General features: G+C 74.0%; 72 protein-coding genes and 2 pseudogenes (1 of these 74 only partly in view). 29 read left to right on the top strand and 45 right to left on the bottom strand.

Annotated features, from left to right (window positions below):
- The 5 genes from AB0K17_RS14280 to AB0K17_RS14260 form a co-directional block, all read left to right on the top strand.
- Positions 1 to 741 carry the 3' portion of a methyltransferase gene (locus AB0K17_RS14280; RefSeq protein WP_365983123.1) on the top strand. Its footprint begins 330 nt before the window's first position, so only the last 741 of its 1,071 coding nucleotides appear in the window; its start codon lies beyond the left edge, outside the window; the stop codon is at positions 739 to 741.
- Between the two features lie 212 nt (positions 742 to 953).
- Complete coding sequence (locus AB0K17_RS14275; protein WP_365964312.1) at positions 954 to 1,520, top strand: Uma2 family endonuclease; 567 nt, start codon at positions 954 to 956, stop codon at positions 1,518 to 1,520.
- 134 nt (positions 1,521 to 1,654) lie between these two features.
- The gene (locus tag AB0K17_RS14270; protein WP_365983122.1) at positions 1,655 to 3,184 is read left to right on the top strand and encodes a UDP-N-acetylglucosamine 1-carboxyvinyltransferase; all 1,530 of its coding nucleotides are present in this window, start codon (positions 1,655 to 1,657) and stop codon (positions 3,182 to 3,184) included.
- Between the two features lie 208 nt (positions 3,185 to 3,392).
- Positions 3,393 to 4,691 (top strand): LuxR C-terminal-related transcriptional regulator, encoded by a 1,299-nt coding sequence (locus AB0K17_RS14265; RefSeq protein ID WP_365983121.1) that lies wholly within the window; start codon positions 3,393 to 3,395, stop codon positions 4,689 to 4,691.
- A 120-nt stretch (positions 4,692 to 4,811) separates the two neighbouring features.
- Positions 4,812 to 5,000, top strand: a complete 189-nt coding sequence (locus AB0K17_RS14260; RefSeq protein WP_365983120.1) for a hypothetical protein — start codon at positions 4,812 to 4,814, stop codon at positions 4,998 to 5,000.
- Between the two features lie 90 nt (positions 5,001 to 5,090).
- Here the strand turns inward: AB0K17_RS14260 and AB0K17_RS14255 are convergent, their stop codons facing one another.
- On the bottom strand, positions 5,091 to 5,672 hold the full coding sequence (locus AB0K17_RS14255; RefSeq protein ID WP_365983119.1) for a flavodoxin family protein: 582 nt from the start codon (positions 5,670 to 5,672) through the stop codon (positions 5,091 to 5,093).
- Positions 5,673 to 6,174: 502 nt separating this feature from the next.
- Between AB0K17_RS14255 and AB0K17_RS14250 the strand changes: the two genes are divergently transcribed.
- A complete protein-coding gene (locus AB0K17_RS14250) occupies positions 6,175 to 6,771 on the top strand; it encodes a BTAD domain-containing putative transcriptional regulator (protein WP_365983118.1) in 597 nt (198 codons plus the stop codon).
- A 19-nt stretch (positions 6,772 to 6,790) separates the two neighbouring features.
- On the opposite strand, the gene AB0K17_RS14245 is transcribed toward AB0K17_RS14250, so the two are convergent.
- Both AB0K17_RS14245 and AB0K17_RS14240 read right to left on the bottom strand, forming a co-directional pair.
- Positions 6,791 to 7,570: a cyclase family protein gene (locus AB0K17_RS14245; RefSeq protein ID WP_365964318.1), complete on the bottom strand. Its 780-nt coding sequence runs from the start codon at positions 7,568 to 7,570 to the stop codon at positions 6,791 to 6,793.
- A 266-nt stretch (positions 7,571 to 7,836) separates the two neighbouring features.
- Positions 7,837 to 8,019: a hypothetical protein gene (locus tag AB0K17_RS14240; RefSeq protein WP_365983117.1), complete on the bottom strand. Its 183-nt coding sequence runs from the start codon at positions 8,017 to 8,019 to the stop codon at positions 7,837 to 7,839.
- Between the two features lie 525 nt (positions 8,020 to 8,544).
- On the opposite strand from AB0K17_RS14240, the pseudogene AB0K17_RS14235 reads away from it, so the two are divergent.
- From AB0K17_RS14235 to AB0K17_RS14225, 3 genes and pseudogenes are all read left to right on the top strand, one after another.
- Positions 8,545 to 9,327 (top strand): annotated as a pseudogene (locus AB0K17_RS14235) (SDR family NAD(P)-dependent oxidoreductase); the annotation flags it as partial.
- 40 nt (positions 9,328 to 9,367) lie between these two features.
- Positions 9,368 to 10,135: an SDR family oxidoreductase gene (locus AB0K17_RS14230; RefSeq protein WP_365983116.1), complete on the top strand. Its 768-nt coding sequence runs from the start codon at positions 9,368 to 9,370 to the stop codon at positions 10,133 to 10,135.
- 147 nt (positions 10,136 to 10,282) lie between these two features.
- Entirely contained in the window at positions 10,283 to 11,506 is a 1,224-nt protein-coding gene (locus tag AB0K17_RS14225) for an FAD-dependent oxidoreductase (protein WP_365983115.1), read from the top strand.
- 21 nt (positions 11,507 to 11,527) lie between these two features.
- Here the strand turns inward: AB0K17_RS14225 and AB0K17_RS14220 are convergent, their stop codons facing one another.
- The 3 genes from AB0K17_RS14220 to AB0K17_RS14210 form a co-directional block, all read right to left on the bottom strand.
- Complete coding sequence (locus AB0K17_RS14220; RefSeq protein ID WP_365983114.1) at positions 11,528 to 12,187, bottom strand: TetR/AcrR family transcriptional regulator; 660 nt, start codon at positions 12,185 to 12,187, stop codon at positions 11,528 to 11,530.
- A gap of 67 nt (positions 12,188 to 12,254) precedes the next feature.
- Positions 12,255 to 12,662, bottom strand: a complete 408-nt coding sequence (locus tag AB0K17_RS14215) for a RidA family protein (RefSeq protein WP_365983113.1) — start codon at positions 12,660 to 12,662, stop codon at positions 12,255 to 12,257.
- Positions 12,659 to 13,783, bottom strand: coding sequence for an acyl-CoA dehydrogenase family protein (locus tag AB0K17_RS14210; protein ID WP_365983112.1), 1,125 nt, complete (start codon positions 13,781 to 13,783; stop codon positions 12,659 to 12,661). The genes AB0K17_RS14215 and AB0K17_RS14210 overlap by 4 nt, the downstream gene beginning before the upstream one ends.
- Before the next feature lie 145 nt (positions 13,784 to 13,928).
- On the opposite strand from AB0K17_RS14210, the gene AB0K17_RS14205 reads away from it, so the two are divergent.
- Together AB0K17_RS14205 and AB0K17_RS14200 are read left to right on the top strand one after the other, a co-directional pair.
- Positions 13,929 to 15,587: an AMP-binding protein gene (locus tag AB0K17_RS14205; RefSeq protein WP_365983111.1), complete on the top strand. Its 1,659-nt coding sequence runs from the start codon at positions 13,929 to 13,931 to the stop codon at positions 15,585 to 15,587.
- Positions 15,584 to 16,432: a PaaX family transcriptional regulator C-terminal domain-containing protein gene (locus AB0K17_RS14200; RefSeq protein WP_365983110.1), complete on the top strand. Its 849-nt coding sequence runs from the start codon at positions 15,584 to 15,586 to the stop codon at positions 16,430 to 16,432. Before AB0K17_RS14205 ends, AB0K17_RS14200 begins: the two co-directional genes overlap by 4 nt.
- A 66-nt stretch (positions 16,433 to 16,498) precedes the next feature.
- Here AB0K17_RS14200 and AB0K17_RS14195 read toward each other — a convergent pair whose 3' ends face one another.
- From AB0K17_RS14195 to mmuM, 7 genes are all read right to left on the bottom strand, one after another.
- Entirely contained in the window at positions 16,499 to 18,766 is a 2,268-nt protein-coding gene (locus AB0K17_RS14195) for a bifunctional salicylyl-CoA 5-hydroxylase/oxidoreductase (protein WP_365983109.1), read from the bottom strand.
- Complete coding sequence (locus AB0K17_RS14190; RefSeq protein ID WP_365983108.1) at positions 18,763 to 19,590, bottom strand: enoyl-CoA hydratase family protein; 828 nt, start codon at positions 19,588 to 19,590, stop codon at positions 18,763 to 18,765. Before AB0K17_RS14190 ends, AB0K17_RS14195 begins: the two co-directional genes overlap by 4 nt.
- Before the next feature lie 91 nt (positions 19,591 to 19,681).
- Entirely contained in the window at positions 19,682 to 20,683 is a 1,002-nt protein-coding gene (gene argF / locus AB0K17_RS14185; protein ID WP_365964329.1) for an ornithine carbamoyltransferase, read from the bottom strand.
- 123 nt (positions 20,684 to 20,806) lie between these two features.
- On the bottom strand, positions 20,807 to 22,039 hold the full coding sequence (locus AB0K17_RS14180) for an arginine deiminase (protein WP_365983107.1): 1,233 nt from the start codon (positions 22,037 to 22,039) through the stop codon (positions 20,807 to 20,809).
- Positions 22,040 to 22,133: 94 nt separating this feature from the next.
- The gene (locus tag AB0K17_RS14175; protein WP_365983106.1) at positions 22,134 to 24,734 is read right to left on the bottom strand and encodes a polynucleotide kinase-phosphatase; all 2,601 of its coding nucleotides are present in this window, start codon (positions 24,732 to 24,734) and stop codon (positions 22,134 to 22,136) included.
- Complete coding sequence (locus tag AB0K17_RS14170; protein ID WP_365983105.1) at positions 24,731 to 26,209, bottom strand: 3' terminal RNA ribose 2'-O-methyltransferase Hen1; 1,479 nt, start codon at positions 26,207 to 26,209, stop codon at positions 24,731 to 24,733. Before AB0K17_RS14170 ends, AB0K17_RS14175 begins: the two co-directional genes overlap by 4 nt.
- Before the next feature lie 119 nt (positions 26,210 to 26,328).
- Positions 26,329 to 27,243: a homocysteine S-methyltransferase gene (mmuM, locus tag AB0K17_RS14165; protein ID WP_365983104.1), complete on the bottom strand. Its 915-nt coding sequence runs from the start codon at positions 27,241 to 27,243 to the stop codon at positions 26,329 to 26,331.
- A 235-nt stretch (positions 27,244 to 27,478) separates the two neighbouring features.
- Here mmuM and AB0K17_RS14160 point away from each other — a divergent pair, with 235 nt between their 5' ends.
- On the top strand, positions 27,479 to 27,718 hold the full coding sequence (locus AB0K17_RS14160; protein ID WP_365983103.1) for a hypothetical protein: 240 nt from the start codon (positions 27,479 to 27,481) through the stop codon (positions 27,716 to 27,718).
- A gap of 237 nt (positions 27,719 to 27,955) precedes the next feature.
- Here the strand turns inward: AB0K17_RS14160 and AB0K17_RS14155 are convergent, their stop codons facing one another.
- The 4 genes from AB0K17_RS14155 to AB0K17_RS14140 form a co-directional block, all read right to left on the bottom strand.
- Positions 27,956 to 28,423: a DUF6099 family protein gene (locus tag AB0K17_RS14155; RefSeq protein WP_365964345.1), complete on the bottom strand. Its 468-nt coding sequence runs from the start codon at positions 28,421 to 28,423 to the stop codon at positions 27,956 to 27,958.
- 119 nt (positions 28,424 to 28,542) lie between these two features.
- Positions 28,543 to 28,920 (bottom strand): nucleotide pyrophosphohydrolase, encoded by a 378-nt coding sequence (locus AB0K17_RS14150; protein ID WP_365964346.1) that lies wholly within the window; start codon positions 28,918 to 28,920, stop codon positions 28,543 to 28,545.
- Positions 28,917 to 30,065, bottom strand: coding sequence for an ATP-binding protein (locus AB0K17_RS14145; protein WP_365964347.1), 1,149 nt, complete (start codon positions 30,063 to 30,065; stop codon positions 28,917 to 28,919). The genes AB0K17_RS14150 and AB0K17_RS14145 overlap by 4 nt, the downstream gene beginning before the upstream one ends.
- Before the next feature lie 25 nt (positions 30,066 to 30,090).
- Positions 30,091 to 30,498 (bottom strand): cell division protein SepF, encoded by a 408-nt coding sequence (locus AB0K17_RS14140; protein ID WP_365964348.1) that lies wholly within the window; start codon positions 30,496 to 30,498, stop codon positions 30,091 to 30,093.
- Positions 30,499 to 30,662: 164 nt separating this feature from the next.
- On the opposite strand from AB0K17_RS14140, the gene AB0K17_RS14135 reads away from it, so the two are divergent.
- A complete protein-coding gene (locus AB0K17_RS14135; RefSeq protein WP_365964349.1) occupies positions 30,663 to 31,259 on the top strand; it encodes a TetR/AcrR family transcriptional regulator in 597 nt (198 codons plus the stop codon).
- A 63-nt stretch (positions 31,260 to 31,322) separates the two neighbouring features.
- Positions 31,323 to 32,165 (top strand): putative RNA methyltransferase, encoded by an 843-nt coding sequence (locus AB0K17_RS14130; RefSeq protein ID WP_365964350.1) that lies wholly within the window; start codon positions 31,323 to 31,325, stop codon positions 32,163 to 32,165.
- A gap of 21 nt (positions 32,166 to 32,186) precedes the next feature.
- Here AB0K17_RS14130 and AB0K17_RS14125 read toward each other — a convergent pair whose 3' ends face one another.
- Positions 32,187 to 33,119: a LysR family transcriptional regulator gene (locus AB0K17_RS14125; RefSeq protein WP_365964351.1), complete on the bottom strand. Its 933-nt coding sequence runs from the start codon at positions 33,117 to 33,119 to the stop codon at positions 32,187 to 32,189.
- Between the two features lie 366 nt (positions 33,120 to 33,485).
- On the opposite strand from AB0K17_RS14125, the gene AB0K17_RS14120 reads away from it, so the two are divergent.
- The 10 genes from AB0K17_RS14120 (at position 33,486) to AB0K17_RS14075 (ending at position 43,286) form a co-directional block, all read left to right on the top strand.
- A complete protein-coding gene (locus AB0K17_RS14120; protein WP_365964352.1) occupies positions 33,486 to 34,256 on the top strand; it encodes a hypothetical protein in 771 nt (256 codons plus the stop codon).
- Complete coding sequence (locus AB0K17_RS14115) at positions 34,253 to 35,245, top strand: DMT family transporter (protein ID WP_365964353.1); 993 nt, start codon at positions 34,253 to 34,255, stop codon at positions 35,243 to 35,245. Before AB0K17_RS14120 ends, AB0K17_RS14115 begins: the two co-directional genes overlap by 4 nt.
- Positions 35,242 to 36,234: a pyridoxal-phosphate dependent enzyme gene (locus AB0K17_RS14110; RefSeq protein ID WP_365964354.1), complete on the top strand. Its 993-nt coding sequence runs from the start codon at positions 35,242 to 35,244 to the stop codon at positions 36,232 to 36,234. The genes AB0K17_RS14115 and AB0K17_RS14110 overlap by 4 nt, the downstream gene beginning before the upstream one ends.
- Entirely contained in the window at positions 36,231 to 36,971 is a 741-nt protein-coding gene (locus AB0K17_RS14105; RefSeq protein ID WP_365983102.1) for an alanyl-tRNA editing protein, read from the top strand. Before AB0K17_RS14110 ends, AB0K17_RS14105 begins: the two co-directional genes overlap by 4 nt.
- Positions 36,958 to 38,124: an aminotransferase class I/II-fold pyridoxal phosphate-dependent enzyme gene (locus tag AB0K17_RS14100; RefSeq protein ID WP_365983101.1), complete on the top strand. Its 1,167-nt coding sequence runs from the start codon at positions 36,958 to 36,960 to the stop codon at positions 38,122 to 38,124. The genes AB0K17_RS14105 and AB0K17_RS14100 overlap by 14 nt, the downstream gene beginning before the upstream one ends.
- A gap of 150 nt (positions 38,125 to 38,274) precedes the next feature.
- Entirely contained in the window at positions 38,275 to 38,856 is a 582-nt protein-coding gene (locus AB0K17_RS14095) for a bacilysin biosynthesis protein BacA (protein ID WP_365964357.1), read from the top strand.
- A gap of 8 nt (positions 38,857 to 38,864) precedes the next feature.
- Positions 38,865 to 40,148, top strand: a complete 1,284-nt coding sequence (locus AB0K17_RS14090) for a DUF6421 family protein (RefSeq protein WP_365964358.1) — start codon at positions 38,865 to 38,867, stop codon at positions 40,146 to 40,148.
- Positions 40,145 to 41,137, top strand: coding sequence for a DMT family transporter (locus AB0K17_RS14085; protein WP_365964359.1), 993 nt, complete (start codon positions 40,145 to 40,147; stop codon positions 41,135 to 41,137). Before AB0K17_RS14090 ends, AB0K17_RS14085 begins: the two co-directional genes overlap by 4 nt.
- Positions 41,134 to 42,411: an ATP-grasp domain-containing protein gene (locus AB0K17_RS14080; protein WP_365964360.1), complete on the top strand. Its 1,278-nt coding sequence runs from the start codon at positions 41,134 to 41,136 to the stop codon at positions 42,409 to 42,411. Before AB0K17_RS14085 ends, AB0K17_RS14080 begins: the two co-directional genes overlap by 4 nt.
- The gene (locus AB0K17_RS14075; RefSeq protein ID WP_365964361.1) at positions 42,408 to 43,286 is read left to right on the top strand and encodes a branched-chain amino acid aminotransferase; all 879 of its coding nucleotides are present in this window, start codon (positions 42,408 to 42,410) and stop codon (positions 43,284 to 43,286) included. Before AB0K17_RS14080 ends, AB0K17_RS14075 begins: the two co-directional genes overlap by 4 nt.
- A 121-nt stretch (positions 43,287 to 43,407) precedes the next feature.
- Here AB0K17_RS14075 and AB0K17_RS14070 read toward each other — a convergent pair whose 3' ends face one another.
- From AB0K17_RS14070 to AB0K17_RS13985, 18 genes and pseudogenes are all read right to left on the bottom strand, one after another.
- Positions 43,408 to 44,187, bottom strand: a complete 780-nt coding sequence (locus AB0K17_RS14070; protein ID WP_365964362.1) for an alpha/beta fold hydrolase — start codon at positions 44,185 to 44,187, stop codon at positions 43,408 to 43,410.
- Between the two features lie 50 nt (positions 44,188 to 44,237).
- Positions 44,238 to 45,176: pseudogene (locus AB0K17_RS14065) on the bottom strand (hydroxyacid dehydrogenase); the annotation flags it as partial.
- A gap of 38 nt (positions 45,177 to 45,214) precedes the next feature.
- Entirely contained in the window at positions 45,215 to 46,213 is a 999-nt protein-coding gene (gene sbnA / locus AB0K17_RS14060) for a 2,3-diaminopropionate biosynthesis protein SbnA (protein WP_365964363.1), read from the bottom strand.
- Positions 46,214 to 46,256: 43 nt separating this feature from the next.
- Positions 46,257 to 47,300: a 2,3-diaminopropionate biosynthesis protein SbnB gene (sbnB, locus tag AB0K17_RS14055; RefSeq protein WP_365964364.1), complete on the bottom strand. Its 1,044-nt coding sequence runs from the start codon at positions 47,298 to 47,300 to the stop codon at positions 46,257 to 46,259.
- Between the two features lie 34 nt (positions 47,301 to 47,334).
- Entirely contained in the window at positions 47,335 to 50,811 is a 3,477-nt protein-coding gene (locus AB0K17_RS14050; protein WP_365964365.1) for an amino acid adenylation domain-containing protein, read from the bottom strand.
- Positions 50,808 to 51,506, bottom strand: coding sequence for a DsbA family protein (locus AB0K17_RS14045; RefSeq protein WP_365964366.1), 699 nt, complete (start codon positions 51,504 to 51,506; stop codon positions 50,808 to 50,810). The genes AB0K17_RS14050 and AB0K17_RS14045 overlap by 4 nt, the downstream gene beginning before the upstream one ends.
- Entirely contained in the window at positions 51,503 to 52,246 is a 744-nt protein-coding gene (gene fabG, locus AB0K17_RS14040; protein ID WP_365964367.1) for a 3-oxoacyl-ACP reductase FabG, read from the bottom strand. Before fabG ends, AB0K17_RS14045 begins: the two co-directional genes overlap by 4 nt.
- A complete protein-coding gene (locus AB0K17_RS14035; protein ID WP_365964368.1) occupies positions 52,243 to 52,746 on the bottom strand; it encodes a 3-hydroxyacyl-ACP dehydratase FabZ family protein in 504 nt (167 codons plus the stop codon). The genes fabG and AB0K17_RS14035 overlap by 4 nt, the downstream gene beginning before the upstream one ends.
- Positions 52,743 to 53,150, bottom strand: a complete 408-nt coding sequence (locus tag AB0K17_RS14030; RefSeq protein ID WP_365964369.1) for a hypothetical protein — start codon at positions 53,148 to 53,150, stop codon at positions 52,743 to 52,745. The genes AB0K17_RS14035 and AB0K17_RS14030 overlap by 4 nt, the downstream gene beginning before the upstream one ends.
- Positions 53,147 to 54,250 (bottom strand): beta-ketoacyl synthase N-terminal-like domain-containing protein, encoded by a 1,104-nt coding sequence (locus AB0K17_RS14025; RefSeq protein ID WP_365964370.1) that lies wholly within the window; start codon positions 54,248 to 54,250, stop codon positions 53,147 to 53,149. The genes AB0K17_RS14030 and AB0K17_RS14025 overlap by 4 nt, the downstream gene beginning before the upstream one ends.
- Positions 54,247 to 55,254 (bottom strand): thioesterase family protein, encoded by a 1,008-nt coding sequence (locus tag AB0K17_RS14020; protein WP_365964371.1) that lies wholly within the window; start codon positions 55,252 to 55,254, stop codon positions 54,247 to 54,249. Before AB0K17_RS14020 ends, AB0K17_RS14025 begins: the two co-directional genes overlap by 4 nt.
- Positions 55,255 to 55,286: 32 nt before the next feature.
- Entirely contained in the window at positions 55,287 to 56,060 is a 774-nt protein-coding gene (locus tag AB0K17_RS14015; RefSeq protein ID WP_365964372.1) for an alpha/beta hydrolase, read from the bottom strand.
- Positions 56,057 to 56,992 (bottom strand): beta-ketoacyl synthase N-terminal-like domain-containing protein, encoded by a 936-nt coding sequence (locus tag AB0K17_RS14010; RefSeq protein WP_365964373.1) that lies wholly within the window; start codon positions 56,990 to 56,992, stop codon positions 56,057 to 56,059. The genes AB0K17_RS14015 and AB0K17_RS14010 overlap by 4 nt, the downstream gene beginning before the upstream one ends.
- Complete coding sequence (locus AB0K17_RS14005) at positions 56,989 to 58,119, bottom strand: beta-ketoacyl synthase N-terminal-like domain-containing protein (protein WP_365964374.1); 1,131 nt, start codon at positions 58,117 to 58,119, stop codon at positions 56,989 to 56,991. The genes AB0K17_RS14010 and AB0K17_RS14005 overlap by 4 nt, the downstream gene beginning before the upstream one ends.
- On the bottom strand, positions 58,116 to 59,381 hold the full coding sequence (locus AB0K17_RS14000) for a beta-ketoacyl-[acyl-carrier-protein] synthase family protein (RefSeq protein WP_365983100.1): 1,266 nt from the start codon (positions 59,379 to 59,381) through the stop codon (positions 58,116 to 58,118). Before AB0K17_RS14000 ends, AB0K17_RS14005 begins: the two co-directional genes overlap by 4 nt.
- Before the next feature lie 53 nt (positions 59,382 to 59,434).
- A complete protein-coding gene (locus tag AB0K17_RS13995) occupies positions 59,435 to 59,686 on the bottom strand; it encodes an acyl carrier protein (RefSeq protein WP_344433767.1) in 252 nt (83 codons plus the stop codon).
- 49 nt (positions 59,687 to 59,735) lie between these two features.
- A complete protein-coding gene (locus AB0K17_RS13990) occupies positions 59,736 to 59,954 on the bottom strand; it encodes an MbtH family protein (RefSeq protein WP_344433768.1) in 219 nt (72 codons plus the stop codon).
- Positions 59,955 to 60,300: 346 nt separating this feature from the next.
- Positions 60,301 to 60,837, bottom strand: coding sequence for a hypothetical protein (locus tag AB0K17_RS13985; protein ID WP_365964376.1), 537 nt, complete (start codon positions 60,835 to 60,837; stop codon positions 60,301 to 60,303).
- Between the two features lie 132 nt (positions 60,838 to 60,969).
- On the opposite strand from AB0K17_RS13985, the gene AB0K17_RS13980 reads away from it, so the two are divergent.
- The 4 genes from AB0K17_RS13980 (at position 60,970) to AB0K17_RS13965 (ending at position 68,127) form a co-directional block, all read left to right on the top strand.
- Complete coding sequence (locus AB0K17_RS13980) at positions 60,970 to 62,226, top strand: histidine kinase (RefSeq protein WP_365964377.1); 1,257 nt, start codon at positions 60,970 to 60,972, stop codon at positions 62,224 to 62,226.
- A gap of 155 nt (positions 62,227 to 62,381) precedes the next feature.
- On the top strand, positions 62,382 to 66,293 hold the full coding sequence (locus AB0K17_RS13975; RefSeq protein WP_365983099.1) for a PA14 domain-containing protein: 3,912 nt from the start codon (positions 62,382 to 62,384) through the stop codon (positions 66,291 to 66,293).
- Between the two features lie 35 nt (positions 66,294 to 66,328).
- A complete protein-coding gene (locus AB0K17_RS13970; RefSeq protein ID WP_365983098.1) occupies positions 66,329 to 67,285 on the top strand; it encodes an ATP-binding cassette domain-containing protein in 957 nt (318 codons plus the stop codon).
- Positions 67,282 to 68,127 carry an ABC transporter permease gene (locus AB0K17_RS13965; RefSeq protein WP_365983097.1) on the top strand — a complete coding sequence of 282 codons (846 nt, stop codon included), beginning with the start codon at positions 67,282 to 67,284 and terminating at the stop codon, positions 68,125 to 68,127. Before AB0K17_RS13970 ends, AB0K17_RS13965 begins: the two co-directional genes overlap by 4 nt.
- 67 nt (positions 68,128 to 68,194) lie before the next feature.
- Here the strand turns inward: AB0K17_RS13965 and AB0K17_RS13960 are convergent, their stop codons facing one another.
- The 8 genes from AB0K17_RS13960 to AB0K17_RS13925 form a co-directional block, all read right to left on the bottom strand.
- On the bottom strand, positions 68,195 to 69,307 hold the full coding sequence (locus AB0K17_RS13960; protein WP_365964381.1) for an NYN domain-containing protein: 1,113 nt from the start codon (positions 69,305 to 69,307) through the stop codon (positions 68,195 to 68,197).
- Positions 69,308 to 69,594: 287 nt separating this feature from the next.
- The gene (locus tag AB0K17_RS13955) at positions 69,595 to 70,665 is read right to left on the bottom strand and encodes a hypothetical protein (RefSeq protein ID WP_365983096.1); all 1,071 of its coding nucleotides are present in this window, start codon (positions 70,663 to 70,665) and stop codon (positions 69,595 to 69,597) included.
- 170 nt (positions 70,666 to 70,835) lie between these two features.
- Complete coding sequence (locus AB0K17_RS13950) at positions 70,836 to 85,622, bottom strand: amino acid adenylation domain-containing protein (protein WP_365983095.1); 14,787 nt, start codon at positions 85,620 to 85,622, stop codon at positions 70,836 to 70,838.
- 17 nt (positions 85,623 to 85,639) lie between these two features.
- Positions 85,640 to 101,092 carry an amino acid adenylation domain-containing protein gene (locus tag AB0K17_RS13945; protein WP_365983094.1) on the bottom strand — a complete coding sequence of 5,151 codons (15,453 nt, stop codon included), beginning with the start codon at positions 101,090 to 101,092 and terminating at the stop codon, positions 85,640 to 85,642.
- Positions 101,092 to 107,358 carry an amino acid adenylation domain-containing protein gene (locus AB0K17_RS13940; protein WP_365964385.1) on the bottom strand — a complete coding sequence of 2,089 codons (6,267 nt, stop codon included), beginning with the start codon at positions 107,356 to 107,358 and terminating at the stop codon, positions 101,092 to 101,094. The genes AB0K17_RS13945 and AB0K17_RS13940 overlap by 1 nt, the downstream gene beginning before the upstream one ends.
- 214 nt (positions 107,359 to 107,572) lie before the next feature.
- Positions 107,573 to 108,817, bottom strand: a complete 1,245-nt coding sequence (locus AB0K17_RS13935; RefSeq protein WP_365964386.1) for a cytochrome P450 — start codon at positions 108,815 to 108,817, stop codon at positions 107,573 to 107,575.
- Position 108,818: 1 nt separating this feature from the next.
- Positions 108,819 to 109,814, bottom strand: a complete 996-nt coding sequence (locus AB0K17_RS13930) for a TauD/TfdA family dioxygenase (RefSeq protein WP_365964387.1) — start codon at positions 109,812 to 109,814, stop codon at positions 108,819 to 108,821.
- Positions 109,811 to 114,043, bottom strand: coding sequence for a PA14 domain-containing protein (locus AB0K17_RS13925; protein WP_365983093.1), 4,233 nt, complete (start codon positions 114,041 to 114,043; stop codon positions 109,811 to 109,813). The genes AB0K17_RS13930 and AB0K17_RS13925 overlap by 4 nt, the downstream gene beginning before the upstream one ends.
- Positions 114,044 to 114,194: 151 nt before the next feature.
- On the opposite strand from AB0K17_RS13925, the gene AB0K17_RS13920 reads away from it, so the two are divergent.
- Positions 114,195 to 114,845 carry a response regulator transcription factor gene (locus tag AB0K17_RS13920; RefSeq protein WP_365964496.1) on the top strand — a complete coding sequence of 217 codons (651 nt, stop codon included), beginning with the start codon at positions 114,195 to 114,197 and terminating at the stop codon, positions 114,843 to 114,845.
- Between the two features lie 24 nt (positions 114,846 to 114,869).
- On the opposite strand, the gene AB0K17_RS13915 is transcribed toward AB0K17_RS13920, so the two are convergent.
- Positions 114,870 to 115,124 (bottom strand): LysR family transcriptional regulator, encoded by a 255-nt coding sequence (locus AB0K17_RS13915; protein WP_344433786.1) that lies wholly within the window; start codon positions 115,122 to 115,124, stop codon positions 114,870 to 114,872.
- Positions 115,125 to 115,343: the final 219 nt, after the last annotated feature.

The following is a 115,343-nucleotide window of genomic DNA, read 5'->3' as shown; positions in this document are numbered from 1 at the left end:
GCGCGCTTCCACACCGCGCCGCAGACGCTGCAGCCGTGGACCCGGCTGGAATCCAGCCTGCGCAGCGGCCGCACGGCCTTCGAGGAACACTTCGGCGTACCGCTGTACCAGTACCTCGCCGGCGAACCGGAACTGTCGGCCGTCTTCAACGCGGCCATGAGCCAGGAGACCCACCGCACGGCGCAGACGCTGCCCGGGGCGTACGACTTCGGCCGGTTCCGCACGGTCATGGACGTCGGCGGCGGCGACGGAACGCTCCTGGCCGCCATCCTCGGCCACCACCCGGCCCTGGAGGGGGTGCTCTTCGAAACCGTCGAGGGCGCGGCCCAGGCGGCGGACACCTTCAAGACCGCCGGGCTCGACGGCCGCGCCACGGTCGCCACCGGCGACTTCCTGGCGAGCCTGCCGCAGGGCGCCGACCTGTTCCTCATCAAGAGCGTCCTGCACAACTGGGACGACGAACACGCCACCACCATCCTGCGCAACTGCCGCGCCGCAATGCCGGCGCACGGCCGGGTACTGATCGTGGAGGTGGTCCTGCCCGAGAAGGCGGCCCCGGACGACGCCGCCGAACTCGACCCGTACCTGAAGGACCTGCAGATGCAGGTCCTCGTGGGCGGCCGCGAACGCACCCGGACCGACTTCGACCAGCTGTGCACGGCAGCGGGCCTGACGGTCACGGACGTCGTCCCGCTGCCCCCGCACATCGGCTTCTCCCTGATGGAGGCGGCGCCGAACTGATCGGGCCGCACCCTGTCCATGCGGCCGGCGGGCTCGGCCCGCCGGCCGCCACGGCGCGGACACGGGCACGGGCCGCCGGGCAGTATGTGGGCTAAGCGAGTGCGGTTCACCTGTTCGAGTGGCGGATCGGCTCAAGCCCGCCGATTCCGGGACTGATTGCTGTAGACCCGTGGAGTCGTCATGCTGCAGTCACGACGCCCGCAGGAGGAGCCATGAGCACGCAACCGATCGACTCCGGACCGCACACGTACTCAGCCGACGACCCCGAATCCGCGCTCAAGTACGCGATCCAGCACATCCAGGGAGACCGTGTGCAGATCGTCGAGGGGGTCATCCAGCCCATGTCGCCGACCTGGGGGCACGAGAAGGCGATCACCAAGATCCGCAGGCAGGTGGATCCCACGGCCGACAAGCTGGGGTGCGTCATCGGCGCCGGCAATGTCGACCTCCCGGGCACCCCCAACTGGTTCGTGCCGGACCTGGCAGTCATCCCCGAAGAGCTCGAGGAGGCCGAAGCCGTCACCCCCGACCAGACGCTGCTGGTCGTCGAGGTCACCTCCGACTCCAACGGCGACACCGACCGGGTCGTCAAGCGTCGCCGCTACGCCGAGTACGGCGCACCGCTGTACCTGCTCGTGGATCGCCAGGAGCGCTCCTGCACCCTGTTCAGCCGACCGGGCCAGCTCGGCTACACCGCGGTACGCGGCCCCCTCCCGTTCGGTGCCCCCATCCCCCTCCCCGAGCCCTTCGGACTCGAACTGGACACCACCGAGTTCTGAGCCTCTGTCGCCGCCTCTTCGCAATCGTTGCCGTCTTCCGCGCATTCCTTCCCCTGCCTCCGGATAGCCGAAGAAGACGTGGAAGACCCATGGCGTGCACGGCGAAAATCTCATATCTGAGATACGGTCTGCTTATGACAGATGCCTACCTCGGCCGCATCGGCAAGCTCATCCGCGATGCCCGCCAGCACCGTGGCTGGACTCAGTCGCAGCTTGCGGACGCTCTCGGGACCAGTCAGAGCGCGGTGAACCGCATTGAGCGGGGAAATCAGAACATCAGTCTTGATATGATCGCCCGCATCGGGGAGGCGCTCGACAGCGAGATCGTCTCGCTCGGGTACGCCGGGCCGATGCATCTGCGGGTGGTCGGCGGGCGCCGGCTGTCCGGGGCCATCGACGTCAAGACCAGCAAGAACGCCTGCGTGGCACTGCTGTGCGCGACGCTGCTGAACGCCGGCCGCACGACGCTGCGGCGCGTGGCGCGGATCGAGGAGGTCTACCGGATCCTCGAAGTGCTCGGCAGCATCGGTGTGCGCCACCGCTGGATCAACGACGGCAACGACCTGGAGATCGTGCCGCCGGCCGAGCTGGACCTGGCAGCCATGGATCTGGAGGCGGCGCGCCGCACCCGCAGTGTGATCATGTTCCTGGGGCCGCTGCTGCACCGGATGGACCTGTTCAAGATCCCCTACGCGGGCGGCTGCGACCTGGGCACCCGTACGGTCCAGCCCCACCTGACGGCGCTGCGCCACTTCGGGCTGGAGATCACGGCCACGGACGGCATGTACCACGCGCGGGTGGATCGTTCCGTCGCCCCCCAGCGCGCCATCGTGCTGACCGAGCGCGGCGACACCGTGACCGAGAACGCCCTGCTGGCCGCCGCCCGGCACGACGGCGTGACCGTCATCCGCAACGCCAGCTCCAACTACATGGTCCAGGACCTGTGCTTCTTCCTGGAGGAGCTGGGCGTACGGGTGGAGGGCGTGGGCACCACGACGCTCACCGTGCACGGCGTGGCCACCATCGACCGCGACGTGGACTACGCGCCGTCCGAGGACCCGGTGGAGGCCATGAGCCTGCTGGCCGCGGCCGTGGTGACCGAGTCGGAGCTGACGATCCGCCGGGTACCGATCGAGTTCATGGAGATCGAGCTGGCCGTGCTCGAGGAGATGGGCCTGGACCACGAGCGCAGCGCCGAGTACCGGGCGGACAACGGCCGCACGCGACTGCTGGACCTCACGGTGCGGCCCTCGAAGCTGCGGGCGCCGATCGACAAGATCCACCCGATGCCGTTCCCGGGCCTGAACATCGACAACGTCCCGTTCTTCGCGGCCATCGCCGCCTCCGCCCAGGGCCAGACCCTCATTCACGACTGGGTCTACGACAACCGCGCCATCTACCTCACCGACCTCAACCGCCTCGGTGCGGACGTCAAGCTCCTCGACCCGCACCGGGTCCTGGTGGAGGGCCCCACCCGCTGGCGTTCCGCCGAGATGATGTGCCCGCCCGCCCTGCGGCCGGCCGTGGTCGTCCTGCTGGCGATGATGGCCGCCGAGGGCACCTCCGTGCTGCGCAACGTCTATGTCATCAACCGCGGTTACGAGGACCTGGCCGAGCGCCTGAACTCCGTGGGCGCCCAGATCGAGACCTTCCGCGACATCTGATGAGCGCATGCCGCCGCACCACGTCCGCCCTGCGACGGAGCGGGTCGGGAAGGGGTGCGGCGGCGGTGACGGGCACGACGGCCGCGTCGACCGCGTCGACCGGCCGCCCTCCACGCGAAATCGCCCCCCGGGGTGGCTGTCCTTTCGGCTAGTGCCGACTGACCGAAAGGCTCGTAGGGGGAGCCAGGCCCTTCACTACGATGCACATATGGTGTATGCGGACTGGGGGGTCCCGCAGCGCATGCTGGCTGTGGCCAAGGAGTTGATGCGGGCGCCCCTGAAAGAGATCCTGTCCACGCTGTCGGAAGGCCTGTCCGACCGCATTCCGCACAAGGCCCTGGTCATGCTCACCGGCGACTGTCCGAAGTCGGCGACGTGGAACCACGGCGACAGCCCACTGATCCAGGACATCACGGCCACGGAGCTGGCCGCGCTCGCCACCCACGTCGACGTCGGCAGACCCTGGCTCGGCGAGGCCCCGTTGGCCGGCGCGCCGCGCCCGGTGCTGGCCGTCGCCTCCGCGCCGCCCGGCTCCGCCGGCGCGCTGCTGGCCCTGCTGCCCGCCGACGGCGTGACCCCCGAGCCCGCGGCGGTCGCCCTGGCACAGCAGTTGTGGGACCTGGCCACCATCCGGGTGATCGAGCTGATGCCCGAGGCCGTGCCCGTCAACATGGCCGGCCCCTGGATCGCCAACAGCGAGCGGGCCCGGGTGGTCGCCAATCTGACCGAAGCCCACACCACCACCCTCACCACGCTGCTGGGCGTGCTGCGTTCCCGCGGCCTCGACGACGCCGCCGCGCGCCGGACCGCCACCGATCTCGCCGTCTCCGCGCTGGTGGAGCTGCGCGCGAGCGGGGCGGACGAGCAACTGCCGCCGGAGGAGACCGTCGAGGACGCCTTCGGGCGGCTGCGCGACATGCTCGGCCTGCTCTCCCGCTACAGCAACGTGACGCTGGAGTTCTCCCCGCCCGACGCCCGCCGGCGGCTGATCCCGGCCGACATCGCGCGGGCCGCGCTGACCACCGCGCGCGGCATGGTGCTGACCATGCTCGAGCAGGGCGGCGTCAGCCGCATCCGGGTCGGCTGGCACGTTGAGGACACCGAGCTGCGCACCACCATCCGGGACGACGGCCCGCGCACGCTGGCGGCGGAGGCACTGGCCGTGCACCGGCTCACCGACCGCGTCGCCGTGCTCAACGGCGCCCTGCACGTCGACGCGGTGCCCAAGTGGGGCACGATCGTCACCGTCCGGCTGCCGCTGACGGCGCCCGAGCGGCCGAGCAGCGACCCGCTGACCACCCTCAACCCCCGTGAGCTGGACGTCCTGGAGCAGTTGGTGCACGGTCACCGCAACCGGGCCATTGCCTCCCGGCTCCAGATCAGCGAGCACACCGTCAAGTTCCATGTCGCCAAGATCCTCAAGAAGCTGGGGGTCAACTCCCGTGGCGAGGCCGCCGCCCTCGCCCGTTCCTCCGGTTTCCCCACCGCACTGTCCCTGGTCAACTGAGGTCCCTGGTCAACTGGGGCCCACTGAAAGCGGGTCGGACGGTCCGACGGCCGCAACGGGGGCAGGTGGCGGCGACCGTCGGTCCGCGCCCCGCGCTGCTCTTCCCGCACTGGGGCGGCTTTGTCACCGGCGACCTGGCGGGACGAGGGCATCGTCTTCGCCCACCGGCTGATCCAGGCCGGCGTGAAGACCGAGGTGGTCCACTACCCGGGCACCTTCCACGCCGCGATCGGCTTCGCGCACGCCGCCGTGTCGCAGCGCATAGTGACCGACCGGATCGGCGCGCTGCGGCGGGGGCTGGGGACGTAGGGCGGACGAACGCCTGACGGGCCGACAACGTCGGCCCGTCAGGCATGTGTGGTGAAGGACCGGGGCCCCGGGACGGGGCGCCCCGGAAGACTAGGCGGCCGCCTGCCGCGCGCGCCGCAGCAGGTGGGCGTGCTCGGCGACGCGCTGCCCGAGGTGCGAGCCGGTGAGCAGGTCGGACTTCTGCATCTCGTCCGGGCCCTGGCCGCCCGGCGACTGGGCCATGGCGCCGAGCCGGCCGCCGAGCCGGTTCAGGTCGCTGTCCTGCTGCCCGGGCAGCAGGTCGAGGTTGATCCAGTGCATGCCGTGCTGGGCGGCCAGCACGGTGAAGTACTGAAGCGTGTGCAGCTTGTCGCCGCTCTTGCCGCTGGAGACGGTGAAGCCGGCGGCGACCTTGTTCCGCCAGGCCTGCTGGTACCAACGACCGGCGGTGTCATGGGCGAAGGTGTGGAAGGCCGGGCTCGCGGTGCCCATGTAGGTCGGCGAGCCGAATATGATCGCGTCGGCCGCGTCCAGCCGCGCCCAGTCGTCGTTGCCGAGCTCGTCGACCGAGATCAGCACGGCGTCCGTGCCGGAGACCCCCGCCGCGCCCTCCTTGACCGCCTCGGCCAGCTTGGTCGTGTGTCCGTGGCCGCTGTGGTAGGCGATGACGACGGACACCGCAGTGTCGGGCATGTGCATTCCCCTCGTGTGTTCCTCGGCGTTTCCGAGCGGACGCCAGCCTCACAGCTCTTGCCGTACAGGCGCACTACCCTTTCGGGCGGTTCCGCCCGGCCGAAGGGGCAGCAGGCTGCGACACGCCGTTCCCGCCGCGCGGCGGGACGGTCAACTCGCCGGAGTAAGGGTTCGGTTACGGCCACTGTCCTGCCCGGCCGGCCGCGGGGCGGCCATGGCGGCGCTCCGACCTGGAGGGAAGACCGAACCGTGACGGGCCTTTTGCAGGACCTCTGCCGTGGCCGGCGACCAGCAATTCGGGCAGGAAGAATGCATGACACCCACCCATTGGATCAGTGTGATGCAGTGCACAATTTGCTTGGCGGGCATGCGGGGTAGCGCTCGGATACCTTGCGAGAACCGCCAAAAGTACATCCGTGCCCCAAGGGACGAATGGGACCGGCAGACGCGAAATTTGGGGGAACACCGCGTCGAGAACATGGATCGTTCACGGGGGAAAACAGTGAAGTTCAATCTGCTCGGCCAGTTCGAGATCGTGGCCGCCGACGGCTCGTCGCTCATTTTGAGCCGATCCAAGGTCAGCCAGATCATCGCGCTGCTGTTGATCCAGAACGGCGAGACGGTCGGCGTCGACACACTGGTCGAGGAATTATGGGCCGAAAACGTCCCGCGCAGTGCGCTGACCACGCTCCAGACGTACATCTACCACGCACGCAAAATCTTCGCCGGCATGTCCGACGGGGAGGACGTGCTCATCACGAGGCCCGCCAGTTACGCGATCCGGGTGCCCGAGGACGCGATCGACGTGACCGTCTTCGAGCGCCTCGTCCAGCAGGCCAGGAAGCTCCTGGACGAGGGGCGTCCGGAGGCCGCCGTGGACCGTCTCGACGAGGCGCTCACGCTCTGGCGGGGCCCGGCCCTCGTCGGCATGATGACCGGCGCCGTCCTGGACGCCCATCTCACCTACATCAACGAACTCCGGTTCTTCGCCACCGACCTGCACATCAAGGCCAGTCAGCGCCTCGGCCGGCATGAAGAGATCATTCCACACCACCGCCGACCACGGCGACGTCCGTCGCGGCGCCTAGCGGTGTCGTGACGGGCTCGCGGGCTTTCGGTCAGGGAAGGAGCGCGACCACGCGCGTCCATCCTGCGCCGGCACCCGCGACGGACACCGGGAAGCAGGAGACGGTGAAGCCCGTCGCCGCGGGCAGCTCGCCGAGCCGTGCCAGCTTCTCCAGCTGCAGGTACTCGCGGGTGCGACCGTAGATGTGCGCCGGCCAGAGGTGTCCGCGGTCGCCGGTGCGGCGGTAGTCCTCGATCATCGACCGCATCGGGCGGTCCAGGCCCCAGGCGTCGATGCCGATGACCTTCACCCCGTTCTCCACCAGGAATCGGGTGCCCTCGCCGCTGAGTCCGGCGTAGTCGGTCAGGTACCGCGCCGAGCCCCACAGGGCGTCGGCGCCGGTCCACAGCAGCACGATGTCGCCGGGGCTCAGCTCGTGCCGGGCCTCGGCCAGGGCGTCGCGCAGGTGGTCGACCGTGACGGCCTCGCCGGCCGGCACGTGCCGTACGTCCACCCGGACGCCGGGGCCGAAGCACCACTCGAGCGGGACCTGGTCGATGCTCCTGGCCGGGGCACCCCCGCTCACGGGCCCGTAGTGCAGCGGGGCGTCCATGTGCGTGCCGGTGTGCGTGGTGAGCGTGACCGTCTCGTTGGATATCGCCATGCCGTCCGGGAAATCCTCGGGGGCGAGGCCGAGGACGGCGGCGGCCGCCTCGTGGTCGAGCAGGTCCACCGTGACGGGGGTGGCCTCGCTGTCGGTGTCGCGCGTGGCGACGCTCAGATCGACGAAGCGGCTCACTGCGCCGGCGGGCGGGTGCTCGGTGCGGGACATGGCGTTTCCTTCCCGGGGGACGTGGTGGGTCATCAGCATCGGGTATGCCAATGGAATGTCGCTTGAAAATGCCTTGGCGCGCTCCTTGCGGGACACTGCCCGAGGAAAACGGAATCGTATTTTTCATCAGCGGGTTCATGATGAGGAACCGCTTGGAAAGCGTCTGACGCTGCGCAAGAATGCACGGCATTCGCACGACACGGGGGCCGGGTGCGGCATTTGCCGAAACCATGCCCGGAAGGGGAGTCGAACCACATGCAAGCCGATCAGCAATTCCGGTCGGAGGCCACGACGGTGTTCGGGCCTGCGACCGTCGGGCGGAAAGACCGCCGCCCGACGTCGGCGTCGGCGGCCATGCGCAGGGCGGCGGCCACGGCCTGCTCTCGCGGCAGTTCGGCAATGTCTGCGAACTGATCGAGGCCGTCGAGATGGTGGTCGTCGACCGGCACCGCAGGGCGCGGGTCGTCGTCGCCTCGCGCGAGGACCCGGGCGGCCTGCGGGATCTGTGGTGGAGCGTCTCGGGCGCCGGCGGCGGCAACTTCGGCGTCGTCACCAAGTTCTGGTTCCGCTCGATCGACGCCCAGGGCGAGGACCCCTCGGCCCAGCTGCCCCGGCCGCCCCGTGAGGTGCTGATCAACACCGCCTTCGCGTCGTGGGACCGGATGGACGAGCAGACGTTCACGCGGCTGGTGCGCAACCAGTGCCAGTGGTACGTGGAGAACAGCGAGCCCGGTTCGCCGGCCGAGGCGCTGTGCGGCCTGCTGTTCGTCCAGCACGTCTCGAGCGGCGGCATCGGCATGCTGACCCAGGTGGACGCGGACGTGCCGCATGCGCAGAAGGTGCTCGACGACTACCTGACCGCGATCACCACCCACACCGGCGTGACGGTCCTGCCGACCCGACGCCTGCCGTGGCTGGCCTCGACCGAGACGATCGCGCTGCTCGTGACCGACCCGTTGGAGAGAAAGCGCCACATGCCGAGCCCCACCACCCCCGTCACACTCGTCACTGGTGCCACCAGTGGCATGGGCCTGACCATCACCGAGCGCCTGGCCGAGCTGGGCCATCACGTCTACATCTGCGCGCGCCGCGAGGACGTGCTGGCCGACACCATCAAGAACCTGCGCGGCAAGGGCCTGGAGGTGGACGGCACCCCGTGCGACGTGGCGAAGCCGGAGCAGATCCAGGCCTTCGTGCAGTCCGCCGTCGCGCGCTACGGCACCGTCGACATCCTGGTCAACAACGCCGGGCGCAGTGGCGGCGGCGCCACCGCGGAGATCCCGGACGAGCTGTGGTTCGACGTCATCAACACCAACCTCAACAGCGTCTTCCTGATGACGAAGGCCGTCCTCACCACCGGCGGGATGCGGGACAAGGACTGGGGCCGCATCGTCAACATCGCCTCCACCGGCGGCAAGCAGGGAGTGGTGCACGCCGCCCCCTACTCCGCGTCCAAGCACGGCGTGGTCGGCTTCAGCAAGGCCCTGGGCCTGGAGCTGGCGACGACGGGCATCACCGTCAACGCCGTCTGCCCGGGCTTCGTGGAGACCCCGATGGCCGAGGCGGTGCGCGAGCACTACGCCACGATCTGGAACGTGTCGACGAGCGAGACGTTCGACCGGATCACGACGCGTGTCCCGATCCGCCGCTACGTGGAGACGGACGAGGTGGCGGCGATGGTGGAGTACCTGATCGGCGACCGCGCGGGCGCGGTGACCGCGCAGGCGCTCAACGTCTGCGGCGGCCTGGGCAACTACCAGATCTTTTCGAGTACCGGATCTTTTCGAGAGGAAACACATGTCCAAGGGACAGCACCAGGGCGAGGTGGCCCTGGTGACGGGAGCCAACAAGGGCCTCGGCAAGCAGATCGCCCGCCGGCTGGCGGCCGAGGGGATGACGGTCTACCTGGGCGCCCGTGACACGCAGCGCGGCCGGGAGGTGGAGAAGGAGCTGAAGGCGGCCGGGCACGACGTCCGCTTCGTCCACCTGGACGTGACCGACCAGGCGCAGGTCGACGCGGCGGCGAAGCGGATCGAGGCGGAGTCGGGCCGCCTGGACGTGTTGGTCAACAACGCGGGCATCGTCGTGGAATGGGGCGTGCCGGTGGCCGACATCACGGCGGAGCGCATGCGGAAGGCCTTCGACGTCAACGTGTTCGGCACGGTGGCGGTGACGCAGGCCTGCATCCCCCTCCTCCGCCGCTCCGCGGCCCCCCGCGTCGTCAACATGTCGAGCCCCCTGGGCTCCCTCACCTTCCTCAGCGACCCCGAACACCCCATCTCCACCCGCGGCCTCCTGCCCTACAGCGCCTCCAAGGCCGCCCTCAACGCCATCACGCTCGTCTACGCCCAGGCCCTCCGCGAGGAAGGCATCCGCGTCAACGCCGCCAACCCCGGCCTGGTGGCCACCGACCTCAACGCCGACTCCCCCTTCAGCCGCGGCACCCGCTCCCCGGAAGAGGGCGCCGACACCCCTGTGTGGCTCGCCCTGACGGGCCCTGACGGGCCGACGGGAACGTTCAGCGGCGGCATGGACGGGACGGTGGACGAGATCGTGCCCTGGTGAGGGAGCGCGGCCTGCGAACGGCCCCCGTGCCGGGTGATTCACCCGGGCACGGGGGCCGTTGGCGTGTGCGGGGGCGCCGTGCGTAGACTCCTGACCGATCGGTCAGACCATTGACCGACTGGTCAGGAGCAACGGGAGGGACGGGACATGGAACGCACGACGTGCGCCGTCGTGGGCGGTGGGCCGGCCGGGGTGATGCTGGGGTTGTTGCTGGCACGGGCCGGGGTGGAGGTGACCGTGCTGGAGAAGCACAAGGACTTCCTGCGCGACTTCCGGGGGGACACCGTCCACCCGTCCACCCTGCGGCTGCTGGACGAGCTCGGCCTGGGCGAGCGGTTCGACCGGCTGCCCGCCACCCGGCTGGGCGAGGTGCGGATGCACATCGGCGGCACCGCCCTGACGCTCAGCGACTTCCGGCGCATCCCCGGCCCGCGCAACTACATCGCGATGGTTCCGCAGTGGGACTTCCTCGACCTGCTCGCCGACGCCGCCGCCGAGGAGCCCTCGTTCACCCTGCGCATGAGCACTGCGGTGACCGGGCTGCTCACCGAGGGCGGACAGGCCACCGGTGTGCGCTACACCGACGAGCACGGGGAGCCCGGAAAGCTCGCGGCCACGCTCGTCGTCGCCTGTGACGGGCGGGACTCGCTGGTGCGCGAGGCCGCGGGGCTGCGGCCCGAGTACGTGGAGGTGCCCATGGACCTCTGGCAGGTGGGCGTGCCCGCACAGCCGGGCAGCGCCCGGGACGGGCGGATCTTCATGCGGTCCGAAGGCCGGCAGTTCGCGGCCACGATGGACCGCGGGGAGTACTACCAGACCTCCTACCTCATCCCCAAGGGCTCGGACGCGCAGTTGCGCGCCCAGGGCGTCCAGTGGTTCCGCGACCGGCTCGGCGAACTCTTCGGCTGGGGGCCCGAGGTGACGGAGGCGGTCACCTCGTGGGACGACGTCAAGCTGCTGGAGGTGACGATGGGGCGGCTGCGACAGTGGTACCGGCCGGGGCTGCTGTGCATCGGGGACGCGGCGCACATCATGTCCCCCACCGGCGGCGTCGGCGTCAACCTCGCCGTGCAGGACGCGGTCGCGGCCGCACGGATCCTTGCGGGGCCGCTGCGCAGCGGCAGGGTGGACGTACGCGAGCTGGCCCGGGTGCAAAGGCGCCGGCTGATGCCCGCGGCGGCGGTGCAGAAGGCGCAGGTGAGCGAGCACGAGGCGGTGCTGCGCCCGGCCCTGACGACCGGCCTGGACCCGCACCGGCTGCCGGTGCCGCTGCGGATGATGCGGCGCGTGCCGGGGCTGCCCTCGCTGCTGGGGTACGTCGGCGGGGTGGGGCTGCGGCCCGAGCGCGCCCCGGACTTCGCCCGGCGCTGACGCCGGTGGCTGCGGCCGGGGTCAGTCCCGGGCGCCGACCGCGCCGAGGGTGAGGGCCACGAGCTCGTCGGCGGCGGCGTCGAGGTCGTAGTCGGGGTGGACGAGCCAGTGCGAGACGACGTTGTCGATGGCGCCGCCGATGGCCAGGGCCGTGGTGCGGGTGTCGGACACCCGCAGCCGGCCGGCCTGCCGGCCGGCTTCCAGCAGTCCGGCCAGGTGCTGCCAGCGGCCGTGGGTGTCGTGGGAGCCGGGCGTCTTCAGTTCGGTGCCGCCCTTGTCGTCGAGCAGCATCTCGGTGATGACGCGCACGTGGCGGCGGTTGGCCTGCTGGTAGCCGATCATCGCGCGGACGTAGGCGACGAGCGCCGCCCGCGGGTCGCTCTCGCGCTCGACGCGCTCGGTGACGTGGGCGCGGAAGCGTTCCAGCACGTGCTGGAACGTCGCCTGGGTGAGGTTGTCCTTCGAGGAGAAGTGGTAGAGGACGGCGGCCTTGGAGATGCCGGCCTCCTTGGCGATCGCCGCCAGGGAGGTGGCGGGGTAGCCGCGCGTGGAGATCAGGTCGATGGTGCACTCGATGATCTGGCGGCGCCGGGCCTGTTCGGTGAAGGTCGGCGTGCCGGTCCTTGTGCCGGTGCCCGTGGGGGTGCCGCTGTCCGCGTCGGCGCCGCGCCGGGGAGCCATCGAAGCGCCACCTCTCCCTGTCCTGTCCGGTCCGTCGGCCGGCTCCTCACCGTACACCGGCGCGGCGTCACGGCAGGACCGCGAGGCCGTCCAGCTCCACCAGCGCCTCGGCGTCCCACAGCCGCACCACGCCCACGACGGCCATGGCCGGATAGTCGCGGCCGGCCAGGCGCCGCCAGACGGCGCCCAGTTCACGGGAGCACGCCCGGTAGGCGGCGACGTCGGTGGCGTAGACGGTGACCCGGGCCAGGTGGTGCGGTGCGCCGCCGGCGGCGCGCAGGGCGGCCAGCAGGTTGGCCAGGGCCGCCTCGAACTGCGCCACCAGGTCGCCGGGCACGACCCGGCCGCCGGCGTCCAGGGCGGTCTGGCCGGCCAGGAGGACCAGGCGGGAGCCGGTGGCCACGACCGCGTGGCTGAAACCGCGCGGCGGGCCCAGCCCGGCAGGGTTGATGCGCTCGATGCCGCCGCCGCTCACCGGAAGAGCTCCTTCGCGATGATCGTGCGCTGCACCTCGGTGGCCCCCTCGTACACCCGCGGTGCCCGCACCTCGCGGTAGAGGTGCTCCAGGAGGTGGCCCCGGCGCAGGGCGCGGGCGCCGTGGATCTGCACGGCCGCGTCGACGACGTACTGGGCGGTCTCGGTGGCGAAGAGCTTGGCCATGGCGGAGCGGCGTACGACGCCGGGCTCGCCCGCGTCGTACGCGGCGGCGGCCGCGAGGACGAGCAGGGCGGCCGCCTCGGTACGGGTGGCCATCTCGGCGAGGGTGTGGGAGACGGCCTGCAGGTCCTTCAGCGGTCCGCCGAAGGCCCGGCGCTGCGCGGCGTGGGCGAGGGCCGCATCCAGCGCGGCGCGGGCCATGCCGACGGCGAAGGCGCCGACGCTGGGCCGGAAGAGGTCCAAGGTGGCCATGGCGATGCGGAAGCCGCCGCCCACGTCGCCGACGACGTCCTGCGGGCCGACGCGGACGCCGTCGAAGGTGAGCGTGCCCAGGGGGTGCGGGGCGAGCATGTCGAGGTGCTCGCCGCCCAGTCCGGGCCGGTCGCCGGGGACGAGGAAGGCGGTGACGCCACCGGCGCCGGCCCCGGGGCCGGTGCGGGCGAAGACGGTGTGGACGTCGGCCTCGGGGGCGTTGGAGATCCAGCACTTCTCGCCCGTCAGGCGCCAGCCGTCGCCGTCGGGTTCGGCGCGCAGGGCGAGGGCGGCGGCGTCCGAGCCCGCGCCGGGCTCGCTGAGCGCGAAGGCCGCGACGGCGCGGCCGGCGACGACCTCGGGCAGCCAGCGGGCGCGCTGGGCGTCGGTGCCGGCGCGCAGGACGGGGTGGAGGCCCAGGGCCTGCAGGGCCAGGGCGGTGTCGGCCTCGGTGCACTCGCGCGCCAGGGACGCGCGCAGCAGGCACAGGTCCATGGCGCGTACGGGGCCGCGGGCGGGCAACGCCCGTGCGATCAGGCCGTGTTCGGCGAGGGCCGCGAGCAGGGGCCGGTTGACGCGGCCGGGTGCACCGGCGCGGACGAGGGGGCGCAGGTGGTCGGCGGCGACCCGGCGCACCTCGGCACACCACTTGCGCTGTGCGTCGTCGAGTGTGAACGGTGTGCCCATCCGACCCACCCTTCTCCCGCGCGGTTTATCGCGCTCCGTTGACTGCCGTCACCGACTCGTTACGCTGACAGTGGATCCGTGGCGCTGGCAAGACCCCCGTTCACCTCCCATTCCTCTTCCTCCGGCGCGAGGGGGCACATCCGCGATGGAGCTCAAGCCGTCGGCCCACATCGACACCTTTGCGCGCGAGCACCTTCCCCCGGCCGACCAGTGGCCGCTGCTGCGCAGCGCCGGCACCGACGAGGGGGCCGGGGCCGCCCCGCCCGTCCATCCCGACCGCCTCAACTGCGCGGCCGAGCTGCTCGACGGCACGATCGGCCGCCTCGGCGCCCGCCGTGCCGCCACCGTCAGCGGCGCCGGCACGGTGTGGTCGTACGGGTTGCTGCGCGCGCACGCCAACCGCATCGCCCACGTGCTCACCGACGACCTCGGCGTCGTGCCCGGCAACCGGGTGCTGCTGCGCGGCCCCACCACGCCCTGGCTGGCCGCCTGCTGGCTGGCGGTGCTCAAGGCCGGCGCGGTGGCGGTCACCGTCCTGGCCGCCCAGCGGCCGCACGAACTGGCCACCATCTGCCGGCTCGCCCGCATACGGCACGCGCTGTGCGACGCCCGCTCCGCCGACGACCTGCTGGCCGCCGGCATACCCCGGTTGAGGACGACGCTGTACGGCTCCGACGCCGACGACGACCTGCTGCGGCTGGCCGCGCGCAAGCCCGCCGCCCACACCGCCGTCGCCACCTCCGCCGACGACGTGGCCCTCATCGCCTTCACCTCCGGCACCACCGGCCGGCCCAAGGGCTGCGTGCACTTCCACCGCGACGTCCTGGCGATCGCCGACACCTTCTCGGCCCACGTCCTGCGCCCGCACCCCGACGACGTCTTCGCCGGCAGCCCGCCGCTGGGCTTCACCTACGGACTCGGCGGCCTGGTCGTCTTCCCCCTGCGCGCCGGCGCCCGCACCCTGCTGACCGACTGGGGCGGACCCCGGCAACTGCTGGCCGACATCCGGCGCCACCGCGTCTCCGTCCTGTTCACCGCCCCCACGGCCTACCGCGCCATGCTCGGCGCGCTCGACGGCCACGACGTCTCCTCGCTGCGCAGATGCGTCTCGGCCGGCGAGCACCTGCCCGCCGCCCTCTGGCACGACTGGCGGCGCGCGACCGGGCTGCGTCTGATCAACGGCATCGGCGCCACCGAGATGCTGCACATCTTCATCTCCGCCGCCGACGACCGCATCCGCCCCGGCGCCACCGGCCTGCCCGTCCCCGGCTACGAGGCCCGCGTCGTCGGCCCCGACGGCACCGACGTGCCCGACGGCCGGCCCGGACTGCTGGCCGTGCGCGGCCCCACCGGCTGCCGCTACCTGGCCGACGAACGCCAGCGCGCGTACGTGCGCGACGGCTGGAACCTCACCGGCGACACCTACATTCGCGACGCCGACGGCTACTTCCACTACGTGGCCCGCGCCGACGACATGATCGTCTCCGCCGGGTACAACATCGCCGGACCCGAGGTCGAGGAGGCCCTGCTGCGCCACCCGGACGTCCTGGAGGCCGCCGTCGTGGGACGGCCCGACGCCGAGCGCGGACAGGTCGTCGTCGCGCACGTCGTACTGCGCGACGGGGTGCCGCGCGGACCGGAGACCGTCACCGCGCTGCGCGAGTTCACCAAAAAGGAGATCGTTCCCTACAAGTGCCCTCGCGAGATCGTGTTCCTCGACGCGCTGCCGCGCACCCCCACCGGCAAGTTGCAGCGTTTCCGGCTGCGTTCGGGGCCCGCCGGGCCCTTTACAGTTTCCCCGTGACTGACCAGCACACCCCTCGGTCCCTCATCGTCACCTTCTACGGCGCGTACGGACGCGGCACCGGCGGCGCCCCCGCCGGGCCCGTGCCCATCGCCGCCCTCATCCGGCTGCTCGCCGCCGTCGGCGTCGACGCGCCGTCCGTCCGCTCGGCCGTCTCCCGGCTCAAGCGGCGCGGACTGCTCGTCGCCGACCGCACGGCCGGCGGCGCCGCCGGCTACGGCCTGTCCGACGCCGGACGGCAACTGCTGGAGGACGGCGACCGGCGCATCTACGGGCACCCCACGGCCCGTACCGGACAGGGGTGGCTGCTGGCCGTCTTCTCCGTCCCCGAGGAGGAACGCCACAGACGGCACCTCCTGCGCTCCCGCCTGGCCCGGCTCGGCTTCGGCACCGCCGCCCCCGGTGTGTGGATCGCCCCCGCCCACGTCCACGACGAGACCCGCCACACGCTGCAGCGGCTGGGGCTGGACGCGTACGTGGACCTCTTCCGCGGCAACCACCTGGGGTTCGAGCCGACCGCGGAGGCGGTGGCCCGATGGTGGGACCTCGAAGCGCTCGCCGCGCAGCACCGGGCGTTCCTGGACGCCCACGAACCCGTGCTGCGGCGGTGGGGGCGGCGCAAGGCCGTGCCGCGCCCGGAGGAGGCCTACCGCGACTACCTGCTGGCGCTGGACTCGTGGCGGCGGCTGCCGTACGCGGATCCGGGGCTGCCGGTGGGGTTGCTGCCCGCGGAGTGGCCCGGGGGGCGGGCGGCGCGGTGCTTTGCGGGGTTGCATGCGCGGCTGCGCGATGCGGGGGCGCGCTACGTCACGCCGGTGTTGGCGGGTGCGCCTGCGGGGGGCTGATCCCCGGCCCCACCTCCCCCGGCTACCGCTGGGAGGTGCCCCCGGACGGGCTGGAGGGGCACCCGCTCACGCACGGCGGCCCGTGGGGGGTTTGCGGCTGCCGGCTCGGTAGGGGGTGGGCCAGGGGGCGCCCGGGCCCGTGTAGGACTGGTCCGCTGCTGCGTGCAGGGTCCAGTGGGGGTCGTACAGGTGGGGGCGGCCCAGGGCGCACAGGTCGGCCCGGCCCGCCAGGATCAGGGAGTTGACGTCGTCCCACGAGGAGATGGCGCCGACCGCGATCACCGCGACGCCCGCCTCCTTGCGGATGCGGTCCGCGAACGGCGTCTGGTACGAGCGGCCGAAGTCCGGGCGTTCGTCGGGGACGACCTGTCCCGTCGAGACGTCGATGGCGTCCGCCCCGTGGGCGGCGAAGGCGCGGGCGACGGCGACCGCGTCGTCGGCGGTGGTGCCGCCCTCGGCCCAGTCCGTGGCGGAGATGCGCACGGTCATGGGCCGGTCGGCGGGCCAGGCGGCGCGGACGGCGTCGAAGACCTCCAGGGGGTAGCGCAGCCGACCCGCCAGGTCGCCGCCGTAGGCGTCGTCGCGGTGGTTGGTGAGGGGGGAGAGGAAGCCGGAGAGCAGGTAGCCGTGGGCGCAGTGCAGTTCGAGGAGGTCGAAGCCGGCGCGGGCGGCGGCCTCGGCGGAGCGGACGAACTGCTGCCGTATCTCCGCGAGGCCGTCGGGGGTCACGGGGTGCGGGGTCTGGTTGACGCCGGGCCGGTAGGGCAGGGGCGAGGCGGCGACGAGGGGCCAGTTGCCGTGGGGCAGGGGCTGGTCGATGCCCTCCCACATCAGGCGGGTGGAGCCCTTGCGGCCGGAGTGGCCGAGCTGGATGCCCAGCGCGGTGCCGGGGGCCTGGTCGTGGACGAATCCGGTGATGCGGGCCCAGGCGCGCTCGTGCTCGGGCGCGTACATCCCGGTGCAGCCGGGGGTGATGCGGCCGGTGGGGCTGACGCAGACCATCTCGGTCATCACCAGGCCCGCTCCCCCGAGCGCCCGGGCGCCGAGGTGGACGAGGTGGAAGTCGCCGGGGGTGCCGTCGACGGCGGAGTACATGTCCATCGGGGAGACGACGACGCGGTTGCGCAGGCGCAGGCCGCGCAGCCGGAAGGGGGTGAACATCGGGGGCGTGCCGGGCGGGATGCCGGCCTCCTCCTCGACGGCGGCGACGAAGGCGGTATCCCGCAGGCGGAGGTTGTCGTGGGTGACACGGCGGCTGCGGGTGAGGAGGTCGAAGGCGAACCGGTGCGGGGGGCCGCCGGTGTGGACGGCGAGGTCCTCGAACCACTCCATGCTGGCGCGGGCGGCGCGCTGGGTGGAGGCGACGACCGGGCGCCGTTCGGCCTCGTAGGCGGCCAGCGCCGTGGGCACGTCGGGGGCGTCGTGGAGGTGGGCGGCGAGGGCGACGGCGTCCTCGACGGCGAGCTTGGTGCCGGAGCCGATGGAGAAGTGGGCGGTGTGGGCCGCGTCGCCGAGCAGGACGATGTTGCCGTGCGACCAGTGGGCGTTCACGACGGTGCGGAAGGCGGTCCAGGCGGAGTGGTTGGTGCGCAGGGGGCTGCCGTGGAGGGTGGCGGCGAAGCGGTCGGCGCACTGGTCGAGGGCGCTCTTCTCGTCGCAGCGGTCGAGTGCGGCGCGCCGCCAGACCTCCTCGCGCATCTCGACGATGACGGTGCCGGCGGTGCGGGAGTAGGGGTAGGCGTGCAGTTGCATGACCCCGTGGGGGGTCTCGGCGATCTCGAAGCGGAAGGCGTCGAGCGCGAGGTCGGCGGCGAGCCAGATGTAACGGCAGCGGTGTGTGGTGACGGTGGGGCGGAAATGCGCCCGGTGGGCGTCGCGGGTGCGGCTGTTGACGCCGTCGGCGGCGATGACGAGGTCATGGGTGCGGGCGAGTGCGGCGGCCGGCGGGGCCGGGGTACGAAAGCGCAGCGTCACGCCGAGGGCGCGGCAGCGCTCGTGCAACAGGTGCAGCAGCCGGTGGCGGCCGAGGGCGGCGAAGCCGTGGCCGCCGCAGGTGAGGGTGCGGCCGCGGTGGACGACGTCGATGGCGTCCCAGCGCACCATCTCCCGGGCGAGGGCCGCGTGCACGTCCGGGTCGGCGCTGCCGATGCCGCCAAGGGTCTCGTCGGAGAGGACGACGCCGAAGCCGAAGGTGTCGTCGGGAGCGTTGCGCTCCCAGACGGTGACCTCGCGGTCGGGGGCGAGGCGCTTGAGGAGGACGGCGGCGTACAGGCCGCCGGGGCCGCCGCCGACGACCGCCACGCGCCGGGCGGTGACCGCGGGCACGGTGGTCACCGCCCCTGCCACTCGGGCGGGCGCCTGGCACGGAAGGCCGCGTGGAACTCGGCGTAGTCGGCGCTGGTCATCAGCAGCGCCTGGGTGGCGGCGTCCAGTTCGAGGGAGGCGGCCAGGGGCATGTCGAGCTCGGCGGTCAGCAGGGCCTTGGTCTGGGCGTGGGCGAGGGCGGGCCCCGAGGCCAGGCGGCGGGCGAGGCTGCGGGCGGCGGCGTCGGCGCCGCCCTCCTCGACCAGCTCGCCGACCAGGCCGATGCGCTCGGCCTCGGCGGCGGCGACGGGCTCGCCGAGCATGAGCAGGCGGGTGGCATGGCCGAGACCGACGACGCGGGGCAGCAGGTAGGCGGCGCCCATGTCGCCGCCGGACAGGCCGACCTTGGTGAAGAGGAAGACGAAGCGGGCGGTGGGGTCGGCGATGCGGAAGTCGGCGGCGAGGGCGAGGACGGCGCCGGCCCCGGCGGCCACCCCGTGCACGGCGGCGACCACGGGGAACGGGCACTCCCGCAGCGCCCGCACCACGTGGCCGGTCATGCGGTTGAACTCCAGCAGGCGGCCGGTGTCCATCCCCAGCGTGGCGCCGATGATGGCCTCGACGTCACCGCCGGAGCAGAAGCCGCGCCCCTCGCCGCCGAGCACCAGGGCCCGTACGGAGCCGTCGCGGGCGAGCTCGGGCAAAAGGTCGCGCAGGTCGGCGTAGGCGCCGAAGGTCAGCGCGTTGAGCCTGTCGGGCCGGTCGAGGGTGACGGTGGCGACGCCGGCGTCGAGGGACAGGCGCAGGTGCCGCCATTGCTGGGTGCGGGACGCGGAGCCGGTGAACGGACTCATGTGCACGGCCTCCTTCAGCCGGGCGGGGCTGGTGCCTGCCCGGTGAAGCTATCACCGCTTTGTGACCGTCGTCACGACTCCGCGATAGCCCTCAGTGGCCCAGTGTGGCCACGAGCACCGCCTTGATGGTGTGCATCCGGTTCTCGGCCTGCTCGAAGACCAGCGAGTGGACCGACTCGAAGACCTCGTCGGTCACTTCCAGGGACGTCAGGCCGTGCCGCTCGTGGATCTCGCGGGCGACCGAGGTGCCCAGGTCGTGGAAGGCGGGCAGGCAGTGCAGGAACTTCACGGCCTTGTTGCCGGTGGCCCGCAGTACGTCCATGGTGACCGCGTAGGGGGTGAGCAGGGCGATGCGCGCGTCCCAGACCTCCTTGGGCTCGCCCATCGAGACCCACACGTCGGTGGCGACGAAGTCCGCGCCGCGCACGCCCTCGGCGACGTCGGCGGTCAGCGTGATGCGGGCGCCGCTGGCCTCGGCGAGGCGGCGGGCCTGGGCCACCACCTCGGGGGCGGGCCACAGGTCCTCCGGCGCCACGATCCGTACGTCCATGCCGAGCAGGGCGCCGGTGACGAGGTAGGAGTTGCCCATGTTGTAGCGGGCGTCGCCGAGGTAGGCATAGGCGACGTGCTCCAGCGGCTTGGCGGTGTGCTCGCTCATGGTCAGCACGTCGGCCAGCATCTGGGTGGGGTGCCAGTCGTCGGTGAGCCCGTTGTAGACGGGGACGCCGGCGTAGGCGGCCAGCTCCTCGACGGCGTCCTGGCCGTGGCCCCGGTACTGGATGGCGTCGTACAGCCGGCCCAGCACCCGGGCGGTGTCGCGGACCGATTCCTTGTGCCCGACCTGGGAGCCCGCCGGATCGAGGTACGTGGTGCGGGCGCCCTGGTCGGCGGCGGCGACCTCGAAGGCGCAGCGGGTCCGGGTGGAGGTCTTCTCGAAGATCAGTGCAATGTTGCGGCCCACGAGCCGGCGCTCCTCGGTGCCCGCCCGCCGGGCGGCCTTCAGCTCGGCGGCCAGTTCGATCAGGCTGTGGAACTCTTCGGCGGTGAGGTCCGTCTCCTTGAGGAGATGGCGGCCCTTGAGGTCAGTCGCCATGGTGGGGCTCCCGGTTCGTCGGCGCACAAGGCACAGTGGAAAATATATTCAGCATTCCACATTATTATGCAGACCCTCCCCTGGTGACAGACCCCCGGCCCCGCCGGTGCCCGAAGTCGGCGCCTAAAGCCCCGGCACCGGATCCCGCTCCACGGGACAACTCATACAGCGCGGCCCACCGCGGCCACGACCCAGCTCACTGCCCGGAATCGTGATCACCTCGATGCCGTGCTTGCGCAGATGCGTATTGGTGGTCACGTTGCGCTCATAGGCCACCACCACCCCCGGCTCTATCGCCAGCACATTGCAGCCGTCGTCCCACTGCTCCCGCTCGGCCGCGTGCACGTCCTGCCGGGCGGTGAGCACCCGGATGCCGTCCAGACCCAGGGCCGCCGCGATCGCCCGGTGCATGTGCTCCGGCGGATGATCCGTGACCTTGAGCTCACCGGCCGCCGCGCCCGGCTCGATCGTGTACGAACGCAGCGTCCCCAGCCCCGCGTACTGGGTGAAGGTGTCCCCGTCCACCATCGTCATCACGGTGTCCAGGTGCATGAACGCCCGTGCCTTCGGCATGTCCAGGGCCACGATCGTGCGGGCCGAACCCGCCGAGAACAACCGGTGGGCGAGCATCTCCACCGCCTGCGGCGTGGTCCGCTCGCTCATCCCTATCAGCACCGCCCCGTTGCCGATCACCAGCACGTCCCCGCCCTCGATCGTCGACGGGTACGCCGGCTGGCCCTCGCTCCACACGTGGAAACCCCCCGGAGCGAAGAGCGGATGATGCCGGTACACCGCCTCGTAGTGCACCGTCTCGTGCCAACGTGCCGGCCAGCGCATCGCGTTGATGCACACCCCGTCGTACACCCAGGCCGAGGTGTCCCGGGTGAACAAATGATTCGGCAACGGATTGAGCAGGAAATCGTCCAGATCCATCACATGGAAGCGCACCGAGACCGGCTCCGGATGCCGCTCCAGGAACTCCCGCTTCGTCATGCCACCGATCAACCACGACGCCAGCTCCCCCGCCGGCATCCCCTCGAACGCGGCCCGCAGATGATCCGTGGCCAGCGGACCGTACTCCCTCTCGTGGAACACCCGCTGCAGCACCAGGCCCCGGGCCGCCGGCAGGCGCAGACTCTCCTCCAACAGGTCCTGGAAGAGATGCACCTGCACCCCGCGCTCGCGCAGCACGTCGGCGAAGCCGTCGTGCTCGGCGCGGGCGCGGCGCACCCACAGCAGGTCGTCGAAGAGAAGGGCGTCCTTGTTGGACGGGGTCAGGCGCTTCAGCTCCAGGTCGGGGCGGTGCAGGATGACGCGGTGCAGGCGGCCGGCCTCGGAATCGACGTGGAATCCCATCCTTCCATCCTGGCCCGTGGGGGGCCGGTTCACGCGGATGCGGCGCGCCTGCGGCGGGCTGAGCCCCGGACCGGGGTCCGGGGCTCGGCCCCGGCTACAGGCGGGGGTCCACCGGCTCCGATTCCAGGGCCAGGATCGCGAAGACCGCCTCGTGGACGCGCCACAGCGCCTCGCCCGCGGCGAGGCGGTCCAGGGCCTCCAGGCCCAGCGCGTACTCGCGCAGGGCCAGCGAGCGCTTGTGGCCCAGGTGGCGTATCCGCAGGCGGGAGAGGTTCTCCGGGCGGGTGTACTCCGGGCCGTAGATGATCCGCAGGTACTCCCGGCCGCGGCACTTGATGCCCGGCTGGACGAGCTTGCCGTCCGGGGTGTGCACATGGGCGCCCAGCGGCTTGACGACCATGCCTTCGCCGCCCTCCGCGGTCAGCTCCAGCCACCAGCGCGTGCCGGCGGCGACGGACTCCTCGTCGTGCGTGTCGACGACGATGCGGCGCGTCGGACGGAGCAGGGGGTCCTGCGCGACGAGCCGGTCGATCAGGGCGAGCTGTTCGTCGTGCGGGAGGGTGGCCAGGTTGCGGCCCTGGGCCGCCAGGATCTGGAACGGGGCCAGCCGGATGTCGCCGGGGCCGGCGACCGTCCAGCAGTAGCGGCGGTACGCCTCGGTGAAGGCGGCCGCGTCGGCGGCGCGCTCGCGCTGGCGGCCGAGGAGGCCGGTGACGTCGACGCCGCGGGCGGCGGTGGCTTCCAGGGCGGTGATCACCTCGGGCAGGACCGCGCCGGAGGCGGCGCCCACGGCCGCGTACTGGCTGCGCAGCAGTCCTTGGGCCTTGAGGGACCAAGGCATGAGCTCGGCGTCCAGCAGCAGCCAGTCCGTCTGCAGCTCCTGCCACAGGCCGGCGCCCTCGGCGCACCGGTCGAGCCGTTCGAGGAGCCCTGCGGTCACGGCCGGGTCGTCGAAGAACGGCCGGCCCGTGCGGGTGTACACGGCGCCGGGCACGCCGGGGTCGGTGCCGAAGCGCTCGTGGGCGGCGTCGGCGTCGCGGCACAGCAGCACCACGGCGCGCGAGCCCATGTGCTTCTCCTCGCAGACCACCTGCCGCACGCCGTCGGCGCGGTAGGCGGCGAACGCCTCGGCGGGGTGCTCCAGGTAGCCCTCCTCCTTGGAGGTGGCGCAGGGTGCCATGGTGGGCGGCAGGTACATCAGCGCCCGCGGGTCGACCGCGAAACGGCTCATGACCTCCAGGGCAGCGGCGGCGTTCTCCTCCTTCACGGCGATACGGCCCAGGTGCCGGGTCTCCACGACGCGGCGGCCGGCGACGTCGGCGAGGTCCAGCGGGCGGCCGTCGGCGCCGCCGGGGGCCTCGGACACCAGGGGGCGCACCGGCTCGTACCAGACCTGCTCGGCGGGGACGTCCACCAGCTCGCGCTCCGGCCAGCGCAGCGCGGTCAGCCTGCCGCCGAAGACGGCGCCGGTGTCCAGGCAGATGGTGTTGTTGAGCCAGGTGGCCGTGGGGGTGGGGGTGTGGCCGTAGACGACGGCGGCGCGGCCGCGGTAGTCCTCCGCCCACGGGTAGCGCACGGGCAGGCCGAACTCGTCGGTCTCGCCGGTGGTGTCGCCGTACAGGGCGTGGGAGCGGACGCGGCCGGAGGTGCGGCCGTGGTACTTCTCCGGCAGGCCGGCGTGGCAGACGACGAGCGCGCCGCCGTCGAGGACGTAGTGGCTGACCAGGGAGTCGATGAAGGCGCGCACCCGCTCGCGGAAGGCCGGGTCCTGCCCGTCCTCGCGCTCCAGCTGCTCGATGGTCTCGGGCAGGCCGTGCGCGACCTTGACCTGGCGCCCGGCGAGGTAACGGCCCAGCTTGTTCTCGTGGTTGCCCGGGACGCACAGGGCGTGGCCGGCCTCGACCATGCCCATGGCCAGGCGCAGCACGCCGGGGCTGTCGGGGCCGCGGTCGACGAGGTCGCCGACGAAGACGACGGTGCGGCCCTCGGGGTGGACGGCGTCCACGGGGCGGCCGGCCTCGTCGCGGACGACGCCGTAGCCGAGGGCGGTGAGCAGGGCCTCCAGCTCGGAGCGGCAGCCGTGGATGTCGCCGATGATGTCGAAGGGGCCGGTGAGGTGGCGCAGGTCGTTGAAGCGGCGCTCGCGGACGACCTCGGCGGCCTCGACCGCGGCGGTGCCGCGCAGGACGTGCACCTTGCGGAAACCCTCGCGCTCCAGGTGGCGCAGCGAGCGGCGCAGCTCGCGCTGGTGGCGCTGGATGACGCGGCGGGGCAGGCCGGCGCGGTCGGGGCGGGCGGCGTTGCGCTCGGCGCAGACGTCCTCGGGCATGTCGAGGACGATGGCGACGGGCAGCACGTCGTGCTCACGGGCCAGCGCCACGAGCTGCTTGCGGGCGTCGGACTGGACGTTGGTGGCGTCGACGACGGTCAGCCGGCCCGCGGCCAGGCGCTTGCCGACGATGTAGTGCAGGACGTCGAAGGCGTCCTTGCTGGCGCTCTGGTCGTTCTCGTCGTCACTGACCAGACCGCGGCAGAAGTCGGACGAGACGGTCTCGGTGGGCTTGAAGTGGCGGGCGGCGAAGGTGGACTTGCCGGAGCCGGTGGCGCCGACGAGGACCACGAGCGAGAGGTCGGGCACGGCCAGGGGCGTGCGCGGCGCGGCGCCGGCCGGCGGCGCGGTGCTGGTGTCGGTCATGCGGTCTTCGCCTGCTTCGCGGTGTCGGTGGGGTGTTTGCGGAAGACGGCCATCTGGGTCGGCGGTCCGACCTCCGGGTCGTCGGGGCCTATGGGCTCGAAGGCGACGTCGTAACCATGGCGCTCGGCCACCCGGGCCGCCCAGTCGCCGAACTCCTCGCGGTTCCACTCGAAGCGGTGGTCGTGGTGGCGCACGTGCCCGGCCGGCAGCGTCTCCCAGCGGACGTTGTACTCCGCGTTGGGCGTGGTGACCACGACGGTGGCGGGGCGGGCGGCGCCGAAGACGGCGTGCTCCAGGGCCGGCAGCCGCGGCGGGTCGACGTGCTCGATCACCTCGCTGAGCACGGCCGCGTCGTAGCCGGTCAGACGGCGGTCGGTGTAGGCGAGGGAACCCTGCAGCAGGGTGACGCGGGCGGCCTGGCGCTCGGTCATGCGTTCCAGGCGCAGCCGGCGGGAGGCCTCCTGCAGGGCGCGCATCGAGACGTCGAGGCCGACGATCTCGGTGAAGCGCGGGTCCTTCAGCAGCTCGCCGACGAGCTGGCCCTGGCCGCACCCGAGGTCGAGCACCCGGGCCGCGCCGGCGCGGCGCAGCGCGTCGGTGATGGCCGCGCGGCGCCGGACGGCCAGCGGCACGGGCCGCTCGTCGGTGTCGGCGCTCTCGTCCACTGCGTTGTCGAGCTCCTCGGCACCGGTGTCGTCGGCCTCGGCGAGCCGGGCGAGGGCCAGGCGGTCGAGGGCGTCGCGGGTCAGGGAACGGCGGCGGGCGAGGTAGCGGCTGGTGATCAGCGCCTGCTCGGGGTGGTCGGCCAGCCAGCCGTCGCCGAGGCGCAGCAGCTTGTCCACCTCGTCGGGGGCGACCCAGTAGTGCTTGGCGTCGTCGAGCACGGGCAGCAGGACGTAGAGGTGGCGCAGGGCGTCGGACAGTCGCTGCTCGCCCTGGAGGACGAGGGAGACGTAGCGCGAGTCGCCCCACTCGGGGAAGTGCTCGTCCAGGGCCACGGGGGTGGCGGTGACGGCCCAGCCCAGGGGGGCGAACAGCCGCTGGACGAGCTCCGCGCCACCGCGGGCGGGCAGAGCGGGCACCGCCACGCGCAGCGGCAGGGTGCGGCCGGGCAGGTCGGGGCGGGCGGCGCACTGTCCCTTGACGGCGCTGGAGAAGACGCTGCCGAGGGCGACGGCGAGCAGGGAGGAGGCGGCGTAGGGCCGGTCGTTGACGTACTGCGCCAGAGTCGCGTCGGGGGCGCCGCCGCGGCCGTGCCGGGAGGAGGCCCTGCCGCGCCGGACCAGTGCCACGGGATCGACCTCCAGCAGCAGGGCCACCGTGCAGCGCTCGTCGTCCGCCTCGGGGTACAGGACGTGGGCGGTGCCGTGGGAGGTCGAGAACTGCTGCGCCTTGCCGGGGTGCTTGTGCAGCAGGAAGCCGAGGTCGGTCGCGGGCTGGTCGGGTGTACCGGTGGTACTGATCGTCAGGAACACGCGCTCGATTATTCCTTCCCTTTTGACCCGTTCTCCACGGGTTTTTCAGTAAGCAGGGCTTCAGCAAGCCGGGCTTTCAGCAAGGCACGGTTCAGCAGGCAGGGTTCAGCAGGCAGGGTTCAGCAGGCAGGGTTTTTCAGCAGGGCGGCCAGTGCGGCAATGTGGTCCGGGCCCACCCGGCAGCAGCCTCCGATCAGCCGGGCGCCGGCCTTCTGCCACGAGGCAACGACGGCGGGGTCGAACGTGCCGCTCCCCTGCCAGCGCCTGGTGCGGTCGTCCCAGCCTTCCCCGCTGTTGGGGTAGACGACCACCGGTTTTCCGGTGACGCGGGCGGCGAGCTCGACGGCGGGCGCGGCGTCCCGGGGGGCGCAGCAGTTGACGCCGACGGCCACGACCTGGTCGTCCTGCGCTGCGAGCCCGAAGGCCTCCCGCAGCGGTTGCCCGGCCCGGGTGCACTCACCGTGCACGCTGTACGACAGCCACACGGGCAGCCCGAAGCCGCGCACCGCCCGCAGCAGGGCGCGGGCCTCGTCGGTGTCGGGGACGGTCTCCAGGGCCAGGACGTCCGGCCCGGCGCCGGCCAGGGCCTCGATGCGCGGCCGGTGGAAGCGCTCCAGCTCGGCCACGGTCAGCCCGTAGCGCCCGCGGTACTCGCTGCCGTCGGCGAGCATGGCCCCGTAGGGGCCGACGGAGGCCGCCACCCACACCTCGCGCTCGCTGTGCGCCGCGGCCGTACGGGCCAGCTCGACGCTGCGCCGCAGCAGGGCCGCCGACTCCTGCGGCGCGAGCCCCCGCCGGGCGAAACCCTCGGAGGTCGCCTGATAACTGGAGGTGATCAGCACCTGGGCTCCCGCCCGGAGGTAGGCGGTGTGGGCCGCCTCGATCTGCGCGGGGCCGTCGGCCAGCAGCCGGGCGGACCACAGGGAGTCGGACAGGTCGCAGCCCTGGGCCGCCAGTTGGTTGGACAGCCCGCCGTCGAGCACGAGCGGCCCGCGCGCGAGGGCGGTGGCGAGAGGAACCGCGGGCAGGGCCATCGGAGGAGCTTCCTTTCGAACAGGCGTCAATGGGCGGCCCCTCACATGCCCCGGCTCACTCCGGCCGGGTGAACTTGCCCCCGCCCGGTGGGCCCGGTCAGTGTCCGGCGCCGCCGGTGGTCGTTGGCTCGGGCGGAGCCGGACCGCCCGGCCCGCGCACCGGTGTCCGCCGCCGGGGGCGACGATCGCGATGCCGCCCGCCCGCACCGGGAGGGCGAGGGCCGAGGAGGCCATCATGACCCAGGAAGCCGTGCCCGACGAGGCCGTGCCCGCCCAGGCCGCTTCCCCGCGGCAGGCCGCGCCGAAGGGCCTGCTGCAGCAGATGGAGGAGCTGATGGCAGCGCTCAACGCCGATCTGACGCAGCTGGACGCCGACCTGCAGTCGGCGGACCGCTCGCGCCCGGGCGCCTCCGCCTCCGGCGCCGCCGACGACGACACCGGTGCCGGTGCCGGTGCCGGTGCCGGCACCGACTGAGCCTCTGGGGCGTGCCCCGCGTTCGACCTGCGGCTGCCGCCAACCCGGGGGCCCGGGAGCAGCACGGCATTTCGTCTGCGGGCGCGTTGTGGCTTGTCGCGCAGTTCCCCGCGCCCCTGACGGGGCACTGCCGGCGCGTCCACGCGGCGGCAGCCGCCAACCAGTACCGCCCCGTGCCCCTGACGGGGCGCCGTACATGACGAAGATCCGCCGGGCACGCCCTGGGCGCCCCGGGGCTCATGCCGCGCCGCCCCGGGCGCGTAGGGCCAGGCGTCTGAGGAGGCCGCCGATGCGGTCGCCGGTCTCGTCGGCGGCGTCGATGGCCTCTATGCACTGCCAGTAGACGGCGTCCTCCTCGCAGGCGCCGGCGACGCCGACGAGGGCCGTGCCCACGTCGCCGAAGAGCCCGGCGAGCTCCGTCAACGCCGCCCAGGCATCGCGCACTTCGGTGAGCTGCGCGGCCCGTAAGCCGCCGGTGCGCAGCGCGGCCCCGGGCAGCGCTCCCCAGGCCCGGCCGCCGGCCTCGCTCAGGCCCAGGGCCGCCGCCCGGGCCTCCACGGGCCCGTGGAGTGCGATGTGACTGCCGATGGCCTCGGCCAGGGCCTGGGCCTGCCAGGTCTCGGCGACGATGTCCTCCACGTGGTGCAGCGCCACCGTCCGCGCCAGCGCGCCTTTGGTGGCGGCGATGAGCCGCACAGCCTCCATGCCCGTCCCCCATGCTTTTCCGTCCACCCTCTCTCACTACCCAGAGTGATGAACAACGGACCGAAAGACCAGAGGAATTCAGAAAACTGTGGACACAAGTTACGGTGTGGGGAACCTAGTCACTCCGGAGAGTGACGATCACGGTCCTCCGTCGCCCCGCCGTCCCCGGTCCCCGGCACCGGAAATCGCCGCTCGTTGCGGTCGATCTTGGCCGCCAGCGCGGCCAGCACGTCGATCCCCAGTGCCCGGCACAGCTGCAGCAGGTACGCCAGCACGTCCGCGACCTCGTCCTCGACCCGTGCCGCGGTCCGCGCGTCGGCCATCACCTGCGCCGACTGCTCCGGTGTCAGCCACTGGAAGATCTCCAGCAGTTCCGACGCCTCGACGCTGAGCGCCGCGGCGAGGTTCTTGGGCGTGTGGAAGGGCTGCCAGTCGCGGGCCGCCGCGAACGCGGCCAGGCGCTCCTGCAGGGCGTGCAGGTCGGGGGTTGCGGTCATGCCCCCAGGTCTACCACCGACGCCTCCTCGACCTCCCCCGCCGCCTGCGCCGCCTCGCCCCGCACCGTCGCCACGAGCCGGATGTGGCCCCGCTCGCACATCCGGGCCGCGAGGTCCAGCAGTTCCTTCGCCTGCCGGGCGTCCAGGCACCGGTCGAGGCCGTCCGCGAGGACGGTCAGCACCTGCCGGGCCGGCAGCACCTCGGCGACCGGGTCCATGGCCAGCACCCCGGGGCCGGTCAGCAGCACCAGGCACAGGGCGAGGTAGCGCAACTCGCCGTCGCCGAGCCGCTCCAGCGGTGTGGCCGGGCCGCCGTCCCGCTCCAGCACGGCGCGTACGAACCCTCCGGTCAGGTGCTCGGCACTGAGCCCGGCCACCGGGCCGCGGCAGCCGGCGCCCGCCGCCGCGACCAGGGCCGCGTGCCGGGTGACGCACTCGTTGCCGGTGCGTCCGAGCACCGCGGCAACGTTGTCGCAGCCGCCGCGCAACCGCCCGTCGCGGGCGCCGACCGGTGCCCGCATCAGCTCCGGCCGCGGGTCGCAGGCGAAGACGGACCGCAGCGCGAGGACCACCTGCTCGGCCGCCTCCAGCACCATCCGCTGCCCGGCCGTCTTGCCCGCGACGCGCAGCGGCAGCAGCGCCGTGCCCAGCCGGTCGTCCGGCAGCGGTGCCCGGGTCACGGGTACCGAGCCGGCCGTGTGCCAGGCCGCCTCCACCCGGGGCAGGCCCGGGTCGCGCAGCGCGGTGGACAGCAGGGTGCGCCCGGCGCCGGTCAGCCGCTCGCCGACGACGCGCAGTTCGGGCTCGGCCTGCACCGCGACGTCCAGCCGGACCGGGCCGGCCGGGCCCTCGACGGTGCAGCCGATGCGGAAGCCGCGCCGGCCCTGCGCATCGGGCCGGGCCTGCTGCGGCACGCACGCCTGCGGTCCCCCGGGCACCGGCGCCAGCGCCTCGGCCAGGGTGTCGCCGCCGGCCAGCCGGGCCAGCGCCTCGTACGCCTGCAGGGCGCTGGACTTCCCCGTGCCGCTGCCGCCCCGGAAGAGGGTGAGCGGCCCGAGCGGGAAGACGGCGCCCCGGTGGGACTTGAAGGCGGAGAGCCGCAGTTCGGTCACGGCGGGGCGCTGGGGCGGGGTGGGGGCGTCCATGCCGGGGACCGTAGGCGGCCCCCGGTCAGCCAAACCGTTTCAGCCCCCCGCCCTTCCTACGATCGGGGTACCCGGGGGCCACCTCGGTCCCTTCGGGCGTGAGCAGGAAGACGTTGCTGTCGACGCGGTGCATCGCGCTGCCCAGTCCGAAGACGACGCCGCTGGCGAAGTCCAGGATGCGTTTGGCGATCTCCGGTTCGGCACTGGTCAGGTCGAGCAGCACCGGCACCCGCTCGATCAGGTACTCGGCGACCTCGCGCGCGTCCGCGAAGAACTGCACGCGCAGCACGACCATGCGGCGTCGGCTCTCCTGGGGTTCCTCCTCGGGCAGTGCCCTGTGGTCGGGCCAGGACGGCCATGGCTGGTGCCCCCTCAGCGGCACGACCTCGGCCAGCCCCTCCCATTGCTCGTCTGCGGCCTCGGACCGGTTCACCGGATCACCCCTCCGGGGAACGTGCTGGCTGTGTACATCAGGCAATTCTAGTGACAAAAACGCCCGTTAGGCCCAATGACACGCACTGTGCGACAAGGGCCTCGCCGGGGAGCCGCATCAACGGAACGATACGTCTCGGCTTGACTGTGGTTAGACTTCCCGCCATGGCCGACAAGCATGCCCCCGACGCCACGCGCCGCTCCCAGCGCTCGCGTCTGGCGATCTGCGAAGCCGCCCTGTCGCTGGTGGCCGAATCCGGCTACGACAGACTCACCGTCGAGGGCATCGCGGCCCGCGCGGGGGTGGGCAAGCAGACGATCTACCGCTGGTGGCCGTCCAAGGGGGCGGTACTGCTGGACGCGTTCACCGAGACCATGGTGGCCGGCGAGTGGGCGCTGCCCGACACCGGCGACCTCGCGGCCGACCTGAAGACGGTGCTGCGCGCGACGGTCGACGAGTTCGCCGATCCCCGCTTCCACGCGCCCTACCGCGCCCTGTACGTGGCCATGGCCGACGACGCCGAACTCGCCGCCGGCTTCACCGCCAAGGTCCTCGAGCCCGGCGCCCGGGCCTACGCCGAGCGGATCCGCGCCGCCCAGCGCTGCGGCCAGGCCGACCCCGGCTGCGACGCCCAGCTGGCCGCGGAGGCGCTCCTGGCCCCCTTCGCCCAGCGCTGGCTGATGCGCAGCCAGCCGCTGTCCCACGCCTTCACCGACTCCCTCGTCGACCTCGTGCTCGCCGGCCTGCGCCCGCGGGGCTGATGCGCCCGGCGGGCGCGGCGCACGCCGAGGCACCTCCAGCACCGAAGCGAACGAACGGTCCCCATGCTGAACACAGTCGCGCAGTACCTGCGTTGCCCCCACTGCCGCGGTGAGACGTCGCTGCGCGAGCGCAGCCTGGTCTGCCCGGAGGGCCACAGCTTCGACGTGGCCAAGCAGGGCTACGTCAACCTCCTGCCCCACGCGTCCGCGCACAGCGCCGACAGCCAGGAGATGGTCGCGGCCCGCGCCGCGTTCCTGGACGCCGGCCACTACGCCCCGCTCTCCGCGGCGCTGGCCGCGCTGGCCCGCCGCACGGCCCCCGAGCCGCTGCCGGGCTGCGTGGTGGACGTCGGCGGCGGCACCGGGCACCACCAGGCCCGGGTGATGGAGGAGTTCCCCGGCGCCGACGGCGTCCTGCTGGACGTGTCGAAGTTCGCCGCCCGCCGCGCGGCCCGCGCGCACCCGCGCATCGGCGCGGTGGTGGCCGACGCCTGGCGCGAGCTGCCGCTGCGCGACGGCGCGGCCGGGGTGGTGCTCAACACCTTCGCGCCGCGCAACGGGCCGGAGCTGCGGCGCATCCTCGACCCCCGGGGCGTCCTGCTGGTCGTCACCCCCGAGCCCGGGCACCTGCAGGAGCTGACGGGTGCGCTGGGCCTGATGCGGGTCGACGAGCGCAAGGAGGAGCGGCTGGCCGACCGGCTCTCGCCGTACTTCTCGGTGGCGGTCTCCGAGCGGCTCACCTCGCCGATGATGCTCGACCACGCCGCCCTGGCCCTGCTCGTGGGCATGGGTCCCAACGCCCGGCACCTGGCGGGCGAGGAGCTGGCGCGGCGCATCGCCGCGCTGCCGCAGACCTGTGAGGTCACGCTGTCCGTCACGCTGACCGCCTACCGTCCGCTGGCCTGAAACCGCCCCTGCGAGGGGGTCTCAGCAGGCGGCCCGCGCCTTTCCGAAGGACCGGGCCGCCACCTCCAGCTCGCCCAGCATCGCGCCGACCGCCGGGACCGAGCCGTACTCCGGCAGCGTCAGCGCCACGATCTCCCGGTGCACGGCCGGCTCCAGGTCCAGTCTTCGCACCGTCTGCGTCGAGGTATCGAAGGCCATCTCGGGCAGGGTGGCGATGCCCAGCCCCGCCCCGACCAGCGCGATGACCGCCAGGTAGTCGTCGGTGACGAGGTCGATCCGGGGCGAGAAGCCCTCGGCCTCGCACAGTTCCACCAGGTGCCGGCTGCAGCTGGGGCAGCCCGCCACCCAGGACTCGGCCGCGAGGGCGGCCAGCTCCGTCTCCCGCTGCGCGGCGAGCTCGTGCTGCGCGGGGGCGAGGATCACCAGCCGGTCGCTGAGCAGCGGCCGGACGACCAGGCCCTCCCAGGGGTCGTCGCCGTCGCCACCGCCCTGGGGTATGCCGGGGTAGTGGAAGGCGAGGGCGATCTCGCAGTCGCCGCCGCGCAGCATCTCGACCGCGCGCTGTGGTGCGGCCTCGGTGAAGGAAACATCGATATTCGGCCACTTGGCGCGCAATGCCGCGAGCGCCGAGGGCAGCAGTTCCGAGGTGCCGCTGAGGAAGGACGCGAGCCGGACGCGCCCGGTGCGCAGACCCACGATATTCGCCACCTCCTCCTCCGCCGCGGCGAGTCCGGCAAGGATTCCCGTGGCATGCCGGACAAGAATTTCTCCGGCCTCGGTAAGGCGCACGGAACGGCCCGTGCGAGCGAGCAGCGGCGTCTGCACGGAATTCTCCAGCGCCTTTATCTGCTGACTGACCGCGGGTTGGCTGCAGCCCAGCGCACGGGCGGCCGCGGTGAGGGAGCCGGCCTGTGCGACGGCTCGCAGAACACGGAGATGGCGGGCCTCGATCATGCGCCAAACGTACGGAGTTGACGCCCCGTCGACAACCGCTGATACCGGCCGTCCGCGCACCGTGCCCGACAGGCCCCCGCCGAGCGACCCCCGCGAACCGTCACAAATCGCACGATCATGCCCCGCACGGCGCCCCCGACAACGGACATTTCCCTCCCCCCAATTCGCCATTATGCAAGGCGAAAGGAATTCTTGGGGTTGTCACCACTGATCAACGCCGGGTACAACTTCTCCATGTCCGCCCCGATCGCTCGCACGATCCACGGCGCCTTCGGAGAAATACTCCAGGGTTACACCCTCGGGCCGAGTGGATTTGAACACTTTCTCTTCACCGCACCGGTCGAGGAACTCCGTTGCCGGGCCCGGTTGCACCGCACTGGAATCGACCCGGCCACCGCCCTGACCGTCAGCCCCTCCGATCGCGTCAAGGCGCTGCGCGCTTATGAATTGCTCGGCACCGACCTGCGGCAGCCGGGCCGCGGCGGCACCATCGAGATCGACTCCAACATTCCGGTGGCCAAGGGCCATGCGAGCTCGACCGCCGACATCCTGGCCACCGCCCTGCTGTGCGTCGCCGAGGCCTACCCCGACACCCCCGAGCCGGTGGCGCACGCCCTGGCCCTGTCGGTGGCCCGACGGCTGGAGTACGGCGACTACCTGCTGCACCCCGGCGTCGCGGCGTGCGCCCAGCGCTCCCAGACGCTGCTGGCGACGTACGAGACGGACCTGCGGTGGACCATCGTCGGCGTCGACGAGGGAGGCTTCGTCCGCACCGAGGAGTTCCACCGGGAAGTGCCGGAGGACGCCGGCAAGGCCCGCGTCTACGAGCAGCTGTTCGCCGAGCTGGACGCGGCGCTGCGCGCCGACGACGGCGCGGCCGCCGCCCGGATCGCCACGCACAGCGCCGAGTTGCACAACGACCGCCTGCCGAAGAAGTCCCTGGAGGACCTGCAGGGCCTCAAGGAGGAGTTCGGCGCGCTCGGCATCTGCGTGGCCCACAGCGGCACGCTGGCCGGCCTGATCTTCTCCCGGCACGACGGCGAGCACGACGAGCGCGTCGCGCAGTGCCGCCGTGCCCTGGACGACCTCGGCTACACCGGCAGCACGTACACCCTGAAGGAAGCGAAGCGTCCATGAGCCGCGTCACCGCGTCACCGAACCCCGGCCACGCCCCGGAGGACACCGGCGGCGTCCCGCAGACCGCGCAGACCCCCAAGGCGTCCCCCTTCAAGGGCGCCCGCCACCAGCTCATGGTCCTGGCGGCCGTGTGCTGCCTGGCGCTGGGCGGGGTCTTCGTACGGGTCAGCGAGGTCGGACCGGTGGCCACCGGCGCGTACCGCTCGCTGTTCGCCGTGCCCCTGCTGCTGGGCATGTCGATGGGGATGGCGCGGCGCGGCAGGGGGGAGGCGGGCGCGGCCCCGCAGCGGACCCGGATCGGCATGCGCGACCAGCTGATCACGGCGCTGGGCGGGCTGTTCCTCGCGGCCGACCTGTGCCTGTGGAACATCTCCTTCCTCTACACCTCGCTCGCCGAGGCCAACCTGCTGGCCAACCTGGTGCCGTTCATCATCGCGCCGCTGGCCTTCTTCCTCTTCGGCGACCGGCTGCCGTGGAAGCTGGCCTTCCCCGCGCTGCTGGCCCTGGCCGGCCTGTACGTCCTCGTCATCCTCGGCACCGGTCTGGACCCCGAGCACCTGCGCGGCGACCTGCTGGCCCTGGGCACGGCGGTGTTCTACGCGCTGTTCCTCGTCGTGGCCAAGGGCCTGCGCGAGCGCCACGAGGCCACGCGCATCATGGCGGGCCTGAGCCTGGTGTGCGCGCTCGCCTGCTTCGCGGTGGCGGCCGTGCTCGACGAGAAGCTCCTGCCCACCAGCGCCAAGGGCTGGCTGGTGCTCGTCGCCCTGGCGGTGACCTCGCAGGTCTTCGGCCAGACGCTCATGGCGCACGCGGTGAAGTTCCTGCCGCTGCAGCTCGCCGCCCTCTTCGTCCTGCTGCAGCCGGTGGCTGCGGCCGTCTACGGATTCGCCCTGTTCGACCAGCACCTGAGCCTGGTCCAGATGTCGGGAATCGCGATCCTGCTCGTTTCCATCTTCTGGGCCAAGAACCTCCTGGAAGGCCGCAAGTGAATCACCCCCCGTACCGCGACCCGTACGAGGTCGTCGACGAGCTCGGCCGGCTGACCACCCTGGACGCCGGCCCCCTGACCGGGGGCCTGCGGCTGCGTGCCGTGCACGGCAGCCCGGCCACCGAGACCAGCTTCAAGTCCATCCTGGGCCTGGGCCTGCTGCTCCTGGCCCGCGAGCGCGGACTGCTCGCCGAGGGCCAGCCGGTGATCGAGTCCACCTCCGGCTCGCTGGGCCTGGGCCTGGCGGTCGCGGGCCGGATGCTGGGGCACCCGGTCCACCTGGTGTCGGACCCGGGCATACCCGAGGTCACCCGCCTGAAGATAGAACTGGCCGGCGGCATCCTGCACCTGATCGAGCGTCCGCACCCGGTCCTGGGCACCCAGCAGGCCCGTGACGACCTGCTGCAGTCGATGCTGGAGCAGCACCCCGAGTTCTACTGGACGAACCAGAACGACAGCCCGCTCAACCCCGAGGTCTACACCCGCTGGGTGGTGCCGCACCTGATGCGCACGTTGGACTTCTCCCGCATCGTCGCCGGCATCTTCTGCGTGGGCAGCGGCGGTCACTTCTCGGCCCTGTCGGCGATGCTCGACGGCAAGGGCATTCCCTCGTACGTGGCCGACCGGCACGGCTCGATCACCTTCGGCGGCGAGCCCGCACCGAGTATCCTGCGCGGCACGGGCAACCAGAACCGCATCCCCGCCGTGATCGAGGCCGCCCGCTCCCGGGTGGCCGGTGTCTACCGCGTCTCGGACGACGAGGCCTGTGCCGGTGTGCGGCAGCTGTGCACCCGCGGCATCAGCGTCGGCGGCTCGTCCGGCGTGTGCTACGTGGGCGCCCAGCGGCTGGCCGCGGACCTGGTGCGGCTCACCGGGGCCGGCGGCAGCGGGCAGCCCGGCGCGGACGGGGAGATCCTGACCTTCTTCGCCGACCGCGGCGAACTGTACGGCACCACGCTCTTGAACTGCGGAGAGAAGTCAACGCCATGATGGAAGCAGCCCTGTGGAGCTCCTGTCCTCCCACGCATCAGCTGTACCACGACGACCCGTACGCCACCACCGCGACCGCGACCGTGCTGTCGGTCAGCGGCCACTTCGCGGTCTTCGACCGGTCGCTGTTCTACGCCGAGTCCGGCGGCCAGGTGGCCGACCAGGGGACGATCGACGGCGCCCGTGTGGTGGACGTGCAGAAGGCCGGGGGCCGGCCCTTCCAGCTGCCCAACGGTGAAGTCGCCACGGTGGAGTCGGTCTTCTGCCACGAGTTCGCCGAGCCGTGCACCCTCACGGTCGGCGACAGCGTGACGATGGAGATCGACTGGGCGCGGCGCTTCCGCAACATGCAGATGCACACGCTCGCGCACTTCCTCTTCCACGCCACCGGCGAGTACCTGGAGGCCAACGGGCAGACCCGCTCCACGCGCGGCTGCCACATCAGCGACAGCTCGGCCCGCTTCGACTTCGGCTGCTCCATCCCCAGCGAGGCCGTGCCGGTCATCCAGGAGCGGGTGGTGGCGCTGCTGGCCTCCTCCCCCGAGGCGGTCGTCACCGCGCTGCCGGACACGCACGACGTGTTCGTCTGGCGCTCCGGCGACATCGTCATCCCCTGCGGCGGCACGCACGTGAACCACCCCAAGGAGATCCAGGGCACGGTCACCGTGCGCCGCCGCACCAAGGGCCGCAACGGCACCCGCCTCTACATCGAGCTCGACCGTGATGCGACCGGCTGACACGGATGGCACGGGCGAACCGGCCTTCATAGCGGACCTCGACGTCCTGCGCCGGCGCCGCACCTTCAAGTGGCGCGCCGCGGGCGACGATCCGCGGCGCATCTGCCTGGGCGTCGCCGAGATGGACCTGTACACCCCCGCCTTCCTGCGCGAGGTCCTGCAGGAGGCGGTGGTGCTCGGCGAGAGCGGGTACGGGCTGTGCGAGGAGCAGGAGGCGTCCTGCGAGGCGTACCTGGCCCGCCACCACGGCGCCTCGGTGGCGGCCCTGCGCTGCACGACCGACGTGCTCACGGGCCTGCGCACGGTGCTGGAGCAGGAACTGCTGCCGGGCAGCAGGGTGATCGTGGAGACGCCGGTGTACGGCGACCTGTTCACCGTCGTACGGGAGGCGGGGCTGCAGCCGGTGGCGGTGCCGCTGCTGCGCGGTGAGCGCGGCTACGAGCACGACTGGCAGGCGCTGGCGGCCGCGGCGGCGTCCGGGGCGCGGGGCTGGATCCTGTGCCAGCCCCACAACCCGGTGGGGCGGGCGTGGACCGAGCAGGAGCAGGGCCGGGCGGTGTCCCTGGCGCTGGAGCACGACCTGCTGCTCCTGGCGAACGAGGTGCACATCCCGCTCGGCCTGACCGGCAAGCCGCTGCCGTCGGCCTTTGCCGACGCGGGCGTCCACCGGGTGCGCGCGTACGGATTCACCTCCGCCTCCAAGGCGTTCAACATCGCCGGGCTCAAGAGCGCCACGCTGTACGCCTCCGAGCGCGCGGCGGACCGGCTCACCGGGGTGCCGCAGAGCCTGCTGGGCCGGCCCGGCAGCTTCGGTGCGATCGCCACCGTCGCCTGCTACGAGCGCGGTGACGCCTGGCTGACGGCCCTGCGCGGCCGGCTGGCCGAGCACGTGCGGCTGGTGGCCGACGAGTTGGCGTCCCTGCCGCTGACGGTGCATCAGCCGGAGTGCGAGGCGACCTACCTGGTGTGGGCCGAACTGCCCGAGGGGGAGGACGCGCTGCGGCTGGCCGGGGCGCTGGCCGCGGGCGGGGTGCACGTGCTGCCGGGAGCGAGCTTCGGCGGGACGGAATTCGGCCACTGCTTCCGCTTCAACGCCGGCGCCCACCCCGCCGTCCTGGGCGAGGCGTTCGAGAGGATCCGGGCAACCTTGTGAGGCCGGCCGGCGTCTCGTGATGCGGGACGCCGGCCGGGAACCATTGCCCCGGCTCCCACCCACTGTTTTGATCTTGAAGGGGCACCGGCCACCCGTTTCGGGGCGGCCGGTCGCGATTGCACCACTTTGCACCGCGTACGAGGGGGACCCTTGAGCCAGAACCACATCGGACCCGATCACGTCCGTCACCTGCACACACTCGGCCCGCAGGGCACCAACCTGGAGGCCGCCTCCCACGAATGGCTGCGCAGGCGCGGCATCACCGACGGCACGGTCGAGCTCCACTCGTCCATAGAATCCGCGCTCGAGGCCGTCCCCGCGGACGGGCGCCACGCCCTGACCGCCTGCGCGGTCTACCCGGCCCTGCACACGCTCGTCTTCGGCAATCTGCACCGGCTGCGCATGGTCGACAGCTTCGTGATGCCGACGCACAACATGGTGCTCGCCTCCACCGGTGCCCGGCGCCCCGCCTCGGTGGCCTCGCACCCGGCGCCCAAGGGGCTGGTGCCCGAGGGCGCACGCATCCGCGAGGTGCTCAGCAACTCCCAGGCCGCCATCGACTGCGCCGAGGGCCTGGTGGAGGGCTGCATCACCACCATCGTCGCGGCGCAGGCCCACGGCCTGGAGGTCGTCCGGGACTTCGGGCCGGTGCCCATGGTCTTCACCGTCCACCAGGTCCTGGCCGCCGGCGAGCCGGCGCAGCAGGACCGCGTCCTGGAGCCGGCGCTGTGAACGCCCCGGTGAGCACGGCCCCCGCCGCCTGCGTCGCGCCCGTCGCGCCGGACCTCCTGGCCGAGGCCGAGGAGCTGCAGCGCACCCTGATCCCCCTGGTCGACCGCTTCCGCACCCGCCAGGGCGACGACGGCACCGTCGCGCACCCCACGCCCGAGGACCGCGAGCTGCTGCTGGCGGTGCGCGAGCAGGCCTGCGCCTGGTACGCCCGGCACGGCCTGGCCCACCGGGGCGACGCCCTCGCGGCGGACGTCGACGGCTGGCTGGCGGCCGGTCTGGACACCCCGCCGCACTTCGCCCGCTCCCGGGACGCGCTGGAGGCGCCGGCGGACGGCGAGGCGGTGTTCTTCCTCGCCCCGCTGCAGTCGACCAACAGCGCCCCGCCCGTGGGCAAGCGGCTGGAGCTGTTCTTCGCGCTGCGCAAGGAGCCCGAGGCGCTGCCCGCCCTGGCGCTGACCCACCCGCACCCGAAGAACAACTGCCAGTCGCTGGTGCTGATCACCGGCAGCGCGGGCCTCACCGAGGGCAACTGCATCGTCTTCTTCCCCGAGAACGTGGCCGCGCACGACAAGGTGCGCGAGCAGCCCTACGCCATGTTCTTCTACAACAAATTCCGCAGGATCCACGAGACGTACGCACTGCCGGGCGCCGCGGCCGTGCTGACGCCCGAATCCCTGCCGCGCGCCTCCACGGGCCTGGCGGCGGACGTGTGCTTCGAGGCCCGCGCGATCTGGGGCTATCTGCACGACTCGCTGCACTACCAGGGCTCCTGGCCGTTCGACCAGCACATCTCCTTGAAGATGAACTGGTTCGTCGGCCTGCTGGAGGAGATCAAGGTCGATGCCAAGACCGTGCTGACCTGCATCGACGACGACATCCCGTACGCACGGGAACTGATGGCCATGGTGCTGCTGGAGCGCATCTTCCGCTATCCGCAGGCGGACGACGCCACCCGCAACTTCGACTCCGGCACGGGCGTCCTGCTCTACTCCTGGCTGCGCGAGCACGGCGCGCTGACCGGCTCCCCGGCCGACGGCGGGCTGCTGCACCTTCACGAGGCCAAGGCCCTCGATGCACTGCGGGCGTTCGTCGCGACGGTCGAGCGCCTGGAGGACGAGGTCACCACCGACGAGGAGTACAAGGCGGCGGCCAAGGCCCTGGTGCGCACGTACCTGCCCGTGGGCGCGGAGAAGCAGCGCTACGCCTTCACCGAGGACCAGCGCACCCTGCTGCGCGCCAAGGGCGGCCTCGACCGGCTGCCGGCCCTGCGGTTCGGAACGGCCGAGTGGTGAGTGACGGTCCCAAGCAGGGCGGGGCGCTCGTCGTCCCCGCCCTGTCCGCGCTCATGGTGCTCCTGCTGGCCGCCGGCTGGCTGATGTCCGGCCGCCTGGTCAGCGACGCGCCCCCGCTGGCGGTGGCCGCGGGCCGCACCGCGGCCAGCTTCGTCACCCTCGTCGTCGTCGCGGCGCTGCGCCCGCGCGCCTGGGCCGACGTGCGCACCGGCAGCCGACGGGTGGGCGCGGTGGCGGTGCTGGCGTTCCTGGGCTTCTTCGCCTACTACACCGGCACCCTGCTGGGCATCGGCCGCATCGGGGCCTCCCGGGTGGGTCTGATCGTCTCGCTGCTGCCCTGCCTGACCTTCCTCATCGGCATCACCGCCTTCCGCGAGCGCTCCAGCCTGCGCAAGGCCCTGGGCACGGTGGTGGCGGTGGCCGCGGCCCTGGGCTACGCGGCGGCCGACGGTCATGCGTCGAAGACGGTGAACGCGACGGGCAGTTCGCTGCTGACCGGCGCACTCTTCGCCCTGGGCGGCACGTTCGCGTACGCGGTGTACGGCTACGTCTACCGCCACCGCATGGCCGACGTCTCGCCGCTCGCGGCGCTGCCGGCCGTCACGGGCGCGGGCACGCTCATGCTGGGGACGGCGGCCGCCCTCCTCGCCCCCCTGAGCACGGTCTCCTGGGCGGACTGGGGCGGGATCGCCCTGCTGGGGGCGGTGCTGACCGCACCGGTCTTCCTCATCTCCCACCAGCTCATCCTGCTCAAGGGCCCGCTGTTCACCTCGGCCCTGGCCCTGGTCGTGCCCTTCCTGGTGCGCCTGGGCGAGTGGGCCCTGGGCTGGGCCGGCGCTCCCGGCCCGCTGCCCGTCGCCCTGATCTGCCTGTGCTCGGCCGGCGTGTGGCTCACCGTCGGCGGGAAGGCTCCCGCTCCCTCCCCTGCCCGGGCGCCCGCCGGCGCGCACGGGAAGGACGCCGCCCTCCACGAACAAGGAACGTCGTGAACGCCGCGAACACCGTGAACCCCGCCCAGCCCACCGTCGTCCTCGTCTACCAGCGCACCTCGCTGCCGTGGGTGTTCGACAGTGCGCAGCGCGCCGGCATCCGCCTGGTGCTGGTGCCGCGGCCGGACGAGACCGTGGAGCCCGACCGGCTGCCGGCCGCGGTCGCCGACGTGCTCCCGCTGGATGTGGAGGGCGACCCGGCCGGCGCCCTGGCGGCCCTGCAGCAGTACCACCACGAGCACCCGTTCGACGGGATCACCACCCTGTACGACCCGGCCGTGCCCTTCGTCGCCGGGGCGGCCCGGGCGCTGGGGCTGCCCGGCATCCCCCCGTCGACGGCGGCCGGCGTGCAGGACAAGCGCCTGATGCGCGAGCGGCTGGCGGCGGCCGGACTGAACGTGCCCCGCTTCCTCAAGCTCGACGACGGCGCGCCGGCCGACGCCGCCGACCTGGACTTCCCCGTGGTCGTCAAGCCGGCCCACGGCTACTCCAGCCTCGGGGTGACCCGGGCGGAGGACCCCGGGCGGCTCGCGGCCGTGGTGGCCGAGGTGCGCGAGGTCTGCCGCGGGGTGCTGGGCGCGGAGCCGGCGCTGGTCGTCGAGGAGTACCTCGACGGGCCGGAGTACGCGGTGGAGTCGCTCGCCCACCGCGGCGAGGTGACGGTGCTGTCCATCGGCTACAAGGGCGAGCCCAAGGGCCCGTACTTCGAGGAGACCGTCTACCGCGCCCCCGCGGCCCTGCCGCCCGCGGTGCAGGAGGCCGTGGTGCGCGAGGTGACCGCCGCGCACCGGGCCCTCGGCGTCACCGACGGCCCCACCCACACCGAGCTGCGCCTGCGCGGCGGCACCGAGCCGTACCTGCTGGAGATGGGCGCCCGCGTCGGCGGCTCCGGCGTCTCCCACTACATCGCCTCGCACGTCACCGGCGTGGACCTGGCAGCCGACGCGCTGCGCGTCGCCGCCGGCCTGCCGCCCGCCTGCGCGGGCGCACCGGTCACCGCCGTCGGCGCGGCGGCCAACTACATCGTGCCGTGCGGCGGCCACGGCCGCATCACCGCGATCCACGGCCTGGACGCGGTACGGGCCGACCCGCGCGTCGACCACGTGGTGCAGATGCTGCACCCCGGCGACGTCGTGCGGCCCTACCCCGACTTCACCGGCTACCCGGCCTTCGTCCTCTCCCGGCACGCGAGCACCGCGGAGGCGGAGGAGTTCCACCGGCACCTGGAGAGCGCGATCCGCATCGACTACGCGCCCGAGGAGAGCACCCGATGACCACCCCCCTCCCCTTCGACGACCGCGACGGCCTGATCTGGCTCGACGGATCGTTCGTCCCCTGGCGCGAGGCGCGCCTGCACGTGCTCACGCACGGCCTGCACTACGGCGGCGGCGTCTTCGAGGGCATGCGCGTGTACGGCGGGCGCATCTTCCGCCTGGCCGAGCACTCGCGGCGGCTGGCCGCCTCCGCCCGCGAGCTGGGCTTCGCCCTGCCCTTCGAGCCGGCCGAGCTGGACCGGGCCGCCGAGGAACTCGTGCGGCGCGCGGGCATCGCCGACGGCTACGTCCGGCCGGTCGCCTGGCGGGGCAGCGAGCAGCTGAGCGTCTCCGGGGCGGGCACCTCGGTGCACGTGGCCGTCGCCGCCTGGGAGTGGCCGAACGTCTTCTCCTCCGCCGCGCGCGAGCGCGGCATCGCCCTGGGCACGTCCAAGTGGCGCCGCCCCGCGCCCGACACCGCGCCCGTGCGCGCCAAGGCCGCGTCGCTGTACAACATCTGCACGCTGGCGCGGGACGCGGCCGAGGCGGACGGGTACGACGACGCCCTGCTGCTGGACTACCGCGGCTACCTGGCCGAGGCCACCGGCGCCAACCTGTTCCTCGTCGTCGACGGGGCCCTGCACACGCCGCTGGCCGACGTCTTCCTCGACGGCATCACCCGGCAGACCGTCATCGCGCTGGCGCACGAGGCCGGTATCGCGGTGCACGAGGGTCACCTGGCGCCCGAGGTGCTGGAGCGGGCCCAGGAAGTGTTCCTGACCGGCACGGCGTACGAGGTGCAGCCGGTACGGGCCGTCGACGGCAGGCCGTACGAGGTCGGGCCGGTCACGCGGCACCTGGCGGATGCGTACGCCCGCCTGGTGCGGCAGGGCTAGCGCCCCGTAGGGGCGCGGGCGCGGGGCAGCGTTCGATCTGCGGGCAGTCGCCGCACCACCCCCGCAATCTGCGGGTAGTCGCCGGCTGATCGCGCAGTTCCCCGCGCCCCTACGGGGCGCTCTAGCCCGCCACCAGTTGGTCGGACAGGGCGGCGACGAGGGCCGTGCGTTGCTCGACGAGGTAGAAGTGGCCGCCGGGCAGCACGTCCAGGGTGAAGCCGCGCGGTGCCACGTCGGCCCAGGCCGCCATGTCGGCGGGCGTGACAGCGGGGTCCTCGTCGCCCACGTAGGCGTGCACGGGGCAGCCGACCGGCACGGCGCTGCGCGGGCCGTAGGTGCCGACCAGGGTGAAGTCGGCCCGGATGGCGGGCAGGAGCAGCTCCACCAGGTCGGGGTCGTCCAGCAGCGCGTCGTCGGTGCCGCCCAGCCGGCGGACCTCGGCGATCAGGGCGGCGTCGCCCTCGGTGTGCAGGGGCCGGGGGGTCAGCCGGTGCGGGGCCTTGCGGCTGGAGACGTGCAGGGCGGCGGGGCGCACCCCGTGCCGGCTCTCCAGCCGCAGTGCCAGTTCGTACGCCAGCGAGGCGCCCATGCTGTGGCCGAAGAGGGTCAGCGGCACGTCCAGGAAGGGCAGCAGTGCCGCGGTGACGCTGTCGGTGAGCTCGGCCATGTCGTCGATGCAGGGGTCGGTCATGCGGTCGTGCCGGCCGGGGTAGCGGGCGACGAGGACCTCGGTGTCGTCGTCGAAGGCCGCTCCCCAGGAGTGGAAGAAGCTGGCCGAGCCGCCGGCGTGCGGCAGGACGAGCAGTCGTCGGCGCGGCGCGGCCGTCACCGCGTAGCGGCGGAACCACCGGATGCTGTCGGTGCTGTGCATGCTGCCGGCCTCCGTCCGTGCGGCGCTCATCGGGCGTACTCCATCGGCTGTGCGCCGGCCGTGGCCATCAGGGCGGCGAAGTTGACGGCCTCGGGCACGGGCAGTCCGGTCAGGGCCCGTCGTACGGCCGTGGCCACGCCCACCCCGGCGCGCTCCTGCGCCTCGGCGGTGCTCGCGCCGAGGTGGGGGGTGACGACGACGGTGTCCAGGGCGAACAGCGGGGAGTCGGTGCACGGTTCGGTGGCGAAGACGTCGAGGGCGGCGCCGGCGACGCGGCCCTCGGTCAGCGCCCGGTACAGCGCGTTCTCGTCCACGATGCCGCCGCGGGCGGCGTTGACGATGCGTACCCCGGGCTTGACGCGGCGCAGCGCGGCGGGCCCGAACAGGCCCGCGGTCTGCGGGGTGCGGGGCAGGTGGACGGTGAGGAAGTCGGACTCCGCCAGCAGTTCGTCGAAGGTGACCGGCAGGGCGCCGGCGTGGGCGGCGCTGGCGGGGGTGATGTAGGGGTCGTAGGCGAGGACGCGCATGTCGAAGGCGGCCATGCGGCGGGCCACGAGCGTGCCGATGCGGCCGAGGCCGGCGATGCCGAGGGTCTTGCCGGCCAGTTCGGTGCCGCCGAAGCGGCTGCGGGCCCAGTGGCCGGCGGTGAGGGAGGCGTGGGCCTGCGGGATGTGGCGGGCGAGGGCGAGCAGCAGGCCGGCGGTGTGCTCGGCGGCGCTGACGACGTTGGCGTCGGGCGCGTTGACCACCAGGATCCCGGCCCGGGTGGCCGCGTCGACGTCGACGTTGTCCAGGCCCACGCCGGCCCGGGCGACGACCTTCAGTCGGGTGCCGGCGGCCAGGGCCCGGGCGTCGAGCCGGGTGGCGCTGCGTACGAGCACGGCGTCCGCCCCGGGCAGCGCGGCCCGCAGCGCCCGCGGGTCGGCGCCGGTGCAGTGCCTGATCTCGAAGCCGGGGCCCAGGGCGGCGAGCGTGGCCGGGGAGAGCTCCTCGGCGATCAGCACCACTGGCTTGTCCATGACGTGTTGGCCTTTCGTGTGGGGTGATGCCTCGGCCGTCAGCTGGTGACCAGCTCGGCGGGGGTGGCCGGGATCCCGGCGTCCCAGGTGCGCGGGTCGCCGAAGTGCCGCTCCACCCACTCGGGGTCGTAGAGCGAGTCGAGGTAGCGGTCGCCCTGGTCCGGGGAGAGGGCCACGGCGGTGAGGTGCTCGTCGCGCGGGCGGCCCGCGAGCCAGCGCAGGGCCCCGCTGACGACGGTGCCGGTGGAGCCGCCGAAGAGGAAGCCCCGGCGGGCCATGGTCTGGCAGCACTCGAGGGTGTCGCGTTCGGGCACCATCACCACCTCGTCGACGAGGCTGGAGTCCAGCAGTTGCGGGCGCACGCCCGCGCCGAGCCCGGGGATGTAGCGGGGCACGGCGGGGCCGCCGAAGGTCACCGAGCCGATGCTGTCGACGGCGACGATGCGCACGGGCCGTTCCTGCTCGCGGAAGTAGCGGGCGAGGCCCATGAGCGTGCCGGTGGTGCCGGCGCCGACGAAGAGCACGTCGAGGTCGGGGAACTGCCGGGCGATGGCGGGTCCGGTGCTGCGGTAGTGCGAGAGCCAGTTGTGCGGGTTGACGTACTGGTTGAGCCAGACGTAGCGCGGGTCGAAGTCGCACAGCCGCTGGACGTAGTCCAGCCGGGCGCCGAGCAGGCCGCGCTCCTTGTCGGGGCGCGAGATGACCAGGACCCGGGCGCCGAAGGACTCCATCAGCCGCTTGCTGGCCGGGTTGCAGCGCGAGTCGGTGACGCACAGGAAGCCGTAGCCCCGGTGCGCCGCGATCATGCTGAGGGCGACGCCGAGGTTGCCGGAGGAGGACTCCACGAGCACGTCGCCGGGCTTGAGCAGGCCCTCGCGCTCGGCGGCGAGCACCATCCCCAGGGCCGCCTTCAGTTTGACGGAGCCGGCGAGGTTGATGCCCTCGTACTTGAGGTAGAGCGGCACGTCGAGGACCGGGCGCAGGTCGACGAAGACGTCGTCCGCGTTGATCTCGTAGGGGGCGGTAATGATCGTCACGGGATCACCAGTTCCCTGGGGGTCGGTACGGATCGGGCCGCCGCTAGCCGGTGGTGCGGCCGTAGCGGTCGGTCTCGTGGAAGAAGCCCTCGATGTGGGCGAGCCGGCCCTCCTCGCGCAGCCGGTCGTGCACGTAGCGGCCCAGCGCGATGTCGAGGACGCCCAGGCCGAAGGGCGAGAAGACCACGGGCCGGTCCGCCGGCAGCTCGACGCGGCCTTCGAGGACATCGAAGAGGGTGCCGTCGATGAAGTCCCGGTTGCCGGTGAGCTGTTCGGCCAGGTGCGGGGAGGTGTCGGCCTTCAGGCAGTGCTCGACGTCGTCGAGGATGTTGGTGGAGGCCAGCAGGATCTCGGGGGCGAGGTCGCGCAGCGAGACGTTGAGCACGAGCGGGTTGTGGGAGAACCAGGCGGGGTCGTGCACGTGCGGGCTGCCCGCCACGGTGGCGAAGACCACCAGGTCGCTGGCGGTGATGAGCTCCTCGGCGCTGTCGTGCACCACGACCGGGGCGTCGCCGGGGGCGGAGGTGAGGTAGTCGGCGAACGCCTCCGCGTGGGTCGCGGACAGGTCGTGCACGCCCAGCTCGTCGAAGGTCCAGCCGCTGGCCTGCAGGTAGTGGTGGACGTAGCGGGCGATGAGCCCGGTGCCGACGAAGCCGATGCGGCGCGCTCGCGCGCCACGGCTGAGCCGGTCGGCCGCCAGCGCCGCGGAGGCGGCGGTGCGGGAGGCGCTGATGATGGAGCTCTCCAGGCACGCGAACGGGTAGCCGGTGACGTGGTCGTTGAGGATGAGCACGGCGGAGGCGCGGGGGATGCCGGCCGCGACGTTCTCGGGGAAGCTGGAGATCCACTTCAGGCCGTCGGTGGGCTTCTCGCCGCCGACGGAGGCGGGCAGGGCGATGATGCGGGCGCTGGGCCGGTCGGGGAAGCGCAGGAAGTACGAGGGCGGGTTCACCGAGCTGCCGCGGCCGTGCAGCGTGTAGACCTCCTCCACCAGGTCGAGGACCTGCTTCTCGTGGCCCGTGAGGACGTCGGCGACCTGTGCGCCGGTGATGACGGCGAAGGGCGGCACGAGGGGCTGGGGGGACATGACGTGCTCCATCTGTGGGTGGGTGTGCGGTGCGTCAGTCGAGGGCGGGTACGGTCACGGGGTCGCCGAGCATGACGGCGATCTCGCGGCGGCCCTCGTAGGGCTCGCGGCTGTGGGCCATGCGCAGGTTGTCCACGACGAGCAGGTCGCCGCGCTGCCAGGCCTCGCGCAGGGTGTGCTTCTCGTAGACCTCGTTGATGGCGAGCACGGTGTCCTCGTCGAGCGCGGAGCCGTCGCCGTAGCGGCTGTTGAACGGCAGCCCGTCGTCGCCGAACTCGAACTTCAGGTACTCGCGGATCACCGGGTCCAGCGTCCACTCGTTGAGGAAGGCGATCTGGTTGAACCAGGCCCGCCGGCCGGTGACGGGGTGGGTCAGCACCGCGGCCGCGCGCTGGCGGGTGCGCAGGTCGCCGCCCGGACGCCAGGTGCAGCTGATGCCGCGCTCGGCGCAGTACGCCTCGATGCCGGCGCGGTCGGCGGTGCCGAAGGACTCGGCGAGGGAGACGCCGACGGTCTCGGTGTAGTTGCGGTCGAGCAGCCAGCCGAGCTTCTCGAAGCGGGCCACGAGGCCGGCGGGCAGCGCCTGCAGGGCGTCCTGGGAGTCGGCGACCCCGGTGACGCCGCCGGACTCCGGTGCCGTCAGGCAGGCGAAGAGCAGCGTGCCGGGCACCTCGCGGGCGTAGGAGAGCTCGTGGTGCATGCACATGGGCTGGTCGGCCGGCCACTCGGAGGAGGAGTACACGCCCTCGGCCAGTGCCTGCCGGGTGGCGAAGCCCTCGCGTTCGGTCATCACCTCGTGCAGCAGCGCCCGGCCCACGCGGCCGACGGTCTGCGCGTCGGTCAGGCCCAGGCCGCGCACCAGGAGGGCGCCGTGCTCGGCGACGGTCGCCTGCAGCCGGGCGCGGTGCTCGGCCGCCCAGGCGGCGGGGTCGGCCGGTGCGGGGCCGTCGAGGACGAGCACGGCGGGCCGGCCCTCGGTGCGCACCACGTCGAAGGGAGCGGTGGCGTCGTCCGTGGTGCGCGGCGCGACGGTCGCGGTGGCGGGGGCGGTGGCGTGCGTCGTACGGGCCGCCGGGGCCGCCGTCTCCTGCGCGGGGGCGCCGGCCTCCTGCACGGGCGCGCCGTCGAGCAGGGAGGCGAGCGCGGTCAGCGTGGGGTTGCGCCGTACGTCCTGCAGGGTGAAGGCGCGGGCCATGCGCACGACGAGCTGCACCGCCGACAGGGAGGTGCCGCCGCGGTCGAAGAAGTCGTCGTACCGGCCGATCTGTGCGACGGGCAGCTTGAGCACGGCGGCCCAGGCGTCGGCCAGGCGGCGCTCGGCGTCGGTGCTCGGCGGCTCGTACGCCACCGCGGCCTCGGGAGCGGCGAGTTCGGCGGCGAGGGCGGCGAGCGCCCGCTTGTCGGTCTTGCCGTTGGGGGTGAGCGGCAGCGCGTCGAGGCGTTCGAGCCGGCCGGGGACCATGTAGGGCGGCAGCGTCCGGGCCAGGCTGCGGCGCAGCTCGTCGGCGGGCAGGTCGGAGCCGGTGTGGAAGCCGACCAGGTGGCGGCCCTCGTCGGGGCTCTCGACGACCACGACGGCGCTGTCGCGCACGCCGGGCAGGCGCAGCAGCTGGTTCTCGATCTCGCCGATCTCGATGCGGAAGCCGCGGATCTTGACCTGGGCGTCGCGCCGGCCGAGGAACTCCAGGGTGCCGCCGGGCAGCCAGCGACCGAAGTCGCCGGAGCGGTACAGGCGCTGTCCGGGGCGGTGGGGGTCCTCGCCGAAGGCGGCGGCGGTGCGCTCGGGGTCGTTGACGTACCCGCGGCCGACGCACACGCCGGAGAAGACGATCTCGCCGGGGGCGCCGAGGGGCACCGGGCGCAGCTGTTCGTCGACGACGTAGACGCGGGCGTTGGCGACCGGCCGGCCGAGGGGGACGGAGTCCCACACGGGGGCGGCGGTCATGACCTCGTGGTTGGTGTCGTCGGAGGTCTCGGTCAGGCCGTAGGCGTTCATCAGGGCGATGTGCGGGAAGCGCTCGAACCAGCGCACGGCCAGTTCCTTCTTCAGCGCCTCGCCGGTGACGGACACGCAGCGCAGGGCGGGCAGGGCGCGCGGGCTCTCCTCCAGCCGGGCCAGGACGACCTCCAGGTAGGAGGGGACGGCCTGCAGGACGGCGACCTCGCCGCGCTCGATCGTGTCGAGGTAGCGGTCGACGTCGAGGATGGCGTCCTGCTCGACGATCAGGGTGCGGCCGCCGACGACGAGGGCGGCCAGCAGCTGCCACAGGGAGATGTCGAAGGACTGGGGGGCGGTCTGGGCCACCACCTGGCCGGCGGCGATGCCCTGGTCGTCGATCTTGGCGTAGAGGTGGTTGACGAAGCCGGCGTGCTCGCACATCGCGCCCTTGGGCTCGCCGGTGGAGCCGGAGGTGAAGTACAGGTACGCCAGCTGGTCGGCGGCCACGGGCACGCCGGGGTCGGTGGCGGGGCGGTCCTCGGCCAGGCCGGCGGCGACGGTGAGCGTGGGCAGGTCGTCGGGGGCCGCGAGGCGCAGGTGCGTGGTGCTCGCGTCCTCGGTCAGCACGAGCCGGCAGCCGCTGCGCCGCAGGGTGCGGGCCATGCGGTCGACGGGGGCGGCGGGCTCGATGGGCAGGTAGGCGGCGCCGGCCTTGAGGATGGCGACGACGGCCGTGAGCCAGTCGAGGTTGCGTTCGGTGACGACGGCCACGATGTCCTCGGGGCCGATCCGGCGGGCGAGCAGCGCGTGGGCGAGGCGGTTGGCGCGGGCGTTGAGCTCGCCGTACGTCAGGGTGGTGCCGGCGTGCTCGGCGGCGACGGCGTCGGGGCGGGCGGCCGCCTGCTCCTCGAACAGCTGGTGGAAGCGCCGGTCGGGCACCGGGCGCACGGGGCCGGCCAGTTCGTGGATCTGGTGGTGGTGCTCCTGCGGCGTCAGCAGGCTGCGCTCGCGGACGGCGGAGGTGGGGTGCTGCGTGAGGTGGTCGAGCGCCGTGAGGTGGTAGCCGGCGATGCGCTCGGCGGCCTCGGCGTCGAGGACGTCCGTGCGGTACCGCAGCAGCAGCGCGGGGCCGGTGGGGGTCAGGCGCAGCACGGCGGCCAGGACGGTGCCGGGGTGCGGCTCGGGCAGGGCGCCCTCGGGGTGGGCGAGGTCCAGGGCGGTCTCGAAGGCACCGGCGGCCGGCTCGCCGGCGGCGGCGCGGGCGGCGCCGGCCAGCAGCTCCTCCCAGGTGCCGCCGTCGGCGGTCAGGGCGAGCGGCCGCAGGGCCCCGCCCGCGGCGGGCGGTGCGTAGCCGGTGAGCACGGTGCTCTCGCCGCCGAGGGTGGCGAGGACGGCGGCGTGGGCGGCGAGCAGGACCGGGCCCCAGCCGGTGCCGGTGCGCCGGGCGAGCAGGCGGACGCGGGCCGCGAGCCGGGCGGGGACGGGCACGGTCACCTCGGCCCAGCGGGCCTCGGTGGTGCCGGGCACCACCCGGCGGGGTACGAGCCGCTGGGGGGCTGCGGTGGTGGTCATGGCGTGCTCCCTTCGGCTGCCTGGGCGGCGTAGGGGGTGGCGGTGAAGGGGGCGTCGCTGATGCCGTCCCACTCCTCGCCGCGGACGGCGGCGACGAACGCGGAGACGCGCTCGGCGCCCCAGAACGCCTCGCGGCCGTTGAGGAAGAAGGGGACGCCGAAGGCGTCGTCGTGGTAGGCGGCGATCAGGCAGGCGACGCCCTTCAGGCGCAGCACCGGGTCGTCGACGGCGTCGCCGAGGGAGGCGGGAAGGCCCAGGTCGGTGGCGATGGCGGCGATGGTGGCGCGGTCGGACAGGTCGCGGCCCTCGTGCCAGCGGGCGCGGTAGGCGAGGTCGACGAACTGCCGGCCGCAGCCGGCCTCCTCGGCGGCGATGTAGGCCAGGTGCGCGACCTCCCAGTGCGGGTCGCGGTCGACGGGCCAGGTGACCTGCCAGCCGCGGGCGTGGGCCCAGCGGCGGGCGTCGCGCAGGATGTAGAAGTTCTTCGAGCGGTGCATGGGCATGACCGGGAGGGTGACCCCGGCCTCGTCCAGCAGGCGGGTGGACTCCTCGTCGGGCTCCCAGTAGGGGATCCACTCGATCTCGTCGAGGACGTCGGGGTGGTTCTCGCTCAGGTCGCGGTAGGCGAACCACGAGTAGGGGCTGCGCAGCGAGAAGTACCATCTGGGGTTCTTCTTGCGCCGTCCGGTGCTCACAGGGATATCCCCCCGTCGATCTGGAAGACGGATCCGGTGATGTAGCCGGCGCGTTCGCCGGCGAGGAAGGCGACGAGCTCGGCGACCTCCTCGGCGGTGCCCATCCGGCCGAGCGCGACGCCGGCGAGGGCCGCCTCGCGCTGCCGCTCGGGGACGGCGGTGACCATGTCGGTGTCGACGAAGCCGGGGGCGACGGTGTTGACGCGCACGCCGTAGCGGCCGGTCTCCTTGGCCAGGGAGCGGGAGAAGCCGATGATGCCGGCCTTGGTGGCGGCATAGTTGGTCTGGTTGGCGTTGCCGTAGATGCCGGCGACGGAGGAGATGTTGACGATGCTGCCGCGGCGGCGCTTCATCATGGCGAAGGCGGCGGCGCGGCAGACGTGGAAGACGCCGTCGAGGTTGGTGGCCACGACCGTGCGCCACTCCTCGTCGCTCATCAGCACCAGGCCCTTGTCGCGGGTGATGCCGGCTGAGGTGACGGCGGTGTCGAGGGCGCCCAGTTCGCTCTCGGTGGCGCCGACCCAGGCGCGGACGGCGGCGCCGTCGGCGACGTCGACGCGGTGGTGCAGGACGCGGGCGCCCAGTGCCTTCGCCTCCTTGGCGACGAGGTCGGCGGCGTCCTGGTTGGAGTGGTAGCAGAAGCTCACGTCGTAGCCGTCGGCGGCGAGCTTGAGCACGACGGCCCGGCCGATGCCGCGGGAGCCGCCGCTGACGAGCGCCACGGGCCTGTTGTCGGTCATCGGTCGGCCTTCCTTACGGGGTTGGTTGCGGGCGCCTCGGGGCGCAGCAGGGTGGCGGGGCGGAAGGCCATGACCATGCTGGAGACGGTCATGACGGTCTCCTCGCCGCGGTGGCTGGTGCCCTCGAAGACGACGGAGTCGGCCAGGGCCCTGCTGATGCGGACGCGGTGTTCGAGGACGTCGCCGGGGTGCACGGGCAGATGGAAGACGGCGTCGGCGACGGAGCCGAAGAGCATGACCTGCCCCTGGGGGGTGTCGGCCATGGCGGAGGCCAGCAGGCCGGCGCTCTGGCCCCAGGACTCGACGAGCAGGGAGCGCGGGTAGTCCAGCGGGGCGCCGGCCGGCAGCCGGTCGTACCAGGGCTCGTTGAGCGTGACGGCCTTGACGGCGCGGATGCTGCTGCCGGGGACCATGTCCAGGACGCGGTCGACGAGCAGCATGGGGTAGCGGTGCGGCAGCAGGTCGGTGACCTGCGGCAGGGTGGGGGCGGCGGCGGTCACCGGGCGTCTCCTTCGGTCGCGAAGCGCAGCCGTACGGAGGCGGCCCTGCCGCGCTCGGTGGTGGCGGTGGCGCGGCAGACCAGACCGGCCGGGGTACGGCGCCAGGCGAGGTCGAGGGCGAGCGTGTCGCCGGGGTAGACCGCGCCGGCGAAGCGGGCGGACTCCACGGCGGCGAGGTCGCCGGCGGCGGGGGCGGCGGGGCCGTCGGTGGCGGCCCGCTGCACGCATTCGAGGACGCAGACCCCGGGGAAGATGGGGAAGTCGGGGTAGTGGCCGGCGAAGACGGGCTCGTCGGGGCCGATCTCGGCGCGGGCGCTGCTCGCCAGGCCGTCCTCGGTGCGGGCGAGCACGTGCACGTCGGCGCGGACGGGGCTTGCGCCGCGCACGGGCAGGGGGGTGCTCATCGGCCCACCAGCCTCAGGACGGCGCAGGCCAGGGAGCCGTCGCGGTCGGCGGAGGTGATGACGGCGACGCGGCCGGCGGCCGCGGGGTCGTCGGCGGCGGTGGCCAGGACCATGGCGATCTGGAAGGAGCCGGAGGCGGCGGAGACGTCGCCGATGCGGGCGACGGCGGGCACGCGGCCCAGCGCCTCGGTGCCGCAGATCTCCTCCAGCACCTCGTGCTCGAGGTGGCCGAGGCGGCCGGGGGCGTCGCCCGGGGCGGCGGCCCAGACCTCGGTGGGGTCGGTGCCGGCGGCGGCCAGGGCGTCGCGCACGCAGTCGGCGAGGACGTCGCGGACGCGGGCGCCGGTGGCCACCCGGCTGCGCACGGCGAGGACTTCGGCGAGCGGCGGGCGCTCGGGGGTGTGGGTGCCGGCGGGCTGGACGAGCAGGACGGCGGCGCCCTCGCCCAGGGGTACGCCGGGGGCCTCGGCGCCCCGGCTGTGCTTCTCCAGCCAGTAGCGGGCGGCGGAGTACTCCTCGGCGGCGGCGCACAGCACGGTCTCGGCGCGGCCGGAGGACAGCAGGCGGGTGGCGTAGTTCAGGGACAGCAGCCCTGCGGCGCGGCCGCCGGCGAGGGTGGTGTTGGGGCCCTTGATGCCGTACCAGATGGCGCACTGGCCGGCGGCGCAGTTCATGACGGCGTTGGGCATCACGGCCGGGTCGACGTCGTAGGGCCGCTCGCCCTGCAGGGAGCTGCGGGTGAAGTCCATCATGCTGGCCGCGCTGCCGGTGGTGGTGGCCAGCACCAGGGCGGCGCGCTCGCCGGTCTCGCGCTCCTCGACGCTGCCGGGCTGCTTCAGCAGGGAGCCGACGGCGGCGACGGCGAGGCCGGTGACGCGGTCCATGGAGCGGGTGCCCTTCTTTCCGAGCACCTCGCGGGTCTCGAAGCCGGGCACGAGGTGGGCGCGGGTGGTGGGCACGCCCCAGCGTTCGGTGTCGACGGGGGCGACGGTGGTGCGCCGGTCGCGCAGCCCCTCGGTGAACGCCTCGGCGCCGATGCCGTACGGGGAGACCGCCGACCAGCCGGTGATGACGGCGCGGGCGGGTGCGGGGGCGCTCATGCCGCCGCCTTGCGGGGCGTGGACAGGGCCGCGAGGGTGGCCTCGTCCATGTCGGCCATCTCCCACTGGTTGGGGGCGGTCTCGGTGAGGTAGCCGTGGGTGATGGTGCCGGTGGCGGTCTTCACGAGCTGTCCGTCGCGCAGCACGTAGCAGTCCATGCGGTGGGTGTAGAGCAGGGACTTGAAGATGTTCTCCACCGTGTAGACGGTGTAGAGCTCCTCCTCCATCAGCGTCTCGTCGAGGAGTTCGATGCGGGACTGGGTGACCACCGGGATCCAGCCGCGGCCGTCGAGGACCTGCTTGATGGCCAGGCCCCGGTCGGCGAGGAAGAGGTCCTCGGCCTCCTCCATGATGCGCAGGAAGCCGGACATCTGGACGCGCTCGTTGAAGTGGCAGTAGAAGTACGGCATCCGCCAGCGCCAGCCGAAGGCGTTGGTGTCGCCGACGAGTTCGGCGAGGACGGGGTCGGCGGTGGTGCCGCGGCCGGCGGTGAACTCGCCGTACGGCAGCGGGGTGGCGGCGACGTCCCGGCGCTCGCCGGTGCCCAGGCGGGCGGTGGCGAAGCGCTCGAGCCCGGCCGGCCAGGGCTCCTCGGCCTTGATGTGGTCGTCGATGCGCAGGGCCACCCGGACGGTGGAGCCGGCGCACTTGACGCGCTTGCCGTCGCGCTCGACGAACATCTCCACCTTGAAGCGCAGGCGGTCCTCGCCGTCCTTGGTGGCGGGGGTGACCCGGGCCTCGACCTCGTCGTCGACGGCCAGCAGGGCGCCGAGCCGGGAGTGGACGTCGACCACGTCGAAGCCCAGGCCGTGGCGCCGGTAGAGCTCGCCGGCGCTCAGGCCGGCCTGGCGGAAGTGGTGCAGCACGGCGGCTTCGGCGAGGTAGCTGATGTGCTTGAAGCCGATGGCGAAGCTGATGTTGTTGCCTTCGAAGCCGGGGCGCAGCCGCCCCGTGGTGGGGTTCTCCAGCAGTGCCGTCACGGCGGGATGGGGCGTCGGGCCCATCACGGACTCCTTCTCGTCGGGCGTGGGGTCGTTCAGATGCCGGCCGCCGGGGCGGCGGCGGGCAGGGGGACCGGGGCGGGGCCCACCCGCTCGGCGAAGCCCTGCACGGCGCCGGCGAACCAGGCGGGCCTCTCGAGCATCGGGAAGTGGCCGCAGCCGGGCTCGATCAGTGCCCGGCCGGCGGGCAGCCGGGCCGCCAGGTGGCGGGCCTCGGCGACCGGGGCCGAGCGGTCCTGCTCGCACCCGATCACCAGGGCCGGGGTGTTCACCTCGGCCACGGGCAGCAGCGGGGTGCGCAGGTACGCCTCGAAGAAGCGGAGCCAGCCGTAGGGTCCGATCCACTCGGTCATCCGGCGTGCCATGTCGGCCAGCAGGTCGGCGTCGATGGGACGGCCGGTGGTGCGCAGGCGGATGGACTCGGTCATGGTGCGCGGGAAGTCGTCCAGGGTCGGCGCGATCATGTTCCAGTGGAAGTCGTCCGCGTCGCTGCGGTAGAAGGGGTTGACCAGGACGACGCCGGCGACGGGCAGCGGGTCGCCGGCCGCGGCCCGGCGGCTGAGCAGGTCCAGCAGCACCACGGAGGCGAACGAGTGGGCCACCACGACGTCGGCGCCGCCGGGCACCGCCTGAAGGACGTCCTGGAGGCGGGCGGCCGAGTCGCTCTCGTGGCGCCAGGCGGCGATGCCCTCGCTGTGCCAGGGCAGGCGGGGGGTGTGGACCTCCGTCCCCGGCCGCCAGTGGGCGGCCAGGGGCGAAAAGATCATCTCGTTGTTGCCCAGGCCGTGCAGCAGGACCACGCGCGTCATGCCGCCTCCTGCGGGGCGAGCAGGGCCGCGCCGGCGCCGCCGGCCAGGGCGTAGACGGGCCCGGGGCGGCCCTGGGCGAACCAGCCGGCCGCGGCGGCGCACTGCACGATGCCCAGGGCGCCGGAGAGTTCGCCCCAGCCGTCGAGGGCGAGGTGCTCGGCGTCGCCGGGCACGGCCCGGCCGTCGCCGGCCAGCCACATCCGGCCGCCGGGGGCGCGCCGGCCGAGTTCGCCGGCGGTGCCGGCGGGATCGGCGGTGCGCACGACGGGGCCGAGCAGGGCCTTGACGGGGGCGGTGGGCGTGCGGGTGACGACGAGGGCGGCGCCGCCGTCGGCGACGGGGCCGCCGACCAGGCGGCGGGTGACCTCGTTGTCGGGTTCGACGCCGGTGACGAGCATGTGGTCGGCGCGGCCGGAGCGGACCATCAGCACCGCCCAGCGCACGGCGTCCAGGCCGGAGCCGGTGCCGTTGCAGACGGTGAGGTTGGGGCCGCGCAGGCCGTAGCGGATGGCGGTCTCCGAGGCAATGATGTTGCTGGAGGCGTTGGGGGTGTCCATGGGGCTCAGGGCGCCGGTGGACTCCTTGGCGATCGTCTCCACGGCCCGGCAGACGGTGTCGGCGTTGCCGAGGTTGGAGCTGACGACGACTCCGATGCGGTCGCCGGGCACGGTCAGGTTGCCGTCGGCGAGCAGGCCGGCGTCGGTGAGCGCGGCGTGGGCCAGGTGCAGGCCCACCTGGGTGGCGCGGTCCTTGAACCGCAGGCCCTTTTTGCCGATGCGCTCGGCCGCGTCCACGGGGGGCGCGCCCTCGGGGACGGGCCGCAGCAGGTCCCGGGGGTCGGCGGCGCCGGGCAGGGCCACCGCCACCCCGCTCACGGCCACGTCGGTCACGGCGGCCCCGGTCACGGCGGCCTCGGTCTCGGCGGTTGTCATGCGGCACCTCCCACGATCGCGACGGCGTTGACGCCGCCGAAGCCGAAGCTGTTGACCTGCGCGGTACGCAGCGGCGCGGTCAGCGGCCGGTCGGTGACCAGGTGCAGGTCCGCGCCCTCGGGCAGCGGGTCGGCGAGGCCCGCGATCGGCGGCACGACGCCCGAGCGCAGCGCGGACAGGGCCGTGACCAGCGCGAGCAGGCCGGCGGAGCCCGAGGTGTGCCCGGTCAGCGACTTGATGCCGGTCAGCGCCGGCCGGCTGCCGGCGAAGACCTCGGAGGTCACGAGCGCCTCCGTACGGTCGTTGAGCGGGGTGCCGGTGCCGTGCAGGACGACCAGGTCGATGTCGGCCGGGGTCAGCCCGGCCCGCTGGTGGGCCTGGCGCACGGCCGCGGCGACGCCGCCCGGCTCGGGCGCGGTCTGGTGGTGGGCGTCGCAGTTGACGGCCACCGAGCGCAGCCGACCGTGCACCGGGCGGCCGGCGGGAGGATTGCGGGTGAGCACGACGGCGGCCGCACCCTCGCCGAGGATGGTGCCCCGGCGCTCGTTGTCGAAGGGGCGCACGGCGGGCGGCGGGTCGAACTGGACGCGGTCGGCCTGGCCGAACATCGACTCGGTGACCACGTCGCAGCCGGCCACGATCACCGTCTCCGCCTCGCCGAGCTCCAGCAGGTCCCAGCCGAGGGCCAGGGCGTACAGGGAGGCGGAGCAGGCGCCGGCGAAGGTGTGGGTGTCGACGGCCCCGAAGCGGTGGCGCAGGGCGGCCTCGAAGTGCAGGCCGTCGGCGCCGAAGGGGACGCCGTCGCGCCACCACAGCTCCAGCGAGCGCAGCTCGCGCAGGCCGGTGCCGACCAGGACGGGGATCCCGGCGAGGTCCTCGCCGAGCCCGGCCTCCTCGGCGGCCTGGGCGACGGCCTCGACCAGGAAGCGGGTGGCCCGTCCCGGCTCGTCCACGCCGTCGGCGGGCCGGTCGTCGATCTCGAAGAGCTGCTGGGCGTTGAAGCGGTCGCGGTCGAAGGCGCGCAGCGGCGCCAGTCCGCTGCGGCCCTCGCACAGGCTGCGGAAGATCTCCTCGGGCGCCGCCCCGATGCTGGCGACGGCTCCGGTGCCGGTGATGGCGTACGTCATGCCGCCGCCTCGGCGCGGTCGCCGGCGGTGTACTTGCCGAGGATGACGATGGCGTTGTTGCCGCCGAAGGCGAGGCCGTTGTTCTGCACGACGCGCAGGTCGGCGTCGACGGCGTGGTTGGGCACGCAGTCGATCTCGCACTCGGGGTCGGTGCGGTGGTGGTTGATGGTGGGCGGGATGAAGCCGTGGGTGATGGCCAGGCCGCAGGCGATGGCGCCCAGCGCGCTGGCGGCGCCCATGGTGTGGCCGAGCATGGACTTGAGCGAGATGGTGCGCGGGGTGGCGGCGCCGAAGACCTTGCGGATGGCGCCGGCCTCGGTGATGTCGTTGGCCTTGGTGCCGGTGCCGTGCGCGGAGATCAGGTCGACCTCCTCCGGCTTCACGCCCGCGTTGTCCAGGGCCAGGGCCATGGCCTGGGCGACGCTGTCGCCGTTGGGGGCGACCTGGTGGTAGGCGTCGCAGTTCAGGCCGTAGCCGAGGACCTCGGCGTAGATGGTGGCGCCGCGCGCCAGCGCCGAGTCCAGGCTTTCGAGGACCAGGACGCCGGCGCCCTCGCCGGTGAGGATGCCCTTGCGGTCGACGTCGAAGGGCTGGCAGCACTCGGGGGCGATGGTGCCGAGCCGGTAGAAGCCGGTGAACGTCTTGCGGCACATGGCGTCGGCGCCGCCGCACAGGGCGTACTCCACCTCGCCCGAGCTCACCGCGTCGAAGCCGTAGCCGATCGCGTAGTTGCCGGCGGAGCAGGCGGTCGCGATGGTGGGCGCCTCGACGTCGGTGAGCTCCAGTTCCTGGGCGATGGTGGTGGACAGCCGGGCGGCGGAGACCCGGCGCACGATCTGCGGGTCCATCCGCTCGGGGCCGTCGGCCAGTTCGGCCGCGACCAGCCGGTCGAGCTCGTAGGACTCGCCGTCGGTGGTGCCGACGGAGATCAGGCCCCGCCGGCCGGCCAGGTCGGCGGGGTCCAGGCCGGCGTCCTCGACCGCCATCCGCGCGGCGGCGACGGCGAAGCGGCTGGCCCGCCCCAGCTCCTCGACCGGGGTGCGCGAGATCCACCGCTCGGGCTCGAACCCCTTGACCTCGCACCCGTTGACATGGGCGAAGCCCTCGACGTCGAACACCGATATCGGGCTGACCCCGCTGCGGCCGGCCCGCAGGCTGGCGGTGAACTCCTCGGCACCGATGCCGATGCTGGATATGACGCCGAAACCGGTGAGCACCACCCGGCGTCTCCCGGCTGCGGCACCGGGGCGTTGTGCGGACATGCTGTTCCCCTTCAGACCTTCGGACCTGCGGATCGGCGGCAGCGTGCGCCGGGTCAGCGGACGGGGGCCTCCGCGACGACCTGGTAGACGCGCTCCAGGTTGACCATCTGGGCCAGTTCGGACTGGTCGATGCTGATACCGAACTCCTTCTCCAGGGAGGCCAGGATCTCGATGGCGCGCAGCGAGTCGGCGCCGTGGTCCTCGATGAAGAGGCTGGTGTCCGTCACCTCGTCCTCCTCGAGCTCGAGGATGTCGCAGACGATCTCCTTGACGGCGGTGCGGCGCTCATCGGTGAGGGTCGACATGATGGTTTTTCTCCTTGACAGCGAAAGGTGGCGGTGGGCGGAAAACGATTCAGGAAGCCTCGGCGGCCATGGCCGCGGCGAGGCTGCGCGGACGCATGTCGGTCCAGTTCTCGTTCACGTAGTCCAGGCATTCCTGGCGGCTCGCCGTGCCGTGCACGACGTTCCAGCCCGCCGGGATCGCAGCGAAAGCGGGCCACAGGGAATGCTGGCCCTCGTCGTTCACGAGCACGTTGTACTCGGCGTTCTCGTCCTCGAATGGATTGGCCATCGAGACTTCCCTCCATGACGCGGTCAGCCAATTGCGGTCGACCTTAGGCAGCGTGCGATCACCACGACAAGGGCTGCCGGGTCCGGATTTCCCGGGGAGGTCCAGAGATTGCAATGAGAAGAATTGAATAATGCGTTGCGCGACTTTCGGCCACCGGCCCGGGGCGGCGGGCGGCGGCACACAAACGCGAGATCGGGCGCGTGCGGCGGCCGCCGCGGGCCGCCCGCCGGTCACGTTCGCCGGGCGCACCGGGCACCCAGGGTCACTTCCGGGCATCGAAGAATTCTTGGCGGCGGCGGGCGGCGAGGGGCGGCGGGCGGCCGCGGCCGGTACGGTCCCTCGCGGGTCAGGGCGCCGTCCGCTCCCGCAGCACCCGCCCGCGGATGGCACGCAGCATGGACGTGCGGGTCAGCCCGCTGCCGAACCTGATGAGGTACCAGTAGGGCGCGAAGGCACGGCGGGTGTGTTCGTCCGTGGCCAGCACCCGGGTCTCCGTGGTGAGCAGCCCGTCGGCGCAGCGGACGTTCATCCCGACTTTCAGCAGGCCCGGCTCACGGCTCTCGCGCACGATCTGCGCGAGGGTGCCCGGTGGCCGGGGCGCGTCCGAGGGGGACTGCACGCCGGCGAAGAGGAACTCGTCGTCCCCGGTCGGCACCACCTCGCCCATCCCGCTGAGGAAGTCGGAGACGATGCGGCGGTCGGCCGACACGTCGGCCCGGGTGATCGCCACCAGTGCCCGCGCCAGGGGCGCCTCGGCCCAGGTCGTGGCGTACGCGGCGCGCATCACCTGCGCCGGGGGGCCCGGCACCGCAATGCGGTGCAGCTCCCTGAAATGCCATTCCGGCAGCAGCCGGTCGAGTTCCGACCGGTTCTCATCGGGCATGTGCGTCCCCTCCTCGAAAAACATGCGGTCTCCCTTCCCACGGAACATCCCGGAGAAGATTTCGAAGAGGAGTCGCGCCCACCACCCCGATGGCAGCTAACTGACATCACAGCCATCACTAGGATGGGCCGAATGGTCGTCAACCCCACCACTTCCTTACGTCGTCGTCTGCTCCCCCCGCTGTGCGGCCTCCTCGCGGCCGCGGCGGTGGTGGGCGGGGTGTTCGCCGGGCCGGCCGCCGGCTGGAAGGCCGCCGTCCCCATGGTGGTGGCGGTCCTGGGCACCCTGGCCCTGGCCGGCCTGCGCGCCCGGGTCCCGCTGCTGCCGGTGACCGGCGCGGTCGCCCTCTCCTCCGCGCTGGGGACCGCGGTGGGCTATCCACCGGTCCACGAACACCCCGCCGGCCTGGTCACCTTGGTGGAGATGGCGGCCGTCCTGCTGCTGGTCTGCCTCGTCGCCCGCTTCGCGCCCCTGCGGCAGGCGGTGGTGCTGTGCACCGTGCTCGGCCTGCTGGCGTCGACGATGATGCTGCGGCTGCAGGTGCCGCCCACCGTCCTGGAGGCCGCCGCGCAGAGCGCCTTCTTCTGCCTGGGTGCCGTCGCCGCCGCGGCCGTCGGCGGCTACCTGCGCGCCCAGGAGTCGCGCAGGCTCCGCTCGGTGCACCAGGCCCGGCGCGTCCAGCGCCTGCAACTGGCCCGTGACCTGCACGACTTCGTGGCACACGACGTGTCGGGCATCGTCGTGCTGGCCCAGGCGGCGCAGGTGGTCGCGGCCGGGCAGCCGGAAAAGGTCATGCCGATCCTGCAGCAGATCGAGGCCGCCGGCCTGCAGGCGCTGGGGTCGATGGACCGCACGGTGCACATGCTCGACGGGGCGGAGGAGACCTCCGCCGCCCCGGCGGGCACGGCCGCCGAGGGGCAGCCGCAGGCGTACGGCCTGCCGGACATCGCCGACGTCGCCGAGCGGTTCCGCACCGCCGGCCGCTGCGAGGTGGAGCTGGACATCGACCTGTCGCCCGAGCACGTCGCCCGCGTGCCGCGCGAAGTGGCCAGCACCGCCCACCGGGTGGTGGTCGAGGCGCTCACCAACGTCCGCCGGCACGCGCCGACCACGCCCCTGGTGCGCGTGTCCGTCCTGCCGGGCACGGCGGCCGGGGCGGCGGTGCTCACCGTCCGCGTCGCCAACCGGGCGCCGTCCATCGCCGAAGGCGGCGGATTCCTGGGCGAGCGGGCCCGCAAGGGAGGCAGCGGGCTGGCGGGGCTGGCCGAACGGGCCGAGGCGCTCGGCGGCACCCTCGGCTTCGGTGGCCGCCCGGACGGCGGCTGGGAGGTCACCGCCGTGCTGCCGCTGGCCACCGGGCGCCCCGATCCATATTCGAAGATTCGCTGAGGACTTCGAATCCGGGCCGCACACTCGGCAGGATCCGGCTCATCCCTGCCCCGCGCCGTGCACCGGGGCACCCACCGGTACGGGAGTGATGAGTCGACATGGATCGAGGCCGAGGTTTACTACGGGCTGCCGGGGCGGGCGCCGCCGCGGCGGCCATGGTGGTCACCCTGCTCGGCGGCCGGCCACCCGTGGCGGTTGCCGCGGGACCGGACGCCACGGGTGTCGCGCTGCTGCCCGCCGCGGCCGGGGCGCCGGTGCGCCCGGAGTGGCCGGCGGGGCGGTTCGTGGCACCGGCGGCGGCACCCGGCGCGTCCGCGCCCGCCGCTCCTCGCCCCGCCGGGCCGCAGGACGGTGCCGTGCTGGCGCAGCCGCGCCCCGAACTGAAGCTCGGACGCGCCGCGGACGCCGCGGCGTACGAGTTCGTGCTCTCGACGGGCGACAGGCCGGGGGTGGGGCAGACCACGTCCTCCGGCTGGCTCACCACGCCCTCGTGGCGCGCGCCCGCGGGCCTGCTCGCCGACGGCGGCCGGTACACCTGGGCGGCGCGCGTGCGCGACGGCCGGGGCCGCGTCGGCGCCTTCGGACCGGCCTCGGCCTTCACCGTGAACCGGCGGCTGGGGGCACCGGCCGGCGCCGCGACCGCCCCGGCGGACGCGATCGGCCCGGTGTCGGTGGACACGGCCACGGGCAACGTCTCCGTCTCGGTGAGCACCCCGCAGACCAATACGGCGGCAGGGCCGCTGGGCGCGACCTTCCGCTACGACTCGCTCGCGGTGGACACCTCCGGGCTGACCGGGGCGTACTTCGCGGGCGACTCGGCGTCCGGCATCGCGGCCGCCGAGCGGCCGGCGGCCGTGCGCACCGACGCCCGGCCGGACTTCGCCTGGGGAGCGGCGGCGCCGTACCCGGACGCCCGGCCCGGCGGCGCCTTCCGGGTGCGGTGGACGGGCCGGCTGCGCGTACCGGAGGCGGGCACGTACCAACTGGGGGCCGCGTACGGCGGGGGCCTGCGCGTGTGGATCGACGGCCGGCCGGTCCTCGACGACTGGCAGGGCCCCGGTACCGCCACCGGTCACCCGGTGTTCGGCAAGGGGATACGGCTGCGGGCCGACCGCGCGTACGAGGTGCGGGTGGAGCACCGGCGGCCGGAGGCGGGCGGCGAGGTCGCCCTCTGGGCGCGGGGGACGGGGCACGAGGTTCCCGTACCGGCCTCCTGGCTCGCCCCGTCGGGCGCGGTCCTGCCGCCGGGCTGGAGCGTGACACCCGCGGCGCAGGGCACGGCCGGCGCGGCGAACGGTGCCACCGGCGCGGCGAACGGCCCGGCCACCGGCTCGGCGACCGGCAGGGCGGCCCCGGGAGCGCCCCTCCCGCCGGTTTCCGCCCCGGCCGCGGCCTCCGCCCGCCCGGCGCGGTCCGCCGCCGCGCGCGGGGTGCGGGCACAGATCGAGGCCGCCGAGAACGGCGGCGTGCGGTTCTCCTACGCGGGCAGCCCCGAGTGCGCCGACCGCTCGGCACCGGCCGGGTTCGTGTGCGCGGTGAGCGTGCCGGGAGCGGGACGGACGACCTTGTCGTACCGGGAGGGCAAGCTCGCCAGGATCACCAACCCGGGCGCGGAGGTCACCGACTTCGGCTTCCTTGCCGACCACCGGCTCACGGACGTCCGCCCGCCCCTGGTGTCGGACTGGATCGGTGTCGACCCGCGCCACCGTGACACCGAGGCCGCCCGCTACCGGATCGGCTACACGGGGAACACGGCCGCGGCCGCCTGGCTCATGGGACCGGAGCCCACCGGTGCCGCCGCCGTGCCGTCGCTGCGGCCGCGCCACGAGTACGCCTACACCGCGGACGCCACCGAGATCCGGGTGGCGGGGGTGGCGACCGCGCAGGGCTGGGCCCGCCGGCTGACCCACGACGCGGCCGGACGCGTGCTGAGCGACACCGACGGCACCGGGCGCACGGTGCGCACCGAGTGGACCGGCGACGACCGGCAGGCGTCGGTGACCGACGCCGCGGGCCGGATGACGACGACGGTCCACGACGCGGCCACCGGAGCACCGGCCGGTACCTACGGGCCCGGCCCGCGCGCGTGCTTCGGCCCCGACCGGCGCCCGCTCACCCCTCCCCCGGCGGGCTGCGAGAAGGTCGCCGCGTACACGACGACCTACGGACCCGGTGGCATCACCGCCGTCCGCGCGGACTCCGACGGGGTCCCGGAGCAGACGACGCTGACGCGGCTGGACGAGCACGGGCTGCCCGTCGCGACGGTGACCGACCCCGGCGGACTGGCCCTGCGCACCGGCCAGGCGTTCGACGAGCTGCTGCGGCCGACGGTCAAGGAGCTGCCCAGCGGCGCGCGGCAGGTCACCACCTACTTCGGGCCGGAGGAGTCGGCCGACAACCCCTGCACCGAGCGCAGTGACCCGGCGCCGCAGCGCGGCCTGTGGAAGACGGTCACCCTGCCGACGCCGGCCGACGGGTCCGGCCGGGTGAACAAGAACGTCTACAACGCGCGCGGCGTGCCGGTCGCCCAGAACACCGGTCAGGACGGCTGGATCTGCCTGAAGTACGACGAGCGCGGCCGGACCGTGCAGATGCGCATGCCGAGGACGCCGGCGCTGCCCGAGCGCACGGTGGACTACGACTACGCCTACCGCGGCGACCCGCTGACGCTGCGGGGGGCCGAGGCCACCGACACCATGGTGCGCACCGTCGACCTGCTGGGCCGCCAGGTGCGCTTCACCGACGCCCACGGCACCGTGACCACGACGTCCTACGACCGCGCGGGCCGCGCCGTGGAGGAGCGGCTGGTACCGCCGGTCGCCACGGACGGCGTGCGCGTCAAGCGCACGCGCCACGACGCCGCCGGCCGCGTCACCGACGTCTCGCTGAACGGCTCGACGCTGGCGGTCGCCGCCTACGACGCGGCCGGCGGCCTGGCGTCGGTGCGCTACGGCAACGGCACCGCCCTCGCCGTCTCCCGCGACGCCGCCGGGCGGATCACCGGCAAGCAGTGGACGCTGGCGGACGGACACCGGCTGGACACCACGGTGACGCGCTCGCGGTCGGGCACGATCACCGAGGAGCACACGCCCGGACCGGACGGCCGCGAGGAGCGTTCGGGCTTCCGCTACGACGCGGCGGGCCGGCTCGTCGAGGCGTCGGTGGCCGGGCACGTGTACGGCTACGACTTCACCTCCCCCGCCCCCGCGGACTGCCCGCGCGGCTCCCGGGCCGACGCCGGGGCCAACAGCAACCGGGTGCGCCTGACGGACCGCACCGCCTCCGGTACGGCCGTCACCGGCTACTGCTACGACGATGACGACCGGCTGCTGGCCACCACCGGTGCGCGGCAGCTGACCGGCTTCGCCTACGCGCCGAACGGCAACCTGGCGGGCTACACCGACAACGGTGCGAAGGTCACCCGGCGCTACGACTTCACCGAGCGCTACCTCGGGGGCACGGCCGGCGGCACCGAGGTCTTCCACCTGCAGGGCCTGGCCGACGGCCTGATCCGCCGGGACGTCACCACCGCCGGGCACACCGAGACCTACCTCTACGGCCACAGCGCCTACACCGACACCGAGCACGACCTGGTGCTGCGCTCCGACAAGCGGCTGCTGACGTGGACGGTGCCGCTGCCGGGCGGCGTCCTGCACATGGCCGCGGGTGCGGCGTACGGCGGGCACGGCACCTACAGCCACCCCACCGTGCGCGGGAACGTCTTCCTGGTCACCGGTGAGGACGGCAGGCGAAAGGGCGACCTGTACCGCTACGGCCCCTTCGGCGAGCCGTTCGCGGCGGACGGCACGGTCGACCCCGACCACGTACCGGACAACCAGCCCGGCGACTTCGACTACGGCTGGCTCGGGCAGTACCGGCGCGGTTACGAGCACAGCGGGCCGTTCGCGGCGGTGGTGCTGGACCTGCGCACGCTCAACCCCGCCTTCGGCCGGTTCGAAGTCGGCTTCACCCAGGGCGAGTTCCTCAACGCCTACGAGTACGTGTACGGGGACCCGGTCGATCGCCTGAGCCTGAACGGCGTCGTCCAGGCCACCGGGAGCGAATAGCGGCACATTCCCTGTGCAGCGAGCGAAGGAAATCCATGGACACATTGATGATCGAAGTATCGGACGTGACCAAGTCGTTCGGTCCGGCCAAGGCGCTCGACGGCGTCAGCCTGCAGGCGCCCCGGGGCACCGTCCTGGGGCTGCTCGGCCACAACGGGGCCGGCAAGACCACACTCGTCGGCATCCTCAGCACCTTGTCGCTGCCGACGTCGGGGCACGTACGGGTGGCCGGGCTCGACGTCGTCCGGGAGGCCGAGGAGGTCCGCCGGCGCATCGGGCTCACCGGCCAGTACGCGGCCGTCGACGAGACGCTCTCCGGGCACGCCAACCTCGTCCTGATCGCCCGGCTGCTGGGTGCCTCGCGGGCGCAGGCGGCGGCCCGGGCGGACGAGTTGCTGCAGATCTTCGACCTCACGGGCGCGGCGCACCGCAAGGCGAAGACGTACTCGGGCGGCATGCGCCGGCGCCTGGACCTGGCGGCCAGCCTGGTCGGGCACCCGGAGGTGATCTTCCTGGACGAGCCCACCACCGGGCTCGACCCCGCCGCCCGGCGCGCCCTGTGGGACGTCGTCCAGCGCCTGGTCCGCGAGGGCACCACGATCCTGCTGACCACGCAGTACCTGGACGAGGCCGACCAGCTGGCCGACTCGATCACCGTGCTCGCAGCCGGCCGGGTCATCGCGTCGGGCACCGCCGACGAGCTCAAGAACCGGATCGGGCGGCGCTCGGTCACCGTGACCGTCCGCAGCGCCGAGGAGCGTCCCCGGGCACGCCGGGCGCTCGAACAGGCCGGGTTCGCCCCCGCGCACGAGGAGGAGGGGCTCGGGATGTCGATGCCCGTCATGGACTCCACCGACCTGGCCCGCGTCGTGCGGGCGATGGACGACGTCGGCGCCGAACTGGCCGGGCTCGCCTACTCGGAGCCCTCGCTCGACGACGTGTACATGGCCCTGAACCACTCCACCGCACACCCCGCAGGGATGCCCCGATGACCCTCACCACCGACCGCACGGCCTCCGCGGCCGCCACCGCTCCCCCGCTCCCGGCGGCCCCGCAGTTCGGCGGGACCGGCGTGCTGCGGCAGATCCAGGTCCTGGCGGGCCGCTCGCTGCGGGCCCTGCGCGAACCGGCGCTGGTCCTGCCGGGCGTGCTCGAACCCATCCTGATGCTCACCGTCTTCAGTCAGGTCTTCAAGAGCGTCTCCCAGACCACCGCCTTTCCCGCCGGGGTCAGCTACATCGACTACCTGCTGCCGGCCTTCCTCGTGACCGGCTCGATCAGCGCCGCGCTGAAGTCCGGGGTGGCGCTGACCACGGAGATGAACAACGGCATCATCGCCCGCTTCAAGGCGATGCCGGTGCACACCGGCTCGGTCCTGGTCGCCCGCAGCATCGCCGACACCGCGCTGAACCTGGTGAACATGCTGGTGATGCTGGGCGCCGCGGCCCTCGTCTTCGGCTTCGGCCCGGCCGGCGGGGTGCTGGGCTCGCTCGGCGCGGTCGTGATCGCCGTCGTGCTCGGCTGGTCGCTGGGCTGGGTGTTCATGGCGCTGTCGGCCTGGCTGCGCCGCCCGGAGGCCCTCCAGCCCATCGGCGGCATCGTCAACATGGTGCTGCTGTTCGCCTCGAACGCCTTCGTCCCGGCCGAGGGCCTGCCCTCGTGGCTGAAGGGCTTCGCCGAGGTCAACCCCATGTCGCACGCGATCACCGCGGCCCGCGACCTGGCCCTCGGCCGGGCGCACACGAGCACGGTCCTCGCCCCGCTGGCCGTGTGCCTGGTCGTGGTGGCGCTCACGGCACCGCTGGCGATCCGCACCTTCCGCCGCACGACGTGACCTACGGCGCAACGCGCGGTGGCCCGGAACCCCTCGGGGTTCCGGGCCACCGCGCGTCGGTGTCGCTTCAGATCCGGCCGCAGTGCGCGCAGCGGCCGCGGCGGCGCAGGTAGTAGCCGAAGGTCGCCGCACCCAGGGCCAGGCCCCACACGACCCAGAAGATGGACGGCCCGAGCGTGCCCCACATCCCGGAGTCGAACTCGCGAATGGCCATCAGGCCGGCCGGGATGAGCACCACCGCGATGATCGAGGCGGGCACGATCGCCGTGGCCGGGTGGACGGTCCGGCCCTTCTTGAACCACACCCAGCGCGGCCACACCTCGCCCCAGTGCGCGACCAGGCCGTGCATCAGCAGGCTGCCCAGCGTCGAGGCGATGCCCAGGGCCAGGCCCATCTCCAGCATGTTCGGGGTGTCCTGCATGTCCTTGAGGAAGGCGTCGGAGATGCCGAGCGGCCAGCCGAAGTACCAGGCGATGCGCGTGATGTCGTACGGGAGCGTGGAGAGCACCGCCACCCGCACCGCCCAGCGGCCCCAGCGCAGGGCCGCGGCCGGCTCGGTCCAGGCGGACGCGGCCCGGTGGCCGCGGCCGCAGCGCAGGCACTGGCCGCCGGTGCGCCGCTGGTAGGCCAGCGTGGTGGCGACCCACAGCAGACCGCCGACGAAGACGATCATGAGGTTGATCCGGTGCCAGTAGAGGATGTCACCCATCTCCTGCGGGCCCGGGACCCCGGTGAAGGCGAAGACGACCAGCACCGGGGAGAAGACCAGCAGGCCGAGCAGGGAGTAGTCCGGGACGAGGAAGGTGAGCGTGCAGGCCGCCACCCAGCCGTAGGCGAGCATCGCCTTGCGGACCCTGCCCGTGCCGCGGTCGCGCACCATCAGCACGCCGACGACCGCGCCCACGGCGCAGAAGAGCACCATCAGGGGTGCGACCACGGTGGCGCTGCTGGGTTCGAGCAGGGAGGACGAGGCCCGGTCGTCGACGGTCTTGCGGAAGGGGTAGTCGCTGCCGCCCAGGGCCCAGTACAGGCCTGCGGCTCCGTACAGCAGGGACCATGCCACCACCAGGTACCCGGACCAGTCCGGCCACCGGGACCACCAGGGACGCCGGGGCGCCGCGTCCGGGGAGGTGTGCGCGGAATCCTTCCGGGCCGGCTCTTCGACGGCTGTATCGGCCATGACGGGACTTCCTCTTCTCACCGTCCGGGGACGGTATCCGTTGTCGTACGAACAAGGTTGCCGCCGCGGGTCGTTGCGCACATCTGCCGATCGGGAGAGAAGGAGGTGCGCATGGCGCGCGGCATGCGAGAGCGGCATGCAAAAGAAGGCGGCTCCCGGTCCGACGGGGGACGGAACGGGAGCCGCCGGTACGGGGCGGTCTGTCGGCGGGAGGAACGGGTCGCTCCCCATTCAAGGGAGCCGCGGGGAGCGACCTCAAAGCCGTATCGAAGAATTCGAAGGGGTCGTCAGCCGCGTCCGCAGTGCTTGCACGTCCCGCGGCGCCGGAAGTAGTAGGCCAGGGCCGCGGTGGCCAGGGCGATGCCCCACACCGGCCAGACCGTCTCGGGGACGGTGGCGCCCCAGTCGCCCTTCTCGTTGTCGAAGGATCCCTGGAAGTGCAGGCGGATGTACATGATGCCGGCGATCGTCACCATGACGGAGACCAGCAGGGCGGGGATGACGGCCAGGGAGATGGGCACCCGCTTGCCCTGCAGCCCCACCATCCAGCGGGGGAAGACCTCGCCCCAGCGCTGCACCAGTCCCAGGGTCAGCAGGGAGCCGAGGGCGCCCATCGTGGCGAGGGCCGCGCCGAAGATCCACAGGTGGTCGCGCTTGCCCTCCTCCCAGAGCTGGTCGGAGATGCCGAGGGGGTAGCCCAGGGCCCAGGCCCACCGGGTGGTGGCGTACAGCAGCGGGACGACGACGGCCGTGTAGGCGGCCTTCCTCCCCCAGCGCGCGGCGGCGGCCGGCGAGGTCCACTCGGCGCCGGAGTCGGTGCGCCCGCAGCTGCCGCACGCATCGGTCGTGCGCCGCTGGTAGGCGACGGCGGAGAGGGCCAGCAGGGCCACGGAGACGACCGCGAACAGCTGATTGATCACGGTCCAGTTGATGGCGCTGAACCGCAGCATGAAGACGTAGGCGAGGTTGCCGAGGATCCGGAAGTCGGCGAGGGTGCTGAAGACCGCGGTGACCGACAGGGCCGAGGCGCCGAGCAGCACCCCCGTGGGGATCCGGCGTCGGCCGGGGAGCGCCAGCAGCAGGGCCACCGCGGCACTGAGCAGGAATCCCCCCGCCAGCCAGGGCGCCAGCCGGGCCCGGCCGACGTGCTCGAAGGCCGAGTACTCAGGGTTGGCGTCGTCGGCGCCGAAGGGGAAGCCGTGGCCGCCCAGGGCCCAGTAGGTGTGGGCCAGTCCGTACGCCAGCAGCGCCGCGAAGGCCGCGTAGCCGATCCACTGCGGCCAGCCGGACCGCCGGTGCACGGCGGCCGGGGTCCGGGTCCCCCGCCGCGGGGACGCGCTGTCGATCACCTGCGTCATGGTGCTGCCTCCTTGGTCGTTGCGTTGTCCAGCATTCCGTCGCGGGGCCCGCCCGCACATCTGCCGATCGGCAGATCCGCGGGTGGGGGCCGGCCACGGCGACGGCCCGGCGCCGTCCGCGCGAAGGCGGGCGGCGCCGGGCCGGGTGGGTGCCACGGGGTGTGCGCGTCCTACGCGGCGGTGTCGCGGAGCTTCTCGCGCAGCGCGCGGCCGACCTCCGCCACGGGACCGGCCTGGAGCAGCTGCCGGTGCTCGCAGTCGATCTCGCGGACCTCCACGGTGCCGGTGACGTAGCGGCTCAGCCGGGCCACCGAGCGCTCGGTCTTGGTGCCCTCCTGCCCGTTCCCGTCCTCCTCCCGGGTGGCCACGAACAGCAGGACGTCGCCGTCGAAGACGTCGGGCTCGTAGCCGACGGTCAGGTCCCAGTTGTTGTTGTTGACCTCGCCGATGCGCAGGATCTGCTCGTCGTCGAAGGTCGCCAGGGCGCTGCCCTCCTCCTTGAGGACGGCCATGACCTTCTCGTGCTCCAACGGCCCGTCGCCGAACATGCCGGGGTCGCGGCCGACGAAGTCGAGCAGGGCCATGAGGACCTTCTGCTCGTCCGCGGCGACGTATTCGCCGCCCAGGTCCTCGGCGCGCAGCGGCACCTGGTCGAGGTTGGCCAGCAGGGCGACCTGCTGGCCCTGCCGCTGCAGCTGGACGGCGACCTCGTGGGCCAGCAGCGAGCCCATCGACCAGCCGAGCAGGTGGTAGGGGCCGGCCGGCTGGACCTCGCGGATGCGCTCCACGTAGTGGGCGGCCATCTCGGGGACGGAGGAGGGCAGTTCCTCCTTGCGCGCCAGCCCCCGGGACTGGATGCCGTACAGCGGGCGGTCGCCGTCGATGTGGTGCATGAGGCCGGAGTACATCCAGCTGACGCCGCCGACGGGGTGCAGGCAGAACAGCGGGGGCGCCTGGCCTCCCGTGCGCAGCGGGAGCACCACGTCGAAGGAGTCCTCGTTCTGGTCGCCGGAGCTGATGAGGTCCATCAGCGAGGCCACCGTGGGGGCCTGGAAGACCGCCCGGTTGGACAGCTCGACGCCGAAGACGGCACGGATCCTGCTGGTGAGCTGGAGGGAGACGATGCTGTCGCCGCCCAGTTCGAAGAAGTTGTCGTCGATGCCGACCCGGTCCAGCTTCAAGAGGTCGGCCCACAGCCCGCACAGCACCTCCTCTCGCGGGTTGCGCGGGCCGCGCCCGTCCGCCGCCGGGCCGAAGTCCGGGGCGGGCAGGGCCTTGCGGTCGACCTTGCCGTTGGCGTTGAGCGGCAGGTCGGCGAGGGGGACGAACGCCGCGGGCACCATGTAGTCGGGCAGCCGCCGGGCGACGCGGGCGCGCAGGCCGGAGGTGTCGGCGCCGGTGGCGGGCACGACGTAGGCGACGATCTTCTTGTCGCCGGGCCGGTCCTCCCGGACGACGACGGTGACCTGGGCGACCTCGGGTGCGTCCTGCAGGGCGGACTCGATCTCGCCGAGCTCGATCCGCAGGCCGCGGATCTTGACCTGGTGGTCGGCCCGGCCGACGAACTCGATGCGTCCCTCGGCGTCGCGGCGCACCACGTCGCCGGTGCGGTACATCCGCTGCCCGGCCGGGCCGAACGGATCGGCGACGAACCGCTCGCAGGTCATGCCGGGTGCCGCGTAGTAGCCGCGGGCCGTGCCGGCGCCGGCCAGGTACAGCTCGCCCGCCACGCCCGGCGGGACCGGGGCCAGCCGGTCGTCGAGGACGTACGCCCGCTGGTTGTCCATCGGCAGGCCGATCGGCACGCCGCCGTCGGTGCGCTGCGGGGCGCGCAGCGGCAGGCAGGTGGCGAAGACCGTGGTCTCGGTCGGACCGTAGACGTGAACGACGGTGGTGGCCGGGCAGGCGTCCAGCACCCGCTGGAAGGCGGTCGGGGAGACCTGCTCGCCACCGGTCCAGACCTGCGCGAGAGCGCCGAAGGCGGCCGGGTCCTCCTCGGCCACGAGGTTGAACAGGGCCGTGGTCAGGAACACCGCGGTCAGCCCGTGGGCGCCGGCCAGCCGGCGCAGCGCCGCCGCGTCCAGCTGGCCGGGGGGTGCCACCACGACCCGTCCGCCGCCGAGCAGAGGCGTCCAGATCTCGTAGGTGGAGGCGTCGAAGGCGTGCGGGGAGTGCATCAGGACCCGCTCGTGGCCGGTCGTCCACCGGCTGTCGGCCGCGAGCGCGACGACGTTGCGGTGGGTGATGCCGATGCCCTTGGGCTTACCCGTCGACCCGGAGGTGTACATGATGTACGCCAACTGGTCGGGGTGCGTCGTGCGGTCGAGCGGTCCGGCGGGGTGCGCGGCCACGGCCGCGGCCTCCGCCTCGTCGTCGACGACCAGGACGCGGGCGTCGTGCCGGAACTCCACGCCGGCCAGGGCCCGGTCGGTCAGCAGCACCCGGCTGCCGGTCTCCCGGACGATCAGCTCCAGGCGGGGCACCGGGTGGCGGGCGTCCAGCGGGACGTACGCCGCTCCGGCCTTGAGCACGGCGAGCGTGGAGACCACCAGGTCCGCCGAGCGCTCCTGCAGGATCGCCACCCGGTCGCCGGGGGCGACGCCGGCCTCGGCGAGGCGGCGTGCCAACCGGTTGGCCCGGGCTTCCAGGTCGGCGTAGCCGAGCCCGGTTCCTTCCGCGACGGCTTCTGCGGCGACGACGGCCGGCGCGCCGGGGGTGCGGGCGGCCTGCCGGGCGAACAGGGCGGGCACCGTCTGTGCCGGGATCTCCCGCGCGGTGTCGTTGGTCCCGTCCAGCACGGCGTGCTCCTGCCCGGAGAGCAGGTCGATCGCCCCGAGGGGCAGGTCCGGGTCGGCGACGGCCGCCGTCAGCAGCCGCGTCAGCCGGTCGGCGAACGCCTCGGCCGTGGTGCGGTCGAACAGGGCGGTGTTGTACTCCAGTTCACCGCCGATGCCCGGGGCCGCGCCCTCGCGGGGCACCTCGCCGAAGGTGAAGGACAGGTCGAACTTGGCGACGTCCATCGACGTCGGCTGGGGGGCCAGGGTCAGCCCCGCCAGCTCCAGGTCGGCCTCCTCGGTGTTCTCCAGGCTGACGGCGACCTGGAAGAGCGGGTTGCGGGAGAGGGTGCGCACGGGGTTGAGCTCCTCCACCAGCCGCTCGAAGGGGATGTCCGGGTGACTGAAGGCCGCCAGGTCGGCGGTGCGCACGCGCTCCACCAGCTCCCGGAAGCCGGGGTCGCCCGAGAGGTCGGTGCGCAGGACGAGGGTGTTGACGAAGAAGCCCACGAGCTCCTCCAGCGCCTCGTCGCCACGGCCGGCGACGACCGTGCCCAGGGGCACGTCCGTGCCGGCGCCGAGCCGGTGCAGCAGGGCCGCGACGGCGGCGTGCAGCACCATGAACAGGCTGGCGCCGCTGTCCTGGGCGAGGCGGTGCACCCCGCGGGCGACCTCGTCGGGCAGGCGCAGCTCCACCCGGCCGCCGTGGTTGGCGGCCTCGGCCGACCGCGGCCTGTCGAAGGGCAGCTGCAGCTCCTCCGGCAGCCCGGCCAGGGCCGTGCGCCAGTGCTGCAGCTGCCGGCCGAAGGGGCTGTGCGGGTCGTGCTCGTCGCCCAGGACCCGCTGCTGCCACAGCGCGTAGTCGGCGTACTGCACGGGCAGGGGCGTGAACTGCGGCGCCTGCCCCGCGACGCGGGCCGCGTAGGCGGTGCCCAGGTCGCGGGCGAGCGGGGCCAGGGAGGCACCGTCGCCGGCGATGTGGTGCAGGACGAGCACCAGGACGTGCTCGCGCGGTGCCAGCCGCAGGAGGTGGGCCCGCAGCGGGATGTCGGCCGCCAGGTCGAAGCCCTGCGCGGCCAGCGCGGCCAGCCGCGCGTCGAGCTCGTCGCCGCTCACCTCCTCGCGCCCGAGCGCCACGGCGTACTCGCCGCTGCCCAGGATCCGCTGACGCGGCACGCCGCCCTCGGCGGGGAAGACGGTGCGCAGCGACTCGTGGCGCTCGACCACGTCGGCGAGTGCCGACGCCAGCCCGTCCTGGTCCAGCTCGCCGAGCAGCCGCACGGCCAGCTGGATGTTGTACGTCCCGCCGGTGTCCTCGACGGCGTCGATGAACCACAGCCGGCGCTGGGCGTGCGAGAGCGGGATCGCCTGCGGCCGCTCGGCCGGGGCCAGCCGCTGCCGGGCCGCCTGGGCGTCCGTCAGCCGGGCGGCCAGCGCCGCGACCGAGGACGCCTCGAAGACGGTGCGCACCGGCACTTCCACGCCGAAGGCGGTGCGGATCCGGTTGACCAGCCGGGTGGCCAGCAGGGAGTGCCCGCCGAGGTCGAAGAAGCTGTCGTCGATGCCGACGTCGGCCACCCCGAGCACCTCGGCGTACAGGGCGGCGAGGGCGCTCTCCCGCTCGTCGCGCGGCGCGCGCCGCTCGGCGGCGCCGCCGTACTCGGGGGCGGGCAGGGCCCGGCGGTCGACCTTGCCGTTCGCGGTCAGCGGCAGGGCGTCGAGGGCCATGAGGGCGGAGGGCACCATGTAGTCGGGCAGTTCGCCGCCGAGGTACTCCTTCAGCTCCCCGGTCTCCACCGGTTCGGTGAGCACGACGTAGCCGACGAGGCGCTTGTCGCCGGGCCGGTCCTCGCGGACGACGACGGCGGCCTGGCCGACGGCCGGGTGGCGGGCCAGCCGGTCCTCGATCTCGCCGGGCTCGATGCGAAAGCCGCGGAGCTTGATCTGGTCGTCGGCCCGGCCGGCGAACTCCACCACGCCCTCGCCGGTCCAGCGGGCCAGGTCGCCGGTGCGGTACATCCGCTGCCCGGCCGGGCCGAACGGGTCGGCGACGAACCGTGCGGCGGTCAGGGCCGGGTGGCCGGTGTAGCCGCGGGCGAGTCCGGCGCCGGCGATGTACAGCTCGCCGGTCACGCCGGCCGGGACGGGGCGCAGGAAGGCGTCCAGGACGTACACGCGCATGTTGTCCAGGGGCCGGCCGATGGGCACCCGGGCGGGAACGGGCGCGTCGGGGGCGATGGCGTGGCCGAGCGCGAACGTGGTGGTCTCGGTGGGGCCGTAGCCGTCGGCCACGACGGTGCCCGGGCACGCCTCGCGCACGCGGCGCACGGCCGCGGCCGGGACGACGTCGCCGCCGGTCCACACCTCGCGCACGCCCGCCAGGGCGCCGGGGGCCTCCTCGGCCACCAGCCGGAACAGACCGGCCGTCAGCCACAGCGCGGTGACCTCGTGGGCGGCCAGGACCCGCTCCAGGCCCGCCACGTCCAGCTCCCGCGGCGGGGCGACGACGACCGTTCCGCCGCCGAGCAGCGGCACCCACAGCTCGTAGGTGGAGGCGTCGAAGGCCGTCGGGGAGTGCAGCAGCACCCGCTGGTGGGCGCCGCCGCGCCAGCGGCGGTCCAGGGCCAGCTCGACGACGTCGCGCTGGGTGATCTCCACGCCCTTGGGCAGTCCGGTCGAGCCGGAGGTGTACATCACGTAGGCGAGCTGTCCGGGCAGCACGGTGACGTCCGGGGCCTGCCCCGGGGTGTCCTCGTCGGCCCGCAGCACCGCGGTGCCCAGCTGCCGGGCGCGCTCCTCGAGGGCGCCGTCGGTCAGGACGACGGGGGCGCCGGTGTCGCCGACGACGTGGGCGAGCCGGCCGACCGGGTCGGTGTCGCGCAGCGGCACGTAGGCGCCGCCGGCCTTCAGGACGGCCAGCAGGGCCACCGGAAGGCTCGCCGAGCGCTCCATCAGGACGGCGACCGGGGTCTCCGGGCCGCAGCCGAGCGCGGCGAGGCGGCCGGCCAGGCGGTCGGAGAGCGCGTCGAGGTCACGGTACGTCAGGGTGGTGGCGCCGAAGACGACGGCCGGGGCGTCGGGCGTACGGGCGGCCTGCGCACGGAAGAGCTCGGGAACGCCGGCGTGCGGCACCTCGTGGGCGGTGTCGTTCCACTCCACGAGCAGGGTGTGCCGCTCGGCCGGGGAGAGCAGGTCGAGGGCGTCCACGCGGCGGGCGGGGTCGGCGGCGAACTCCGTGAGGACGGCGTGCAGGCGCGTTCCCAGGGCACGGGCCGTGGCGTCGTCGAACAGGTCGGGCCGGTAGTCGAGGCGCAGGGTGAGGGTGCGGCCGTTGTCCGAGGCGCCCAGCGCCAGGGGGTAGTGGGTGCCGTCCTCGATGCGGGCGTCGACGATGCCCAGGTCCTCGGCGGTCTGCTCCAGGCTCTCCGCGTCGACGGGGTAGTTGCTGAACTCGGTGGAGGTGTCGAACAGGTTGCCCACGCCGGCGATCCGCTGGATGTCGGTCAGACCGAGGTACTTGTGCGGCAGGAGCCCGTACTGCTGCTCCTGCAGCCGCGTCACCACGGACAGCAGGGTGTCGCCGGGTGCGGTGCGCACGCGCACCGGGAGGGTGTTGATGAACAGCCCCACCATGGTCTCCACGCCCGGCAGGTCGGCCGGCCGGCCGTTGACGGTCTCGCCGAAGAGGACGTCGCCGCGGCCGGTGAGCCCGGACAGCAGCAGCCCCCAGGCGGCCTGGACCACCGTGTTCTTGGTGACGCCGTGCCGGCGGGCCTGCGCGGTGAGCGCCGCCGTGGCCTCCTCGGACAGCTCGACCTGGTGGACACGGGGCCGCAGCGGCTCGCGCGCGGGGTCGGCGGGCGCCACCAGGGTGGGCTCGTCCACCCCGTCCAGGGCGGCGCGCCAGGCCTCCTCGGCGGCGGCGCGGTCCTGGCCGGCGAGCCAGGCCAGGTACTCCTTGTAGGGGGTGACGGGGGGCAGGGCCGCGGCGTCGCCGCCGGAGCGGTACAGCTCGAACAGCTCGCCGGACAGGACGGGGCCGGACCAGCCGTCGAAGAGGATGTGGTGGTTGGCCAGCATCAGGCGGTGCGTCGTGGCTCCGGTGCGCACCAGGGTGAAGCGCAGCAGCGGCGCCTGTCGCGGGTCGAAGCGCTCGCCGAGGGCGGCCTCGGTCAGCCGGGCGAGCTCCCGTTCGCGCTCCTGGTCGCCCAGGTGCGACAGGTCGGCCTCGCGCCAGGGGACCTCCACCTGGTGGGGGATGACCTGGAGGGACTGGCCGGCGGCTCCGGGGCGGAAGGCGGCCCGCAGGTTCTCGTGCCGGCGCAGCAGCGCGGCGGCCGCGGCCTTGAGGGTGGCCGCGTCCAGTTCCCCGCTCAGGTCGAAGGCCATGAGGGTGGTGTAGATGTCCGCGCCGCGCTCGTCGTACAGGGCGTGGAAGAGCAGTCCTTCCTGCAGCGGGGAGAGCGGCAGCACGTCGGCGATGGCCGGTCGGCCGGCCTCCAGGCCGTCGATCTCCTCCTGGCCGAGCGTGACGAGGGTGAGGTCGGAGGGGCTGAGCCCGCCCGCGCCCTCCGGGCGTTCGGCGTGCGCGACCAGCGCCTCCAGGGCCCGGAACCAGCCGAGGGCCAGGTCGCGGATGTCGTCGTCGGTGAACAGCTCCTGCGCCCAGATCCAGTTGGCCACCAGCCGGGGCCCGTCGGGGTGGGTGACGGCCGTGGCGGTGACGTCGAGGGCGTGCGGCAGGGCCATGGCGGCGTCCGCCACTGCCGACAGGTCGTGGTCGATGACCACCTCGCCGGCTTCGGTCTCCTCCTCGACGGCGCCCAGCCGGCCCAGGTAGTTGAAGCCGATCTGCGGCTGCGCGTACCGGCCGAGCACCTGGGCCGTCTGCGGGTTGAGGTGGCGCAGCAGGCCGTATCCGATGCCGTTGTCCGGCAGGGCCCGCAGCTGCTCCTTGACCCGCTTGACCGCCCGGCCGATGGCCGGGCCGCCGGCGAACACCTCGTCGCCGGCGCTCTCGCCGGGGTCGAGGCGCACGGGGTACAGGCTGGTGAACCAGCCGACCGTACGGGAGAGGTCGACGCCCTCGGCGATCTCCTCGCGGCCGTGGCCCTCCAGGTCGATCAGGACGTCGGTGCCCGTGCCGCGTCCGGTGCGCTCGCGCCAGTCGGCGACGGCCAGGGCGAGTGCGGTGAGCAGCACGTCGTTGACGCCGGCGCGGAAGAGCGCGGGCACGGGCCCGAGCAGCGGCCGGGTCACGGCGGCGGGCAGCGTCACGCTCAGCCGGGCGGCGGTGCCGAAGGTGTCCTCGGCCGCGTCCAGCGGGCGGGGGGTCAGCTGCGGGTCGGGGCCGTCGAGGATGCCCCGCCACAGGGTGAGTTCGCGCATGCGGGCCGGGTCGCCGGCCAGCTCGGTCAGGCGCCGGGCCCAGCCGCGGAAGGAGGTGCCGACCGGCTCCAGCTCGACCGGCCGGCCCGCGGCGAGCGCCGCCAGGGCGGCCTCGAGGTCGGGCAGCAGGATCCGCCAGGAGACGCCGTCGACGGCCAGGTGGTGCACGACGACGGTCAGCCGGCCGGGGGCGGTCTCCCCCGCGTCGAAGAGCACGCAGCGCACCATGACCCCGGCGTCGGGGTCCAGGCGGGACTGGGCGTCCGCGACCTCGGAGACGGCGCGGGCGTCGAGCTCCTCGTCGGTCAGTCCGGCGGCGATCAGGCTCGCCGCGTCGACGCGGTGGAGGCAGTCCTCCGCCCGGACGGCGCCGGGCGGCGCGACCTCGAGCGACCAGCCGAAGTCCTCGCCGATGCGGGTGAGGGTCATCCGCAGCGCGTCGTGGTGGTCGAGGACGGCCTGCAGGGCGGCGGTCACCAGGGCGGCGTCCGTGCCCGGGGGGACCGGCAGGGACATCGTCTGGTTGAAGTGCGCGATGGAGCCGCCGCGTTCGCGGATCCAGTGGACGATCGGGGTCAGCGGCACGTCCCCGACGCCGTCGCCCGGGGCGGGCGCGGCGGCCTGCTGCGCCTGCTCGGTCTCCTGCTCGTGCTGCAGGGCGGCGGCCAGCGCCTGCGGCGTGCGGTGGGTGAACACGTCGCGCGGGCTGAAGCGCAGGCCGGCCTTGCGGGCCCGGCCGACGAGCTGGATGGTGAGGATGCTGTCGCCGCCGAGCTCGAAGAAGTTGTGGTCGGCGCCGACCTCGGCCACGCCGAGCACCTCGGCGAAGAGCGCGGCCAGCGTCTCCTCGGCCGCCGTGCGCGGGGCGGTACCGCCGGCGGGCGCGCCCTGCTCCGGCGCCGGCAGTGCCTTGCGGTCGACCTTTCCGCTGGGGGTCAGCGGCAGTTCGGCCAGGACGACGAAGGCGGCGGGCACCATGTAGCCGGGCAGGGCGGCCGCGACGTGGGCCCGCAGCACGGCGGGGTCGGCCGTGCGGCCGGGGGCCGGGGTGACGTGGGCGACCAGGCGCTTGTCGCCGGGCCGGTCCTCGCGAACGGTCACCACGGCCCGGTCCACGTCGGCGTGCGCACCGAGCACCTGCTCGATCTCGCCGGGCTCGATGCGGAAACCGCGCAGCTTGACCTGGAAGTCGGTGCGGCCCAGGTAGTCGATGTGCCCGTCGGCCGTCCACCGCACCAGGTCGCCGGTGCGGTACATCCGCTCGCCCGCGCGGCCGTAGGGGTCGGGCACGAAGCGCTCGGCGGTCAGGCCGGGGCGCCCGTGGTAGCCGCGGGCCACGCCGGCCCCGGCGAGGTAGAGCTCGCCGGGCACGCCGGGCGCCACCGGGCGCAGCAGGGCGTCCAGCACGTAGGTGCGGGTGCCGGCGACCGGGCCGCCGATGGTGACGGGCTCGCCGGCGGTGACGGCGGTGCCGGTGGCGTAGACGGTGGTCTCGGTGGGCCCGTAGAGGTTGGTCAGGCTGCCGCCGAGGGCCAGCAGCCGGCCGGCGAGGTCGGCGGGCAGCGCCTCGCCCGCCGTGACCTTGTGCAGTCCGCGCAGCGCGTCGGGCACGGCGGCCTCCAGCGCGTGCCACAGGCTGGGAGCGGCCTCCATGGCGGTCGCGCCGGTGCGGGTGAGCAGGGCGGCCAGGGCCTCGGGGTCCTTGGCGGTGCCGTCGCCCGCCAGCACCAGCCGGGCGCCGGTCAGCAGCGGCAGGAAGATCTCCATCACGGAGACGTCGAAGCTGACGGTGGCAACGGCGGCGAACCGGTCGGAGGGGGTCAGCCGCAGGTGCGCCTGGACCGCCTCGAGCAGGTTGTCCATGGCCGCGGAGGGCACGACCACACCCTTGGGCCGGCCGGTGGAGCCGGAGGTGTAGATGACGTACGCGGCCTGTCCGGGCCGGCGCCGCGCCGCCGGGCCGGTGGCCGGGCGGTCCTCCAGGCCGGCGCCGGCGAGCGCCTCCTCGGTCACGGTGAGCACCGGGGCGGCGTCCTGCAGGATGTACGCGATGCGCTCGGCCGGCAGCTCCGGATCGACGGGCACGTAGGCCGCGCCCGTCCTGAGCACGGCGAGCAGCGTGGCGACCAGGTCCGAGGTGCGCGGCAGCCGTACGGCGACGTACCGCTCGGGGCCTGCGCCCTGCTCGCGCAGCCAGTGGGCGATGCGGCCGGCGCGGGCGTCGAGCTGGGCGTACGTCAGCTCGCGGTCCTCGGCCACCACGGCGGTCGCGCCGGGGGTGCGGGCGGCCTGCGCCGCGAACCGCTCGGTCACCGGCTCGGCCGGCGCCTGCAGCGCGGTGGCGTTCCACTCGGTGAGCACCTGGTGCCGCTCGCCGGGGGTGAGCAGGTCGAGGGCGGCGAGCGGGGTGGCCGGGTCGGCGGCGAAGGCGCGCAGCACGGCCACGAAACGCTCGGCGAGGGCGTCGACGCGGCCGGCGTCCAGCAGGTCCGGGCGGTAGGACCAGTCGACGGTGAGCCGCTCGCCGCGCTGGGCGGCCAGCAGCGCCAGCGGGTAGTGCACGGCGTCGCGGACCTCGGCGTCGACGACGCCGACCTCCTGGGCCGAGCGCTGCAGCGGCTCCTGCTCGACGGGGTAGTTCTCGAAGACCACGAGGGTGTCGAAGAGTTCGCCCGTGCCGGCCAGGCGCTGGAGCTCGGCGAGGCCGAGGTGCTGGTGGGCCATGAGACCCGCCTGCTGTTCCTGCAGTGTGCGCAGCAGACCGGCGAGGGTGGTGCCCCGGCCGGTGCGCACCCGCACGGGAAGGGTGTTGATGAACAGGCCGATCATGTCCTCGACACCGGGCAGCTCCGGCGGCCGGCCGGAGACCGTGGCGCCGAAGACGACGTCGTCGCGGCCGGTCTCGGCGGCGAGCACCAGGCCCCAGGCACCCTGGACCAGGGTGTTGACCGTCAGACCGTGCTCGCGGGCCGCTGCGGTCAGGGCGGCGGCCAGTGCGTCGGGAACGACCGTGCTGCGGTGCCCGGGCACGGCCGGTGCGCCGGCAGCCGTACCGGGCACCAGGAGGGTGACCTCCTCGATGTCCGCCAGGGCCGTGCGCCAGGCCTCCTCGGAGGCGCCGCGGTCCTGGGCGGCCAGCCAGGCGAGGTAGTCCTTGTACGGGGCGACGGGCGGGAGCGCGCCGGCGTCGCCGCCGTCCCGGTGGATGCCGTAGAGCTGGAAGAGCTCGCGCACCAGCAGCGGCATGGACCAGCCGTCGACGGCGATGTGGTGCACGGTCAGCACGAAGCGGTGCCGGTCGTCGGCGAGCCGGACGAGCGTGCAGCGCATCAGCGGCGGCTCGGTCAGGTCGAAGCGCCGAGCCCTGTCGTCGGCCAGGAGCTCGTCGAGCCGGGCAGCCGCCGTCCGCGGGTCCGCATCGGCGAGGTCGGCCAGGGCCCAGGGGAGCTCCGCCGTGCGGGGGACGACCTGCAGGGTGCGGCCGGCTTCCCCCTCGGTGAAGTAGGCGCGCAGGTTGTCGTGGCGGCGCAGCAGGGAGCGGGCGGCCGCGTGCAGCGCGTCGGCGTCGACCGGGCCGTGCAGTTCGAGGACGGACTGCACGGTGTAGACGTCGGAGGCCGACTCGTCGTACTGGGCGTGGAAGTGCAGGCCCTCCTGCAGCGGGGAGAGCGGCAGGACGTCGGCGAGCCCGGCGGGGGACGCCTCCAGCCGGTCGATCTCCTCCTGGGTGACGCTCACCAGGGGCAGGTCGCAGGGGGTCAGGCCACCGGCGCCGGGGCGGGCGGCGTGCTCGGCCAGGGCGGTGAGCGCCTGGAACCACAGCTCCGCCACACGCCGGACCTCGTCCTCGGTGAGCAGTTCGCCGGAGAAGGTCCACGAGGCGACGAGCCGCTGTCCCTCGGGGTGCTCCACGGCGGCGGCGTTGAGTTCGAGGGTGTAGGCCAGCGGCATGGCGGCGTCACCGGCCCCGGTGAGGTCGCGTACGCGCACGGTGTCGGCGGCCGCGGCCTCGGCGGCGTCGGCGGTGCCCATGCGGCCGAGGTAGTTGAAGCCGACCTGCGGCTCGGGGCGGCCGGCCAGCTCGGCTGCGGTGTCCGGGTTGAGGTGGCGCAGCAGGCCGTAGCCGATGCCCTTGTCCGGGATGGCCCGCAGCTGCTCCTTGACCGCCTTGAACGCGGCGCCCAGAGCGGGGCCGCCGGCGAACAGCTCGTCCTGCGCGGCCGGGCCCGGGTCGACGGCGACCGGGTGGAGGCTGGTGAACCAGCCGACCGTACGGGAGAGGTCGACGCCCTCGGCGATCTCCTCGCGGCCGTGGCCCTCCAGGCCCACCAGGACGGCGGAGCCCTCGCCGCGGTCGCGTTCGCGCCGCCAGCGGGCCACGGCCAGGGCCAGCGCGGTGAGCATGGCTTCGTCGGGGCCGGCGTGGAAGAGCGCCGGGACCTTGCCGAGCAGCGCCTCGGTCACCTCGGCGGGCAGGGTCAGGCTCAGCTGCCGGGCCACGCCGACCACGTCGCGTGCCGGGTCGGTGCGGCGCTCGGCCAGCAGCGGGTCGTCGGTGTCCAGCACCGAGCGCCACAGGTCGAGTTCGGCGGTGCGGCGCTCGCTGACGGCTTCCTTGACCAGCTCCTGCGACCAGCGGCGGAAGGAGGTGCCGACGGGCTCCAGGCGCACCTCGGCGCCGTCGCGCAGCGCGGTGAGGGCGGCCTGGAGGTCGGGCAGGAGTATGCGCCATGAGACGCCGTCGACGGCGAAGTGGTGGACGACCAGGGCCAGCCGGCCCTCGCCGCCGTCCGCGTCGTCGAACCAGACGGCCTGCAGCATGCGGCCCTCGGCGGGGGCCAGCCGCTGCATGGCGGCCCGTACGGCGGCCGCGGCGGCCTCGTCGGTGACCGGGGCGGCGACGCGCACCAGGCAGTCCGCGGCCCGTACCGCGCCGCGGGCGGCGGCTTCGAGCTGCCGGTCGTCGCCGGTGCGGCGCAGCGTCAGGCGCAGGGCGTCGTGGTGGTCGAGCAGGGCCTGCAGTGCCGCGCCGACCTGTGCCTCGTCGAGGCCGGCCGGGACCGGCACGGTCATGGTCTGGTTGAAGGCGTCCAGCGGGCCGCCCTGCTCCAGCTGCCAGTGCATGACCGGGGTCAGCGGCACCGGTCCGGTGCCGTCGTCGGCGGCCGGCGCGGCCTGCGCGGTGGCGGTGGCCGCGAGCGCGGCGAGCCGGGCGACGGTGCGGTGCTCGAAGATCTCGCGCAGGCTCAGGGCGAGGCCCTCCTTGCGGGCGCGGTGCGCCAGCTGGATGGAGCCGATGGAGTCGCCGCCGCGCTCGAAGAAGCTGTCGTGGACGGAGACGGACGCCTCCTCCACCCCGAGCACCTCGGCGAACAGCCGGCACAGCAGCTCCTCGCGCCCGGTGCGGGGCCGGCCGTCGCCCGCGGCGTCGCCGGCCTGCGTCGCCCGGGGGGCGGCGGACCGGACGGGCATCAGGCGCTGCCGGTCGCCGGCGGTGAACAGCGACACCTCGCCGACGCGCCGGCCGGGGTCGGCGGCGAAGGCCGCCAGGACCGCCAGCAGGGCGTCGAGGATCTCGCGCCCGGCGCCGTCGGCGAACAGGTCGGGGCGGTGGTCCAGGCGGACGGTCATGCGCTCGCCGCGGACGGTGCCCTCCAGGTTGAGGGCGTAGTGGGTGGCGTCCACGGTGGTGGCCGCCACGGCCCCGATGCCCTCGGCGGAGTTCTGCAGGGTGTCGGTGTCGATGGGGTAGTTGGCGAAGATGGTGATGGCGTCGAACAGCGGGCCGGTGCCGGCGATCTGCTGGATCTCCGCAAGTCCCAGGTGCTTATGCGCCAGCAGGTCCGCCTGGGCGTCCTGCAGACGGCGCACCTGCTCGCCCAGGGTCAGGGCCGGGTCGATGCGCAGGCGCACGGGCAGGGTGTTGATGAACAGGCCGACCATCTTCTCGACGCCGGGCAGCTCCGGCGGGCGGCCGGAGACGGTCTCGCCGAAGACGACGTCCTCGCGTCCGGTCAGCGCGCCCAGCACCAGGCCCCAGGCCGTCTGGACGACGCTGTTGAGGGTCAGGCCCAGGCCGCGGGCCCGCTCGCCGAGGGCGAGGGCCAGTTCGGGCGCGACCTGCTCGATCAGGGTCTCGGGCAGCGCGGCGCCGGCGGCGGGGCCGACCACCAGGGTCGGCTCCGCCCCGGCCAGGGCCTGCTTCCAGGCCAGTTCGGCCTCGCCGCGGTCCTGGCGGGCCAGCCAGGACAGGTAGTCCTTGTAGGGGGCGACCGGCTCCAGCTGCGAGGTGTCGCCGCCGTTGGTGTACAGGGCCATCAGCTCGCCGAGCACCAGCGGCATGGACCAGCCGTCGAGCAGGATGTGGTGCGCGGTGAAGACGAACCGGTACTCCTGGTCCGCCAGCCTGATCAGGGAGAAGCGCAGCGGAGGACGGGAGAGGTCGAACCGGCGGGTGCGGTCCGCCTCCAGCAGGCGCTGCAGCTCCTCCTCCCGCTCGTCGGCCGGCAGGTGGCGGATGTCGCTCTCGCTCCAGTCCGGCTCCGCGTCCCGCAGGATCAGCTGGACCGGCTCGCCCGACTTGCGGTTGCGGAACGAGGCACGCAGGTTCTCGTGCCGGCCCAGGACGGCGGCGACGGCACCGCGCAGGACGTCCGCGTCCACCTCGCGCCGCAGGTCCAGCGCCATCTGGATGACGTACACGTCCGCACCCTGCTCGTCGTACAGGGCGTGGAAGAGCATGCCCTTCTGCAGGGGGGACAGCGGCAGGATGTCGACGAATCCAGGCTTCGCCACTTTGCTGTTTCCTTCCATCAGCTCAGGTCACTTTCGAATTCGTCGATCTCGTCCTGCGAGAGCTCCAGCAGGGAGACGTCGGAGGGGGTCAGGCCGCCGGCACCGGGGCGGTCGGCGTACTCGGCCAGCAGTTCCAGGGCGCGGAACCACAGGTCGGCCAGGCTCTGCACCTCGGCCTGCGCGAACAGCGCACCGGGCCAGGACCAGATGGCCACGAGGCGGACCCCGTCGGGGCGGTCCTGCGCCACCGCGCTCAGGCCGAGCGCGTGGGCCAGGGGCCGTGCGTCGTCGCCGCCGCTGCCGAGGGTCTCGGTGGCCTCCGGCGGCGCCGCCCAGTCCTCGGCGCGGGCGGCCGAGGCGTCCACCGCGGCGAACCGGCCCAGGTAGTTGAAGCCGATCTGCGGCGCGGGGCGGCCGGCCAGCTCGGCCGCGGTGTCCGGGTTGAGGTGGCGCAGCAGGCCGTAGCCGATGCCCTTGTCCGGGATGGCCCGCAGCTGCTCCTTGACGCGCTTGAGCGCGGTGCCGAGGGCCGGGCCGCCGGACCACAGCTCCTCCTGCGCCAGGTCGCCGGGGTCGGCGGCGACCGGGTAGACGCTGGTGAACCAGCCGACCGTACGGGAGAGGTCGACGCCGTCGGCGATCTCCTCGCGGCCGTGGCCCTCCAGCCCGATGAGCACCGCTCCCCCGCCGGGCCCGCCGCGTTCGCCGCGCCAGCGGCCGACGGCCAGGGCGAGCGCCGTCAGCAGCACCTCGTCGACGGTGGCGTTGAACAGGGCGGGCACCCGGCCCAGCAGGGGCGCCGTCACCGCGTCGGGCAGCGTCAGGGTCAGCTGCCGGGCGGTGGCCACCACGTCCACGGCGGGGTCGAGCGGCCGCTGCCCGAGCACCGGGTCGGCGGTGCCCTGCACCGTGCGCCACAGCTCCAGCTCGGCGGTGCGGGCGGGCGCGGAGGCCTGTTCGGTCAGCAGCTGCGACCAGCGGCGGAAGGAGGTGCCGACGGGCTCGAGCGCGGGCTCGCGGCCGGCGGCGACGGCCTCCCAGGCCGCCTTGAGGTCCTCCTGCAGCACCCGCCAGGAGACCGCGTCCACGGCCAGGTGGTGCACCAGGACCAGCAGCCGGCCGGGGCGGGCGGTGCCGGCGTCGAACCAGACGGCACGCACCATCGCCCCGTCCTCGGGGGCGAGTTCGCCCTGGAAGCGGCGCTGGGCGGCGGCGACCTCGTCGATCAGCGCCTCCTGCGGCACACCGGTGATGTCGGTGCGGGCGAGCAGCCCGGCCGCCTCGACGGAGCCGCGGGGGGCGACCTCCAGGCGCCGGCCCCCGGGGCCGGTGACGACCCGCGAGCGCAGCATGTCGTGGTGGTCGAGGACCGCCTGCAGGGTGGCGGCCAGCCTCTGCTCGTCGCAGTCGGCCGGCACCTGCAGCAGGGCGGCCTGGTGCACGGCGTCGGTGGGGCCGCCCTGCTCGTACAGGTCGTGCATGACGGGTGTCGGGGCGAGGTCGCCGACACCGTCGTCGCCGGCCCCGCCGGCCGGTGCGGTGCTCTCCTCGCGGGCGATCCTGGCCAGGGCACGGACGGTCTTGTGCTTGAAGACGTCCCGCAGGCTGATGACCAGGCCCGCCTTGCGGGCGCGGCCCGCCAGCTGGATGGAGACGATGCTGTCGCCGCCGAGTTCGAAGAAGTCGGCGTCGGGGCTGACGTCCTCGGCACCGAGCAGTTCGGCGAAGAGCGCGGCGAGGACGGCCTCCTTGGCGGCGGCGGACGCGGCCGGCCGGGCCGGCGCTTCGCTCGCCGGTACGACTGCGGTCGGCTCGCCGCTCTCGGCCCGGGCGCGGACGCCGGCCCACCAGGCGGTCAGCGGGTCCTCGCCGGCCGGGGCCGCGGGGCGCGCGGGCTCGGCGGCGAGGTCCTCCAGCACCTCGCGCAGGGCGTCGGCGACGGCCTCGGCCTCCTCCTTGGTCAGCAGGTCGGGGCGGTAGCCCAGCCGGCAGTGCAGCTGGTCGCCGGCCAGTCCGGCGTCGAGGGTGAGCGGGTAGTGGGTGGCGTCGTTCATCTCCAGGTCGACCGCCCGTACCTGCTCCTCGCCGCCGAAGCCGGCGCCGTCGGCGGGGATGTTCTGGAAGACCAGCAGGGTGTCGAAGAGTTCGCCCTTGCCGGCGATGCGCTGCAGGTCGACCAGCCGGATGTGCTGGTGGGCGGTGAGGTCCACCTGCTGCTCCCACAGGCGGGGCAGCACGTCCGCGGCACTCTCGCCGGGGCGGCGGCCGACGCGGACGGGGACGGTGTTGATGAACAGGCCCACCATCCGCTCGATGCCGGGCACCTGCGGGGGCCGGCCGGAGACCGTCGCGCCGAAGACCACGTCGTCGCGGCCGGTGAGCCGGGCCAGCAGCAGGCCCCAGGCGGCCTGCACCACGGTGTTCATCGTGGTGCCGTGCCGCCCGGCGAGGGCGGTGAGCCCGGCGACCAGGTCGCCGCCGAAGGTGACGGAGACCTTCTCGGTGGCCACGGCCGACCGGTCGGGGTCGGCGGGTGCGACGAGGGTGGGCCGGGTGGTGTCGTCGAGCACCGCGCGCCAGGCCCGCTCGGAGGCGGCCGCGTCCTGCCGGCCGAGCCAGGCGAGGTAGCCGCTGTAGGGGCGGACCTCGGGCAGGCCGGCGGTGTCACCGCCGGTGGCGTACAGCCGCATCAGCTCGTCCAGCAGGATCGGCGTGGACCAGCCGTCCAGCAGCAGGTGGTGCAGCGTCAGCACCAGCCGGGCCCGGCCGCCGCCGAGGCGCAGCAGGGCGCAGCGCAGCAGGGGCGGGCGGGTGGTGTCGAAGCGCTCGGTGCGGGCCTCGCGCATCACGCGCTGGACCTCGGCGGTGCGCTCCGCCTCGCCCAGGGCGGACAGGTCGGTCTCGCTCCAGGGCAGTTCCACGTCCGCCGGGACGAACTGGACGGGTCGGGTCAGTCCTTCGTGGGCGAAGCCGGCCCGCAGGTTGGCGTGGCGCCGCAGCAGGGCACCGACGGCCGCGCGCAGGACGTCCGTGCTCGGGTCGCCTTCGAGGTCCAGGCCGAACTGGACGGTGTAGACGTCCGCTCCGCGCTGGTCGTAGAGGGAGTGGAAGAGCAGGCCCTCCTGCAGCGGTGCGAGCGGGAGCACGTCGGCCAGGGCGCGGCCGTCGCGCTCCAGCAGGTCGATGTCGCGCTGTTCGAGGTCGACGAGCGGGAAGTCCGAGGGCGTGCGGCCGGCGGTGGCGGACTCGTCGGCGGCGAGGGCCGTGAGCGCCTCGCGCCACAGACCGGCCAGTTCCTCGACGTCCCCTTCCGTGAGCAGCTCCGCGGGCCAGGTCCAGCGGGCCGCGAGGCGCGGGCCGCCGGGGTGCTCGTCGACGCGGACGTCGACGTCCAGGGCGTGGCCGAGCGGCATGGCCGGGTCCTCGGACGCCGTCTCGCGCACGGCAGCGGTGGCGTCGAGGGGCACCGAGCCGTCGGCGAGCACCGGCGCGCAGCCGCCCCGGTGGGCGAGGCGCACCTGCGGCGCGGGGAGCGGGGCGAGCAGGGGAACGGTCTGCGGGTTGAGGTGGCGCAGCAGTCCGTGGCCCAGGCCGTGGCCGGGGACGGCGGCGAGCTGCTCCTTGACCTGCTTGACCAGAGCGGCCGGGCCGGCCTGCTCCGGCTGCCCGGCGTCACCGATGCGGACGGGGTACGGGGCACCGATGCGGCCCACGGTGCGGGCCGCGTCGCCGGGCGCGAGGGTGCGGTCGTCCGCGTCGAGGGCGACCAGGAGGGCGCTGCCGCCGGGGCGGCCGTGCCCGGCGCGCCACCGGCCGACAGCAGTGGCCAGGGCGCCCAGCAGGACCTCGCGGACGCCGGTGCCGAAGCGCTCGGGGACGGCGCCCAGCAGGGCGCGGGTCTCCTTCTCCGTCAGGGCGACGTCGAGGTGGCGGGCGGTGGCCGCGGTGTCCCGGCGCGGGTCGAGGGGACGGTCGGTCAGGGGCGCGGTGTCCGCGCCGAGGACCTCGGTCCACGGCTCGAGTTCGTCGATCAGGCCGGGGTCGGCGGCCGCGGCGGCCGTGGCCTCGGCCCAGGCCCGGTAGGTGGTGGCCACGGGCGGCAGCTGGGGCGTGCGGCCGGCGGCCAGGGCCCCGTGGGCGGTGCGCAGGTCCTCGGTGAGGATCCGCCAGGAGGCGGTGTCGGCGGCGAGGTGGTGCACCGCGAGCACCAGGCGGTGTTCCTGCGTCGCGCCGCCGTCGAGCCAGACCGCGTGCAAGGCGGCGCCCTGCTCGGGGTCGACGGCGTCGCGGGCGGCGGCCTCCTGCTCGGCGAGCAGGGCGGCCCGGGCGGCGGCGTCCGTGCCCTCGGCGGTGACGCGGGTGACGAGGGCCTCGGCGCGGACCTCGGCGCGCGGGCGGACCTCCAGGTTCCACACGAGGTTGCCGGCGCGGCGGTGCAGGCGCAGCCGCAGCGCGTCGTGGTGGTCGAGCAGGGCCTGGACGGTCCCGGTGACCAGCTCGTGCGTGGTGCCCGCGGGCAGGGCGAGGACGGCGGTGGCCACCGAGCGGCCGACGGGGCCGCCACGTTCGCGCAGGGCGTGCGCGGCCGGGCCGAGCGGGACCTCGCCGGTGCCGGTGTCGTCCGCGGGCGGCTCGGAGGCGGGCTCCAGGCCGGTGGCCGCCGCGGCCAGTTCCTCGATCGTGCGGTGGCGCAGCACGTCGGCGGCCGTGAACTCCAGCCCCGCCTCCAGGGCCCGGCTCACCAGCTGGATGGAGACGATGCTGTCGCCGCCCAGGTCGAAGAAGCCGTCGTCGATGGTGACGGTGGCGATGCCGAGCAGGTCGCCGATGAGCTCGCACAGCAGCTCTTCCTTGGCGTCGCGCGGGGCGCGCCCGGCCGGGCGGGTGGCGAGGTCGGGGTCGGGCAGGGCCCGGCGGTCGACCTTGCCGTTGGCGCTCAGCGGCAGTTCGGCGAGCGTGGTGTAGGCGGCGGGGACCATGTACTCGGGCAGCTGCCGCGCCAGGTGCTCGCGCAGCGACTGCGTGGCGGGCGCGGTGCCGGGTGCCGGGACGACGTAGGCGGCGAGCAGGTCGCGGCCGGTGGCGTCGCGGTGGACCTTGACGGCGGTGTGCGCGACCTCGGGGTGGCCGGCGAGGACGGCCTCGATCTCGCCCAGTTCGATGCGGAAGCCGCGGATCTTGACCTGGTCGTCGGCGCGGCCGGCGAACTCCAGCTCGCCGTCGGCGTTCCAGCGCACCAGGTCGCCGGTGCGGTACAGCCGGCCGCCGGCGGGGCCGAACGGGTCGGCGACGAACCGCTCGGCGGTCAGGCCGGGACGCCCGAGGTAGCCGCGGGCCAGGCCGTCGCCGGCGAGGTAGAGCTCGCCGGTGACGCCGGCCGGGACCGGGCGCAGGAAGGCGTCGAGCACGTAGGCCCGGGTGTTCCACAGCGGCGTGCCGATGGGCGGGTGCACCGCTCCCGTCTGCGGCCGGCTCATGGTGGCGGCGACGGTGGCCTCGCTGGGCCCGTAGGCGTTGATCAGCCGGCGGCCCTGCGACCAGTACGCGACCTGGTCGGGCGGGCAGGCCTCGCCGCCGACGGCGAGGGTGCGCAGGGTGGGCATCCCGGTGCGCGGCAGGGTGGCCAGGACACCGGCGGTCACCTGCAGGTGGGTGATGCCGTGCTCGGTGACCAGCGCGGCCAGTTCCTCGCCGGCCGGGGACTGGTGGCCCTGCGGCAGGACGAGCGTGGCGCCGGTGAGCAGGGCGGTGGCCAGGTCGGCGACGGAGACGTCGAAGCTGGGCGAGACGGCCTGCAGGATGCGGCTGTCGGCGTCGACGGCGAACCGCTCGGCGTGCGTTCCGGCCAGGCTCGCGATGCCGCGGTGCGTGACGAGGACGCCCTTGGGGCGGCCGGTGGAGCCGGAGGTGTAGATGACGTACGCCGGGTGGTCCAGGTGCAGCGGGCGGGTGCGGTCCGCGTCGGCCGGGTCGGTGGCGGGCAGGGCGGCGAGCGCCTCGCGCACCTCGGGCGCGTCGACGGCGGCAACCGGTGCGGTGCCGTCCGCGGCAATGCCGTCGGCTGCCTGACTCAGGACGAGGGCCGGGTGGGCGTCGCCGGTGATGTGAGCGATGCGCTCGGCCGGGTAGCCCGGGTCGACCGGAACGTAGGCGGCGCCGGCCTTGAGGACGCCGAGGGTGAGGGCGAGCCACTCCGGCGAGCGCGGCACGGCCACGGCCACGCGGTCCTCCGGCCCGATGCCGCGGCCGATGAACCAGTGCGCCCACCGGTTGGCCCGGGCGTTGAGCTCGGCGTACGTCAGCTGCTCGGTGCCGGCCAGCACGGCCGGGTGGCCGGGCGCGGCGGCCGCGCGCTCCTCGAACAGGGCCGGGAAGGTCGCGGCCGGCACCTCGCGGGCGGTGTCGTTCGCCTCGTCCAGCAGCCGGTGCCGCTCGGCCGGCGAGAGCAGGTCGATGCGGCTGACGGGCAGCTGCGGGTCGGTGGCGACCGCGTCGAGCAGGGCGGCGTAGCGGGCGGCCAGCGAGTGGGCGGTGTCCTCGTCGAACAGGTCGGTGCGGTAGCTGAGCAGGCCGCGCAGCCCGGCGGGCCGGCCGTCCTCGCCGAGGGTCTCGGACAGTTCCAGGCCGAGGTCGGTCTTGGCGGAGGTCAGGGCGATGTCGGCGGGCTCGGCCGCCAGGCCCGGCAGCTCCAGGCGCGCCGCGGCGTTGTTCTGGAAGGCCAGGAAGACCTGGAACAGCGGGGTGTGCGCGGTGGAGCGCACCGGGGCGAGCGCGTCGACCAGCCGCTCGAACGGCAGGTCCTGGTGGGCGTACGCGGCCAGGTCGGCGGCGCGGACCCGGCCCAGGAGCTCGGTGAAGGCGGGGTCGCCGGAGACGTCGGTGCGCAGCACGAGGGTGTTGACGAAGAAGCCGACGAGCTCCTCCAGCGCCTCGTCGTCGCGGCCGGCCACGGCCGTGCCGACGGGGATGTCGCTGCCGCAGCCGAGCCGGGTGAGCAGGGCGGCCAGGGCCGCCTGGGCGACCATGAACAGGCTCACCTGGTGGGTGCGGGCCAGCTCCGCGAGGCGGGCGTGCAGGGCGGCGTCGAGGGTGAACTCGACGGTGGCGCCCTCGAAGGAGGCCTCGGCCGGCCGCGGCCGGTCGGTGGGCAGCTCCAGCTCGGCCGGTGCGCCCTGGAGGGTCTCGCGCCAGAAGGCCAGTTGCCGTGCCGCGAGGCTGCCGGGGTCGCCCTCGTCGCCGAGCAGTTCCTGCTGCCACAGGGTGTAGTCCGCGTACTGCACGGGCAGCGGCGCGAAGGCCGGGGCTCGTCCGGCGTGCCGGGCGGCGTAGGCGGTGGACAGGTCCCGGGCGAGGGGTGCGTTGGACCAGCCGTCGGAGGCGATGTGGTGGACGGTGAGCAGCAGGACGTGCTCGGTGGTGGAGACGGTGAACAGCACGGCCCGCAGCGGAAGGTCGCAGGCCAGGTCGAAGCCGCGGGCGGCCTCCTCGCGCAGCGCCTCGCCGAGCTCCTGCGGGCCGGTGCGCACGGTCTGCAGCGGCACGCGGGCGTCCGCCGGGGCGAGGATCTCCTGGCGCGGGACGCCCCGGGTGTCGGGGAAGACGGTGCGCAGGCTCTCGTGCCGGGCGACGACGTCGCCGACGGCCGCTTCCAGGGCGCCGGTGTCGACGGTGCCGGTCAGGCGGACGGCGATGGGGATGTTGTACGCGGCGGAGGGGCCCTCCAGCCGGCCGAGGAACCACAGGCGGCGCTGGGCGAAGGACAGCGGGATCTCCTCGGGCCGCTGCCCGGCGACGAGCTGCGGGCGGTCGCTGCCGGACCCGCCGCCGAGGCGGGCGGCGAGCCGGGCGGGCGTGGGCGCCTCGAAGACGGCGCGCACGTCGACCTCGGCGCCGAAGGCCGAGCGGACCCGGCTCAGCAGCCGTACGGCGGAGAGGGAGTTGCCGCCGAGGGCGAAGAAGTCGTCGTCCACGCCCGTCTCCGGCAGGTCGAGGACCTGCGCGAACAGGGCGCACAGGATCTCCTCCTGCGGGGTGCGCGGGGCACGGGCGGCGGGACCGGCCGTGAACTCCGGCTCGGGCAGCGCCGCGCGGTCGAGCTTGCCGTTGACGGTCAGCGGCAGCGCGGGCAGCACCACGACGGCGTCGGGCACCAGGTACTCGGGCAGGGTCAGCGCGAGCCGCTCGCGCAGCGCCGCACCGTCGAGCGGGGTGTCCTCGGCGGGCACGGCGTAGGCGAGCAGGCGGGCGCCGCCGTCGCCGCCGTCGCGCACGACGACGGCCTGGGCGGCGACGCCGGGCAGCGCGGCGACGGCCGCGGAGACCTCGCCGAGCTCGACGCGGTGGCCGCGGATCTTGACCTGGTCGTCGGCGCGGCCGGCGAAGACGAGGTTGCCGTCGGGCAGCCGGCGGGCCAGGTCGCCGGTGCGGTACATCCGGGCGCCGGCCGGTCCGTGCGGGTCGGCGGTGAAGCGCTCGGCGGTCAGGCCGGGGCGGCCGAGGTAGCCGCGGGCCAGGCAGGCGCCGGCGAGGTAGAGCTCGCCGGTCACGCCGTCCGGCACCGGGCGCAGCGCCGCGTCCAGGACGTACGCCCGGACGTTGCCCTGCGGCCGGCCGATGGGCACGGCGCCGGCGGGCAGGGGCGCGCCGGGCTCGATGCGGTACTCGGTGGCGTTCACGGTGGCCTCGGTGGGGCCGTAGACGTTCCAGACGGTGGCGTCCGGGTGCCGCTCGCGCCAGGGCGCGAGGGCCTCGCCGAGCAGGGCCTCGCCGCCGAGGAGGAGTTCGCCGGCGGGCGAGTACGCCTCGGGCAGGGCGCCCAGCAGCGGCAGGTGGCTGGGGGTGGCCTTCATGAAGGTGACGGGGGCCGCGGCCAGGCGGCCGGTGAGCTGCGCGTCCTCCTCCAGGGCGGCGATCAGCACGGTGCCGCCGACGGTGAGCGGGGTGAACAGCGCGGTGACGGTGAGGTCGAAGGAGACCGGCGAGTGCAGCAGCGCACGGCCGGCCGCGCCGGGGTAGACCAGGGAGGTCCAGCCCAGGTAGTCGACGACGGAGCGGTGCTCGACCACCACGCCCTTGGGCCGGCCGGTGGAGCCGGAGGTGTAGATGACGTACGCCGGGTGGGCGGGGGTCAGGGGCGCGGTGCGCTCGGCGTCGGTGAGGGCGGCGGCCGGCTGGGCCGACAGCTCCTCCTCGTCCGGCACGAGCTGTGCGATGCCGCTCTGCGGCAGGGCGCCGGCGGCCTCGGGGGTGGTCACCACCAGGCGGGGGCGGGCGTCGGCGAGCAGGTAGGCGATGCGCTCGGCCGGGTAGGCCGGGTCCACCGGCAGGTAGGCGGCGCCGGACTTCAGGACGGCGAGGAGGGTGACGACGAGCTCGGCCGAGCGGGGCATGGCCACGGCCACCAGCTGCTCGGGGCCTGCTCCGCGGGCGATGAGGAGGCGGGCGAGGCGGTTGGCGCGGGCGTCGAGCTCGGCGTAGGTGAGCTCGACTCCGGCCGCGTCGGCCAGGGCGATCGCGTCGGGGGTGCGCCGGGCCTGGGCCTCGATCAGCTCGGGCACCACGGCCGTGGAGGCCGGTACGGCGACGCCGCTCGCGGCGGCCGTGATGCGCGTGCTCTCCTGCTCGTCCAGCAGGGCGAGCCGGCCGACGGGGGTGTGCGGGGCGGTGACGAACGTCTCCAGCACGCTGCGCAGCTGCCGGGTCAGGGAGCCGACGAGCGACTCCTGCAGCAGGTCGGCGCGGTAGTACCAGTTGAGGACGGTGTGCTGCTCGTCCTGCATCACCACCATGCCCAGCGGGTAGTGGTTGTCGCCCTTGGTGTCGACCTCGGACAGGGCCAGGCCGTGGGCCTCCTGCCGGTCGTCGGTGGGGAAGTTCTCGAAGACGACGGCGGTGTCGAAGAGGGTGGGCAGGGCGGCGGTGCGCTGGATGTCGGCCAGGCCCAGGTAGTGGTGGGCGAGCAGGTCCACGCGCCGTTCCTGGACGCGGGAGAGCGTGTGCAGGAGGGAGGCGGCGGGGTCGACCTGCACGCGTACCGGAACGGTGTTGCTGAACAGACCGACCATCGACTCCACGCCGGGCAGCTCGGCCGGGCGGCCGGAGACGGTCTCGCCGAAGAGCACGTCGTCGCGGCCGGTCAGGCCGGCCAGCACGATGCCCCAGGCGCCCTGGACGACGGCGTTGACGGTCAGTCCGTGGCTGCGGGCGGCCGCGGTCAGGGCGGTGTGCAGCGAGGCGGGCAGCTCGTCGGCGATGCGGCCGGGCAGCGCCGCGGGGTGGGCGGCGGCGCCGGGGGCGACGAGGGTGGGCTCCTCGACGCCGGCCAGGGCGGTGCGCCAGGCCTCCTCGGCGGCGGTGCGGTCCTGGGCGGCGAGCCAGGCGAGGTAGTCCTTGTACGGGGCGATCGGCGGCAGCGCGGAGGCGTCGCCGCGCCGCCCGTACAGCTCGAAGAGCTCACCGGCGAGGACCGGCGCCGACCAGCCGTCGAGCAGCAGGTGGTGGGCGGCGAACAGCAGCCGGTGGGTGTCGGGTGCGAGCTTGATGAGGGTGAAGCGCAGCAGGGGCGGGCGGGTGGGGTCGAAGCGGTGGGCGCGCTCGGCGACGAGCAGCCGGTCGAGTTCGGCGCGCTGCTCGTCCTCGCCGAGGTGGGACAGGTCCTGCTCGGCCCAGGGCAGTTCGGCCGCGGCCGGGATCAGCTGGACGGGCGTGCCGTCGGCGGTGCGGTGGAAGCAGGCGCGCAGGCTGGCGTGCCGCTCCAGCAGGGCGGCGACGGCGGCGCGCAGGGCCGCGGTGTCCAGCTCGCCGCGCACGTCGAGGGCGAGGCGGGTGATGTAGACGTCCTCGGCCTGCTGGTCGTACTCGGTGTGGAAGAGCAGGCCCTCCTGCAGCGGGGAGAGCGGCCAGATGTCGCTCAGGTGCGGCTGTGCCTTCTCCAGGCGGCCGATCTCCTCCTGGGTGAGGTCGACCAGCGGCAGGTCGGAGGGGACCAGGCCGCCGGCGGTGGGCTCGGCGGCGGCCTCGACGAGGGTGCGCAGCACCGCGAACCACGCCTCGGCCAGCTGCCGCACGTCGTCCTCGGTGAGCAGCTCGCCGGGCCAGGTCCAGGTGGCGGCCAGGCGCGGGCCGTCGGCGTGGGTCTCGGTGACGGCGTTGGCGGTCAGGGCGTACGGCAGCGGGGTGGCCTCGTCGGCGCCGCCGCCCAGGCCGCTCTCCCCCGCCCCGCCGTCGCCGCCGATGCGGCCGAGGTAGTTGAAGCCGATCTGCGGCTCGGGGTACTTGGCGAGCTGCACGGCGGTACGCGGGTTGAGGTAGCGCAGCAGGCCGAAGCCGATGCCGTTGTCGGGGATGGCCCGCAGCTGCTCCTTGACGGCCTTCAGGGCGCCGACGAGGGCCTCGGGGGTGCCGGCCGCGGCGGCCGCACCCGGGTCGAGGCGGACGGGGTAGAGGCTGGTGAACCAGCCGACGGTGCGCGAGAGGTCGGCGCCGTCGAGGATGTCCTCGCGCCCGTGGCCCTCCAGGCCGACGAGCACGGCGGAGCCCTCGCCCAGGCCGCGGTCGCGGCGCCAGCCGGCGACGGCGACGGCGAGCGCGGTGAGCAGCACGTCGTTGATCTGCGCGGTGAACGCGGCCGGGACGCGGCCGAGCAGCGGCTCGGTGATCTCGGCGGGCAGGTGCACGGTGAGGTGGGCCGCACCGGCGAGGGTGTCGCGCTGCGGGTCGAGCGGGCGGTCGGTCAGCAGCGGGTCGTCGGTGCCCAGGATCTCGCGCCACAGGGGCAGTTCGCGCAGGCGGGCGCTCTCGCCGGCGGCCGCGGTCAGGTGCTGGGCCCAGCGGCGGAAGGAGGTGCCGACGGGCTCGGGGGTGAAGGCGGTGCCCTGGGCGGCGGCCTGAAGGGCGGCGGAGACCTCGGGCAGCAGGATGCGCCAGGAGACGCCGTCGACGGACAGGTGGTGGACGACCAGCAGCAGCCGGCCGGGGGCGGAGGCCCCGGCGTCCAGCCAGACGGCCTGGACCATGCGGCCGGCCTCGGCGTCGAGCCGCTGCTGGGCGGCGGCGAACTCCCGCTCGCCGGCCGCGCGCAGGGCGTCCTCGTCCAGGCCGGCGACGTCGGCGCGGTGCAGGCACGCGGCGGCGGGGACGGTGCCGGGCGCGGTGATCTCCAGCGTCCACTCGCCGATGTCCTCGATGCGGGTGAGCTTCAGCCGCAGCGCGTCGTGGTGGTCGAGGAGGGTCTGCAGGACGGCGGTGACGCGCCCGGTGTCCAGGCCCGCGGGCACCGGCAGCGACATGGCCTGGCTGAAGCGGGGGTCCGGGCCGCTGTGTTCGCTGAACCAGTGGACGATCGGGGTCAGGGGCACCGCGCCGACGCCGTCGGAGGGGGCGCGGCGGCGCGCCGGGGCGGTGGCCTCGGTGGCGACGGCGGCGAGCGCCTCGACGGTCTTGTGGGTGAACACGTCGCGGGGCGTGAAGCGCAGGCCCGCCTTGCGGGCGCGGCTGATGAGCTGGATGGAGCCGATGCTGTCGCCGCCGAGCTCGAAGAAGCTCTGGTCGGCGGCGACCTTCTCCAGGCCGAGGACCTCGGCGAAGAGCGTGGCGAGCAGCTCCTCGCGCTCGCCCTCGGGGGCACGGCCGGCGGCCGCGGCGAACTGCGGGGCGGGCAGGGCCTTGCGGTCCAGCTTGCCGTTGACGGTCAGCGGCAGCGCGTCGAGGGTGACGACGAGGGCGGGGACCATGTACTCGGGCAGGACGGCCGCGACGTGCTCGCGCAGGGCGTCGGCGTCCAGCGGCCCGGTGGCGGGCACGGCGTACGCGACGAGCTGCTTGACGCCCGGCTGGGCCTCGTGGGCGACGACGGCGGCCGCCGCGACGGCCTCGTGGCGGGCGAGCACGTTCTCGATCTCGCCGAGCTCGATGCGGAAGCCTCGGATCTTGACCTGGTCGTCGGCGCGGCCGACGAACTCCAACTGGCCGTCCTCGCGCAGCCGCACCAGGTCGCCGGTGCGGTACATCCGCTCCCCCGGCGCGCCGAACGGGTCGGCGACGAAGCGCTCGGAGGTCAGGGCGGGCCGGCCGAGGTAGCCGCGGGCCAGGCCGGCCCCGGCGACGTACAGCTCGCCTGCCGTTCCCTGCGGCACCAGGCGCAGGGCGCCGTCGAGGACGTAGGCGCGCGTGTCGTGCACGGGGGCGCCGATCGGCGGGTTCTGGCCGGTGGCCTCCAGCGGCGTGCTGATGGAGACGGCGACGGTCGACTCGGTGGGGCCGTAGGCGTTGACCATGCGGCGGCCGGGGGCCCAGCGGGCGACGAGCTCCGGCGAGGTGGCGTCGCCGCCGACGATCAGGCAGGCGAAGTGGGGCAGTTCGGCGGCGGGCACGCTGGCGAGCGCGGCCGGCGGGATCAGCGCGTGGGTGACGGCGCGGGTGGCGAGGACGTCGGCGAGCGGCTCGCCGGCCAGCGGCCCGGGCTCCGGTACGACGAGGGTGGCGCCGCTGGTCAGGGCGAGGCACAGCTCCAGGACGGAGGCGTCGAAGCTGGGCGAGGAGAACTGCAGGACGCGGCTGCCCTCGTCCGCGGCGAAGCGCTCGCGCTCGGTGGCGGCGAACGCGGCGAGGCCGGCGTGGGTGACGACGACGCCCTTGGGCACGCCGGTGGAGCCGGAGGTGTAGATGACGTACGCGGGCGAGGCGAGGGACACCGGCCCTGCGGGGACCGGCAGACCGGCGGCGCCGGCCGGCTCGTCGAGCCGGATCGCCCGGGTGCCCTCGGGCACCGCACCGGCGTACGCGGAGGTGGTCAGGGCCGCGGCCGGACGGGCGTCGCCGAACATGAACGCGATGCGCTCGGCCGGGTAGTCGGGGTCGACGGGCAGGTAGGCGGCACCGGCCTTCATCACGGCGAGGGAGGCGACGACCGACTCGACCGAGCGGCCGAGCACGAGGGCCACCGTCTGCTCGGGGCCCACGCCCAGGGCGGCCAGGCGGGCGGCCAGCTCGTCGGTGCGGGCGGCCAGTTCGGCGTAGGTCAGCGAGGTGCCGGCCGCCTCGACGGCGACCGCGTCGGGGGTACGGGCGACCTGGGCGGCGAACAGCTGGGGGAAGGTGGCGGGGGTGACGGCCGGGCCTGCGTCCCGGGCGGCGACCAGACGCTCGCGCTCGCCCTCGGTGAGCAGGTTCAGGCCGGCGACCGTGCGGGCGGGGTCCTCGGTGAGGGTGTGCAGCAGTCGCACCAGGCGGTCGCCGACGACCTCCACCTGCTCGCGGTCGAAGAGGTCGGGGCGGTAGTTCAGCAGCAGCCGCAGCCGTCCCTCGTGGACGTGGGAGACCAGGCACAGCGGGTAGTGGTTGGCGTCCAGGACGTCGAAGCCGTCGATGGTCAGCCCGCCGGCGAGGTCGCGCAGGTCCTGCAGGTCGAAGGGGAAGTTCTCGAACGCCACGTAGGTGTCGAAGAGTTCGGGGTGGCCGGAGAGCCGGTGGATGTCGCGCATGCCCGTGAACTGGTGGGCGGACATCTCCAGGTGCTCGGCCTGCAGCCGGGCCAGGACGTCGCGCAGCGAGTCGCCGTTGTGCAGGCGCACCCGCACCGGGAGGGTGTTGATGAGCATGCCGACCATGCGCTCGACGCCGGGGGCCTCCGGCGGCCGGCCGGAGACGACGGTGCCGAAGACGACGTCGTCGCGGCCGGTGAGGACCGACAGCAGCAGCGCCCAGGAGCCGTGCACGGCGCTGGAGAACGTCAGGTCGCTGGAGCGCAGCCGGGCCGAGAGCGCCTCGGTCTCCGCCACCGACAGCTCCACGGCCAGCTGCTGGGGGTGGACGACGGCGCGGCCGGGGTCGGAGGGCACCAGGCGGGTGGGCGCGTCGATGCCGGCGAGGGCCTGGCGCCAGGCGTTCTCGGCGGCCTTGTGGTCCTGCCGGGCGAGGTGGGCCAGGTGCTGGCGGAAGGGGGTGACCGGCGGCAGGACGGAGGCGTCGCCGCCGGCCGCGTAGGTCTCGAAGAGCTCACCGAGCAGGACGGAGGTGGACCAGCCGTCGAGCAGGATGTGGTGGAAGGTGCACAGCAGGCGCCAGGAGTCGTCGGCGAGCCGCAGCAGGCGGTAGCGCATCAGCGGCGGGCGGGCGAGGTCGAAGGGGTGGGCCTTCTCCTCGGCCTGGATGCGGGCCGCCTCGGCCTCGCGCCCGGCGGCGTCGAGGGCGCGCAGGTCGTCCTCCTGCCAGGGCAGGTCGGCCTGCCGGGCGACGACCTGGACGGGCCGGCTCTGCTTGGGGTGCAGGAAGCCCACCCGCAGGTTGGCGTGGCGGTCCAGCAGTGCCTGGGCGGTGGTGCGCAGCGTCGGTGCGTCGAGGCCACCGCCGAGGTCGAGCACGACCTGCACGGTGTAGACGTCGTCGCCGGTCTCGTCGTACAGCGCGTGGAAGAGCAGTCCCTCCTGGAGCGGGGACAGCGGAAGGATGTCCTCGGGACCCGGCTTCGTCATTACAGCGTCCTCCACTCGGCTTCGAGGCCGTCGATCTCGTCTTGGGAAAGCTCCACCAGCGCCAGGTCCGACGGACTCCAGCCGCCGGCATCGGGCCGGTCGGCGTGGTCGGTCAGGGCGCGCAGGGCGCGGAAGAAGGTGTCCGCCAGTTCGCGGACGGCGGGTTCGGGCAGCAGCCGGCCGGGCCAGGTCCAGGTGGCCACCAGGCGCGGTCCGTCGGGGTGGTCGTGGACGACCGCGTTGATCTCCAGCAGGTGGGACAGGGGCAGGTCGGCGCCCTCGGCGAGGACCTCGTCGGTCTCGGGGGCCGGGCCCCAGTCGCCGCCGGGGGCCGGGCTGCGGCCCAGGTAGTTGAAGAGCACGTCGGCGGTGGCCAGGGCGGCCAGGCGCGGTGCGGCCTGCGGGTCGAGGTGGCGCAGCACCCCGTGGCCGAGGCCGGCGTCGGGCGCGGCCCGCAGCTGTTCCTTCACGGCGCGCAGGGCCCGGCCGGCCTCGGGGCCGGCGGCCCAGACGTCGTCCCGGTCGGTGACGCCGGTGGCCAGGCGTGCGGGGTGGATGGTGGTGAACCAGCCGACGGTACGGCTGAGGTCGAGGCCGTCGGCGATGTCCTGCCGGCCGTGGCCCTCGACGTCCACCAGGAGGCCGTCGCCGCCGTCCTGGCCGCGGCGTGTCCGCCAGTGCTCGACGGCCAGGGTCAGGGCGGTCAGCAGCACTTCGTGGACGCCGGCGTTCAGGGCGCCGGGGGCGGTGTGCAGCAGGGGCCCGGTGACCTCGGGCGGCAGGGTGTGGGTCAGGTGCCGGGCGGCGAAGGCGGTGTCGAGCTGCGCGTCCAGCGTGCGGTCGGTCAGCTGCGGGGCGGGCAGGCGCAGGACGTCGGCCCACAGCTCGCTCTCGTCCGCGCGCCTGCCCACCTGCTCGGTGAGCAGCTGCGCCCAGCGGCGCAGCGGGGTGCCGACGGGGGCGAGCTGCGGCGTCTTGCCCTCGGCCGCCGCCTCCCACGCGGCCCGCAGGTCGGGCAGCAGGACGGTCCAGGAGACGCCGTCGACGACCAGGTGGTGGACGGCCAGCAGCAGGCGCCCGGGGGCCTCTGCCGCGTCGAACCACACGAGTTGGGCCATCACCCCGGCGTCCGGGGCGAGCCGGCCCCAGGCGGCGCGGGCCTCGCGGGCGATCAGGGCGCGCAGGGTGGTGGCGTCGAGGCCGGCGGCGTCCACGCGGCGGACGAGCCCGGCGGCGGCCACGCTGCCCGGGGCGGTGATCTCGTACGTCCAGCGCTCGCCGCCGCGGTCGCGGCGGGTGCGCAGGGCGTCGTGGGTGTCGAGCAGGGCCTGCAGGGCGGTGGCCAGGTGCTCCTCGCCCAGGGCGGGGGGCACCTGGATCAGGGCCGACTGGTGGAAGGCGTCGGCGTCGCCGCCGCGCTCCTCCAGCCAGCGCATGACGGGCGTGGCGGGCAGCGGGCCGGTGCCGGCCTCCTGCGCGGCCTGTGCGGAGGGCGTGGCCTCGGCGACCGCCGCGGCGAGGGCGGCGACCGTCTTGAGCTCGAAGACCTCCTTCGGGGTCAGCTGCAGGCCCAGCCGGCGGGCGCGGGCGACGAGCTGGATGGAGACGATGCTGTCGCCGCCCAGTTCGAAGAAGCTGTCGTCGACGCCGATCTCCTCGCGCCCGAGGACGTCGGCGAACAGGCCGGCCAGGGTCTCCTCCAGTGCGGTGCGCGGCGCCGCGTCCTGCTGGACCGCGCCCTCGAACTGCGGGGCGGGCAGGGCCTTGCGGTCGAGCTTGCCGTTGGGGGTGAGCGGCAGGTCGTCCAGGACGACGACGGCGGCCGGCACCATGTGGGCGGGCAGCGGGCCCGCGGCGTGGGCGAGGACGTCGGCGGCGTCGAGGGCGGCGCCCTCGGCGGGCACCACGTAGCCGACGAGCTGCTTGTGGCCGGGGGTGTCCTCGCGCACGGTGGCGGCGGCGCGCGAGACGCCGGGGTGGCGGGCGAGGACGGCCTCGACCTCGCCGAGTTCGATGCGGAAGCCGTGCAGCTTGATCTGGTCGTCGGTGCGGCCGAGGTACTCCAGCTCGCCGTCGGCGCGCCAGCGCCCCACGTCGCCGGTGCGGTACATGCGGGCGCCGGGCGGGCCGTAGGGGTCGGCGACGAACCGCTCGGCGGTCAGGGCGGGCCGGCCCAGATAGCCGCGGGCCAGCTGGCCGCCGCCGATGTAGATCTCGCCCGCCACGCCCGGCGGCAGCGGCCCCAGGGCCGCGTCCAGGACATGGATGGTGGAGTTCCACATGGGCCGGCCGATGGGCACGGGACCGCCGGGGACGTCCTCGTCGGGGCCGATGCGGTACTCCACGCAGCCGACGGTGGCCTCGGTCGGGCCGTACTCGTTGACGACCGTGATCCCGGGACGCACCCGGCGCAGCTCGTCGACGACCTCGCCCAGCAGCATCTCGCCGCCGACGACGAGTTCGCCGGTGGGGGCGAACTCCTCGGGCAGCACGCCCAGCAGGGCCAGGTGGGAGGGGGTGGCCTTGAGGAAGGACGGGCGCGGTGCGCCGGTGCCGGGGCCCTCCAGGGCGGTGACGCGCACCAGGCCACCGGTGATCAGCGGGGCGTACAGGGCGGTGACGGTCAGGTCGAAGGAGACCGGCGAGTGCAGCAGGGCGCTGCCGGCCACCGAGGGGTAGCGCTCGCGGGCGTACTGGAGGTAGACGGCCACCGACCGGTGGGTCACCACGACGCCCTTGGGGCGGCCGGTGGAGCCGGAGGTGTAGATGACGTACGCCGGGTGGTCGAGGTCGAGCGCCCGGGTGCGGTCGGCGTCGCGCACGTCGTGGGCGGGCGTGGCGTGCTCGGCGGTCACGTCGAGGACGGGCAGGCCGGCGGGGACGGCGTCGCGGGTGGCGGGCGCGGCCACGACGAGGGCGGGGGCGGAGTCGGTGAGCATGTAGGCGACGCGCTCGGCCGGGTAGTCGGGGTCGACCGGGACGTAGGCGGCACCGGACTTCAGGACCGCGAGCAGCGCCACGACCAGGTCGGCCGAGCGGGGCAGCAGCACCGCGACGCGCTCCTCGGGACCGGCGCCGGCGGCGATCAGCGCGTGCGCGAGCCGGTTGGCGCGGGCGTTGAGCTCGGCGTACGTCCAGGTGTGCGCGCCCTCGGCGAGGGCGGGGGCGCCGGGGGTGCGGGCGGCCTGCGCCTCGAAGAGGGCGGGCAGCGGCGCCTCGGGCTCCACCACGGGGGCCAGGTTGAACTCGCGGGTGACCTGGTGGCGTTCGCCGGAGGTCAGCACGTCGATGTCGGCGACGCGGGTGGCGCTGTCGGCGGTGAAGGCCTCCAGCACCCGCACCAGGCGGCCGCTCATCGCCTCGATGGTGGCCCGGTCGAACAGGTCGGTGCTGTACTCCAGGCGCCCGCCGATGCCGGCCGGGGCCTCGTGGCCGGCGGACCGCTCGTCGAGGCCGAACAGCAGGTCGATCTTGGTGACGCCGGGGTCGACCTGCTGGGGGGTGGCGGCCAGGCCCGGCAGCTCCAGCGTGGACTCGGCCGGGGTCTGGACGTCCATCATGACCTGGAAGAGCGGGTTGCGGGCCAGGGAGCGCTCGGGGTTGAGCGCCTCGACGAGCCGCTCGAAGGGCACGTCCTGGTGGGCGTGCGCGGCCAGCGCCATCTCGCGGGAGCGGTCGATCAGTTCGGCGACGGTGGGGTTGCCGGAGACGTCGTTGCGGTAGACGACGGTGTTGACGAAGCAGCCGACGAGGTCGTCCAGGCGGGTGTCGCCGCGGCCGGCGACGGCGCTGCCCAGCGGGATGTCGGTGCCGGCGCCGAGCTTGCTCAGCAGGACGGCCACCGCGCTCTGCAGCACCATGAACAGGCTCGCGCCGCGGGCGCGGGCGAGGTCGGCGAGGCGGCCGTGCAGGGCCGGCGGGATCTCGAAGCGGACGATGTCGCCGCGCTGGCTGGGCACGCCCGGCCGGGGCCGGTCCAGCGGCAGGTCGAGCTCCTCGGGCAGGCCGGCGAGGGTGCGCGTCCAGTGCGCGAGCTGCCGGCCCAGGGGGCTGTCGGGGTCGCTGTCGTCGCCGAGGACCTCGTGCTGCCACAGCGTGTAGTCGGCGTACTGCACGGGCAGCGGCGCGAACTGCGGCGCCTCGCCGGCCGTACGGGCGGTGTAGGCGCGGCCCAGGTCGCGGGCGAGGGGGGCCAGTGACAGCCCGTCGGCGACGATGTGGTGCAGCACGACGAGCAGGACGTGGTCCTCCGGGCCGAGGACCAGCAGCCGGGGGCGTACGGCGAGGCCGGCGGTGAGGTCGAAGCCCTCGGCGACGACCGCGGCGACGGTGGCGTCGAGGTCGGCGGGGTCGGTGGCCTGCTCCTGCAGCGCGACCTGACGGGCGGCGTCCTGCGGGGAGAGGATCTCCTGCCGGGGGCGGCCGTCGGTCTCGGGGAAGAAGGTGCGCAGCGACTCGTGCCGGGTGAGGACGTCCTCGACGGCGCGGGCGAGCGCGGTGCGGTCCAGGCGGCCCGTCAGGCGCAGGGCCAGGCCCATGTTGTAGGCGCCGGAGGGGCCCTGGAGGCGGTTGACCAGCCACAGCCGCTGCTGGGTGAGGGAGAGCGGCAGTTGGGCCGGGCGGGGCAGCGGCGCGAGCGGCAGCCGGCTGGTGCCGGAGCCGTCCAGGAGGGCGAGCAGGCCGGCGGGGGTGGGCGACTCGAAGACGGTGCGGATGGACAGCTCGGCGCCGAACTCCTCGCGGATGCGGCCGAGCAGGCGGATGGCGGTCAGGGAGTGGCCGCCCAGCTCGAAGAAGTTGTCGTCCATGCCGACGCGGTCGGCCTTGAGCACCTCGGCCAGCAGGGCGCACAGGGCCTGTTCGCGCGGGGTTCCGGGGGCGCGGTAGGCGGCGCGCGCGGCCGTCGTGGTCTCCTGCGCGGGCTGTGCGGCCGGCGGCGTCCACTGCGCGGGGACGGCCAGCGGGACGCTCTCCAGGGCCGCGCCCGGCTCGCTGGCCGCGAGGGCCGCGAGGAAGCCGGTGAGCGCCTCGCCATGGGCGGCGACGGTCTCGGGGGTGTAGAGGTCGGCGTTGGCATGGAAGTCGATCAGGAAGCCGTCGCCGGGGGCGCGGTTGTCGACGATCAGGGAGAGGTCCTCCTCCGGGCCGACCGAGAAGCCGCGGACGGTGGCCGGGTGGCCGGCGAAGTCCAGCGGCTCGCCGTACATGATCAGGTTGACCTCGGGGCCCCACAGCCGCTTGCGGTCGCCGACCAGTCCGAGGTCGCGGTGGATGTCCTCGTAGCGGTAGCGCTGGTGGCGCAGGGCGCCGTGCAGTTCGTCGCTGACCGCGCGCAGGAAGTCCGCGACGGTGTCCTGCGGGTGGAGGCGCACGCGCACGGGCAGGGCGTTGGAGACCATGCCGGGGGTGCTGCGGGCCGCCGCGCCGCTGCGGGCGGCGGCCGCAAGTCCCAGGACGATGTCGTCGGCGCCGGTCAGGCGGTGCAGGTAGCCGGCGATGCCGGCGACGACGACGGCCGGCCAGCTGACGCGCACCTCGCGGGCGAGGTCGCGCAGGGCCTCGGCGACGGCGCCGTCGACCTCGCCGGCCTGCCGAACGTGGTCGGTGGGCACGCGCTCCGGGCGGGGGGCCAGGCTCACCGGCTCGCCGGCGCCTGCCAGGCGCCCGGTCCAGAACTGCCCGTCGGCGGCGAACTGTTCCGAGGCGCGGTAGGCGGCGTCCTGCTCGATCAGTTCGCGCAGGGTGCCGAAGGTGCCGGGCAGGGCGGTGCGCCCGGTGGCCAGGGCGGTGTAGAGGGCGGCGACCCGGCCGGCGATCAGCGACCAGCTGTAGCCGTCGACGAGGGCGTGGTGCACCTTGCTGAACCAGGTCCAGCGGTCGCGGGCGAGCTTGATCAGCGCGAAGGTGAACAGCGGTCCGGCCGTCAGGTCGACCGGCGCCGTGACCCGCTCCCGCATCCACTCCTCGGCCGCGGCCGCGGGGTCGGGGCGGTCGCTGACGTCCAGGCTGTGCAACTGCCAGTCCAGCTCGGGCAGTACGGTCTGCACCGGTCCGTCGGGACCGTCGTGGAACCGCACGCGCAGTGCGTCGGTCTCGTCGACCGTCCGGCGCAGGGCGGCGCCGAAGGCCGCCGCATCGACCTCACCCGCGATCTCCACGCATTCGGCGATGGAGTACATCGGGTTTTCCGGGTTCACCTGCTGGGCCAGCCACATTCCGTACTGAGCGGCCGTCAGTGGCAATTGGAGTCCATTCCGATCGGCCATGTGCCATTCACTCCGATTGATGAGACGCATCGACGACCCGGCCCACGCTACGGATCAAGTCGGAGTGCTCCACGAGCTCATGGAAAACTTCGATCCGTCGCCGGTCCGCCATCGAAGAATTCGCATCGACCTGTACAGGAACGAAAAACGCGCGTGCCCCGCCGGGAAGGCGGGGCACGCGCCGGGATGCGTCCGGTGGGCTCGGGAAGGGGGATTACCCGGCCGGATGCAGACGGACGGGCAGGCTGCTGTAGCCGTGCAGGAAGTTGGAGTGGATCGGCCGGGCCGATCCACTCGGCTCGGCGTGGGCGACGTGCGTGCGCAGCGCCGTCAGCAGCGCGTGGATCTCGGCCCGGCCCAGGTAGGCGCCGAGGCAGAAGTGCGGCCCGTAGCCGAAGGAGACGTGCTTGTTGGGCGTACGGCCGAGGTCGAAGACGCCGGGGTCGGCGAAGACCTCCTCGTCGTAGTTGGCGGAGCTGTTCCAGAGGGTGACCACGTCACCGGCCCGGATCGTGCGACCGCCGATCTCCACGTCGGCGACCGCGCGCCGGCCGAAGTGCATGGCCGGGGTCACCCAGCGCAGCACCTCCTCGACGGCGGTGTCCACCTCCACCTCCCCGCTGCGCAGCCGGCGCCACTGCTCGGGATGCTGCATCAGCTCGTGCAGCGCGCAGATCATCGACAGCCGGCTGGTCTCGTCGCCGCCGATGATGACGCTGTAGCAGTTGAAGACGATCTCCTGCTCGGTCAGCGGCTCCCCGTCGATCTGCGCGGTGGCCAGCACGCTGACCACGTCCTCGCGGGGGTCCTCCCGGCGCTCGTCGGCCAGTTCGGAGAAGTACAGCAGCAGCTCGTTGCGGGCGACCACGGCCTCCTCGGCCGACTGGCCGGCCTCCTCGGAGCTGAGCGCCTGCTTCGTCAGGGACAGCAGGTAGCTGCGGTCGGCGGCGGGCACGCCCAGCAGGTCGGCGATGGTGGCCATCGGGATGTGCTCGGCGACGTCCCGGGCGAAGTCGCACTCGCCCCGGGCCACCGCCTCGCGCACCAGCCGGTCGGCCCGGGCCCGGACCCCGTCGACCACCGGCTGCAGCACCCGCGGCGCGAACGCCTTGAGCAGCAGGTTGCGCAGCTCCCGGTGGCGCCGGCCGTCGGTGACGGCCAGCATCTGCCCGGCGGCGGAGTCGCCGCCCTCCAGGAGGGTGGCGAGGACGTTGCCGCGCTCGGAGGTGAAGTTCTTGTTGTCCCGGTAGACGGCCATCACGTCGTGGTAGCGGGAGAGCACCCAGAACCCGGGCACCTGCCGGCCCTCCACCGGGTGCCAGTGCACGGGCCTGTCCGTGCGGAACCGCTGCCACAGGGCGCGCAGTTCCTCCTTGGGCCGCAGGAAGGTCTGCGGATCGGTCAGGTCCGTGCCGGCCAGGTCTGTGCCCGCCGGCACGGTCGTGGCGGTGAGGGTCATCTCACGCCTCGCGCTGGGTCATCGCGACGAGCACCTTGCGTTCGCCGGTGAAGGGCCGGCGGCCGTGCGAGGTGAGGATGTTGTCGATCATCAGCACGTCGCCGGTGTCCCACGGCTCGGCCAGCGTCGTCTCGGCGTAGACGCCCTGGATGGCGGCCAGCTCGTCCTGGGTGATCGGCGTGCCGTCGCCCAGGTAGGCGTTGCGGGGCAGCCCGTCCTCGCCGCAGATCTCCAGCAGGCCCTCGCGCACGGCCTCCGGCAGGGCGCCGACGTGGAAGAGGTGGGCCTGGTTGAACCAGACCTTCCGGCCGGTGATCGGGTGGACGGCGGTGGCCGGGCGCCGCTGGCGGGTGCGCAGCAGGTCCCCGTCCCAGGCCGTCTCGATGCCCTGGGTCGCGCAGTAGCTGTCCACCTGCGCCTTGTCGTCGGTCTGGAAGCCCTCCTGCCAGGACAGGCCCATGCCGGTGCGGTAGGTGCGGGTGTACAGGACGCCCTTTTCCTCGAACCGGGCGACGAGGTCGGCCGGGAGCCGCTCGAGCACCGCGGCGCTGTCGGCGACCGGCGTCTCGCCGCCGGTGGCGGCGGCCTGCGCACAGAAGAAGAAGACGTTGTGCGGCCAGTTGCGCGAGTAGGCGCTCTCGTTGTGCTGCGGAATGCTCTGGTCGGCGGGGTACTCGGTGGAGGTGTACACCTTGCCGGTCACCCGGCTGCGCGGGGTGGAGCGCTCGTTGTACTCCAGGGTCGTGCCGCCGATCTCCTCGGCGATCTGCGCGAGTTCGGCCTGCTCGGCCAGCCCGCTGCCCTTCACCATCACCGCGGCGTGCCGGTACATCGCCGACCGCAGGGCGGCGGCGTTGGCCGTGAACCACGCCCGGTGGTCGCCGTCGTGGCGCGGGCTCACGCGCACCAGGCGGCTGCCGTGGTGCTCCAGCAGTTCGACGGAGGCGTCGGTGAAGGACTGGTCGAGGTCGAGATCGGTGCGGATGGTCGTCGTCATTCCTGCTCCACGTCCAGGCTGTAGCCGTTGATGCTCGTGTGGTTGACCGGGTCGCCGGCCGCGTACTCGTAGGGGTTGAGGAAGGGTCCGGCAGCGATCGGCGCGGAGAACCGGCCGAAGGAGGGGTTGAGCACCCGGGTGTCGAGCACGACGTTGTACAACGCGCCCTGGTGCTCGGTGCCGACCTGGTACCGGCCGAGCCATCCGTAGTCGAAGTCGCCGGGCAGGTTGTCCGGCACGTGCTGCGGGTCGGTGCTGCCGTCCGGGCGCAGCGGCTCGCCGTACAGGCCGTACCGGTAGACGTCGCCCGTCCGGCGGCCGTCGTCCCCGGCGGTCAGGAAGACGTCGCCGTGCACGGTCGGGTAGCTCCAGGTGGTCCGGCCGGCGCCGCGCGCCGCGGCCGGCCTCGCCGAGAGCAGGACCCCGCCGGGGAGCTCCACCACGCGGGTCAGCAGCCGCTTGTCCGCGCCGAGCACCAGGTCCGGGGCGGTCCTGGCCATGTCGGTGTGCCCGTAGAGCTGCCGGTCGGTGCCCTTGGCAGTGGTGGCCGTGCGGGCCATGACGTGGTCGGCGATGTCCTTGGTGTAGACGACGTCCGCCGCGCCGGGCCCGGTCACGCCCGCGCCGAGGTAGCGCTCGGCGGCGTCCTGCCGCTGGGTCTGCCGGGTGCCGGCGGCCGTGTAGCCGGTGAGGTGGCCGTTGAGGGCGTACGTCGTGCCGGTGAGGGGGTTCTCGCCGGTGGTCGCGAGCAGCCGGTCGGCGTCGTCGTAGCAGTAGCCGGTGACCGTGGTGCCCTTGGCGGTGCGCTCCGTGGTGCGCACCACGTTGCCGTTGGTCCCCGCGTTGGCCCGGGTGCCCTTGGGGCACTCGGCGGGTGCGGGAGAGGTGAAGTCGCGGTCGTACTCGTGGCCGGCGATGCGGGCGTGCACGAGGCGGCCCGCGGCGTCGTAGCGGAATGCGGAGGGCTCCGCCCCGGGCACCGACTCCGCCACCACCGTCCCGGACTGCGAGCGGGTCACCCGCGCGGGCAGCGCGGTGCCGTCGGCGAGCGTCCAGTTCTTGCCGGTGATCCGGCCGGCCTCGTCGCGCTCCACGCCCAGCGCGGAGCCGTTGCCGTAGCGCACCCGGTGCACCTGGCCCGCCGCGTCGTACTCGGCGGTGGCCAGCGTCCTGCCGTCCAGCGCCACCGCGAGCGTGCGGCCCGCCGCGTCCCGGCGGACCTCCTCCACCTGCGCCGCGTCACCGTCGCCGGGCGGGGTCACCCGCTGGCGGACCATGCGGCCGGCCCGGTCGTACGTCGTCTCCGTGCGGGTGCCCACGCCGTCGGTGTAGCGCACGGCACGGCCCAGCAGGTCGACGGTGTTGGTCATGAAGTGGTCGTGCTGCACGGCCTTCACGGTCAGCGGATCGCCGCCGGAGGCGCTGTCGTAGGTCACGGTCCACGCCGGCAGGCTGGGGTTGCCGGGCATGGACATCCGGCTGATCCGGCCGCGCGCGTCGTACTGCACGCACGTCCAGTCCGGGCCGGCGAAGTTCACCGCGACGGGCAGGCCGCGCGATCCGTAGACGAACTTCTCCACGCGCGCCGAGCCGGTGGCCGACGCCGGCAGCGTGATCGACTTCGGCAGGCCGCGCTGCGGGGCCGGATCGTCCTGCTTCGTGCAGGGGTTGTCGACACTCTCCCCCGCCCCGTAGTAGGCGAAGGACTTGCGGGTGCCGTCCGGCGCGATCTCGGCGACCGGGCGGCCGGAGGCCTCCGACTCGTACCGGGTCGTCAGGGCCAGCCCTTCCGGGTCGGTGACCAGGGCGGCCGGCATCCCGGTCTGGTCCAGGCGGGTCTGCGTCACCAGGCGCGGCACCCCGTCGGAGTCGGCGCGCTCGGTGGTCATCCCCGCCGGGTCCAGCGCGGTCGTCTGCGCCGGCACCTTCGCGCAGCCCTCCGGGGCCGGGCTCAGCGGGCGCAGGTCCTCGCCGAAGCACCTGCGCGGCCCCGGCCCGTACGCACCGGCCGGCATGCCGGCCTCGTTGTAGACCGTGGTCGTCAGCCGGCCGGCGGCGTCCTCCCGCCAGGACGGCTGGTCGGCGGCCGTCCAGGCGAACCGGGTCGTGCGCCCGGTCGCGTCCGTGTCGGCGGCGACCCGGCCCGCGGCGTCCTGCGTCACCTTGCGACTCCAGCCCTGCGGGCCGGTCGCACCGGCGACGGCGACCTCCGCCGTCCCACCGGCGTAGCGGTATGCGTGATGGGGCCGCCGGTCCGCGCGACCGGACACGCCCTCGGGGTCGGGCCCGGTCAGCGAGGTCGCGGCGGCGGAACCGGCGGCGTACTCGATGCGGTACGCCGCGGCGTCGGTGTCGCGCCGCCCGCGGTCCACGGCGATCCAGTCCATGACCAGCGAAGGCCGCACGGAGGTGAGCCGGTGGTCGGCGGAGAACCCGAGGTCGGTGGTCTCGTCGCCGGGATTGACGATGCGGACGAGCTTGCCGTCCCGGTAGAACAGATGCGTGTCGCCGGCACCGGGCACGGAGACGGCACACAGGTACCCGGCGGGGGCGCCGCTTCCCGGGGCGCACTCGCGCTCACCGGCGAAGTGGAAGACGACGCCGCCGGAGTCGGCGCCGAGCGCCTGCGGCGAGGCGCCGGCGGTACGGCCGGCGGCGGCGCCAGTGCCGGCTGCGGTCCCGGAGCCCGACCGCCCGGCCGAGGCAGCCGCGCCCGCCGAGGCGTCGGTGACCCGGCCCGCGGCCGGGCGGCCGGCCCGGGCAGCCGAGCCGACCGGGGCAGCCGCTCCCGCCGTCGGGGCGGCGATCCCGAAGCCCAGGGCTGCAGCGCCCGGTTGGGGCGCCCCCGCGCCGGCGGCGGCGCCCGGCAGGGCGGCAGTGCCGAGCCCCGCGGCGGAGCCGCCCGGTTGGCCCGTACCCGGGCTGCCGCCCGCCGGGCCTCCGGCGCCGATCGCCGCACCGATCACCGCGGCGGCCGCCGCACCCGGCGTCGCGCCCGCTGCGGCGGCGAAGCCGCCCGGCAGGGCGGCGGCGCCGGAGCCGCCCGACGCGGAGCCGGGCGGTGGGGTGACCGTCCAGCCGGGCGGCAGGATCGCCGCCGACGGCTGGAGCCAGGACGCCGGGACCGGCGCGCTGTGGCCCGCGGCCGTGGCCCACAGGGCGGCGTGGCCGCCGCCTGCACGGTGGCGGTACTCGACCGTCAGGTCGTACGCGTGGCCGGCCCTGAGCGTGACCGTGCGCCCGTAGGCGACCTTGTCGCCGGCGCCCTTGCCGGCCCAGTCGTCCAGGACCGCCTTGCCGTCGATCAGGATCCGTACGCCGCCGTCGTAGGTGCCGCCGAGCCGGAAGCGGCCGTCGGCGGGCACGCGCAGCGTGCCGCTCCAGCGGGCGCGGAACGCGGCGCCGGCCTGCGCGCCGTCATAGGGCGCCCGTTCGGCGTCCCAGCGGAAGTCGGCCCGGGCGTCGGTGCGCCGGGCCGCCGGCTTCTCGTGGGCGCCGATGCCGCCGTCCGCGTCCCCGGCGTAGTAGCTGCCGGTCAGTCCGGCGGAGGCGGCGGCCGCCTGCGAGTTGTACGTGAAGGTGGCGCCCAGGGGGCCGCTGCCGGTGGCCACCTGCGGGGTGGCGACGGACATCGAGACGTTGCCGGTGGCCAGTCCCACGGTGACGGGGCCGAGGGTGTCGGTGGCCACCGGGCCGCCGGGGGCGGCGGCACCGAGCCGCTCGTTGACGGTGAAGGTGCGGGCGGGCGCGTCCGTGCCCGCCCGCCCGGAGCGGTCCTTGGCGCGTACGGTCCAGCGGTAGGTGGCGCCGTCCTTGAGCAGGCCGGCCGGTATGCGCCAGCGGGGGGCCGGCAGCCAGCCGGAGGAGGTGACCTGTCCGCTGCGGGGCGTCTCGCCGGCGCCGAGGACGAATTCGTAGGCCACGGCGCCCTGTTGCGGGGCTGCGGCCAGTTCGGGCCGTGGGTCGGTCAGGGTGGCCGCGTCCGCGGGCCCGGCGGGGGCCGGGGCGGCCGGGCCGCCGCCGGCGGCCGCGGGGGCGGCGTCGAAGGTGCCCTCCGGCCAGGCGGGGGCGGTCGGGCCGCCGGGTGCGGTGCGGGGCAGGGCCACCTTCGAGGGGGCACCGGCCGGTGCCCTGGCCGCTCCGGGGGCCTGCGCCCCGAGCAGCGTGCCGGACAGCGCCGCGGTCACCGCGGTCGCCACCAGCGCTCTACGTCTTGCGGCGTGAGCCACGAGCACTCACCACTTTCACTCACCTGGTTCCGGAGGGGAGTTGTATCCGTCCTGATGCTGTCAGTGGCCGAATGGGGTGGCGAAGCCCGTTGAGAATCTTTGAATACGGTCCGGTGGTTGGCCGCTGCTTTCTGCGGATACGGTGCTCACCGTGACCATTCGCATACTTCTCGCCGATGACCAGGAAGCCGTTCGTGTGGGTTTCCGGTTGATTCTGGATTCGCAGCCCGACATGGAGGTGGTGGGCGAGGCGGCGGACGGCCTGCAGGCCGTCGAACTCGCCGTCCGGCTGCGCCCGGACGTGGTGCTCGCCGACATCCGCATGCCGCGCCTGGACGGTCTGGAGGTCACCCGCCGGCTGGCCGGCCCCGGTGTCGCCGATCCGGTGCGGGTGGTGGTGGTGACCACCTTCGACCTGGACGAATACGTGCACACGGCGCTGCACAACGGTGCCTGCGGGTTCCTGTTGAAGCGGTCGGGTCCGGCGCTGCTGGTGGAGGCGGTGCGGGCGGCGGTGGCCGGTGACACGATGATCAGCCCGTCGATCACGGTGCGGCTGCTGAAGCACCTGCAGAGCCCGTCGCCCAAGGAGGTGGCGCAGCCGCTGGAGGCGCTGACGGAGCGGGAGACGGAGATCGCCCGGCTGGTGGCGAAGGGGCTCACGAACGCGGAGATCGGCAGCGAGTTGTTCATTTCGGCCGGTACCGCGAAGACGCATGTCGCGAACATTCAGCGCAAGCTCGACGTGCGCAATCGGGTCGGTATCGCGGCCTGGGTGTGGGACAGCGGCCTGGCGGGCTGAGGTTGCCGGCCAGGCCGCGCCGTCTCAGGCCGCGCATACTCCCTTCATGCTGTCGATCAGGGCCAGTACGGCCCTGGCGGACGGCAGGATCATGCGCCCCTCACGGGTGAGCCGGGCTCCCGTCGAATCGCGGACGAAGAGTTTGGTGCCCAGCATCTGCTCCAGGCACTTGATCTGGTAACTGATGGCGGGCTGCGAATAGCCCAGGACCTTTGCGGCCTGGTCCATCCTGCCGATCTCCGCCACGGACACGAAAGCCCGGAACTCCCGCTCGTGCATCTGGCCCCCTGTCTTGAGCGGGCCCCGACCGGTTTCGCGGTGTTGCCGGTGGCCGGATGCGGGGCCGTGAATTCGCCTCCATGTCACATCGGTTGGGCACCGGGGGCAATGGATGATGCAGGAAGCTGCCGTCCGGTCGTCGGTGGTGTGCCGAAGACGCCGAAGCGCCCCCGCAACCTTCGTTGCCGGGGCGCTTTTTCGTGGGGTGCGGCGCGTGGT

It is taken from the genome of Streptomyces sp. NPDC049585, from assembly GCF_040675615.1.
GTDB lineage: Bacteria > Actinomycetota > Actinomycetes > Streptomycetales > Streptomycetaceae > Streptomyces > Streptomyces luteosporeus.
Note: the sequence above shows the minus strand (reverse complement) of the source record. Positions and strands in the feature narration are given on the sequence as shown.

Coding starts and splice junctions, on each gene's coding strand:
- AB0K17_RS13955 (WP_365983096.1), bottom strand. CDS start 70,665: ATGACGCAGGTGATCGACAGCGCGTCCCCGCGGCGGGGGACCCGGACC.
- AB0K17_RS14210 (WP_365983112.1), bottom strand. CDS start 13,783: ATGGGCACACCGTTCACACTCGACGACGCACAGCGCAAGTGGTGTGCC.
- AB0K17_RS13985 (WP_365964376.1), bottom strand. CDS start 60,837: ATGCCCGATGAGAACCGGTCGGAACTCGACCGGCTGCTGCCGGAATGG.
- AB0K17_RS14005 (WP_365964374.1), bottom strand. CDS start 58,119: ATGACGTACGCCATCACCGGCACCGGAGCCGTCGCCAGCATCGGGGCG.
- AB0K17_RS13975 (WP_365983099.1), top strand. CDS start 62,382: ATGGTGGTCACCCTGCTCGGCGGCCGGCCACCCGTGGCGGTTGCCGCG.
- AB0K17_RS14225 (WP_365983115.1), top strand. CDS start 10,283: ATGGAACGCACGACGTGCGCCGTCGTGGGCGGTGGGCCGGCCGGGGTG.
- AB0K17_RS14125 (WP_365964351.1), bottom strand. CDS start 33,119: ATGATCGAGGCCCGCCATCTCCGTGTTCTGCGAGCCGTCGCACAGGCC.
- AB0K17_RS14100 (WP_365983101.1), top strand. CDS start 36,958: ATGCGACCGGCTGACACGGATGGCACGGGCGAACCGGCCTTCATAGCG.
- AB0K17_RS14190 (WP_365983108.1), bottom strand. CDS start 19,590: ATGAGTCCGTTCACCGGCTCCGCGTCCCGCACCCAGCAATGGCGGCAC.
- AB0K17_RS14175 (WP_365983106.1), bottom strand. CDS start 24,734: ATGACCGACACCAGCACCGCGCCGCCGGCCGGCGCCGCGCCGCGCACG.
- AB0K17_RS14025 (WP_365964370.1), bottom strand. CDS start 54,250: ATGAGCGCCCCCGCACCCGCCCGCGCCGTCATCACCGGCTGGTCGGCG.
- AB0K17_RS14010 (WP_365964373.1), bottom strand. CDS start 56,992: ATGACAACCGCCGAGACCGAGGCCGCCGTGACCGGGGCCGCCGTGACC.
- AB0K17_RS13945 (WP_365983094.1), bottom strand. CDS start 101,092: ATGACGAAGCCGGGTCCCGAGGACATCCTTCCGCTGTCCCCGCTCCAG.
- AB0K17_RS13960 (WP_365964381.1), bottom strand. CDS start 69,307: ATGGCCGATACAGCCGTCGAAGAGCCGGCCCGGAAGGATTCCGCGCAC.
- AB0K17_RS13970 (WP_365983098.1), top strand. CDS start 66,329: ATGGACACATTGATGATCGAAGTATCGGACGTGACCAAGTCGTTCGGT.
- AB0K17_RS13930 (WP_365964387.1), bottom strand. CDS start 109,814: ATGACGACGACCATCCGCACCGATCTCGACCTCGACCAGTCCTTCACC.
- AB0K17_RS14130 (WP_365964350.1), top strand. CDS start 31,323: ATGCTGAACACAGTCGCGCAGTACCTGCGTTGCCCCCACTGCCGCGGT.
- AB0K17_RS14075 (WP_365964361.1), top strand. CDS start 42,408: ATGACCACCCCCCTCCCCTTCGACGACCGCGACGGCCTGATCTGGCTC.
- AB0K17_RS14155 (WP_365964345.1), bottom strand. CDS start 28,423: ATGGAGGCTGTGCGGCTCATCGCCGCCACCAAAGGCGCGCTGGCGCGG.
- AB0K17_RS14050 (WP_365964365.1), bottom strand. CDS start 50,811: ATGACCACCACCGCAGCCCCCCAGCGGCTCGTACCCCGCCGGGTGGTG.
- AB0K17_RS14205 (WP_365983111.1), top strand. CDS start 13,929: ATGGAGCTCAAGCCGTCGGCCCACATCGACACCTTTGCGCGCGAGCAC.
- AB0K17_RS14015 (WP_365964372.1), bottom strand. CDS start 56,060: ATGACGCGCGTGGTCCTGCTGCACGGCCTGGGCAACAACGAGATGATC.
- argF (WP_365964329.1), bottom strand. CDS start 20,683: ATGGCGACTGACCTCAAGGGCCGCCATCTCCTCAAGGAGACGGACCTC.
- mmuM (WP_365983104.1), bottom strand. CDS start 27,243: ATGGCCCTGCCCGCGGTTCCTCTCGCCACCGCCCTCGCGCGCGGGCCG.
- AB0K17_RS14270 (WP_365983122.1), top strand. CDS start 1,655: ATGACAGATGCCTACCTCGGCCGCATCGGCAAGCTCATCCGCGATGCC.
- AB0K17_RS14220 (WP_365983114.1), bottom strand. CDS start 12,187: ATGGCTCCCCGGCGCGGCGCCGACGCGGACAGCGGCACCCCCACGGGC.
- AB0K17_RS13990 (WP_344433768.1), bottom strand. CDS start 59,954: ATGGCCAATCCATTCGAGGACGAGAACGCCGAGTACAACGTGCTCGTG.
- AB0K17_RS13995 (WP_344433767.1), bottom strand. CDS start 59,686: ATGTCGACCCTCACCGATGAGCGCCGCACCGCCGTCAAGGAGATCGTC.
- AB0K17_RS14145 (WP_365964347.1), bottom strand. CDS start 30,065: ATGGACGCCCCCACCCCGCCCCAGCGCCCCGCCGTGACCGAACTGCGG.
- AB0K17_RS14135 (WP_365964349.1), top strand. CDS start 30,663: ATGGCCGACAAGCATGCCCCCGACGCCACGCGCCGCTCCCAGCGCTCG.
- AB0K17_RS13965 (WP_365983097.1), top strand. CDS start 67,282: ATGACCCTCACCACCGACCGCACGGCCTCCGCGGCCGCCACCGCTCCC.
- AB0K17_RS14000 (WP_365983100.1), bottom strand. CDS start 59,381: ATGTCCGCACAACGCCCCGGTGCCGCAGCCGGGAGACGCCGGGTGGTG.
- AB0K17_RS13915 (WP_344433786.1), bottom strand. CDS start 115,124: ATGCACGAGCGGGAGTTCCGGGCTTTCGTGTCCGTGGCGGAGATCGGC.
- AB0K17_RS14150 (WP_365964346.1), bottom strand. CDS start 28,920: ATGACCGCAACCCCCGACCTGCACGCCCTGCAGGAGCGCCTGGCCGCG.
- sbnB (WP_365964364.1), bottom strand. CDS start 47,300: ATGTCCCCCCAGCCCCTCGTGCCGCCCTTCGCCGTCATCACCGGCGCA.
- AB0K17_RS14275 (WP_365964312.1), top strand. CDS start 954: ATGAGCACGCAACCGATCGACTCCGGACCGCACACGTACTCAGCCGAC.
- fabG (WP_365964367.1), bottom strand. CDS start 52,246: ATGACCGACAACAGGCCCGTGGCGCTCGTCAGCGGCGGCTCCCGCGGC.
- AB0K17_RS14265 (WP_365983121.1), top strand. CDS start 3,393: ATGGTGTATGCGGACTGGGGGGTCCCGCAGCGCATGCTGGCTGTGGCC.
- AB0K17_RS13980 (WP_365964377.1), top strand. CDS start 60,970: ATGGTCGTCAACCCCACCACTTCCTTACGTCGTCGTCTGCTCCCCCCG.
- AB0K17_RS13935 (WP_365964386.1), bottom strand. CDS start 108,817: ATGACCCTCACCGCCACGACCGTGCCGGCGGGCACAGACCTGGCCGGC.
- AB0K17_RS14245 (WP_365964318.1), bottom strand. CDS start 7,570: ATGTCCCGCACCGAGCACCCGCCCGCCGGCGCAGTGAGCCGCTTCGTC.
- AB0K17_RS14105 (WP_365983102.1), top strand. CDS start 36,231: ATGATGGAAGCAGCCCTGTGGAGCTCCTGTCCTCCCACGCATCAGCTG.
- AB0K17_RS14070 (WP_365964362.1), bottom strand. CDS start 44,187: ATGAGCGCCGCACGGACGGAGGCCGGCAGCATGCACAGCACCGACAGC.
- AB0K17_RS14180 (WP_365983107.1), bottom strand. CDS start 22,039: ATGGGATTCCACGTCGATTCCGAGGCCGGCCGCCTGCACCGCGTCATC.
- AB0K17_RS13940 (WP_365964385.1), bottom strand. CDS start 107,358: ATGGCCGATCGGAATGGACTCCAATTGCCACTGACGGCCGCTCAGTAC.
- AB0K17_RS14030 (WP_365964369.1), bottom strand. CDS start 53,150: ATGAGCACCCCCCTGCCCGTGCGCGGCGCAAGCCCCGTCCGCGCCGAC.
- AB0K17_RS14020 (WP_365964371.1), bottom strand. CDS start 55,254: ATGGGCCCGACGCCCCATCCCGCCGTGACGGCACTGCTGGAGAACCCC.
- AB0K17_RS14255 (WP_365983119.1), bottom strand. CDS start 5,672: ATGCCCGACACTGCGGTGTCCGTCGTCATCGCCTACCACAGCGGCCAC.
- AB0K17_RS14115 (WP_365964353.1), top strand. CDS start 34,253: ATGAGCCGCGTCACCGCGTCACCGAACCCCGGCCACGCCCCGGAGGAC.
- AB0K17_RS14230 (WP_365983116.1), top strand. CDS start 9,368: ATGTCCAAGGGACAGCACCAGGGCGAGGTGGCCCTGGTGACGGGAGCC.
- AB0K17_RS14160 (WP_365983103.1), top strand. CDS start 27,479: ATGACCCAGGAAGCCGTGCCCGACGAGGCCGTGCCCGCCCAGGCCGCT.